Origin of the sequence: Pseudomonas brassicacearum subsp. brassicacearum (assembly GCF_008801605.1) — a bacterium.
In the GTDB taxonomy this organism is placed as follows: domain Bacteria; phylum Pseudomonadota; class Gammaproteobacteria; order Pseudomonadales; family Pseudomonadaceae; genus Aquipseudomonas; species Aquipseudomonas brassicacearum.
Genome location: NZ_VZPJ01000014.1, coordinates 1 through 114,564 on the forward strand (window position 1 = coordinate 1; position 114,564 = coordinate 114,564).

General features: G+C 62.0%; 101 protein-coding genes and 2 pseudogenes (1 of these 103 only partly in view). 54 read left to right on the forward strand and 49 right to left on the reverse strand.

Features of this window, described 5'->3' with window-relative positions:
- A partial coding sequence (locus tag F7R20_RS25230; RefSeq protein ID WP_280841983.1) for a carbon starvation CstA family protein occupies window positions 1-295 on the reverse strand: 295 nt, incomplete at its 3' end.
- Window positions 296-605: 310 nt separating this feature from the next.
- Here F7R20_RS25230 and F7R20_RS25235 point away from each other — a divergent pair.
- Window positions 606-1,967: a cache domain-containing protein gene (locus tag F7R20_RS25235; protein ID WP_003201653.1), complete on the forward strand. Its 1,362-nt coding sequence runs from the start codon at window positions 606-608 to the stop codon at window positions 1,965-1,967.
- A gap of 31 nt (window positions 1,968-1,998) precedes the next feature.
- Window positions 1,999-2,631 (forward strand): response regulator, encoded by a 633-nt coding sequence (locus F7R20_RS25240; protein WP_013693308.1) that lies wholly within the window; start codon window positions 1,999-2,001, stop codon window positions 2,629-2,631.
- 58 nt (window positions 2,632-2,689) lie between these two features.
- On the opposite strand, the gene F7R20_RS25245 is transcribed toward F7R20_RS25240, so the two are convergent.
- A complete protein-coding gene (locus tag F7R20_RS25245; RefSeq protein ID WP_003201648.1) occupies window positions 2,690-3,559 on the reverse strand; it encodes an SDR family oxidoreductase in 870 nt (289 codons plus the stop codon).
- Window positions 3,560-3,614: 55 nt separating this feature from the next.
- Entirely contained in the window at window positions 3,615-4,841 is a 1,227-nt protein-coding gene (locus tag F7R20_RS25250) for an arabinose transporter (RefSeq protein WP_003201646.1), read from the reverse strand.
- A 141-nt stretch (window positions 4,842-4,982) separates the two neighbouring features.
- Between F7R20_RS25250 and F7R20_RS25255 the strand changes: the two genes are divergently transcribed.
- Window positions 4,983-5,636 carry a TetR family transcriptional regulator gene (locus F7R20_RS25255; protein WP_003201644.1) on the forward strand — a complete coding sequence of 218 codons (654 nt, stop codon included), beginning with the start codon at window positions 4,983-4,985 and terminating at the stop codon, window positions 5,634-5,636.
- A 92-nt stretch (window positions 5,637-5,728) separates the two neighbouring features.
- The gene (locus F7R20_RS25260) at window positions 5,729-6,520 is read left to right on the forward strand and encodes a transporter substrate-binding domain-containing protein (RefSeq protein ID WP_003201642.1); all 792 of its coding nucleotides are present in this window, start codon (window positions 5,729-5,731) and stop codon (window positions 6,518-6,520) included.
- Window positions 6,521-6,670: 150 nt separating this feature from the next.
- Here the strand turns inward: F7R20_RS25260 and F7R20_RS25265 are convergent, their stop codons facing one another.
- The 3 genes from F7R20_RS25265 to F7R20_RS25275 are packed head-to-tail and all read right to left on the reverse strand — an operon-like array spanning window position 6,671 to window position 9,583.
- Complete coding sequence (locus F7R20_RS25265) at window positions 6,671-7,690, reverse strand: TRAP transporter substrate-binding protein (protein ID WP_013693305.1); 1,020 nt, start codon at window positions 7,688-7,690, stop codon at window positions 6,671-6,673.
- A gap of 55 nt (window positions 7,691-7,745) precedes the next feature.
- Window positions 7,746-9,026: a TRAP transporter large permease subunit gene (locus F7R20_RS25270; protein WP_003201639.1), complete on the reverse strand. Its 1,281-nt coding sequence runs from the start codon at window positions 9,024-9,026 to the stop codon at window positions 7,746-7,748.
- Window positions 9,023-9,583 (reverse strand): TRAP transporter small permease, encoded by a 561-nt coding sequence (locus tag F7R20_RS25275; RefSeq protein ID WP_003201637.1) that lies wholly within the window; start codon window positions 9,581-9,583, stop codon window positions 9,023-9,025. The genes F7R20_RS25270 and F7R20_RS25275 overlap by 4 nt, the downstream gene beginning before the upstream one ends.
- 936 nt (window positions 9,584-10,519) lie before the next feature.
- Between F7R20_RS25275 and wecB the strand changes: the two genes are divergently transcribed.
- The 6 genes from wecB to F7R20_RS25305 all read left to right on the forward strand — a co-directional run bounded on the left by wecB (window position 10,520) and on the right by F7R20_RS25305 (window position 19,543).
- Complete coding sequence (gene wecB / locus F7R20_RS25280) at window positions 10,520-11,746, forward strand: non-hydrolyzing UDP-N-acetylglucosamine 2-epimerase (protein WP_080560970.1); 1,227 nt, start codon at window positions 10,520-10,522, stop codon at window positions 11,744-11,746.
- A gap of 38 nt (window positions 11,747-11,784) precedes the next feature.
- Window positions 11,785-13,998 carry a membrane protein gene (locus F7R20_RS25285; RefSeq protein ID WP_003201632.1) on the forward strand — a complete coding sequence of 738 codons (2,214 nt, stop codon included), beginning with the start codon at window positions 11,785-11,787 and terminating at the stop codon, window positions 13,996-13,998.
- Between the two features lie 12 nt (window positions 13,999-14,010).
- Complete coding sequence (locus F7R20_RS25290) at window positions 14,011-16,125, forward strand: glycosyl transferase family protein (protein WP_003201631.1); 2,115 nt, start codon at window positions 14,011-14,013, stop codon at window positions 16,123-16,125.
- Window positions 16,122-18,125, forward strand: a complete 2,004-nt coding sequence (locus F7R20_RS25295; RefSeq protein ID WP_003201629.1) for a bacteriophage N4 adsorption protein A — start codon at window positions 16,122-16,124, stop codon at window positions 18,123-18,125. The genes F7R20_RS25290 and F7R20_RS25295 overlap by 4 nt, the downstream gene beginning before the upstream one ends.
- A 180-nt stretch (window positions 18,126-18,305) precedes the next feature.
- On the forward strand, window positions 18,306-19,085 hold the full coding sequence (locus tag F7R20_RS25300; protein WP_003201628.1) for an alpha-amylase family protein: 780 nt from the start codon (window positions 18,306-18,308) through the stop codon (window positions 19,083-19,085).
- Window positions 19,086-19,285: 200 nt separating this feature from the next.
- On the forward strand, window positions 19,286-19,543 hold the full coding sequence (locus F7R20_RS25305; RefSeq protein WP_003201626.1) for a hypothetical protein: 258 nt from the start codon (window positions 19,286-19,288) through the stop codon (window positions 19,541-19,543).
- 171 nt (window positions 19,544-19,714) lie between these two features.
- On the opposite strand, the gene hpaR (F7R20_RS25310) is transcribed toward F7R20_RS25305, so the two are convergent.
- Both hpaR (F7R20_RS25310) and hpaA read right to left on the reverse strand, forming a co-directional pair.
- Window positions 19,715-20,137 carry a homoprotocatechuate degradation operon regulator HpaR gene (gene hpaR, locus F7R20_RS25310; protein ID WP_003201625.1) on the reverse strand — a complete coding sequence of 141 codons (423 nt, stop codon included), beginning with the start codon at window positions 20,135-20,137 and terminating at the stop codon, window positions 19,715-19,717.
- Between the two features lie 140 nt (window positions 20,138-20,277).
- On the reverse strand, window positions 20,278-21,183 hold the full coding sequence (hpaA, locus tag F7R20_RS25315; RefSeq protein WP_003201623.1) for a 4-hydroxyphenylacetate catabolism regulatory protein HpaA: 906 nt from the start codon (window positions 21,181-21,183) through the stop codon (window positions 20,278-20,280).
- 187 nt (window positions 21,184-21,370) lie between these two features.
- Here hpaA and F7R20_RS25320 point away from each other — a divergent pair, with 187 nt between their 5' ends.
- The 8 genes from F7R20_RS25320 (at window position 21,371) to hpaI (ending at window position 28,673) form a co-directional block, all read left to right on the forward strand.
- Window positions 21,371-22,048 carry a fumarylacetoacetate hydrolase family protein gene (locus tag F7R20_RS25320; protein WP_003201621.1) on the forward strand — a complete coding sequence of 226 codons (678 nt, stop codon included), beginning with the start codon at window positions 21,371-21,373 and terminating at the stop codon, window positions 22,046-22,048.
- The gene (locus F7R20_RS25325) at window positions 22,045-22,815 is read left to right on the forward strand and encodes a fumarylacetoacetate hydrolase family protein (RefSeq protein WP_003201619.1); all 771 of its coding nucleotides are present in this window, start codon (window positions 22,045-22,047) and stop codon (window positions 22,813-22,815) included. Before F7R20_RS25320 ends, F7R20_RS25325 begins: the two co-directional genes overlap by 4 nt.
- Before the next feature lie 5 nt (window positions 22,816-22,820).
- Window positions 22,821-24,281 (forward strand): 5-carboxymethyl-2-hydroxymuconate semialdehyde dehydrogenase, encoded by a 1,461-nt coding sequence (gene hpaE, locus F7R20_RS25330; protein WP_003201617.1) that lies wholly within the window; start codon window positions 22,821-22,823, stop codon window positions 24,279-24,281.
- Between the two features lie 112 nt (window positions 24,282-24,393).
- Complete coding sequence (gene hpaD / locus F7R20_RS25335) at window positions 24,394-25,251, forward strand: 3,4-dihydroxyphenylacetate 2,3-dioxygenase (protein WP_027911702.1); 858 nt, start codon at window positions 24,394-24,396, stop codon at window positions 25,249-25,251.
- 44 nt (window positions 25,252-25,295) lie between these two features.
- Window positions 25,296-25,688, forward strand: a complete 393-nt coding sequence (locus F7R20_RS25340) for a tautomerase family protein (protein ID WP_003201613.1) — start codon at window positions 25,296-25,298, stop codon at window positions 25,686-25,688.
- A 52-nt stretch (window positions 25,689-25,740) separates the two neighbouring features.
- On the forward strand, window positions 25,741-27,045 hold the full coding sequence (locus tag F7R20_RS25345) for an MFS transporter (RefSeq protein ID WP_003201611.1): 1,305 nt from the start codon (window positions 25,741-25,743) through the stop codon (window positions 27,043-27,045).
- A gap of 12 nt (window positions 27,046-27,057) precedes the next feature.
- Window positions 27,058-27,861, forward strand: coding sequence for a 2-oxo-hept-4-ene-1,7-dioate hydratase (gene hpaH, locus F7R20_RS25350; RefSeq protein ID WP_003201609.1), 804 nt, complete (start codon window positions 27,058-27,060; stop codon window positions 27,859-27,861).
- Between the two features lie 14 nt (window positions 27,862-27,875).
- On the forward strand, window positions 27,876-28,673 hold the full coding sequence (gene hpaI, locus F7R20_RS25355) for a 4-hydroxy-2-oxoheptanedioate aldolase (RefSeq protein ID WP_003201607.1): 798 nt from the start codon (window positions 27,876-27,878) through the stop codon (window positions 28,671-28,673).
- A 139-nt stretch (window positions 28,674-28,812) separates the two neighbouring features.
- On the opposite strand, the gene hpaR (F7R20_RS25365) is transcribed toward hpaI, so the two are convergent.
- From hpaR (F7R20_RS25365) to F7R20_RS25375, 3 genes are all read right to left on the reverse strand, one after another.
- Entirely contained in the window at window positions 28,813-29,235 is a 423-nt protein-coding gene (gene hpaR, locus F7R20_RS25365) for a homoprotocatechuate degradation operon regulator HpaR (protein WP_003201605.1), read from the reverse strand.
- A 208-nt stretch (window positions 29,236-29,443) separates the two neighbouring features.
- Window positions 29,444-30,385: a p-hydroxyphenylacetate 3-hydroxylase reductase component gene (locus F7R20_RS25370; RefSeq protein WP_003201603.1), complete on the reverse strand. Its 942-nt coding sequence runs from the start codon at window positions 30,383-30,385 to the stop codon at window positions 29,444-29,446.
- 65 nt (window positions 30,386-30,450) lie between these two features.
- On the reverse strand, window positions 30,451-31,620 hold the full coding sequence (locus F7R20_RS25375) for a p-hydroxyphenylacetate 3-hydroxylase oxygenase component (RefSeq protein ID WP_003201600.1): 1,170 nt from the start codon (window positions 31,618-31,620) through the stop codon (window positions 30,451-30,453).
- Window positions 31,621-31,931: 311 nt separating this feature from the next.
- On the opposite strand from F7R20_RS25375, the gene F7R20_RS25380 reads away from it, so the two are divergent.
- From F7R20_RS25380 to F7R20_RS25405, 6 genes are all read left to right on the forward strand, one after another.
- Window positions 31,932-33,230, forward strand: a complete 1,299-nt coding sequence (locus F7R20_RS25380; RefSeq protein ID WP_003201598.1) for an NAD(P)/FAD-dependent oxidoreductase — start codon at window positions 31,932-31,934, stop codon at window positions 33,228-33,230.
- A 108-nt stretch (window positions 33,231-33,338) separates the two neighbouring features.
- Window positions 33,339-33,704, forward strand: coding sequence for a cupin domain-containing protein (locus tag F7R20_RS25385; RefSeq protein ID WP_003201596.1), 366 nt, complete (start codon window positions 33,339-33,341; stop codon window positions 33,702-33,704).
- A gap of 51 nt (window positions 33,705-33,755) precedes the next feature.
- Entirely contained in the window at window positions 33,756-34,415 is a 660-nt protein-coding gene (locus F7R20_RS25390; RefSeq protein ID WP_003201594.1) for a helix-turn-helix transcriptional regulator, read from the forward strand.
- Between the two features lie 78 nt (window positions 34,416-34,493).
- Window positions 34,494-35,315 carry a molybdenum cofactor biosynthesis F family protein gene (locus F7R20_RS25395; protein WP_003201593.1) on the forward strand — a complete coding sequence of 274 codons (822 nt, stop codon included), beginning with the start codon at window positions 34,494-34,496 and terminating at the stop codon, window positions 35,313-35,315.
- Entirely contained in the window at window positions 35,308-36,108 is an 801-nt protein-coding gene (locus F7R20_RS25400; protein ID WP_003201592.1) for an SDR family NAD(P)-dependent oxidoreductase, read from the forward strand. The genes F7R20_RS25395 and F7R20_RS25400 overlap by 8 nt, the downstream gene beginning before the upstream one ends.
- On the forward strand, window positions 36,101-36,868 hold the full coding sequence (locus F7R20_RS25405; RefSeq protein ID WP_003201590.1) for an SDR family oxidoreductase: 768 nt from the start codon (window positions 36,101-36,103) through the stop codon (window positions 36,866-36,868). Before F7R20_RS25400 ends, F7R20_RS25405 begins: the two co-directional genes overlap by 8 nt.
- Before the next feature lie 172 nt (window positions 36,869-37,040).
- Here F7R20_RS25405 and feaR read toward each other — a convergent pair whose 3' ends face one another.
- From feaR to F7R20_RS25420, 3 genes are all read right to left on the reverse strand, one after another.
- Window positions 37,041-38,003 (reverse strand): transcriptional regulator FeaR, encoded by a 963-nt coding sequence (gene feaR / locus F7R20_RS25410; RefSeq protein WP_003201588.1) that lies wholly within the window; start codon window positions 38,001-38,003, stop codon window positions 37,041-37,043.
- 123 nt (window positions 38,004-38,126) lie between these two features.
- Window positions 38,127-38,747 (reverse strand): DUF3156 family protein, encoded by a 621-nt coding sequence (locus F7R20_RS25415; RefSeq protein WP_050516647.1) that lies wholly within the window; start codon window positions 38,745-38,747, stop codon window positions 38,127-38,129.
- Window positions 38,692-40,191: an APC family permease gene (locus F7R20_RS25420; protein WP_003201584.1), complete on the reverse strand. Its 1,500-nt coding sequence runs from the start codon at window positions 40,189-40,191 to the stop codon at window positions 38,692-38,694. Before F7R20_RS25420 ends, F7R20_RS25415 begins: the two co-directional genes overlap by 56 nt.
- Window positions 40,192-40,482: 291 nt before the next feature.
- On the opposite strand from F7R20_RS25420, the gene F7R20_RS25425 reads away from it, so the two are divergent.
- Complete coding sequence (locus tag F7R20_RS25425) at window positions 40,483-41,811, forward strand: alginate export family protein (protein ID WP_003201582.1); 1,329 nt, start codon at window positions 40,483-40,485, stop codon at window positions 41,809-41,811.
- A 150-nt stretch (window positions 41,812-41,961) separates the two neighbouring features.
- Here the strand turns inward: F7R20_RS25425 and F7R20_RS32410 are convergent.
- A pseudogene (locus tag F7R20_RS32410) lies at window positions 41,962-42,231 on the reverse strand (methyl-accepting chemotaxis protein); the annotation flags it as partial.
- Window positions 42,211-42,921, reverse strand: a pseudogene (locus F7R20_RS32110) (PAS domain-containing protein); the annotation flags it as partial. The pseudogenes F7R20_RS32410 and F7R20_RS32110, both read right to left, overlap by 21 nt.
- Before the next feature lie 208 nt (window positions 42,922-43,129).
- On the opposite strand from F7R20_RS32110, the gene F7R20_RS25440 reads away from it, so the two are divergent.
- Entirely contained in the window at window positions 43,130-44,617 is a 1,488-nt protein-coding gene (locus tag F7R20_RS25440; protein ID WP_003201578.1) for an aldehyde dehydrogenase family protein, read from the forward strand.
- A 145-nt stretch (window positions 44,618-44,762) separates the two neighbouring features.
- Here F7R20_RS25440 and F7R20_RS25445 read toward each other — a convergent pair whose 3' ends face one another.
- From F7R20_RS25445 to F7R20_RS25465, 5 genes are all read right to left on the reverse strand, one after another.
- Window positions 44,763-46,220 (reverse strand): amidase, encoded by a 1,458-nt coding sequence (locus F7R20_RS25445; RefSeq protein WP_003201576.1) that lies wholly within the window; start codon window positions 46,218-46,220, stop codon window positions 44,763-44,765.
- Window positions 46,221-46,237: 17 nt separating this feature from the next.
- Window positions 46,238-47,494, reverse strand: coding sequence for an MFS transporter (locus F7R20_RS25450; protein WP_003201574.1), 1,257 nt, complete (start codon window positions 47,492-47,494; stop codon window positions 46,238-46,240).
- Between the two features lie 12 nt (window positions 47,495-47,506).
- Window positions 47,507-48,442 (reverse strand): SphA family protein, encoded by a 936-nt coding sequence (locus F7R20_RS25455; RefSeq protein WP_027911712.1) that lies wholly within the window; start codon window positions 48,440-48,442, stop codon window positions 47,507-47,509.
- 69 nt (window positions 48,443-48,511) lie between these two features.
- A complete protein-coding gene (locus tag F7R20_RS25460) occupies window positions 48,512-49,504 on the reverse strand; it encodes a helix-turn-helix domain-containing protein (RefSeq protein ID WP_003201569.1) in 993 nt (330 codons plus the stop codon).
- Window positions 49,505-49,682: 178 nt separating this feature from the next.
- Window positions 49,683-50,705, reverse strand: a complete 1,023-nt coding sequence (locus F7R20_RS25465; RefSeq protein ID WP_033028111.1) for a LysR family transcriptional regulator — start codon at window positions 50,703-50,705, stop codon at window positions 49,683-49,685.
- A 318-nt stretch (window positions 50,706-51,023) separates the two neighbouring features.
- On the opposite strand from F7R20_RS25465, the gene F7R20_RS25470 reads away from it, so the two are divergent.
- From F7R20_RS25470 to F7R20_RS25480, 3 genes are all read left to right on the forward strand, one after another.
- A complete protein-coding gene (locus F7R20_RS25470; protein WP_003201566.1) occupies window positions 51,024-51,398 on the forward strand; it encodes a response regulator transcription factor in 375 nt (124 codons plus the stop codon).
- Window positions 51,399-51,644: 246 nt separating this feature from the next.
- Entirely contained in the window at window positions 51,645-52,847 is a 1,203-nt protein-coding gene (locus F7R20_RS25475) for an NAD(P)/FAD-dependent oxidoreductase (RefSeq protein ID WP_003201564.1), read from the forward strand.
- A 212-nt stretch (window positions 52,848-53,059) separates the two neighbouring features.
- A complete protein-coding gene (locus tag F7R20_RS25480; protein ID WP_003201562.1) occupies window positions 53,060-53,971 on the forward strand; it encodes a LysR substrate-binding domain-containing protein in 912 nt (303 codons plus the stop codon).
- Window positions 53,972-54,134: 163 nt separating this feature from the next.
- Here F7R20_RS25480 and F7R20_RS25485 read toward each other — a convergent pair whose 3' ends face one another.
- From F7R20_RS25485 to F7R20_RS25510, 6 genes are all read right to left on the reverse strand, one after another.
- A complete protein-coding gene (locus F7R20_RS25485) occupies window positions 54,135-55,115 on the reverse strand; it encodes an ABC transporter substrate-binding protein (protein ID WP_013693282.1) in 981 nt (326 codons plus the stop codon).
- 244 nt (window positions 55,116-55,359) lie between these two features.
- Window positions 55,360-56,529 (reverse strand): acetylornithine deacetylase, encoded by a 1,170-nt coding sequence (argE, locus tag F7R20_RS25490; RefSeq protein ID WP_003201558.1) that lies wholly within the window; start codon window positions 56,527-56,529, stop codon window positions 55,360-55,362.
- The gene (locus F7R20_RS25495; RefSeq protein WP_003201557.1) at window positions 56,522-57,196 is read right to left on the reverse strand and encodes a DUF1028 domain-containing protein; all 675 of its coding nucleotides are present in this window, start codon (window positions 57,194-57,196) and stop codon (window positions 56,522-56,524) included. Before F7R20_RS25495 ends, argE begins: the two co-directional genes overlap by 8 nt.
- 10 nt (window positions 57,197-57,206) lie before the next feature.
- Window positions 57,207-57,617: a RidA family protein gene (locus F7R20_RS25500; protein WP_003201555.1), complete on the reverse strand. Its 411-nt coding sequence runs from the start codon at window positions 57,615-57,617 to the stop codon at window positions 57,207-57,209.
- Window positions 57,617-58,942 carry a flavin-containing monooxygenase gene (locus tag F7R20_RS25505; protein ID WP_003201549.1) on the reverse strand — a complete coding sequence of 442 codons (1,326 nt, stop codon included), beginning with the start codon at window positions 58,940-58,942 and terminating at the stop codon, window positions 57,617-57,619. Before F7R20_RS25505 ends, F7R20_RS25500 begins: the two co-directional genes overlap by 1 nt.
- Before the next feature lie 237 nt (window positions 58,943-59,179).
- Complete coding sequence (locus tag F7R20_RS25510; RefSeq protein ID WP_081352553.1) at window positions 59,180-60,094, reverse strand: LysR family transcriptional regulator; 915 nt, start codon at window positions 60,092-60,094, stop codon at window positions 59,180-59,182.
- A 121-nt stretch (window positions 60,095-60,215) separates the two neighbouring features.
- Between F7R20_RS25510 and F7R20_RS25515 the strand changes: the two genes are divergently transcribed.
- The 8 genes from F7R20_RS25515 to F7R20_RS25550 all read left to right on the forward strand — a co-directional run bounded on the left by F7R20_RS25515 (window position 60,216) and on the right by F7R20_RS25550 (window position 67,296).
- A complete protein-coding gene (locus tag F7R20_RS25515) occupies window positions 60,216-61,055 on the forward strand; it encodes a pirin family protein (RefSeq protein ID WP_003201545.1) in 840 nt (279 codons plus the stop codon).
- Window positions 61,056-61,106: 51 nt separating this feature from the next.
- Complete coding sequence (locus tag F7R20_RS25520) at window positions 61,107-62,183, forward strand: alkene reductase (RefSeq protein WP_003201543.1); 1,077 nt, start codon at window positions 61,107-61,109, stop codon at window positions 62,181-62,183.
- A gap of 147 nt (window positions 62,184-62,330) precedes the next feature.
- Window positions 62,331-62,753 carry a nuclear transport factor 2 family protein gene (locus F7R20_RS25525; RefSeq protein WP_003201541.1) on the forward strand — a complete coding sequence of 141 codons (423 nt, stop codon included), beginning with the start codon at window positions 62,331-62,333 and terminating at the stop codon, window positions 62,751-62,753.
- Window positions 62,750-63,505 carry an SDR family NAD(P)-dependent oxidoreductase gene (locus F7R20_RS25530; RefSeq protein ID WP_003201538.1) on the forward strand — a complete coding sequence of 252 codons (756 nt, stop codon included), beginning with the start codon at window positions 62,750-62,752 and terminating at the stop codon, window positions 63,503-63,505. Before F7R20_RS25525 ends, F7R20_RS25530 begins: the two co-directional genes overlap by 4 nt.
- Window positions 63,506-63,508: 3 nt before the next feature.
- Window positions 63,509-64,756 (forward strand): NAD(P)/FAD-dependent oxidoreductase, encoded by a 1,248-nt coding sequence (locus F7R20_RS25535; protein WP_003201536.1) that lies wholly within the window; start codon window positions 63,509-63,511, stop codon window positions 64,754-64,756.
- Window positions 64,753-65,577 (forward strand): DUF1365 domain-containing protein, encoded by an 825-nt coding sequence (locus F7R20_RS25540; protein WP_003201533.1) that lies wholly within the window; start codon window positions 64,753-64,755, stop codon window positions 65,575-65,577. Before F7R20_RS25535 ends, F7R20_RS25540 begins: the two co-directional genes overlap by 4 nt.
- A complete protein-coding gene (locus tag F7R20_RS25545; RefSeq protein ID WP_003201531.1) occupies window positions 65,540-66,808 on the forward strand; it encodes an SAM-dependent methyltransferase in 1,269 nt (422 codons plus the stop codon). The genes F7R20_RS25540 and F7R20_RS25545 overlap by 38 nt, the downstream gene beginning before the upstream one ends.
- Complete coding sequence (locus F7R20_RS25550) at window positions 66,808-67,296, forward strand: DUF2878 domain-containing protein (RefSeq protein ID WP_003201530.1); 489 nt, start codon at window positions 66,808-66,810, stop codon at window positions 67,294-67,296. The genes F7R20_RS25545 and F7R20_RS25550 overlap by 1 nt, the downstream gene beginning before the upstream one ends.
- 21 nt (window positions 67,297-67,317) lie before the next feature.
- Here F7R20_RS25550 and F7R20_RS25555 read toward each other — a convergent pair whose 3' ends face one another.
- The 4 genes from F7R20_RS25555 to F7R20_RS25570 form a co-directional block, all read right to left on the reverse strand.
- A complete protein-coding gene (locus F7R20_RS25555; RefSeq protein ID WP_003201529.1) occupies window positions 67,318-67,623 on the reverse strand; it encodes a DUF6482 family protein in 306 nt (101 codons plus the stop codon).
- Window positions 67,620-68,144, reverse strand: coding sequence for a DUF3833 domain-containing protein (locus F7R20_RS25560; RefSeq protein ID WP_013693274.1), 525 nt, complete (start codon window positions 68,142-68,144; stop codon window positions 67,620-67,622). Before F7R20_RS25560 ends, F7R20_RS25555 begins: the two co-directional genes overlap by 4 nt.
- Before the next feature lie 11 nt (window positions 68,145-68,155).
- A complete protein-coding gene (locus F7R20_RS25565) occupies window positions 68,156-68,722 on the reverse strand; it encodes a chalcone isomerase family protein (protein WP_028237013.1) in 567 nt (188 codons plus the stop codon).
- 135 nt (window positions 68,723-68,857) lie between these two features.
- Window positions 68,858-69,913, reverse strand: a complete 1,056-nt coding sequence (locus F7R20_RS25570; protein WP_003201523.1) for a LacI family DNA-binding transcriptional regulator — start codon at window positions 69,911-69,913, stop codon at window positions 68,858-68,860.
- A 128-nt stretch (window positions 69,914-70,041) separates the two neighbouring features.
- Between F7R20_RS25570 and F7R20_RS25575 the strand changes: the two genes are divergently transcribed.
- Genes F7R20_RS25575 through F7R20_RS25585 form a run of 3 tightly spaced genes read left to right on the forward strand, consistent with a single transcriptional unit; the run spans window position 70,042 to window position 73,098 of the window.
- Window positions 70,042-70,965 (forward strand): TIM barrel protein, encoded by a 924-nt coding sequence (locus F7R20_RS25575; RefSeq protein WP_003201521.1) that lies wholly within the window; start codon window positions 70,042-70,044, stop codon window positions 70,963-70,965.
- Window positions 70,966-70,983: 18 nt separating this feature from the next.
- The gene (locus F7R20_RS25580) at window positions 70,984-72,153 is read left to right on the forward strand and encodes a Gfo/Idh/MocA family protein (protein ID WP_003201520.1); all 1,170 of its coding nucleotides are present in this window, start codon (window positions 70,984-70,986) and stop codon (window positions 72,151-72,153) included.
- A gap of 42 nt (window positions 72,154-72,195) precedes the next feature.
- Window positions 72,196-73,098 (forward strand): sugar phosphate isomerase/epimerase family protein, encoded by a 903-nt coding sequence (locus tag F7R20_RS25585; protein WP_003201518.1) that lies wholly within the window; start codon window positions 72,196-72,198, stop codon window positions 73,096-73,098.
- 9 nt (window positions 73,099-73,107) lie between these two features.
- Here the strand turns inward: F7R20_RS25585 and F7R20_RS25590 are convergent, their stop codons facing one another.
- A complete protein-coding gene (locus F7R20_RS25590) occupies window positions 73,108-73,566 on the reverse strand; it encodes a metallophosphoesterase family protein (RefSeq protein WP_003201516.1) in 459 nt (152 codons plus the stop codon).
- Window positions 73,567-73,693: 127 nt separating this feature from the next.
- Here F7R20_RS25590 and F7R20_RS25595 point away from each other — a divergent pair, with 127 nt between their 5' ends.
- The 3 genes from F7R20_RS25595 (at window position 73,694) to F7R20_RS25605 (ending at window position 79,346) form a co-directional block, all read left to right on the forward strand.
- Window positions 73,694-75,262 carry a sensor domain-containing diguanylate cyclase gene (locus tag F7R20_RS25595; protein ID WP_013693271.1) on the forward strand — a complete coding sequence of 523 codons (1,569 nt, stop codon included), beginning with the start codon at window positions 73,694-73,696 and terminating at the stop codon, window positions 75,260-75,262.
- A 118-nt stretch (window positions 75,263-75,380) separates the two neighbouring features.
- Window positions 75,381-77,381 carry a peptidase U32 family protein gene (locus tag F7R20_RS25600; RefSeq protein ID WP_013693270.1) on the forward strand — a complete coding sequence of 667 codons (2,001 nt, stop codon included), beginning with the start codon at window positions 75,381-75,383 and terminating at the stop codon, window positions 77,379-77,381.
- Between the two features lie 225 nt (window positions 77,382-77,606).
- The gene (locus tag F7R20_RS25605) at window positions 77,607-79,346 is read left to right on the forward strand and encodes a dipeptidase (RefSeq protein WP_003201511.1); all 1,740 of its coding nucleotides are present in this window, start codon (window positions 77,607-77,609) and stop codon (window positions 79,344-79,346) included.
- Window positions 79,347-79,529: 183 nt separating this feature from the next.
- Here the strand turns inward: F7R20_RS25605 and F7R20_RS25610 are convergent, their stop codons facing one another.
- Complete coding sequence (locus F7R20_RS25610; protein WP_027911723.1) at window positions 79,530-79,757, reverse strand: DUF3079 domain-containing protein; 228 nt, start codon at window positions 79,755-79,757, stop codon at window positions 79,530-79,532.
- Window positions 79,758-79,961: 204 nt separating this feature from the next.
- Between F7R20_RS25610 and F7R20_RS25615 the strand changes: the two genes are divergently transcribed.
- The 4 genes from F7R20_RS25615 to F7R20_RS25630 are packed head-to-tail and all read left to right on the forward strand — an operon-like array spanning window position 79,962 to window position 83,089.
- Window positions 79,962-80,492 (forward strand): iron transporter, encoded by a 531-nt coding sequence (locus tag F7R20_RS25615; protein ID WP_003201507.1) that lies wholly within the window; start codon window positions 79,962-79,964, stop codon window positions 80,490-80,492.
- 2 nt (window positions 80,493-80,494) lie between these two features.
- On the forward strand, window positions 80,495-80,857 hold the full coding sequence (locus F7R20_RS25620) for a cupredoxin domain-containing protein (RefSeq protein WP_003201504.1): 363 nt from the start codon (window positions 80,495-80,497) through the stop codon (window positions 80,855-80,857).
- Between the two features lie 22 nt (window positions 80,858-80,879).
- Window positions 80,880-81,734: an FTR1 family iron permease gene (locus F7R20_RS25625; RefSeq protein WP_003201502.1), complete on the forward strand. Its 855-nt coding sequence runs from the start codon at window positions 80,880-80,882 to the stop codon at window positions 81,732-81,734.
- On the forward strand, window positions 81,722-83,089 hold the full coding sequence (locus F7R20_RS25630) for a 4Fe-4S binding protein (RefSeq protein ID WP_003201500.1): 1,368 nt from the start codon (window positions 81,722-81,724) through the stop codon (window positions 83,087-83,089). Before F7R20_RS25625 ends, F7R20_RS25630 begins: the two co-directional genes overlap by 13 nt.
- Before the next feature lie 442 nt (window positions 83,090-83,531).
- Here F7R20_RS25630 and F7R20_RS25635 read toward each other — a convergent pair whose 3' ends face one another.
- The 6 genes from F7R20_RS25635 to F7R20_RS25660 all read right to left on the reverse strand — a co-directional run bounded on the left by F7R20_RS25635 (window position 83,532) and on the right by F7R20_RS25660 (window position 92,603).
- Entirely contained in the window at window positions 83,532-85,952 is a 2,421-nt protein-coding gene (locus F7R20_RS25635) for an efflux RND transporter permease subunit (RefSeq protein WP_003201497.1), read from the reverse strand.
- Window positions 85,953-86,004: 52 nt separating this feature from the next.
- Window positions 86,005-87,108, reverse strand: coding sequence for a WD40/YVTN/BNR-like repeat-containing protein (locus F7R20_RS25640; protein WP_003201495.1), 1,104 nt, complete (start codon window positions 87,106-87,108; stop codon window positions 86,005-86,007).
- Window positions 87,109-87,177: 69 nt separating this feature from the next.
- Window positions 87,178-88,539 (reverse strand): DUF1329 domain-containing protein, encoded by a 1,362-nt coding sequence (locus tag F7R20_RS25645; RefSeq protein WP_003201493.1) that lies wholly within the window; start codon window positions 88,537-88,539, stop codon window positions 87,178-87,180.
- 15 nt (window positions 88,540-88,554) lie between these two features.
- Entirely contained in the window at window positions 88,555-90,204 is a 1,650-nt protein-coding gene (locus F7R20_RS25650) for a DUF1302 domain-containing protein (protein ID WP_003201491.1), read from the reverse strand.
- A gap of 89 nt (window positions 90,205-90,293) precedes the next feature.
- Entirely contained in the window at window positions 90,294-91,061 is a 768-nt protein-coding gene (locus tag F7R20_RS25655; protein ID WP_003201489.1) for a coniferyl-alcohol dehydrogenase, read from the reverse strand.
- Window positions 91,062-91,130: 69 nt separating this feature from the next.
- Window positions 91,131-92,603: a benzaldehyde dehydrogenase gene (locus F7R20_RS25660; RefSeq protein ID WP_003201487.1), complete on the reverse strand. Its 1,473-nt coding sequence runs from the start codon at window positions 92,601-92,603 to the stop codon at window positions 91,131-91,133.
- Between the two features lie 284 nt (window positions 92,604-92,887).
- Between F7R20_RS25660 and F7R20_RS25665 the strand changes: the two genes are divergently transcribed.
- A complete protein-coding gene (locus tag F7R20_RS25665; protein WP_003201484.1) occupies window positions 92,888-94,663 on the forward strand; it encodes a sigma-54-dependent Fis family transcriptional regulator in 1,776 nt (591 codons plus the stop codon).
- Window positions 94,664-94,814: 151 nt separating this feature from the next.
- On the opposite strand, the gene F7R20_RS25675 is transcribed toward F7R20_RS25665, so the two are convergent.
- Together F7R20_RS25675 and F7R20_RS25680 are read right to left on the reverse strand one after the other, a co-directional pair.
- Window positions 94,815-95,444: a hypothetical protein gene (locus F7R20_RS25675; protein WP_003201482.1), complete on the reverse strand. Its 630-nt coding sequence runs from the start codon at window positions 95,442-95,444 to the stop codon at window positions 94,815-94,817.
- Between the two features lie 11 nt (window positions 95,445-95,455).
- Entirely contained in the window at window positions 95,456-96,358 is a 903-nt protein-coding gene (locus F7R20_RS25680) for a helix-turn-helix domain-containing protein (protein ID WP_003201480.1), read from the reverse strand.
- 273 nt (window positions 96,359-96,631) lie between these two features.
- Between F7R20_RS25680 and F7R20_RS25685 the strand changes: the two genes are divergently transcribed.
- From F7R20_RS25685 to F7R20_RS25695, 3 genes are all read left to right on the forward strand, one after another.
- A complete protein-coding gene (locus F7R20_RS25685; protein ID WP_003201478.1) occupies window positions 96,632-97,945 on the forward strand; it encodes an ABC transporter substrate-binding protein in 1,314 nt (437 codons plus the stop codon).
- Between the two features lie 157 nt (window positions 97,946-98,102).
- Complete coding sequence (locus tag F7R20_RS25690; RefSeq protein WP_033028109.1) at window positions 98,103-98,876, forward strand: L-iditol 2-dehydrogenase; 774 nt, start codon at window positions 98,103-98,105, stop codon at window positions 98,874-98,876.
- 194 nt (window positions 98,877-99,070) lie between these two features.
- Window positions 99,071-99,922: a CAP domain-containing protein gene (locus F7R20_RS25695; protein ID WP_003201475.1), complete on the forward strand. Its 852-nt coding sequence runs from the start codon at window positions 99,071-99,073 to the stop codon at window positions 99,920-99,922.
- 133 nt (window positions 99,923-100,055) lie between these two features.
- Here F7R20_RS25695 and F7R20_RS25700 read toward each other — a convergent pair whose 3' ends face one another.
- A complete protein-coding gene (locus F7R20_RS25700) occupies window positions 100,056-100,940 on the reverse strand; it encodes a LysR family transcriptional regulator (RefSeq protein ID WP_003201473.1) in 885 nt (294 codons plus the stop codon).
- A 100-nt stretch (window positions 100,941-101,040) separates the two neighbouring features.
- Between F7R20_RS25700 and F7R20_RS25705 the strand changes: the two genes are divergently transcribed.
- From F7R20_RS25705 to F7R20_RS25715, 3 genes are read left to right on the forward strand one after another with little or no spacing between them, the layout of a single operon-like run.
- The gene (locus tag F7R20_RS25705) at window positions 101,041-102,390 is read left to right on the forward strand and encodes an acyclic terpene utilization AtuA family protein (RefSeq protein ID WP_003201470.1); all 1,350 of its coding nucleotides are present in this window, start codon (window positions 101,041-101,043) and stop codon (window positions 102,388-102,390) included.
- Window positions 102,390-102,713 (forward strand): AtuA-related protein, encoded by a 324-nt coding sequence (locus F7R20_RS25710; protein ID WP_003201468.1) that lies wholly within the window; start codon window positions 102,390-102,392, stop codon window positions 102,711-102,713. Before F7R20_RS25705 ends, F7R20_RS25710 begins: the two co-directional genes overlap by 1 nt.
- A gap of 52 nt (window positions 102,714-102,765) precedes the next feature.
- Window positions 102,766-104,073, forward strand: a complete 1,308-nt coding sequence (locus F7R20_RS25715; RefSeq protein WP_003201465.1) for a CitMHS family transporter — start codon at window positions 102,766-102,768, stop codon at window positions 104,071-104,073.
- 892 nt (window positions 104,074-104,965) lie between these two features.
- Here F7R20_RS25715 and mqo read toward each other — a convergent pair.
- From mqo to F7R20_RS25750, 7 genes are all read right to left on the reverse strand, one after another.
- Complete coding sequence (mqo, locus tag F7R20_RS25720) at window positions 104,966-106,609, reverse strand: malate dehydrogenase (quinone) (protein ID WP_003201461.1); 1,644 nt, start codon at window positions 106,607-106,609, stop codon at window positions 104,966-104,968.
- 363 nt (window positions 106,610-106,972) lie between these two features.
- Window positions 106,973-108,343, reverse strand: a complete 1,371-nt coding sequence (locus tag F7R20_RS25725) for a hybrid sensor histidine kinase/response regulator (RefSeq protein ID WP_003201459.1) — start codon at window positions 108,341-108,343, stop codon at window positions 106,973-106,975.
- Window positions 108,327-109,484: an alcohol dehydrogenase-like regulatory protein ErcA gene (gene ercA / locus F7R20_RS25730; RefSeq protein WP_087945363.1), complete on the reverse strand. Its 1,158-nt coding sequence runs from the start codon at window positions 109,482-109,484 to the stop codon at window positions 108,327-108,329. The genes F7R20_RS25725 and ercA overlap by 17 nt, the downstream gene beginning before the upstream one ends.
- Before the next feature lie 133 nt (window positions 109,485-109,617).
- On the reverse strand, window positions 109,618-109,689 hold the full coding sequence (gene pqqA / locus F7R20_RS25735; protein ID WP_003243383.1) for a pyrroloquinoline quinone precursor peptide PqqA: 72 nt from the start codon (window positions 109,687-109,689) through the stop codon (window positions 109,618-109,620).
- Window positions 109,690-109,967: 278 nt separating this feature from the next.
- Window positions 109,968-111,488: an acetaldehyde dehydrogenase ExaC gene (exaC, locus tag F7R20_RS25740; RefSeq protein ID WP_003201456.1), complete on the reverse strand. Its 1,521-nt coding sequence runs from the start codon at window positions 111,486-111,488 to the stop codon at window positions 109,968-109,970.
- 286 nt (window positions 111,489-111,774) lie between these two features.
- The gene (locus F7R20_RS25745) at window positions 111,775-113,550 is read right to left on the reverse strand and encodes a PQQ-dependent methanol/ethanol family dehydrogenase (protein ID WP_081352552.1); all 1,776 of its coding nucleotides are present in this window, start codon (window positions 113,548-113,550) and stop codon (window positions 111,775-111,777) included.
- A 137-nt stretch (window positions 113,551-113,687) separates the two neighbouring features.
- Window positions 113,688-114,564, reverse strand: partial view of a quinoprotein relay system zinc metallohydrolase 1 gene (locus F7R20_RS25750; RefSeq protein ID WP_003201452.1) — the 3' portion only. The gene runs 62 nt beyond the window's last position; 877 of the gene's 939 nt are visible here — the last part of the coding sequence; the start codon falls outside the window, past its right edge — the gene reads right to left on this strand; its stop codon occupies window positions 113,688-113,690.

A 114,564-nucleotide genomic window follows, 5' to 3' on the forward strand; every position in this document is an offset into this window, starting at 1 on the left:
CGGCAATGGCCGCGAAGTGGTGGCCGAAAAGAATGTGTTTGTTGGTCGGGACGTAGTCCAGGCCATCGTTGTTGAGCACGGCGGGAGTAGCCCGGCGCGCATCGAGTTGCATCACGTTGTTGGCGATGAAGAGGCTGTAGTAGCGGTAGGCGACCAGATAGATGGCCACGGCTGCGACGACGATCCAGAGGGCGTTGATGGGTTCGCCGCGGCGCAAGGCCACGACACTCAACGCACAGGCTCCCAGAACAGCCACGGCAAACCAGGCGAGGTGTTTAACCAGACGGGTTGTCATTGCGTGTCTCCTGCCGATATCCAGTGGATTGCGGCGATTGTTTTTATAGTGTGCCCCGGCTATTCGGAGCCGGCCCAATATCCCTGCAATGGGTCAATAAATAAATCCGTAGTACTACGTAGAACCCCAACTTCTGTGGGAGCAAGGCTGCCCGCGATAGAGTCAATACGGTCTTTCATAAACCGCGGCGCCTGCATCGCGAGCAAGCTTTGCTCCCACATGTCTTGCGCCACAGGTTTTATGCCTCATCCATGGGTTTGGCATATGATGCCGCCATTCGCCTCCCCGCCGAGTCCGGACAGGAGTACAGATGCTGCTCAAACACAAAATCGTCGCTCTCGGGATTTTGCCGCTGGTCCTGGCCATCGCGGTCATCTGCGCCCTGGTGATCTCGCTCAATCGCCAGTTGGGCGATCAACAGGCGCAACTGATCGAAGACAGCATCCTGGCGAGCAAGCGCGCGGAGCTGAAGAACTATGTCGAGATGGCGCAGAGCCTGATCGCCCCGCTGTATGACAACGGTCGGGGAGACGAGCGCGCACAGCAGCAGGTCCTGGAAGAACTGCGCAAGCTCAGCTTCGGCATCAACGGTTACTTTTTCGTGTACGACCGCCAGGGCCGCAGCCTCATGCATGCCCGCCAGTCGGAACTGGTGGGGCAATACCTCTGGGACATGAAGGACCCCCACGGCCTGCCGGTCATCCAGGCATTGCTCAAGAGTGCCGAGTCAGGCGAAGGGTTCCAGCGTTATGCCTGGAACAAACCCTCCTCCGGCCAGGTGACCGACAAGCTGGCCTATGTCGTGATGCTCGATCAATGGGGCTGGATGCTCGGCACCGGGATTTACCTGGAGGACGTCGAACGCGCCACCCAGCAAGCCCGCGACGAAGTTGCCCACGGCATCCACAGCACCATGCAAGCCATCGCCGCGATCGCCTTGGTGGCGGTCCTGCTGGTATTTGCCGGCGGCATGACCCTCAACGTCAGCGAACATCGCCTGGCCGACAAAAAGCTGCAGCGGCTGAATCAGCGCATCGTCAGCTTGCAGGAAGAGGAACGCTCGCGGGTTTCTCGCGAGCTGCACGACGGCATCAGCCAACTGCTGGTGTCGATAAAGTTCCAGTTCGAACTGGCCAGCCATGTGTTGGAGAACGGCCAGGAGAATGGCGTGGGCATCCTCAAGAACGCGACCGATCGGCTAGGCGAAGCCATCGGCGAAATCCGTAGCATCTCCCATGACTTGCGCTCGTCCCTGCTCGATACCCTGGGCCTGCCCGCCGCCATTGGCCAACTCGCGACCGAGTTCCAACAGCGCAGCGGGCTTGAAGTGTCCTACCGAAGCAACGAATTCGATTGCCGCCTGGAAAATGGCGCCCCTGTCTCGCTGTTCCGCATTGCCCAGGAAGCCCTGACCAATATCGAGCGCCATGCCGGGGCGAAAAGTGTCGGCATCACCCTGTTCGGCTCCAGCCAGTCCTTGCGCCTGACGGTGGTGGATGACGGGATGGGCTTCAATGTCCCGCAAGTAGAGCGCGGCCACGCCGGCATCGGCCTGCGCAATATCCGCGAACGGGTCGAGCATTTCGGCGGACGCCTGGAGGTGACCTCGGCACCGGGACGAAGCGAACTGGATATCCTGCTGCCCATGAACCTCTCGGTAACGGAAAACTGATGCGCGCCCCTTACAACAAGAGCACCTGCCGATGAACCTGCCTCCGGTGATTCGCGTCGCGCTGGTCGACGATCACTCCCTGGTCCGCGACGGCATCAAGGCCCTGCTGTCCGTCATGCCCCGACTGGACGTGGTGGGCGAAGCCGAGAATGGTGCGCAGGCGATCGAAATGGTCGGTCGCAGCCAACCGGACCTGCTGCTGATGGACATCAGCCTCAAGGACATGAACGGGCTCGAGTTGACCCGACTGCTGGGCAAGCAATACCCCAGCCTCAAGATCCTTATCCTCAGCATGTATGACAATTACGAGTACGTGAGCGAATCCGTGCGCTCCGGCGCCAGCGGCTACGTGCTCAAGAACGCGCCGTCGCGGGAAATCATCGCGGCCATCGAAGCCATCATCAGCGGCGGCACGTTCTACAGTGCCGAGATCGCCCAGCGGCTCGCCACCAACCCGAACACCGACAGCGAGCTGACGCCGCGCGAGAGCCAGGTGCTGGCGAAAATGGTCCAGGGCCTGAACAACAAGGAAATGGCCCGCGAGCTGGACATCAGCGTACGCACCGTCGAAACCCATCGCCTGAGCATCCGCCGCAAGCTGAACATCGACAAGCCCGCGGCCCTGGTGAAATACGCGATCGACCACGGGATCATTTCGCGCTAGAGGCCCCGCACAGCCCTTGTGGCGAGGGAGTTTGCTCCCTCGCCACAGGTTATTCATTTCAATCGACGTGATAATAGCCAGGCAACTCAAGATCATCCAACAGACTCGGGCCGCTTGGCGTCCAGCCCAGCAAGGCGCGGGTGTATTCGCTGGACACTGCCATGTTCGCGCCCGCCATGTGGGCGAACCAGCCGAAATGCTCACGCTCCCGGGATTCCACCGGCAACCCCAGGCCACGACCGATCGCCAGGGCAATGTCCTTGAACGGCACAGCCTCGTCGGCGACGGCGTGGTAGACGGACTGCGTCACGCCCTGCTCCAGCGCCAGCCGATAGACCCGTGCGGCGTCCAGCCGATGCACGCCCGACCAGCAGTGGACGCCGTCCCCGAGATAGGCCGAAACGCCCGTCTCCCGGGCCAGGCGAACCAGGATCGGAACGAATCCGTGGTCGCCGAGGCCATGGACCGAGGGTGCCAGGCGCACGGTCGCGCAGCGCACACCACGCTCGACCAGCGTCCGGGCCGCCGTTTCGGATTTGCGCGGCGAAGCCGGGCTGGGCACCTCCAGCTCGCTCGCGCCCCGAGTCAAGCCCAACAGGCCGGACGTCACCAGCAAAGGTCGCTCAGACCCCTGCAGCACGCTGCCCAATACTTCGATTACATGGCGGTCCAACTCAGCGTTCTCGGCAAACCGCGAGAAGTCATGATTGAACGCGGTGTGAATCACCGCATCCGCCGCCGAAGCCGCCCGGTGCAGGACGTCGAGGTCATTCAATGTCCCGCGGACCACCTTCGCGCCGGTCGCGGCCAGTGCGGCAACCTTGTCATCGGAACGGGCCAGGCCGGTGACCTGATAGCCGGCACCGATCAATTCCTGGACCACGGCAGACCCAACCCAGCCCGTGGCACCGGTAACGAATACATGCATGTTTCAAACTCCTGATTAGAACCATCGAGGAACACAGACTCACTTCTGGCGCAGCTCAAGCCGGCTGCCGGCCTTGCATCCCTGGCATCACCAATGCCAGCGCCACGACAAAGGCCAGCATCACCGTAACGGCCCCGCCCAGGTAAACCGCGCCGATCCCCCACGTGCCCGCCAACGCCCCAGCCAACGGGCTGCTCAGCCCCAGGGAAATGTCCAGGAACGCGACATAGGCCCCCATGGCGAGACTGCGGTTCTGCGCTGGCGCGCGTTTCACCGCCTCCACCCCAAAGCCCGGGAAGGCCAGGGAATAGCCGAAGCCGGTGAGCGCTGCGCCCAGATAGGCCACCAGCGCAGTGTCGGCGCCCCAGATCAGCAATTGCCCGACGGCTTCGATCACCACACAGACCAGGGCGACACGCGCGCCGCCGATCTTGTCTGGAAGGTGGCCAAAGAGCAGGCGCGCACCGATGAACGCCAGCCCGAATGCGGTGAACGCCAGAGAGGCATTGCCCCAATCCCTGGCCGCAAACAACAGCGCGATAAAAGCCGTGATGACACCGAAGCCAACGCTGCAAAACGCCAACCCCATGCCCGGCACCCACACCGCGCCCAGCACCTTGTAGAACGGTGCCCGCCGGGTCGCCGTAGGGGCGACAGCCCGGACACCCGCGACAATCGCCAGCGCCAGCAGCGGGATGAAAATCGTCGCGACGGCAATGCCGGTGAACCCCCAGCCGCTATTCAGCGCCACGCCGAGCGGAGCGCCCAGGGCATAGGCGCCGTACATGGCAATACCATTCCAGGCCATGACCTTGCCAGCATGCTGCGCGCCGACCAGGCCGATGCCCCAACCCAACGCGCCGGTGACGATCAGGCTTTCACCCAGGGCCAACAGGACACGACCGCCCAGCAAGAGCCAGACCGACGTGACAGGCGTAGCAACGAACGCCAAGGACAGCAGATAAACCAACCCGGAAACCGCCGCCGTCACCAGGCCGACCATGACGGCGCGCTTGCCTCCGCGCATGTCAGCGAAGTTGCCGGCCCAGGCGCGTGACAACAGCGCCGCGGCAAATTGTGCGCCGACCACCAGGCCGATGACCAGCGTACCCATGCCTAGCGTGTCATGCAGGTGCAGGGGCAAGACCGGCAATTGCATGCCCAGGGTCAGAAAACCGATGAATACCGTCAGCGTGAGTGGCAACAGCTTGAGCACCGGCTTGACGTCAGCGCTTGCCTGAGGCGCCAAGGAGGCGCCCTGATGAACGTTTTTTTGAGTCATAACCCTACTCACAGAAAGGATGCGATGTGACGTTGAACGTTGTCTGTGGAGCCGACTAGAATGCGATCAATTCGTCGCATTCAAGATACGAACAATCCGTCGCATTTCCTATTCGCATTCCCTTCCAAGGCTCATGCCCGTATGTCCGAACGCTCAAGCCCGCAGATTTCCTCACGCAAACAGCCGCAACAGGCACGCTCCACCGAGCTCGTCGCCGCCGTTCTGGAGGCGGCTGTTCAGGTTCTGGCGACCCAGGGCGCGGCACGTTTCACGGTGGCCCGGGTTGCCGAGCGAGCTGGCGTGAGCGTCGGCTCGGTGTATCAGTACTTCCCGAACAAAGCGGCGATCCTGTTCCGCCTGCAAAGTGATGAATGGCGACAAACCAGCGATATGCTGCGCGAGATCCTTGAAGACAGCCGCCAGCCGCCCTTCGAGCGGCTGCGCAGCCTCGTGCGGGCGTTCATCCAGTCCGAATGCGACGAGGCCCAGATACGCGTCGCGCTCAACGACGCCGCGCCGCTCTACCGCGACGCCCCCGAACACCAGGCCGCGCGGATGTCGGTACAACAATCGGTGGACGCCTTCATGCTGCAAGCACTGCCTGCCGTCCCGGCACAGGCCCGCGCCCTGGCAGGTGACCTGGTGATCACGACGCTCAGTACCGTGGGCAAGCGATTTTCATCCGCGCCCCGCTCTCCTGTGGAAGTTGCCGTCTATAGCGATGCCATGGCCGATATGTTCTGCGCCTACCTGGAAAGCCTGCAGCGACAGCCCCCCGAGACTACGCTCAGCTGACTGTTCACGATCAACACCGCAGTGACAGCGAGCAGGCGCTTTCACTACACTCCCCGGTCTTGTTCCCCTCCGTTGCGAGACGTCCAATCACTATGAAAAACATAACAAGTTCGATGACGCTCTGTGGCCTGTTGGCGCTCTCCGGCGGCGCCCTGGCCGAGCCGGCACCTTCGCTGCTGGACCAGGTCCTGCAACGCGGCGAACTGAAGGTGTGCACCACCGGCGACTACAAGCCCTATACCTTTAAAACCGAAGCGGGCGAATACGAAGGCATCGACATCGATATGGCGCGGTCGCTGGCCGCCAGCCTGGGCGTCAAGGTGCAATGGGTGCAGACCACCTGGAAAACCCTGATGCCGGATATGGTTGCCGGTCAATGCGACATCGGCATGGGCGGGATTTCGGTGACGCTGGAACGCCAGAAGAAAGCCTATTTCAGTGACACCCTGGACGTGGATGGCAAGATCCCGCTGGTGCGTTGCGAAGACAAGGAGCGCTACCAGACCCTCGAACAGATGAACCAGCCTTCGGTACGCCTTGTGGAGCCGGCCGGCGGCACCAACGAAGCCTTCGTCCGGGCGTTCCTGCCCAACGGCCAGCTCAGTTTCCACGACAACGTGACCATCTTCCAGCAACTGCTGGACAAGAAAGCCGACGTGATGATTACCGACGCGTCAGAAGCGCTCTACCAGCAAAAACTCAAGCCCGGCCTGTGCGCGGTCAACCCGACCCGCTACCTGCAATATGGCGAGAAGGCCTACCTGCTGCCTCGGGATGACGCCACCTGGAAGATGTACGTCGATCAGTGGCTGCACCTGAGCAAGGCCAATGGCAGCTACCAGAAAGTGATTGGGCAGTGGTTGGCCGTCCCGGCCGCCCAATAACCGTTCGCTGACAAAACAAAAAAACATGTGGAAGCGAGCTTGCTCGCGATGGCGCCACGTCTGCCGCATTGATGTTGGCTGACGCACCGCTATCGCGAGCAAGCTCGCTCCCACACAGGGTTGGGCCTGTTCAGGACTGACCGCTTTACGTCACTGCGCCGCCCGCACCTTGGCGATCTCCTCGTACATCGTCTTCACCAGCTCGCCATCCAGGGATTTGGCGAACTTGTCGATCACCGGTTGCACGCGCTCACGAAAGCGATCTTTCTCGGCTGGGGTGATCTCATTCACGGTCATCGCGCCGGCCAACGTCACCTTGGCCTTGTCCATGCCCGCCGCCGTGACTTCACGCTGGAATGTTTGCGCTTCGGCCGCGGCCGCGCGAATCATTGCCTTTTCGTCGTCGTTAAGGCGGTTCCAGGTTTTCTGGCTGATGATCAACGACTGCGGGTTGAAGATGTGGCCCGTGACGGAGAGATACTTCTGCACCTCGTAGAACTTGTTGCCCTCAATCACGGTGAACGGGTTTTCCTGACCGTCGATGGTGTGTTGCTCAAGACCCGTGTAGACCTCGGGGAACGCCATCGGCACCGGGTTGGCGCCCAGGGCGGAGAAGGTCTCCAGGTAGATCGGCGACTGGATGACGCGAATCTTCAAGCCCTGCATGTCCTCAAGCTTGGTCACCGGGTGCTTGCTGTTGGTCAGGTTACGGAAACCCAGGTCCCAATAACCCAGCCCTACCAGCCCCTTGCTATCCAGTTGCGCCGCCAGTTTCTGCCCGACCGGCCCATCGATCACCGCATGGGCTTCCTCGACGTTGTTGAACAGGAACGGGAAATCGAGCATGGCATAATCCGGTGCCTGGGCGGCCAGGATGCCGGAGTTGAGCACGGTGATGTCCAGCGTGCCGCCCTGCAACGCCGACACCGTTTGCACGTCGCCGCCTAGCGTACCGCCGGGGAACAGGCGGACCTTGATCTTGCCACCGCTCTTTTCGCTGAGCAGGTCGGCGAACTTCTGCGCGCCCTGCCCTTGTGGATGCTCCTTGACGTTCTGGAACGCGAATCGCAGGGTACGTTCGCGGATTTCATCGGCGTGGCTGACCACGCTACCCAGCAGCAGTCCCGTTGCGCACGCCCCGGCCAACAGGGTTTTCATCAGTTGTCCCATGTCACTCTCCGATCATTATTGTTTTTAAGTCGAGCTACTACGGCTTGCACCGGCATTAACCGGTGAAGAATTTCAGGGGTCCCAGGACCAGTTGCGGGAACAGGACCAGCAGGAACAGCACCGCCAGTTGCGCTAGAAGGAACGGCCACACGCCACGAACGATTTCTTCGATATTGAGCTTGGAAACCCCGCTCACCACGTTGAGCACAGTGCCCACGGGCGGGGTAATCAGGCCGATGGCGGTGTTGATCAGGAACAACACGCCGAAGTAAACCGGGTCGATGCCCGCCTGGGTGATCGCCGGCATCAGCACCGGTGTGAGGATGAGGATGCTCGGCGTCATGTCCATGACCGTACCGACCAGGATGATCATCAGCATGATCACTACCAACAGCAGGGTCGGGCTATCCATGAACGGCTCGAGCACCGCCGCCAATTGGCCTGGCAAGTCGGCAATGGTCACCAGCCAGGAAGAAACCATGGCGGCGGCGACCAGCAGCATCACCACCGAGGTGGTCTTGGCCGAGGACAGGATCACCTCGTACAACTGGCTGACTTTCATTTCCCGGTAGATCACCAGGGACACGAATAGCGAATAGACCGCCGCCACCACTGCCGCTTCCGTCGGGGTGAAAATGCCGAACTTGAGGCCGAAAATAATGATGATCGGCAAGCCCATGGCCCAGCTGCCCTCAACCAATGCCCGCAGGACCTCGGCACGGGATTGCTTGGGTGGCGTCTCGACATTCTCGCTGCGGGAAACGAACCACCAGGCAATGGCGAGCGCCGCTCCGAGCATGATCCCCGGCACGATGCCGGCCAGGAACAACTTGGAAATCGACACCCCGGACGCCACGCCAAAGACAATGAAGCCAATGCTCGGCGGAATGATCGGCGCGATAATGCCACCGGCGGCAATCAAACCCGCCGAGCGTGCCCGGTTATGCCCGGCCAGCACCATCATCGGTACCAACAAGGCCGCCAGTGCCGCCGCATCGGCCACGGCCGAACCGGAGAGCGACGCCAGCAGGCAGGACGCGATGATCGCCACGTAACCGAGACCACCGCGCTTGTGCCCCACCAGCGCCATGGCAATGTTGACGATGCGTTTGGACAAGCCACCGACATTCATGATCTCGCCGGCCAGCATGAAGAACGGCACGGCCATCAGTGGGAAGCTGTCCGCCCCGTTGAGCAGGTTCTGGGCAATGATTTGCGCGTCGAACAGATCCAGGTAGAACATCAACGCCACACTGACCACCAGCAAGGCAAACGCGATGGGCATGCCCAGTGCCATGCTGCCCATCAGGGAACCGAGGAAAATAACCAGCGTCATGGGCGGGTACTCTTGATGTGGTCAGGGGTGATGGAGTTAGGTGTGATCACCTCGGCGTCGTTGTCCTTGACCATCACCAACTCGTCATCCCCCAGCTTGCCGGACAGCGCCAGGTAGAGCTCGTAGAGCAGGATCGCTGCGGCACTGGCGCCAAACACCAGGCCGGCCCCATAAAACAGCGCCATGGACAATCCTGACGCCGGGGCAACTACATTCAGGTTGATCGCGGCCTGTTGCCAACTGCCACTGAAAATCAGCCAGCAGATGTACAACATCAAAAGATGACTGATCACCAGGCAGATACGCTTTCCGGCCGGCGGCAAGCGCTTGACCAGGCTGTCCATGCCCAGGTGAGCACGGTCCTTGAGCGCCACCAGGGCACCGAGAAATATCATCCAGACGAAGAACCAGCGCGACAGCTCCTCCGACACACTGATGCCAGAGTTGAAGGCATAACGCAGCACCACATTGCCGAACACCAGCACGATCATCGCGACCATGCACAACACAATCAGTAGCTTGAGCAGCTTGAAATACAGATCGACGATTTTTGTCATCTTGAAGAACTCCGAGGCTTGTCGAGCGCCGACATCCCATTGGCGCGATAAGACCGCAAACAGCGTGGGCCGCTAGCGGATCGAACCTGAGAGGCTGGAAGATGCTTCCGGATTGGAACAACGGATCAAGGGAAAGGCGTGTGGCGCTCGCAGACGAGTAGGCATGGAGTATTCCTCTATTTTTATTATGGTCTTGGCCTCGTTGGGCAAGACGGGTTGCCGATAAAATGTACCACCCGGTTAGTTTGGTCAATAACCCCGACAGGCGTACAACACAAAGCGTGCGATTATCGGTCGCCATGAGAGGACGACTTACCGCCTCTTGGATGTGAGTGGGACCGTTCTACGCAACTTACCGATTACAAGTAACGACTCCGCCTAGTGGGCCATTGCGAGTGGAACCATTCTTTTGGCTTATTAGTATAAAAGCTAAAATTAAATTGAACTTTTTTACAGATAGCCAACTTCAACTCCAACTAACCAAGTAAAAACCGTTATTTCAGACGACTTACAGGCGCCATTCCAATGACACCCCCGCACCGGCCAAGCGAGAAATTAGGCGCCAAAAAAACATCGGCACCACCGTCCCAATTCTGAACAGGCCATTAAATCGGCATCTAAATAATAAAAAATCTTTTGATATCAACAAGTAACAGAAGTTATAGCGCATCTTTAAGACACCTCTACCCGACCACTAAACAACCCTCAGAGAAATTATTAATAAACTTCCGCATATAAATCTTTGCGCTCATGATTTTTGATGCTAATAATCTGCCGCCCCGAACTTCAAGATGCCACTGCGTCACTTCCTGTGTACGTCAAACCGCTGTCTGACAACGGGTCACTACTCAACTTAAATCGCTTGCTTTCTCGAATGCCTCATCGCGTCCGGGCGAGCTGCTGTGCGGCGCAGCAAACTGCGCGAGGAAGGGCGTCATCGCAACTAATCATCCACGAATCAAGATCCTTTCGATCTTCGGTACCCGTCCGGAAGCCATCAAGATGGCCCCCTTGGTCAAGGCCCTCGCCGCCGAACCGGGCATTGAGTCACTGATCTGTGTCACCGGCCAGCATCAGAGCATGCTCAAGCAGGTCCTGGATCTGTTCGACCTCAAGGCCGATTTCACCCTCGACGTGATGACGCCGCACCAGACGCTCAACTCCCTGACTGCCGCGTTGTACGCAGCCATCGACCCGGTGCTGGAACAGACCCGGCCGGATCGGGTGTTGGTCCACGGCGATACCACTTCGGCCATGGTCGCGTCGATGGCCGCTTTCCATCGACGCATCCCTGTCGGCCATGTGGAAGCCGGCCTGCGCACCGGCGACATCTACAGCCCTTGGCCGGAAGAAATGAACCGCCGCTGCATCGACCTCAGCGCCGACCTGCTGTTCGCACCTACCGAACAATCGCGTGACAACTTGCTGGGCGAACGTCTGCAAGGCCGTTGCCTGGTGACCGGCAACACCGTGATCGACGCGCTGCAACTGACGGCCCGACGCATCAATGACGATGCCCGGTTGCGTGACGAACTGGATCAACAGTTCCCGTACCTGCAAACCGGACGCAAGCTGCTGCTGGTGACCGGCCACCGCCGAGAAAACTTCGGCGAGGGCTTCCTGGACATCTGCAAGGCCTTGCGTCACCTGGCCCAGCGACCGGATATCCAGATCGTCTACCCGGTGCACCTCAACCCCAACGTACTAGGCCCGGTGACCGAACAGCTGGGCGATCTGCTCAATGTGCATTTGATCAAGCCGCTGGACTACCTGGCCTTCGTACGCTTGATGCAACACGCCCATGTCATCCTCACCGACTCCGGTGGCGTGCAGGAAGAAGCGCCGTCGCTGGGCAAACCGGTGCTGGTGATGCGCGATGTCACTGAACGCCCTGAAGCAGTAGCGGCGGGCACGGTGCGCCTGGTCGGCACCTCGCCGGCATCGATCATCGCTGGCGTGGACGCATTGTTCGACGATGACGCGTTGTGGCGCCGCGCCTCACAAGCCGCCAACCCCTATGGCGACGGCAATGCCAGCCAACGCATCGTCGATACCCTGATGGGGCGCCCGGTCGACGACTTCGTCGTGGCCCAACCGCCTGCACAGCAGCCGGTCGCTCCATCACTGTCCGAGCCGCGTGAGTTGCTCGCCGATTTCAACTGACCACCGTTATTCCTCTTATCAGATCGAGACTTGCCTGAATGAAGCCTTCCGTTGCCATCCCTACGGGTGCGCTCAGCGCCCTTGCCTGCGGCTTGAGCCTGCTCGCGCTCATGCCGACCTTTGCCCTGGCTGCGGACAGCCCGCTGACCCAGGCTATTCATCGACTCAACGCCGATACCCGCCAGACACGTGAAGTGCGCTTGAGCGACCTGGGTATCACTGCGCCGATCCTCTTGAGCGCCAGCGACGCCCGCCGCGAACTCTACCTGCCAGTGCCCGCCGGCGTTGCCCTCGATGACGCAACCTTGCAACTGGATGCCAGCTACCTCAATGGCGAAGGCGGTCGCAACACCCTGCTGCTGTCCCTCGATGGTTACCCGGTGCGCGCCGAAGGGCTTAGCGAGGCACAAGGCGATGCCAGCGCCACACTCGGCGTCGACAAGGCCGCGCGTGACAACGGCCTGGTGCGCCTGGGCGTTGCCTGGTCCTCGGTGGTGTCTCGACCGTTGTGCGAAGACGATCGGGTCATCGGCAACGTGCTGCGCATCCAACCCGAGACACGCCTGAACTACAGCTACGACGCCAGTCAGTTACGCGACGTTGGTACGGCTTGGGCGGCCCTGCCCGGTGAACCCGGCATCCTCGTCGCCCCCGGTTCGTTGTCCGCTGCCAGCTACGATTCGGCCTGGCGCCTGGGCGTGGCACTGGAACGCATCGGCAAACACAGCCGCATCCTGCCCTTCCCTGTCGTGCAGGACAGCGTGGACCTGAGCAGCCTGCGCATTCCTGCCGAGTTATTGAGCATTCCAGCCTTCGCCAGCCTCAACGGCAAAGGCCCGCACACCTTGGCCAACCCGGCCGAGATCGGCGCACTGCTGGTGTTGGGCCAGACCTCGAACGTACAGGCAGACCTGGCGATCAACGACCCGGAACTGCTCAAGGCCATCAACCAGTCCCTGGACGCCTTGCAAAACCAGGTCCAGGGCCTCGACACAACGGCAGCCAGCGCGCTGACCCAATGGCGCGAACAGCACGTCAACGCAGCGCTGGCGAGCGCCGGCACCGACAACGTAAGCCTGGCGCTGCTCGGCACTCGCCCGGTCCTGATGATCGCCCCGCAATCCACCGGCAAAGCCTTGTCGCTGCTCGGTTCGGCGTGGAGCAAACTGGCGAAAAGTCGTCAATTGACCGTGAGCGAAGCGCAAACACCGTTGAGCGACGATGGCCGTGTAGCCCTGTCGCGACTGGGCGGCGCCCCTGGCAACTTCGACGTGGCCTCGCGATTCGACTGGAGCACTTCGTTCCCTCTGGGCAGCGTGGCTTACGACGGTCGCCTGCCGGTCACGTCCGTGGTGGACGTCTCCGCAGCCCCGGGGGCTTCCGCTACAGCACCGGTGGCCTCGCTGTTTTTCAATGATTTCCTGATCGGCGCGCAGCAACTGACTACCGATGGTGAGCCACAGCGCATCCAGGCCCACATCCCACGCTACGCCCTGGGCTCGAAGAACACCTTGCGCGTGTCGTTCCAGCGCCAGCCGGTCAGCGACCGCTGCCTGGAAACGCCGCAAGCCTTCCCGGTATCGGTCCTGCCGACCAGCCACATCGTCCTGGAAAAAACCTCGCTGGACGACGACTTCTCCGGCATGGCCGCACGCTTCGCCGTGGACACCCAGATCCTGGTTCCCCAGGCCTACCTCGACCAACCGGCCAGCAGCCTGACGCGGGTCATTTCGGTGGCCGATACCAGCGGCGTATCGCCGCTGCGCGCGCAGCTCAAGGTCAGCGCTGATCCGAAAGCCGTCGTCAGCCCGGACAAAGCCTTCCTGGCCTTCGAGTTGCCGCTCAAGGACAGCCAGGAATCGGTCCAGGTCGACGAGCAAGGTCGCCTGCGCATCAACCACAAGGACCAGGTGTTGCTGGACGTACAACCCCTCAACCAATTGGCCTCGCTGCAAGTGGTGCAGACCGCAGGCCAGCACGGCCTGGTCTACCGGGCCCTGGGCAACCAGCCGCCAAGCCTGGCCAAGCCGATTGTGCTGACCCGTGGCGACGTGGCGATTCTGGGCAACAACGGGGCCGTGGCGATCTTCGATACCCAAGACCCAAGCGGTAGCCTGCTGATCGGCAGCGAAGAACCCAAGGGCCTGGACGCCTGGCGTAAACCTTCGCTGCTCTGGTTGATTCCAGGCGCCATTATCCTGTTCCTCCTCTTGTTGCTGGCAGGCCGTAGCGCCCGTCGCAATCGCCAGTAACGGTACCCTTCGATGACGTCGATTTATTGGCCCTATTGGCTGGCCCATTACTACAACTACCTGGAGATCGCGACCATCGTGGTCGCGGTGCTGATCCTGATCTCCAGCCTGGACGATCTGATCGTTGACGTGTGGTACTGGTCTCGTCGCCTGTACCGCAAGTTCACCGTGGACCGCCGCTACCGGCCGCTGACCGTCGAGCAATTGTTGGCCCGGGACGAACAGCCCCTGGCGATCATGGTGCCGGCCTGGCTGGAATACGACGTCATCGCGCCGATGATCGAGAACATGGTGTCGACACTCGACTACCAGAACTACGTGGTGTTCGTCGGTACGTACATCAACGACCAGCGCACCATCGACGAAGTCGAGCGGATGCGCAGACGCTACAAACAACTGCACCGCGTGGAAGTGCCCCATGCCGGGCCGACCTGCAAGGCCGACTGCTTGAACTGGGTGATCCAGGCGATTTTCCTGCATGAGAAAACCCATGGCATGACCTTCGCCGGCGTCGTCCTGCACGACAGCGAGGACGTGCTGCATCCGCTGGAACTGCGTCTGTTCAACTACCTGTTGCCGCGCAAGGACATGATCCAGTTGCCCGTGGTGTCGCTGGAGCGCAACTGGTACGAATGGGTGGCGGGCGTCTACATGGACGAGTTCGCCGAATGGCACGGCAAGGACCTGGTGGTGCGTGAAAGCATGACCGATACCGTACCCTCGGCCGGCGTCGGAACCTGTTTTTCCCATCGCGCCCTGCGGGTGCTGGCCGGTGAAACCGAAAACCAGCCGTTCAACACCGACAGCCTCACCGAGGACTATGACGTTGGCGCGCGCTTGGCCAAGGTTGGCATGAATGCGATCTTCGTACGTTTCCCGGTGCAGTTCCGGGTGCTGCGCAAATCCTGGTTTCGCAAACCCTACGAATCGACCCTGACCATGCCATTGTGCGTACGCGAGTTCTTCCCGGACACGTTCCGCACCGCCTTCCGGCAGAAGGCACGCTGGACCCTGGGCATCGGCTTGCAAGGCTGGGAGCAGATGGGTTGGAACGGCTCGCTGGCCAACCGATACCTGCTGTTTCGCGACCGCAAGGGCGTGGTGACGGCGTTCGTGAGCATCATTGCCTACGTTATTCTGGTGCAACTGCTGGGCTTGATCGTCCTGCGCCACAGCGGCTTATGGGACGTCACCTTCCCTACGCCGTTTGAAAGCAATGACCTGATCAAATACCTGCTGCTGGCCAACGGCGTCGCCTTGGTCTGGCGAATCCTGCACCGTTATTACTTCACCGCCGTGCTGTACGGCTGGCAGCATGGCTTGCTGTCCATGCCGCGCATGCTGGTGGGCAACTTCGTCAACTTCATGGCCGCTTCCCGGGCCTGGCGCATGTTCCTGGTGGGCAAGGTGATGAATCGCAAGCTGGTCTGGGACAAGACCATGCACGATTTTCCTTCCACCGACCTGGTCGCCATCGCGCCGCGCCGCCTGGGCAGCGTGTTGCTGTCCTGGCAGGCTATCACAGACACGGCCCTGCAAAGCGCCCTCCACGAACAACAGTCGCGCAACGTGCCTTTGGGGCGAATTCTGCTCAATAACGGCTGGCTGGACGATGAAACCCTGGCCGAAGCCATCGCGTTCCAGAATGACCTGCCACGGGTCTTTGATGTCGCCGAGAAAGCCGCTGCCTCGACGTCCCCGCTGAGCCCCGAGTTTGCCTTGCGCTGGCGGGTCGTGCCTCTGGGCCCCAACAGCGAAGGCCGCGAACAGATCGCCGTCGCCAACCCCTTGCCCGATGAAGGCCTGCAACAGGTCAGCGCCGCGCTGGGTAGCGAGCCGGTGCAACTGATTGCCCGGGAAAGCGAAATTCTCGCGCTGTTGCGCAAGCTGCCTGCGCGCAACGGTCATGCCGTACCCAATGCCCGGGCGCCGCTGTTGGGCGACCTGCTGATCGAAATGGGCCTGCTCGATCGCGACGAATTCAGTCGCGTCATGCTCCAGTACCGCCCGCAACACCACGGCCGCATCGGCGATTACCTGGTCGACAGCGGCGTGCTGCCACGTTCGACGATCGAACAGGTCGTGGCCCGTCAGCACAATCTCTACCCAACGGAGCTCCCGGCATGAACCGCCCCTTCCTGACCCTTTTGGCCACGGGGCTGAGCCTGATACCAGCGTTTGCGCTTGCCGAAACGTTGCCGCTGCCACTGTCCGGGCCGGCCTATACCGCCGCCAACGAAGCCTACAGCGCCTACGAACGCAAGGACTACGACCTGGCCATTACCAAGGCACGCGAAGCCCTGCGCCAGCGTGCCGACGTGACGCGCCTGAACACCCTGATCGAGTTGGCCGAGCGGGACAAGAAACTGCGCGACCAACCCCAGCCCCTGGCAGCGTCTCGCACCGCCAGCGCAGCACCGGGTTTCGTCGCCGCGTCCCAGGGGTTCAAGGCCTATGACCGCGAACAATTCGGCCTGGCCGCGCAATCGGCCCGCAAGGCCGTCACCCAGGCACCCCGGCGCCGTGAATATCGCCTGTTGCTGATCGACGCCTTGCAGCGCCAGCAACACTTGGAAGAAGCCGACCTAGCCACCACCGATGCCCTTGGTGTCTTTGCCAACGACAACACGTTGTTGATGCGCCGCAAAGCCATTCGCCGCCAACTCGCGGTACCGCTGGCGACCCAGGGCTATCGCGCCCTGGAGCAAGGCAACACAGTCCTGGCCGTGGACCAGGCGCGCAAAGCCGTGGCCTGGGCACCAGAGATCGCCGCCAACCAGCAACTGCTCATCAGTGCCCTGCTCGCGGCGAAGGCTGACGTGAGTGCCGAACAGGCCGCTTCTGCCGCACTGGCGCTGGACGATCACCAAGCCGCGCCGTGGATCCTGCGCAGCTTTGCCCGTAACCGCCAGGGCAAGACGCAGGCGGCCCAGGACGATCTTCACCAAGCGCAGAGCCTTGCGGGCCTGTCGGCCGGGGAAGCTCGTGACATCCGCTTCGCCCAGGCCCAATCCTCACCACCAGTGCTGCTATGCCAGGAGAGCACCTACGGTCTGACCTGCTCCATCTCGCCGGGCAACACCGGCGGGCAGGCTCCGGTGAGCGATCTGCAGCTAGCTTATAACTGGGTTCGAGCCGGCGACGACGAATCAGCCCATGCCGCGTTCCGCAAGGCGGACGCCACCGCGCGATTGGCACCGGCACCCGCCCAGGACGCTGCCTACAACGCCATGCGAGTCCATGAAGACGACGAAGCCGTGGCGTACTTCAAGCGCGTCATCGATGGGCAAAAAACCGCTGAGACGCCCTTGTCCCCGCAACAGCTTTTCGATACCCGTCGCACCGTGGGCGATGTATCACGCAGACTCGGCCTGACCAGCACCACCAGCTATCGCGGCAGCAGTTCCAGTGGCCTGAGCGCCGCCCCGGGCACCAGCAGCAGCGGCAGCGAAAGCAATGACCTGCTGCAAAACAGCACCGAACTGTCGTGGCGTCCGCTGGGCTATCGCAATGGCCGCTTTGTCGAACTCTACGGGCGCATCACTGACACCCTGTGGAGCAAGAACAGCGAATCGGACACGGGCGCGGATGCCTTGCAAGGCGCTCTCGGCGTGCGGGTCAAGCCCTTCAGTTCGGTCAACATCATGGCGGCCCTTGAACGGACCTTCCCTCTGGGTTCTTCCAATGTCGACGGCGACTGGCTGGTGCGACTGGGCTACGGTTCGAGCATCGGCACCGATCTGCGGGTCGATGTGCCGAGCTGGTGGACCTCACAGCTGTACGCCGAGGTCGGCCACTACATCAACGACTCGCGAGACTACTTCAACAGCGAATGGCAAGTGGGCCGCAGCTATGCCATCGGCGGAACCGGCTCGCGCTGGGTGACCTTCCCCCATGTCGTCGCGGCGATCGACTACGATTCCAAGATGAAGAGCGAAGCCGGCGGCGGCTTTTCTTCCGGCGACGCCGGGGGGATCGGGATAGGAAACAACGTACGTTACTGGTTCCGGGAAGACGCCTACAACGCGCCACGCTCCTATGTGGACCTGTCCCTGCAATACCGGGCCAGGGTGTTTGGCGAGGATCGCGCCAAAGGCGTGTTCGCGCGCCTGACCTACTCCTATTGAGGACGCTGGTGGGATATTCGGTTCGTCGGTACGAAAAGCGGCTCGCCTTGCCGAGCCGCGACTACACTGCATCCAGAAGGGACTTGTTTGAATAGCTTCGCAAAGTTCGTCAATCGCAAGACCGTCGCGGCGCTGTTACTGGCCGCGCTCCTCGGCGCAGGTACAGGGACGTACTACATAATGACCACCACGACACCGAACATCGTCGGCATCGTCTGGCAGCCGGACAACCAGACCGTCGGCATCAGCGGCAATTGGGAAAAACTGGGGGTGCACGAGTTGCTCGTGCAATGGACGGTGGTGGACGACCAGGCCTTCGTGCCCGGCACCGGCCTGCCCAGCGTACCGGTACTGCCGGACTGGGCGCGCATCGCCAGGACGCCCTGGGCCCAGGATGTCATCCTCGGGCTGGCCGGCTATTTCAGCGAGAACCGCTCACGAGAAAACATCGAGCAACTGGCCGCGCTGTCGGAGCGCATTGCCGGGTTGCCAACGCCATTGCATGTCACCGGTTGGTACTTTCCGGCTGAGGTCGACCCCAGCTGGTCGGGCGCCACGGAGCTGCCGGCGTTGCTGGCCAAGCTGCCGCGCCCGCTGTGGATCAGCGTCTACGACGGCGCCAACATCGGCCCCGCCGCTACCGCAGACTGGCTCAAGCAATGGTTGCCGAACGACATCGGTGTGTTCTTCCAGGACGGCGTTGGCGTCTATGCCCGCACCGCCCCGGTTGCCCGAAGCTACGCCGATGCCCTGCGTGACCGGCTTGGCAAGGATCGCGTGCGGATCATCGTCGAAGCCTTTCGCCCCAAATACGGCGGTGGTTTCCGCTCCGCCACGGTCGACGAGCTCAAGCCACAATTGGCGGCCTATGCAGGCTATCCGCTCTACCTGTTCGACGGGCCGCACTACATGACACCAACCTTGGTGGACCAGTTGAAACAAGCCCTGGCCCTGCCTTGATCAGGACTTAAAGCCATCCGCTTGCCCCCGCTAACTGAGTTTGTATCGGTCTGTATCTGAAATGCGGACCGATACAAAACAATGCATCTCGCCCTCTCCTGGCACACATCGTCGATACATCCGCGCGTTTAACTGTGATCACCGGACAGCAACACATTCGCTGCCACGGACCCACTCAATCAAGCGCAAGGAGAATCACCATGTTCAATTTCTCGAAAGTATCGTCCCTGGCTATCGCCCTGACATTGGTTGGCGGTGTCGGCCTGGCCAATGTCGCCTCGGCCACCGCAGCCAGTGCATCGATTCACAACCAGGCGCAACAGCTGGCTGAAGGCGGCTCCGATCGCTTGCTGGAAAATCGCGTGGCCGAAGGCGGCTCCGATCGCTTGCTCGAGAACCGTGTGGCTGAAGGTGGCGCTGATCGGCTGCAGGAGTTGCGTGAACGCAGCGCGGTGTGAAGCGCTTTTGTGGCAATGGCGCTTACTCTCGCTCGATTCTGTAGGAGCTGGCGAAGCCTGCGATCTTTTGATCTTGAGCTTTCGACTCAATGAGCAATGGAAAGATCGCAGCCTCGCTTCGCTCGTCAGCTCCTACAGCGCATCCTCGCTGCGAGTGCCTGACAGGGCGGCTCAGGGCTTGATGTTCTTCAGCTCATTGAGCAACGCGAGCAGTTGCTGCATCTTTTCCTCGCCGAACTGTTCTTCGATCCGTCGATAGTTGCTTTCCATGCCCTCGCTCATGGACACGAAACACTGCTGGCCGCGCTCGGTCAGCCCGACAAAGACCCGTCGCTGATCCTGGCTGGACTTCTGCCGCCGCACCAAGCCGTCACGCTCCAGGCGACTGAGCACACCGGTCATGCTCGGCTTGAGGATGCACGCCTGGTGAGCGAGCTGATGGCTTTCCAGCTCCCCTTGCTGATGCAGGATACGGATCACCCGCCATTGCTGTTCCGTGAGGTCATGCTGGTTCAGCGCCGGTCGAAAAAAAGCCATCGCCGCTTCGCGGGCTTGCAACAGCGTCAGGGTCAATGAGGGTCTGGGGTTGGCCATGTTCGAACTGTGTGGATGGGCGAGTCGGCAGCTTAGTTGGGCCGCCTGGCTGCTGCAAGAAGCATGGCCGCGCTATGTCACTGTGGAAGGGGATTCTGTGGGAGCAAAGCTTGCTCCCACAGAATCCCTCTCGCCACTATTCAGCGCAACCCCGATTGCCGCTGGCGATACTCCCCCGGCGTGAGCTGGGCGTAACGCTGGAAAAACCGACTGAAATACGCCGGGTCCTTGAACCCGAGCTGGTAGCAGATTTCATTGGCCGAGCTGCCGGTGAACAACAACAGGCGCTTGGCCTCCTGCATCAGCCGCTCCATGATCAGGCGTTTGGAAGGCAGGTCGGCGATGCGTCGGCACACATCATTGAGGCGCGCCTCGGTCACGCCGATGCCTTCGGCGTAGCGCGACAACGGCCAATGCTGCAGGTAGTGGGCCTCGATCAACTCGTTGAAGCGGTGAAAGATCTTCAGGTCTTCATGCCGGGCCGGCCTGGCCTCCAGGGAGTTGGAACACAACCGTAGCAGGCTGATCATGATCAGCCGCGTCAAAGCGTCCAGTGCTGCGCTGCGCCCCGGGCGCCCGGCCGTCACCTCCTCGCTCAACTCCTCGAACAGGTACTCCAGGCGCCGCACCTCCCCCGCCTGCCCGGGCCCCAGTTGCGCCAGCGCTACGCAGGCTGCCGGCATCTGCACGCCCGCCGGCGCCAGGCTCGGGTCGGCGTCGATCAACTGCCACACCAATTGCTGGCGCACCGTCAGCACATGCCCGTCACTGTCGGCCTCGGTCACGAAGGAATGGGGAATGGTCGGCGGTGTGAGGAAGAACATCGGGCCGGATTCGACGTACTGCTGGTCATCGAGATACACGCGCACGGTGCCGCTCTTGACGTAATGCACCTGGAAGAACCGGTCGTGGCGATGAACCGGCATGTTGCGACCGAAAAAATCCGCCAGGTTGGCGAGTCGGTCGTAATGCACTTCCGCGTCGCTATAGCGCTGGTCGTACACCTGACCAATGTTGATGTTGGGGATCGGCTGACGGTCAGTCATCACGCAGTACTCGTTTTCTTATTCTGGTCCAGGCACCTGCCGCAGCCATCCTGCACCGAATCCGGCAAGGCAACCAGTGCCCGTTCATTCTGTCACGCTTGACGATAGTTAACATCTTAATTATAACTGTTAACACATTAACAATAACCGCAGAGCCCTCACCCCTCTGCATCGCCAGGAGACAAGCATGAGCCGTGCCCTGCATGACGTCGCGACCGGCACCCTGTTCGGGGTCGCGCTGAACTACCAGGGGCTGCTGAAACAGCGCCTCGCCGAGTTCGAGCAACCGCCCTACCAGAAACCGCCGCTCAAGCCCGTGCTGTTCATCAAGACCCCTAACACCCGCAACTGGCACGGTGCCGAGGTGTTTCACCCCGGTCGCGGCGAAACACTGCAACCAGGGCCGGCGCTGGGCGTGGTCATGGGCAAGTCGGCCAGTCGCGTCAGCGCCGCCGAAGCCCTGGACTACGTGGCCGGCTACACCATCGTCAATGAATTCAGCCTCCCGGAAGACAGCTATTACCGCCCCGCCGTCAAGGCCAAGTGCCGGGACGGCTTCTGCGCCATCGGCCCAGAACTGGTGCCTACCACTCAGGTGGCCGACCCTCACAGCCTGGCGATCACGCTGTACGTCAACGGCGAGGTTCGCCAGCAGAACAGCACGGCCAACCTCGTTCGCAACATTCCCCAACTGATTGCCGAGATCAGCGAATTCATGACCCTGCATGCCGGCGACGTGCTGATCACGGGTACGCCTGAAGGCCGGGTCGACGTACTGCCCGGTGACCGTGTCGAAGTGGACATCGCCGGCCTGGGCCGTCTGGTCAATACCATCGTGGCCGAGGAAACAGGAGCAGGTTCATGAAACACGCACGCATTCGTTTTGAAGGCCAGGATCAAGCCGTCACCGTTGAAGCTCACAACGCTGTACGCCTGGCCGACGGTCGCCTGGTGGCCGAGGACCAGGTCCAGTGGCTGCCACCGGCCACCGGCAGCATGTTCGCCCTGGGCCTGAACTATGCCGATCACGCCGCCGAGTTGGCGTTCAAGCCGCCGACCGAACCCCTGGCATTCATCAAGTCCCCCGGCACCTACACCGGCCACAACCAGGTGAGCTGGCGTCCCGACAACGTCGCCTACATGCACTACGAGTGCGAGCTCGTGGCGGTCATCGGCAAAGCGGCGCGCAACGTCAAGCGCCAGGATGCGTTGCAATACCTGGCCGGCTACACCGTGTGCAACGACTACGCGATCCGCGATTACCTGGAAAACTACTACCGCCCCAACCTGCGAGTGAAGAACCGCGATGCCACCACCCCCGTCGGCCCATGGATCGTCGATGTGGCTGATGTACCGGACCCGAGCAACCTGACGCTGCGCACCTGGATCAATGGCGAACTGCGCCAGGAAGGCAGCACCAAGGACATGATTTTCGATATCCCGTACCTGATCGAATACCTGTCCAGCTTCATGACCTTGCAACCCGGCGACATGATTGCCACCGGCACGCCGGAAGGCCTGGCGGACGTTGTGCCCGGTGATGAAGTGGTGGTGGAAGTGGAAGGCGTCGGCCGTCTGGTCAATCGAATTGTCAGCGAAGCCGAGTTCTTCGCATCCCGTAAAGAGGCTTGAGCAGCATGATCAAACACTGGATCAACGGCCGTGAGGTCGAAAGCAAAGACGTGTTCGTCAACTACAACCCGGCCACCGGCGAGGCCATCGGTGAAGTCGCCAGCGGCGGTGCCGAGGAAGTCGCCCAGGCTGTGGCCGCCGCCAAGGAGGCCTTCCCGAAGTGGGCCAATACCCCCGCCAAGGAACGCGCCCGGCTGATGCGCAAGCTCGGTGAACTGATCGAGCAGAACGTGCCGAAACTGGCCGAACTGGAAACCCTCGACACGGGCTTGCCGATCCACCAGACCAAGAATGTGCTGATTCCGCGTGCATCCCACAACTTCGATTTCTTTGCCGAAGTCTGCACGCGCATGGACGGTCATACGTATCCGGTCGACGACCAGATGCTCAACTACACCCTGTACCAACCGGTGGGTGTCTGCGCGCTGGTATCGCCCTGGAACGTACCGTTCATGACCGCGACCTGGAAGACCGCGCCGTGCCTGGCGCTGGGCAACACGGCCGTGCTGAAGATGTCCGAGCTGTCGCCGCTGACCGCCAACGAGCTGGGTCGCCTGGCGGTCGAGGCTGGCCTGCCCAATGGCGTGCTGAACGTGATCCAGGGTTACGGCGCAACCGCCGGCGATGCGCTGGTGCGCCATCCGGATGTTCGGGCGATCTCCTTCACCGGCGGCACCGCCACCGGCAAGAAAATTATGCAGACCGCCGGGTTGAAGAAGTATTCGATGGAACTGGGCGGCAAGTCGCCGGTGCTGATTTTCGAAGACGCCGACCTGGAACGGGCCCTCGACGCCGCGCTGTTCACGATTTTTTCCCTCAATGGCGAACGCTGCACCGCCGGCAGCCGGATCTTCATCCAGGAAAGTGTCTATCCGCAGTTCGTGGCCGAGTTCGCCGCCCGCGCCAAGCGCCTGATCGTCGGTGATCCGCAGGACCCGAAGACCCAGGTCGGCTCGATGATCACCCAGGCCCACTACGACAAGGTCACCGGCTACATCAAGATCGGCCTCGAAGAAGGCGCCACCCTCCTGGCCGGCGGCCTGGAGCGCCCGACCAATTTGCCTGCCCACTTGAGCCGCGGCCAGTTCATCCAGCCGACGGTGTTCGCCGATGTGAACAACAACATGCGCATCGCCCAGGAAGAAATCTTCGGCCCGGTGGTGTGCCTGATCCCGTTCAAGGACGAGGCCCAAGCCCTGCAATTGGCCAACGACACCGAATACGGCCTGGCCTCGTATATCTGGACCCAGGACATCGGCAAGGCCCATCGCCTGGCCCATGGCATCGAGGCCGGCATGGTGTTCATCAACAGCCAGAACGTGCGCGACCTGCGCCAGCCTTTCGGCGGCGTGAAGGGTTCCGGAACCGGCCGCGAAGGCGGACAGTACAGTTTTGAAGTGTTTGCCGAGATCAAGAACGTTTGCATCTCCATGGGCAGTCATCACATACCGCGCTGGGGTGTATGACCCCAGGTAAGTGATGAACCCTGTGGCGAGGGGATTTATCCCTGTTCCTGTGGGAGCAAGCTTTGCTCCCACAACCAAGATTCAACAAGAACAATTTTTCAGGAGAATCATCATGGGCGAAGTCGTCCTGGCTGCGAAAATCTGCCACGTTCCCTCCATGTACCTGTCGGAGCTGCCCGGCAAGCACCATGGTTGCCGCGCCGCCGCGATTGCCGGCCACAAGGAAATCGGTCGCCGCGCCCGGGAACTGGGGGCCGATACCGCCGTGGTGTTCGATGTGCACTGGCTGGTCAACAGCGCCTATCACGTCAACAGCGGCGCGCACTTCAAGGGCATCTACACCAGCAACGAGCTGCCGCACTTCATCAAGAACATGGAGTACGAATACTCAGGCGCCCCGGAACTGGGCGAGCTGATTGCCGCCGAGGCCAATGCCGCCGACGTGCGCACCCTGGCCCACAACATCCCGAGTCTTGAGCTGGAATACGGCACCCTGGTGCCCATGCGCTACATGCACATGGACGTCCCTCAGGAACAGAAATTCAACGTCGTGTCGATTGCCGCCTGGTGCGCCTGGCACCGCCTGCAAGACAGCTTCACCTTCGGCGCCGCCGTGCGCCGGGCCATCGAAAAAAGCGACCGCAAGGTGCTGGTGCTCGCGTCCGGCTCGCTGTCGCACCGTTTCTCCGACGATCGCAACGCTGAAGCCAACATCCACAACTGGACGCGGGAGTTCGACAAGCAGGTCGACCTGCACGTCGTCGAAATGTGGCGCCAAGGCCGCTGGAAAGAGTTCTGCGCCATGCTCCCGGACTACGCCGAACACTGCTTCGGCGAAGGCAAGATGCATGACACGGCGATGCTGCTGGGGTTGCTCGGCGGGCCGGACTACGACAAGCCTGCCGAAATCATCACCGAGCCTTTCGGCAGCTCCGGCACCGGCCAGATCAACGCTGTCTTCCCTGTTTGACACTGCGGCCGTACGGCATCCCCGTGCGGCCTGAAGGAGCCGTCATGCCGCATTTCATCGCTGAATACACCGACAACATCGAACAACAAGCCGACCTGCCCGGCCTGTTTGAAAAGGTCCACGCCTTGCTGGGCGACAGCGGCGTGTTCCCCCTGGGCGGCATCCGCAGCCGCGGCCTGCGCCTGGACACCTGGCGCATGGCCGACGGCAAGCACGACTACGCCTTCGTGCACATGACCTTGAAAGTCGGCCACGGCCGTGACCTGGCCACCCGCCAGAAAGTCGCGGAAAAACTCTTCGAGGTGATCACCGCGCACTTCGCCGAGCTCCAGGCCCAACGCCTGCTGGCCCTGTCATTCGAGATGATCGAGCTGCACGAACAGCTCAACTTCAAGGCCAACAACGTCCACGCCTTCCTCAAGGGCCAGGCCACCTGAATCCATCTGCCTGGCGTTCCCCATCGGCCCCTCTGACAAAAAGTACAAGATCATGAGCACAGCCAATACCGCCGACACTGCCGGCACCGTCGCGCACGACCGCACCCATGCCACCATCACCTGGCGGCTGATGCCGCTGCTGCTGGTCTGTTACCTCTTTGCCCACCTGGATCGCATCAACATCGGCTTCGCGAAGATGCAAATGAGCGCCGACCTGCAGTTCAGCGACACGGTCTACGGCTTCGGCGCAGGGCTGTTCTTCATCGCCTACGCGCTGTTTGGGGTGCCCAGCAACATGGCCCTGGACCGGGTCGGTCCGCGGCGCTGGATCGCCACGCTGATGGTGGTTTGGGGCGCCTTGTCCACCGGCATGTTCCTTATCGACAGCGCCGCCGGTTTCTACGTGTTGCGCTTTCTGCTGGGCGTGGCCGAGGCCGGTTTCTTTCCTGGCATCCTGGTCTTTCTCAACCGCTGGTATCCAGCCCGGCGTCGGGCCCAGGTAACCGCGTTGTTTGCCATCGCCGTACCGATGGCCGGGGTGATTGGCGGGCCTTTGTCCGGCGGTATTCTCGAGCACTTTCATGATGTTGGCGGTTTGCGCGGCTGGCAGTGGATGTTCGTCATCGAAGGGCTGCCGGTGATCCTGCTCGGCCTTGTTGTGCTCAAGTGCCTGCCGGACAATTTCGAGACGGTCAGTTGGCTCACGCCGCACGCCAAGCAGCAGTTGCGCGAACAACTGAGCCTTGAAGAACAGCGCAAATCCATCACCTCGTTTTCGGCGATCCTCAACAATCCGCAGGTCTGGTTGTTGGTGGCGGTGTACTTCGCCGTGATGCTGGCGGTGAACACCCTGGCCTTCTGGATGCCCACCCTGATCCATGGCGCCGGCATCGGCAGCGACGGCAAGGTCGGGCTGCTCAGCGCGGTGCCCTACCTGGCCGGCTGTTTCTTCATGATCGGCTGCGGGCGCTCCTCCGACCGCCATCGCGAACGCCGCTGGCACCTGTGCGTGCCGCTGTTGATGGCCGCGCTGGGCATTGCGGTCACCGGGCTCTCACCCGGCAATCCGATCCTGGTGCTCAGCGGCCTGATTGTCGCCGGCATGGGCGCCAGTGCGGCGTTGCCGATGTTCTGGCAGCTACCGTCAGCCTTCCTGTCCAACGGCACCCAGGCCGCCGGCATCGCGCTGATCAGCTCCTTCGGCAGCATCGCCTCATTCTTCGCGCCCTACCTGATCGGCTGGATGCGCGACACCACCCAGAGCGCCAGCCTCGCCTTGTATGTGCTGGCCCTGCTCATCGCCCTTGGCGGCTTGCTGGTGCTGCGCACCCGGGCCGCCATCGTCAACCCTCAATAAGAGACCCTTGCCATGCTTGACCAGAACCTCATCCAACAAGCCGCCGCCCGCCTCGACCATGCCGAACGCTCCCGCGAGCAGGTGCGGCAGTTTTCCCTCGATCACCCGGACATCACGATCGAGGATGCCTACGCCATCCAGCGAGCCTGGGTCGCGCAGAAAATCAAGGACGGCCGCAAGCTGGTCGGCCACAAGATCGGCCTGACCTCCCGGGCCATGCAGGTGTCGTCGAACATCACTGAGCCGGACTACGGCGCGCTGCTGGACGACATGTTCTTTGACGAAGGCACCGACATCCCGTTCGAGCGTTTCATCGTGCCACGGGTGGAAGTGGAGCTGGCGTTCATTCTCGGCAAGCCGTTGAAGGGCCCGAACGTGACGGTGTTCGACGTGCTCGACGCCACCGAATGGGTGATCCCGGCGCTGGAAATCATCGATGCGCGCATCCAGCAGATCGACCCGCAGACCAAGGCGACCCGCAAAGTGTTCGACACCATCTCCGACAACGCCGCCAATGCCGGCGTGGTCATGGGCGGTCGCGCCGTACGCCCGACCGAGATCGACCTGCGCAAGGTGCCGGCGGTGCTCTACCGCAACGGCGTGATCGAAGAGTCCGGCGTCTCGGCGGCGGTGCTCAATCACCCGGCCAAAGGCGTGGCCTGGCTGGCGAACAAACTGGCGGCCTATGACGTCACCCTGCAACCGGGACAGATCATCCTCGGTGGTTCCTTCACCCGCCCCGTGGCAGCCAACCCCGGCGATACCTTCCATGTCGACTACGACATGCTCGGTTCCATCGCCTGCCGTTTCGTCTGATCGGAGACCGTTTCATGGACATGCCCATCAATATCTTCAAGCAACGCCTGCGCAGCGGCGAGGCGCAGATCGGCCTGTGGCTGGGGTTGGCCGATGCCTACTGTGCGGAACTGGCGGCCAACGCCGGCTTCGACTGGCTGCTGATCGACGGTGAACACGCGCCCAACGACTTGCGCACCTTGCTCGGCCAGCTCCAGGCCGTGGCACCCTACCCCAGCCAACCGGTGATACGCCCGGTGATCGGTGACACGGCGCTGATCAAGCAAGTGCTCGATATTGGCGTGCAAACCCTGCTGGTGCCGATGGTGGAAAGCGCCGACCAGGCGCGCGAACTGGTGCGCGCCATCCACTACCCGCCCCATGGCGTACGCGGCGTCGGCAGCGCACTGGCCCGGGCGTCACGCTGGAACAGCATCCCCGGTTACCTCGACAAGGCCGATGAACAGATGTGCCTGTTGGTCCAGATCGAGAGCCGCGAAGGCCTGGCCAACCTGGATGCCATTGCGGCAGTGGAAGGTGTGGATGGGGTCTTTATCGGCCCGGCGGACCTGAGCGCGTCCATGGGTTTTCGCGGCAACCCCGGTCACCCGGAGGTGCAAGCGGCCATCGAAGACGCCATCGCCCGCATCCGCCAGGCCGGCAAGGCAGCCGGGATTCTCAGCGCCGATGAAAAACTGGCCCGGCGCTATATCGAACTCGGCGCGGCGTTTGTCGCGGTGGGCGTGGATACGACGGTGTTGATGCGGGGCTTGCAGACGCTGGCGGCGACGTTCAAAGACACGCCAAAACCTGCGGCTGGCGGCGTGTACTGATCGGTATCAAATACCTTGTGGCAAGGGGATCTGTGGGAGCAAAGCTTGCTCGCGAAACAGGCACCTCGGTCTCTGAAAGACCGCAGCGTCTTCATCGCGGGCAAGCCTTGCTCCCACAGAAAACAACCAGCCCGGGGTCTCAGCGCCTGATCGCCTTCAGGTCATTGAGCAAGCCCAGCAACGTCTGCAATTTTTCCTCCCCCAACTTGTCCTGCAGACGCTGGTAATTCTCTTCCATGCTCTGGCTCATCGAATCAAAACTCGCCTGCCCTTGCGGCGCCAGGCGCACCAGCACTCGTCGCTGATCCTGTTCGGCCTTGCGCCGCACCACCATGCCCGCCGCTTCCATGCGCACCAACACGCCGGTCATGCTGGGCTTGAGGATGCAGGCCAGTTCGGCCAGGCGATTGATCTCCAGCTCATCGTGCTGGCTGAGAATACGGATGACTCGCCATTGCTGCTCGGTCAAGCCATGTTGATTGAGGGAAGGCCGGAAAAACCCCATGGCCGATTCACGGGCCTGGAGCAGGGTCAGGGTCAAGGATTGGCGCAACTTGGGCATGAGTATGTTCGCGAGAAAGATTTAGTTAATGAGTTAACTAAATCTTAACAGCTTCCAACCCATGCCGGACTATCCGTTCACAGAATCTGTAGCTGGGCCACACACATAACCCTGTGGGAGCGAGCTTGCTCGCGATAGGGCCCATCCAGTCGACATCAATATCGGCGGGTCCACCGCCATCGCGAGCAAGCTCGCTCCCACAGGGCGCTCAAGCGCCCTTGATCACGCCCTTGAGCACCTGCTTGAAGTGCTCGACCTGTTCCTCGCTGAACTGGTCGAACACCTTGTCCTGCTGCTCCTTGGCAATCGTCCAGAGCCCTTCGGTCTCATCGATACCCTTGGCAGTCAGGCGTACCCGCTCGCCTTCATCGCTCACCAGGCCCTTGCGCTTGAGGTTGGCCACGGCTTCTTCGATCTCGCGCGCCGGCATCGCCACTTCCCGCTGCAGGTCGCACAGGTTCAGCCCGGCGTCGTTCTCCAGCACCATCAACATCCGCGCCTCACTGGTGCGCAAGCCGGTGGACAACTGACGCGGCTGATAGCTGGCCTGATAGGCCCGCAGTGCCTGGGTCATCAGGTAATACAGGTTGTGGCTCAAGCGCCCCTGGAAGTGACTGCTCGGGGACTGACCCTCTTCCCGTTTGGTCATGCGAGTGTGGGGCAGCACCATCGAGTAGGCGCCCTGGTGATAGAGCAATGGAGAGCGGCCGAAATCATCAAACGCCACGACCTTGCCGATCATGATCCAGTGATCGCCGCCATCGACCTGCTGGAATTTTTCACAGTGAAAACGCGCCGAGCAATCGACAAACACCGGGGCGCCGCCTTCGCCGGCCTCGAATTCGATTTCAGCGAAGCGGTCCTCCTTGGGTCGTGCGAAGTTGTTCGACAGATCGATCTGGTCGGCGGCCAGCACATTCACCGCAAAGTGGCTGGCGGCTTCGAACACGCCATGGCTGCTCGAACGCTTGTCGATGCTCCACAGGATCAATGGCGGGTCCAGGGACACCGAGTTGAAACTGTTGGCCGTCACACCGACCTTGCGGCCATCTTCAGTGGCAGCGGTGACCACGGTCACGCCGGTGGCGAAGTTACCCAGGGCCCGGCGGAACGCACGGGTATCGAAAGCGGTATCACAAAGACTGGACATGCAAGACTCCCGGCCGCCTCGAGCGGCGGCCTCGATTATTGTTCTAGGTTTCAGCGAACAGGCGGTCAAACCATGGAAGGATCAGGCTCAAGGCCCATCAGCTCACGACCGAGAATCTGCGCGCAGACGTCATAGTCGGTATAGGCATGGGCGCCGGTCAGGTGGGCGTCGCGGAACAGCCGTTGCAACTCATTGCTTTCGAACCAGGCGCCACCGCCGGCCGCCTCCATCAAGCGATCGACGGCCTGGATGCACATCTTGGTGGCGTAGCCCTGGTTGGTCCGCCAGAACGCCAGGGTTTCCCGGCTGGGGTATTCGTGGCGCTCGCCGTATTCGGCGTGTTCCTGCCAGGTTTTCTCCAGAAAGGCACGGGCCGCGGCCACCTGATGGGTCGACTCGGCCAGGCGCATCAACGCCGGGGTAGCGGCACCGACTGCCGCACCGGTGTAGGCCCGCACGCGGTTGCGGGTTTTCTCGCGAAAGACCTCCAGCATGCGTTCAGCCACGCCCAGGCTGACCGTGGAGAAACCACTGGCGAAGTAGGGTCGGTATGGCGAGTAGAAAATCTTGCTGTCGGGGTACAGGCCGAATCCGCCGGACCTGCCCTCCATCATGTCCCTGGCTTTCTGGATCCGGTGTTCCGGCACGAAAGCGTTGTCAATGATCAACGTCTTGCTGCCACTGCCGCGCATGCCCACCGCGAACCAGTCATCGCGAATCTCATAGTCGCTGCGTGGCAGCACCGCAAAGCAATAGTCCTGGGCGCCTTCGGCGTTTTTACGGCGAAACCCCACGATCGCCCATTCGGCATGATCGCAGCCGCTGCTCCAGCCCATTTCACCGCTGAACATCACACCGCCCTCGACTTCCTCGGTGCGGCCAAACGGCGCGATGCTGCTGCTGGCGGTGGCATCGGGATCATCGCCCCAGATTTCCTGCTGGGCCTTGGCCGGGAACATTGCCAACTGATGGCTGTGGGTGCACAACAGGCTCATGGCCCAGGCCGTGCTGGCACAGGCACCGGCCAGCAGCGCGATGCAATCGGCGAACTGCGGCAGGGAAATCTCCATGCCACCGTACGGTTTCGGTTGGAAGGCCCGGTGCATGCCGATGCTTTTGAGCAAGGCTATATTCTCGGCAGGCACGCTACGGTCTTTCTCCGCCTGGAAGGCATTGGCGGCAATGACCGGCAGGATCGGCTTGAGGTCTTCGAGCAGCGGGTTTGGCTTTTTCATGGACAGGCTCTTTTATTATTGGCATCTGCCAATCCCGCCTTTGCCCGGCAACCTGAGGTTGCACAGACAGCGGGATCAGTGATTAAGGCCGGTCCAGTATGGGCAATCACAGGCAGGTGAAAAATGCACCTTCCAGATCCAAGATTGTACTTTTCATGGGCAGGTTTCGGCTCCATGGCGCGCTCGGTCAAATACCCCGGCACGGATGATCAAGACAGGCGCCCCCATCCGGGCTCTTAATAGGGCCATCCCCTGCAATGCCTTGCGTAGGCGTTGCAACGGAGTTTCCTTTCACTTTGTCAGGCTGCGTCATGATCAATATCGAAACGCCCACCTATTACACGGCCACCAAGAAATACAACCTCAGCTTCCCCACGCTGGAACAGGACGTGGAAGCCGATGTTGTGGTCATTGGCGGCGGTTTCTCCGGCATCAATACCGCGCTGGAGCTCGCCGAAAAAGGCATCACCAACATCGTGGTGCTCGAGGCGCGTTACCTGGGGTTCGGCGGCACTGGGCGCAATGGCGGGCAGATCATGGCCGGCATCGGTCATGACCTGGAGAAGATCAAGAAGGACGTGGGTGAAGACGGCCTGCGCCAGATCTTCGAGATCAGCGACCTGGGCGCCGACATCATCAAGGACCGTATCGCCAAGTACGCAATCGATGCCGACTTCTGCCACGGCTACGGCTACATGGGCTTCAACGCGCGCCAGGAGAAAACCCTGCGGGCCTGGGAAAAAGACTTCAAGTCAGTCAACAGCAAACATGAGATCCGCTTTCTCGGCGGCTCCGACGTGCAGCAGATCATCGGTTCCAAGGCCTACGGCAGCGCCTTGCTGCACATGGGCGGCGGGCATGTACACTCACTGAACCTGTTACTGGGTGAGGCCAAGGCCCTGGTCAGCCACGGCGTGCGGATTTTCGAGAACAGCCCGGCCCTGGAAGTCAGCTATGGCGAACGCATCACCGTGCGTACCGGACGCGGTTCGGTCAGAGCCAGCAAGCTGCTCTGGGCCTGTGACAGTTTCCTCAACAAGCTGGAGCCGGAACTGCACCGCTCGACCATCAACACCTACGCCTTCCAGATGATGACCGAGCCGTTGTCGGACGAACTGATCCAGCGCATCAGCCCGATTCGCGGTGCCTACAGTGACATTCGCCCGGTGATCGACTACTACCGCGTCACCAACGAAAACCGCCTGCTGTTCGGCGCCGCGACGCCGTTGGTGGAGCACATCCCCCAGGATCTGAAGGCCTGGAACCGGCGCCTGATGCTGAAGATCTTCCCGTACCTCAAGGACGTGAAGATCGACCTGGCCTGGGGTGGCCCGATGGCGTGCAGCCCGAACCTGTTCCCGCAGATCGGCACCCTGCCCGGCCGCAGCAATGCGTTTTTCGTCCAGGGTTACTCAGGCTTTGGCGTCACGCCGAGCCACATCATCTGCAAGGTGCTGGCCGAAGGCATGAGCGAAGGCTCGGCGCGCTACGACCTGGTCAGCTCGATCCATCGCCCGACCATCATCGGCAAAGACGCCATTCGCCCATTGCTACTGACCGCCGGCAAGTCCTGGCATCAGCTGTCGGGCTACTGGAATGGCCGTCGCTGACGATCACGATGCCAATCAGTTAAGCAAAACCCTGTGGGAGCGAGGTTTAACTGACTGGCACTGGACACACCCCACCTTTGTTTTTTTCACTCATCAGGAGTCACTGCCATGCCCCTTATCACCCTCGAAAAAGACATCCAGCTGTCCGACCTGGACGCCTGGGGCACCGTCGCCGATCTTGGTTCGCAGATTCTCGAAGGCGAAGTCAAAGCCTTCGGCAAGATGACCTTCGGCGCCCCCACCGACCCCATCAGCAGCGCCTACTTCGGTACCACCCAAGGCAAGTTCCGGATGGTCTACCCCTTCGCCGAACAAGCCACCGTGGTCACCGGTGAAGTAGTGCTCACCGACGAGGCCACCGGCCAGAGCACCCGCTACAAGGCCGGCGACGGCTGGTTCGTGACCAAGGGCACGCCAGTGCTGTGGGAAGTGGTCAGCGAGAGTTTCGTCAAACACTACTTCGCGGTAGCCTGATCGGACTTGGCTGCCGGCCCCACCGGCAGCCCTCTCGGCGAAGGTGCGACCATGAACGTCATCCCCACCCAGGACATCGCCGGCCAGTGCCTGCACGCCTTTACCCAGCTGGTTCCCGTCAGCCGGGCGGCGTTCTACTGCGTTGATCGGCAACTGCAGGTCCATGACTTCAGCCTGCATAAGATGAGCGGCGAGATGCACCGCGACTACCTGGACAACTACCGTCAGTTCGACCCGCTGCACCCGCGACACTGCATGTCCAGCGAGTTGGCCGTGGTGCCGTTGGGCTTGGCGATGGCCCGCCAACCGCGACGTGACAACCATCGTTATCACGACTTCCTGCAGCGCTACGGCGTGGTCGACGTGGTGGAAGTCTTCGCCCATCGGGACGGTCAGCCCCAAGCCGCGATTTCGTTGCTGCGCACTGCCGAGCAAGGTGTCTTCACCAGCCAGCAGTTGAGTCAACTCAGCGCGTTGCAGGCCTTGCTGCAACTGGCCGTGGCCCATTTACCAGCCCATGGGGACCCGCTGGGCGACTTGACGCCCAAGGAGCGCCAGATTGCCTGGCTACTGCGCCAAGGCGTCAGCAACAAGCAATTGGCCCGGGAGCTGGAAGTGGGCTTGCCGACCATCAAGACTCACCTGATCCACCTGTTTCGCAAGGTTGGCGTGAGCAGCCGTACCGAGTTGGTCAGCGCACTGTTCCTCTGATCAACCATTTGGTTGATAGGCCGCCGTTGACTGGCACCGCATGATCCGAGTGGCTAATTCAACCACCGGAGCCTTGCAATGAGCACATCTTCAGACTGGATCACCGTCGGCGCCCTGGCCGATGGCTTTGCCCCCGAAGCCTTCATCCTGCCAAACCTGGCCGACCTGGACGGCAAGACCTTCACCCTGAATTTCGCCAATGGCTGGCAGATCGAGCATCGCTTCGAGCAGGACACCCTGACCTGGAACGCCGCCGATGGTCACTCCAGCGGCACGGCGACCTACCGGGCCACATCCGTACGCCCGGGCCTGTACCTGGTGGACTTCATCAAGCGCGAAGGCGAACTGACGTCGTCGATAAGCCTGGTGCTCGATACCGCCAGCGCGTCCTTCACCGCCGTGATCGGCCGCATGCCAAGCCAGCAAGAAACCGGCGAAGGCCTCTACAGCCGGGCGCTGGCCGGCAAGCCACTGACCTCGGTACAAGCGCAGTTCATGCACGGCAGCCTCGATCGTCCCTGGCAGCCTGGCCTGTGCCCGCATGCACCGACCACCGAACTGGTGGGGCTGCGCAACCTGTATCGCTACAGCCCGAGCGAAGTCTACGAACACATTTACCTCAACGACCAGTTCTACTCGTGGCAGTGCCTCAAGGGTGTTGAACAAGGCCTGTGCGACACCGACCGCTGCGACACCTACAAGATCGCCGATCAGCTGTACCTGTTCGTCTGGCGAGAAAAGATCATCCCGACCCTCGGGCTGGTGCTGATCGACCTGCAACAGCACCGCAGCGACGGCAAGATCTTCGGCTACGCCGGGGCTTCGTTCGATGAGTTCTCCAATTTCCCGGTCAGTTCGTACTGCCAGGTGCTCAACCAGACGGAGTATCCCGATGCCTGAATTACGCACCGTCGTGATCACGGGTGCCGGCACCGGTATTGGCGCAGCCTGCGCCCGCCTGTATGCCGCCGAAGGCGCCAACCTGGTGCTGATCGGTCGACGCCGCGAGCCCTTGGAAGCACTCGCCGAGGACATCGGCGGCCTGGTGCTGGTGGGCGACGCGGCCTGTCCGAACACCTGGGACGGCTTCGTCGAGCAGATTCGCACGCGCTATGGCCGACTCGACGTGCTGCTGGCCTGTGCCGGCGGCTTGGGCATGGGCAGCGCCACCGAGACCCCGCCATCGGCCTGGGAAGCGGCCCTGCGCAGCAATCTCGACAGCGCCTTCTACAGCACCCGGGCGTGCCTGCCCATGCTGCAGGAAAGTGCCGGCAACATTGTGCTGATCGCCTCCATTGCTTCCTTGGCGGCAGGCCCGCACGTGTGCGGCTACACCACCGCCAAACATGCGCTGCTGGGTCTCAACCGCTCCCTGGCAAGGGATTACGGGCCTCACGGCGTACGGGTCAACGCGATCTGCCCTGGCTGGGTCCGCACGCCCATGGCCGATGAAGAAATGCAGGCATTGATGCAGTTCCACGGCGAAACGTTGCAGCAGGCGTATGACCGGGTCTGCGCCGACGTGCCGTTGCGCAGGGCTGCCAGCGCCGAGGAAATCGCTAACGTCTGCCGTTTCCTGGCCTCGCCCGAGGCGTCGATCATCACCGGGGCGACGCTGGTGGCCGATGGCGGCTCCAGCATTGTCGACGTACCGACACTAGCCTTCAGCCGGATGGAGGCCAGCGATGCCTGAGGAACTGGATTTCAGCGGCCAGACCGTGCTGGTCACGGGCGGCGCCCAGGGCATTGGCCGGGCCATCGTCGAAGCGTTTGCCCTGCGCGGGGCCCACGTGGTCATCGCCGACCTGGGCCTGGCGCGCGCCGAGGCGGTGGCCAAAGAATTGACCGCCGGAGGCTGTCAGGTGCAAGCGGTGGGGGTTGACCTGGCCGACGCAACGGCGGTCTTCGAGATGATGACCGAGCTGGAACAACGCTTGGGAAGGCTGGACATCCTGGTGCACAACGCCGGGTATTTTCCGCTGACACCGTTCGCCGAGATCACCCCGGCGATACTTGAACGAACGCTGGCGGTGAACCTGTCGGCGCTGTTCTGGCTGACCCAGGCGGCGTTGCCGATGTTCCGGCGCCAGGGCCATGGCTGCGTGCTGGTGACCTCCTCGGTCACCGGCCCGCGGGTGGCGTATCCGGGGCTCAGCCACTACGCGGCCTCCAAGGCCGGGGTCAATGGTTTCATTCGCAACGCCGCGCTGGAACTGGCGGCCGAAAATATCCGCGTCAATGGCGTCGAGCCGGGCATGATTGCAACACCGGCCATGGCGAATCTTGGCGACGAGGAGGTCAACCAGGACATCGCCCGCCGGGTACCGCTGGGTCGATTGGGCCAACCGAGCGACATCGCTGGCGCCATGCTGTTCCTGGCGTCGAGCCTGGCCAGTTATGTGACCGGGCAGACCTTGGTGGTCGATGGGGGTTCGACTTTGCCGGAGGTTTGAACCTGTGTGGGGGTGAGTCAGCTTGCGGTGAGGGTGGATGTACCACCGTCATCGCGAGCAAGCTCGCTCCCACAGTTTTTCCGAGTCGTTCAAGGCATCCGCGACCACCACAGATCCCCTGTGGGAGCGAGCTTGCTCGCGATAGCGGTCGTCCCGCCAGAGACGACCTTGTTCAAGCCACCCCCTGCCCCACCTGCAAACGGCTGGAACGAAACTCCTTGGGCGACAGCTCGAACTGCTTCTTGAACGAACGGCTGAAATGCGCCGAATCGGTAAAGCCCCATTTGTAGGCAATCGAGGTGATGGACTCGTCCCGCAGGAACGGATTGGTCAGGTCATCAGCGCTGCGCTTGAGCCGGGCCCGCTGGATGTAGCGGCAAACGCTGTCATCCTGCTCTTCGAACAACCGATACAGATGCCGCACCGAAATATTCAGCCGATTGGCCAGGCCCACCGGGCTAAGGCCAGGCTGGGTCAGTGATTCGTCGATGACTTTCTGCACGTAGCTGCGCAAGTGACTACCCTGCAACGCCACCCCTTCGTCACGGCCATCGCTACCCTGTTCCAGTGCCGAGCCCAACAGCGAAACGAAGGCACTCTGCAAGGCTTCACCCTCTCCCGTCGCGCCCTCGCCGTCCGGTGTGTCCCTGCATAGCTGGTCCATCAACACATGCAGCATCCGCCCACACGCCTTGCTGGACGACACCTTGCCGAAGGTCTTGGTTTCCCCGCCCAGTTGCCGCGACACATCCTGGCGAGACAAGGACAGCACCGCGTGCTCGATCAGGCCGAACGGGGTGATTTCAAGCGCCCCAACGGAATCCATCAACAACAATTCACCGGGCGCCAACTGGATGCTCCGACCGTTCTGGGTAATGCGGCAGTAGCCACTGCGCTGGCTGACCAGAAGGCAATCCTGGTCATCATCGTGATCGGCGTTGGGCGAGTGACGTTTGATGTTACCGGCGTTGGTGCGCAGGTTCGCGAGGGCAAGGCCACCACGATGGAAGTTCGACACTTCACCGATAAACAGCGAACGATTGAAGGCCAGCTCGGTATCGAAATGACCGCAAGTCGCCCGCAGATCCCGGTTCCAGGTGTCCAGACCGTCCTGCCCAACCTGTTGCATGCTCATGGCATTCTCCGCAGTGGCTTATTGTTTTTGTACGGCAATAGTTAACATGTTATCTATATGCGCGCAACAAGTACCTTATCGCCAGAGCAGTAGCAGGAATGATGCCAGGGTGGAACAAAGGAATCAGAGCGTTGCCAACACCCGCTGCAGGCCGCTCAAGGTCGCCAGCAAGACGGTGCGCTGCTCCCGGATCAACGGGACATAGCGACGAAAGGCCGGCATGCGATTCACCACTTCGCTACCGCCCATGTGCTCCAGGCGCACGCACCACTGGCGTCCCTGCAGATCGATGCGCAGCCGTTTGAAATCCAGCGGCATGAGCGCCTGGTACAGCACAGGATCCTGCTCAACGGCCGCCTGCAACCGGGCCGCCAGGTCACTGTGCCCGTCCCGCTGCCGGCAACGAATGCCGCTACGCCGAACGGCCCCGCCGTGGTGCAGTTCCAGGCGCGCCGTGCCCTCTCGGGAGGCAGGCACGCGCAGGACGAACTCGGTCATCACCATGTGCATCAACAGCTGCGACTCGGTGCGTTCGACAATCTCCAACTGCAAGCTGCCGTCTTCGGTGGCTGCCGTCGCCGTAGCCGGGCCCGCCATCTCGAATCGCGCCAACGCCAGGTTGCGCCGCAGGTGTTCCAGGGTCACCCCAGGCCGATAACCGGCCGGGGCGCGCTGGGCGCTGAACAATTCAGACAGTTTTTGCAGCAGGGTCGATAAACTCGCCCGCAGGTTGCCCTGGCTCATGGGAGAACTCCTTGGCCAACACGTCTTCTACCGACGCTGGCTTGAATGGATTGACCTTCTGTACCACCAGGGTCCAGAACAAGGCATACGCCGCGGTGCAACCGAGCATCACCGCGAAGGGCACGTAGATGTCTGCCGGATTCATGCCGGGCGGTGTGATGAACCACATGCCCAGCACAATGCCGACACTGGACAGGATCTGGGGCAACGGGAACCACGGCGAGCGATAGGCCCGCGGCAGATCGGGGCGACGAATCCGCAGGCTGACCACCGACACGGTCACCAGCAGGTAGGCAAAACTCCAGGCGCACACCGCCGCCAGCACCAGGTGCATGATGTTGTCGGTATTGCCGCCCAGCCACAACGCATGCAGGCACGGAATCAGCATCGCCACCAGGATGCACAGCAACGGCGTCTTGAAGCGCGGATGCAGATAGGTGAAGACTTTCGGCAACGCACCGTCCACCGCCATGCCGTAGAGAATCCGCGGCACGCCGGCCATCAGGGTGTTGATGGTCGCCGCACCGGCAAACAGAAAGCCGATGCCCAGCCACATCGGGCCGATATCACCCATGACCTGTTCGGCGAAGCGTGGAATCGCCATGGGGGTGTCCAGCAGATGCACCCCGCTGGCGGCATCGAGCAGCACGTTTTCCACCTGGCGCTTCATCGCGGCACCGTAGATGAACATGCAGGTGGCGACGCTGAACAAGCCCAGCATCATGGCCCGGGGCATGGTCCGGGCGGACTGGCGCAGGTCCGGTGCCAGCGGCGTGACGAATTCGCAGCCGACAAACATGAACATGGCCATGCCCACCAGCGACAGCACCGTGACCATATCGGTGCCCACCACGGACGCGCCAAACCAGCCCTCCAGCTCCACCGCCGGTGCGGCGATCAGGCCCAGCACGCCGAACACCATCAGGGTGGTCCACATGCCAAACGTCAGGATGATTTCGGCCCGGCCAAAGGCACTGACACCGAACGCATTGAGTACACCAAACACCACTACGAACCCCACGCCCAGCAACCAGGAGCCGCCTGCCGATTCGGCCAGGGTGTTGAGGTGTTCGAAGTTCACCAGGGCCATGACCCCGGCCAGGATTGTCTCGGCGGTGCCGGCGAACACATGGACAATCAGATAGGCCGACAACGTCCCGGTAATGGCGAAGAAACGGCCCATGCCACAGTTGATGTAGTCATAGACCGAGCCGGTGGTCGGGAGAATTGACGCCGCCTCGGCAAACGTCGTCGCCTGGGCCAGCATCATTACCACGGCGATCAGCATCGCCACGGCAAAGGCGCTGCCGCCAATGCCAAAGCCCATGGTCGCGGTGAGAATCACCGGGCTTGCCATGATCAGGCCAATGGTGCTGGCCAACGCGGTGGGAAAGCCCACCGAACCCCGGTTCAAGTGCTCGGTGAGCCTGTCATTGATCGACATGGTGCAAGGTCCTCGAAAGCGTATTTTTAGTATGGATGCCACAGCCGTCCAGGAACCGGCGATCATGCCTTCCCCAACCAATCCCTGATCGAAACGGCGTTGCGTGCAGCATTACTCTGCGCCGCCCCGCCCCAGGCGTCTTGCCCATGTCTGCCGCCGGTTTTGTTGCTGCCTGCCAACACCGCCGCGCTGGCGGCCTGAGTCAACTCCATGGCAGGCAGGTGAAAGACTTCCCCGGTACCACTCCCCTTAATGCGCGCTCTACTGTCCTATAACACTGGGGAATCCACCATGGAGCACACACGCCGTACACCTTTGCTGCGCAACGCCATCGGCCTGGGCATTGCCCTGCTGGTTGCCGATTCATCGGCCCAGGCCTATGAGCTTTACACCGACGAAGACACCACCGTCACCGGCAACTTCCTGGCGGTCTACGGGCTGTTCAACAGCCGCAAGAACTACGACGGCACCGCCGGCGGTTCGAGCTGGCGCGAAGGTTTCATCAAGTATGGCCTGAGTATCGACCAGACACTCGGCGGCCTGGGCAGTGTCTACGGGACGGCCAACCTGGTCAGCTCCGGCACTTGGGGCGATGGCGACGCAGCCGGCTTGAGCGACGGCTCCGAACGCACCACCAAGTTCGATGAAGCCTTTGCCGGCTGGCGTTCGGGGGATCTGTTCCCGGCATTGGGCAAGGACGGTGTCGACCTGTCCTACGGCCGCCAGGTGATCACCCTGGGCGACGGTTTCATCATCAACGACGATGGCCTGAACCTGGGCAAAGGCGTGGCCGATGGCGAGCTCAACCGTGGCGGCGCCTATTACCTGGCGGCCCGGCATGCCTTCGACAAAACCGCTGTAGTTCGCCTGGGCGGCAAGGAAGGCGTGCATGGCAGCCTGATGTGGATCAAGTCCGACAACCGCGCCCAGGCCAACACCGAGATGGCCGCCAGCACCCTGGAATACACCGCCGCGCCGGGCACCCTGGGGCTGACCTACATCCACGGCATCAATGTCGATGACCGCTACGCCAGCGACTTCCAGAAACAGCGCGAAGGCATGGATATCTACAGCCTGCGCGGCGCCGGGAATGCTGGCATCGAGAATGCCCACTTCTCCTTCGAGTATGCCTGGCAGGACAAGGACGCGGGCCCGGAGAAAGCCTGGTACACCGAAGCCGGCTACACCTTCGCCGACCTGCCCTGGACGCCGGACCTGACCTATCGCTACAGCCGCTATTCCAAAGACTGGGACTCGATGTTCAACGGGCAGAACCGCGGCTATGGCACCTGGTTCCAGGGTGAAGTGGCGGGCAACTATGCCGGCCCGTTCAACAGCAACACCGCCATCCAGCACGTAGGCCTCAAGCTCAAGCCGGCAGAGACCGTGACCATTGGTGCACTGTTCTTCGACTACCAGACCCTGCATACCCGTGAAGCGCTGAACCTCGATGCGCAGGAGCTGGACCTGTACGTGGAATGGGCGGTGAATGAACACCTGATCGTCACGCCGCTGGTGGGCCTGTACAAGCCCGAGAAGGATGCGGACAGCGGCGGCAATCAGGTCGGCGGCAACGGCACCAACGTCTACAGCCAGTTGGTGGTGGCGGTTCCGTTCTAGACGACCGACCATAGGAGCTGCCGAAGGCTCGGGCCGCGTTCGGACGATCTTTCGCTTGGGACTCAAGTGTCCGGGGAAAGATCGCAGCCTCGTTGCACTCGACAGCTCCTACGCAGCTCTACGGGATTGCGATTGCCTTGCTTATTTGTGCTGATGCAACATGGTCTGGATCTGATGAGTCGCCTGCCGGGTGCTCTGTGCCAGCTTGCGCACTTCATCGGCCACCACCGAGAAACCGCGCCCGACATCTCCGGCCCTGGCCGCCTCAATCGCGGCGTTCAAGGCGAGCAGATTGGTCTGGTCGGCAATGCCCTTGATCACCCCCACCACCGTGGCAATCTGGGCGTAGGTCATCTGGTTCTGTTCGAGCATGCGCTGATGGGTGGACTGGGCCGAGCGCTCATCGCTGATATCCCGCACCGCACCAATGACCCGCACCAGTTGCCCATGCGAGTCACGTACCGCCCGACCGCGTTCGCGGCACCAGATGTAATCCCGGGTCTTGTGGCGCATCCGGTATTCGAAGACGTATTCACCGCTGCCCTGGGAGCCAAGGATTTCCCGGTCGAAAATGGCCATGATCTTGGGTAAGTCGTCCGGGTGGGTGATGCCGACCTGGGCATCCCAGCCGTCGGGCAAATCATCCGGCCCATACCCCAGCAGCGAACGGAACTGACTGGAAAAGCGCATGCCACTGGCCGGGTGCTGGAGGTCACCGTTGACGACCGTGATATCCCAGCAGCCCTCTGTCAGGGTCGACTGCAGCAACTCCCAGATCTGTGCATCCTGGCGTTGTTGCTGCAGCTGCTGGCTCAGTTCATCCAAGCGAATTTCAAGCACCTGCTCGCGCTCAAGGGTTTGCTCCAATTGCTGGCGAACCCTGTGCAACTCACGCTCGCTGTGCTGCCATTGCAGGGTTTGCGCCTGTACTTGTGCATCGACCTGATGCAGATGTGCAGTCGCGCTCGCCATCTGTCGTGCATGCTGATCAAGGACGGTGCGCAGTTGCGGATACGCGTCGAGCTGCGGCGTGTCCTCCGTTTCGCCGGTCAGCACGCGTTGCACTTGTGCAGTCAACGCCAGTTTCTGTTTGTTGGTCTGGAGAAACATCGCCCGTCCCTATGCCATCAAGTCGAAACCCGGATCTGATCGCAAACCGGCCAGGCTGGCTTGTCCCTGCCTGCACGGGGCCTTGCTCCTGGCTGCCAACCACCCAGGCTGGCAGCCACAGACATACGGCGCGGCAGGCACAGTCAAGCTGGACGGTCCTGCCGGGATTACCCTCGGGGCTTTCCCTATTCGTGATCAGGAAACCCTCATGAGCGATATTGCCCTGCTGCCTCAGGTCCAAGCCTTCCTCGGTAGACATCACGCCCTGTTCATCGACGGTGGCTACGTCGAAAGCCAGAGCAACCAGACACTGGACGTCGTCAACCCCGCCACCGGCCAAGTCATCGCCCAGGTCAGCGACGCCACTCCCGGCGACATTGATGCGGCGGTGGAGTCGTCCCGCCGCGGCTTCAAGCAGTGGTCCCAAACGGCACCCGCAGTCCGCGGCCATGTGCTGCTCAAGTTGGCAGACCTGCTGGAACGCAACCGCGAAGAGCTGGCGCAGATCGAGACCTGCCAGTCGGGGAAGATCATCCACATCTCCCGGGCCTTCGAAGTCGACCAGGCCGCCCATTTCCTGCGTTACTACGCTGGCTGGGCGACCAAGATCAACGGCGAGACGATCACCCCATCACTGCCCTCCTTCGCTGGCGAACGCTACACCGCATTCACCTTGCGCGAACCGGTCGGAGTAGTGGTCGGTATCGTGCCGTGGAATTTTTCCACCATGATCGCCATCTGGAAACTGGCCTCAGCCCTGGTGACCGGTTGCAGCATCATCATCAAGCCCAGCGAGTTCACCCCGCTGACCATCCTGCGCATCGCTGAACTGGCCATCGAGGCCGGCCTTCCAGCCGGTGCCCTGAATGTGTTGACCGGCGGCGGACAGGTGGGCAAAGGGCTGATCGAACATCCGGGCACTAACAAGGTCTCGTTCACAGGTTCCGTGCCCACCGGCCTGGCGGTGGGCCAAGCGGCCATGGGCGCCGGGTTGACCCGTGCAACCTTGGAACTGGGCGGGAAGAATGCGGCGGGGTTCCTGCGTGATATCGATCCCGAGGTAGCGGTCAACGGCATCATCGAGGCGGGCTTTCTGCATTCGGGACAGATCTGCGCTGCAGCGGAACGGTTCTTTGTCCATCGCTCGCAGATCGAGTCGATCATGGACAAACTGGCCCAGCGCCTGAGCAAACTCAGCATCGGCTCGCCTCTGGACGAACGCACCGAGTTCGGCCCCGTGACCAACCGCCAGCACCAGCACAAACTCGCAGAATTCTTCGCCAAGGCCCGCGCACAGAACAACACCATCGTCCACGGCGGCAAGCTGATCGATGGACCGGGTTGCTATGTGGAGCCGACCATCATCCTCGCCAATCGCCGCGACGACAGCCTGCTCAACGAAGAAACCTTCGGCCCGATCGCCACGTTCTTTCCTTACGACAGTGAAGAGGAACTGCTGGAGATGATGAACGACACCCCCTACGGCCTGAGCGCCAGCCTCTGGACCAACGACCTGGGCAAAGCCCTGCGCATGGTCCCCGCCATCGAAGCAGGCACGGTCTGGGTGAACATGCACACCCTGCTCGACCCGGCGGTGCCTTTTGGCGGCAGCAAATCTTCAGGGATAGGCCGTGAATTCGGCAGTGCATTCATTGATGACTACACCGAGCTGAAATCGGTGATGATCCGCTACTGACCTTCAAGGGCTCAGGGACAACCCCAGAGCCCTATCCAGCAAAAAATCCCCTTGTGGGAGCGAGCTTGCTCGCAATAACGGACTATCAGCCAACCATGATGCTGGAGCTGGCACCGCCATCGCGAGCAAGCTCGCTCCCACGGTTTCACCGCCGGCAGGCGTTGACCGGTGGGACTCGGCCGCGCCAGGGTTGGGCGCGTTCAAGTTGAGCGGCCAAGGCCAGCAAGGTGCTTTCCTCGCCAAAGCGACCGGCAAAATGCGCCCCCATCGGCAGGCCATTGGCGCTCCAGGACAACGGCACCGACATCGCCGGCTGACCGCTGGCATTGAACAACGCAGTGAACGGCGCATAGCTGTGGTAGCGCTCAAGCAGTTGATCCAGGCTCATGCACACATCCTGCAGATCCAGTTCGCCAATCGGCACCGGTTCACGGGTCAGGACCGGGGTCAGGATCACGTCGTAATCCTGCATGAACACCGCCAACTGCCGGCCGAGGGCATGAATCCATTCCACCGCCGCGACATATTGGGCGCCGCTGACGTTGCCCTTGTCCCGCAAGATGATCCGGGTACGCACCTCCAGTTCTTCGGCCTGCACGGCGGACCCACGCATCTGGCCCAGCAAATCGACATAGCGACGGGTGCTTGCACCAATAATACTGAACACGTGGTCGAGAAACTCCAGCAACCCCACCGGCAGGCTCACCGGTTCGACACGGTGCCCCAAGGACTCGCACAGCCGCGCGGCCTCGCCCACCGCCTGAAGGCTCTGGGGTGACGTAGGCCAGGGCTCGAGTTGCTCGACCAGGGCAATGCGCAGCGGCTTGGGATCAGCCTGCACCGCCATCACATACGGCAACGCCTGGATCGGCGCGGCGTACGGCGCGCCCAGGTCCATTCCGGCGGTGGCATCCAGCAGCGCCGCACTGTCGCGCACCGACAAGGTGATCGCATGAGGTGTACCCATCCCGGCCCAGCCCTCGCCCATTATCGGCCCCGACGGCATCAGGCCACGGCTGGGCTTGAACCCGAACACGCCACAGCAAGACGCCGGCACGCGCAATGAACCGCCACCGTCGTTGCCGTGGGCAAACGGCACGACGCGGGCCGCCACCAGTGCCGCCGCACCACCGCTGGAGCCACCGGCGCTGTGGTCGGTGCTCCAGGGGTTGCGGGTGGCGCCGAAGCGCACGGATTCGGTGGTGTACGAGGTGCCGAACTCCGGAGAAGTACTGGTGCCCATCACCTGGCACCCGGCACGCCGCAACCGCGCCACGACTTCCGATTCAAAATCCGCACGACAGTCGCCCAGCGCCCGCGAACCGTTAGTCATCGCCGCGCCATCGACCGGTGAAAACAGGTCTTTGATCAAGGTCGGCACGCCGGCCAGCAGGCCTTGTCCGGCTTGAGGCTTGCGCGCCGCCTCCCGGGCCGAATCGTACAAGCGCTCGGCCACCGCATTGAGCTGCGGCTCGACCCGCTCCAGGCGCTCGATGGCCGTCTCCAGCAGTTCGCCGGGCTGAACCTCGCCACGCCTGACCCACTCGGCCAGCGCCGTGGCGTCTTCAGTGTCCATCAAGTGGTGGATGTCTTGCATACCCATGTCTCAGGTTCCTTATGTCATGACGATTGATGTGATCCGAGAGTGCTTGCCTGCCCCTGGCCCCGTGCTCGCAGGCCGGCAACGACCCAGAGCAGCGCCAAGGCGAGACTGGCCAGGGCCAGCCACTGGATGGCGTGACGCAGGTCACCGGCGAAGACAACCACCGAGGCCACCACCAGCGGACTGACGAACTGGCCGATATACAGGCACGAGGTAAACCCGCCCAAACCGCGGCCACGGGTGCTTGCAGTCAAGGCATTCATCACTGGCGCCATCACATTGGGTACCAGTAGCCCGGCCCCCAGGCCCTGGATGAACACCGCCACCAGCACGGCGTTGTAGCTCTGCCCGCGCATCAGCAGCCACAGTCCCAGGCCCATCAGGCCGAGCAACAGCGCGTTGCAACCAGCGATGCCGAAGCGACGACGCAGCAACGGCCACATCAGCGAACCGCCCAAGGTCGCCAACAGGCTCAATCCCGCAGCCAGGCCGATCATCGTGCTGGAGGTGATACCCAGGCTGACCAATAGCATCGGCGCCTGGATCGGCATGATGAACGTCAGGACCATGCCGCCCAGGATCATCAGGTAGCCAACCAACAGCTGCAGCACGGCGACCTTGGCCGGTCCCGGCTCATCGATGCGCTGCTCGACCCTCTGTAGCTTCGCCACCGGCGGTTCCCAGAGCACTTTCATCATCGCTGGCACCAGCAGCAATGGCAGCAAATACAGGAGGAACGGCGTGCGCCACGAATGCTCGCCGAGCACCCCGCCCACCACGAAAAACAGTGCCCCCACCAGGCCGATGGTCACCACCTGCCGGTTGACGTAGCGCAACCGCTCCTCGCCCTGCCAATAGTCCGCGATCAAGGTTGCGCAGCAGGTCATCACCGCCGCCTCCGTGCAACCGAACAACAGCCGCGCACCGACAATCGACGGCAGGCTATCGAGCAGCGCCGGCAGCGCGCCGAGCAAGGCATAGAGCACCGTGGCAATCACCAGCAAGGCCTTGCGCCCGACGCGGTCGGCCAACCAGCCAGCCAACGGTGCGCACACGGCAATCGCCAAGGCCGGGCCGGTAATCGCCAACGGCACCAAGAGATCGGCGCGCGGTTCCATGGGCCCAAATTCGGCGCCCAACCTGGGCAGGATGGGCGTGACCATCACCGCCCCCATGATCGTCAGGCTGCTGCCCAGCATCAGCACCAGCCCTTCACGCCAACTGGCCTGGCGGGACCGGCTGGCCGCCGTTGAAACGGAACTTGATTGGTTCATGGCGAGCCCCTTTTAGAAACTTTGAGAAATACGCAGCGCCGCGGTGTAGCCCTCGGCGCGGTTCCGCGCATCGAGCTCCTTGTAGACGTGCAGCCACACCGGAGGTATGCCGGGCTTGAAGTAGCTCACTGCCGGCCCGACCGCCAACACCCGGGCGCGATTGCCCGCTTCCAGGCCCGGCGCATCGTCATCGGTGAATTGCCGGTAGTAATAGCCGCCCACACCCACGGTCCACGGGCCAACGTGTTGGCCCACGGCGAATTCGTGGCGGTACTCGACGCCATTCTTGTAGTCGGTGGCGTGGTTGCGGGTGTTGATGTCGGCTTCGAAACTGGAAGACACCTCGAAACCGCTGTCGGAGATGTAGGTAGCATTGAGGATCGGCGAGAAGGTCCAGTGGTTGACGCCCGGCGAGATCAAGCGATTTTTGTCGTAGTCGCCTGTGGGGGTCTGGATCTGGAGCTGGGCGTTGACGAACAGGTTCGGCGACAGGGTCCATTGCAGGATCACCGGCAACACCTGGATATCAGCCAGGCGAAACGGATCGGCCGCAAGGTCCAGCGGGCCGACAGGCGTCTGCACCTGTACCGAGGCATCCATCTGGAAAAACGGCACGACGGCGCCGAAGCCATACTTGGCGCCCAGCACGGTGTAATCGGTCATGCGCATGTAGGCGACGGCGATGGACAACACATCCAGGGATAAATTGTTGTCCACGGACTTGCCGTGGCGATCTTTCTGCACGTTGGCCGAATAGAACGCGGTGCGCAGGCCGACGGTGCCAAAGGGCGTGGCCGGCGGCATCATGCCCGCACCGAAATCGTAGACCCCTACCGCCGTGGTCGGCGCGCCGTTTTCGGTGCCATGGGCAGCGCCACAAACAGCAATCAGCCCCAGGCTTAACCAGGTACCGCGCAAGACGTTGGTTTTATAATTTTTCTGATACATCGAATGCCCCTCCAACCAAGTGGTGTTGGGGTCATCCTAGGGAGCCGGCCGGTCAGCCGTTATCCGTTTTCAGCACAGATGCGTGCGACGCAGGGTTTGTGAAGGGGTCTCGCCGAACAGCACCCGATAGTCGCTGGAAAACCGGCTCAAATGCCAGAAGCCCCAGCGTGCCGCCACCTCCTGTACACCCCGGGCATGGCCGCCGCTGCGCAATTCACGACGCACGGCATTGAGGCGCAACGCCCGCAAATAGGCCACGGGGTTGATACCCAGCGTCTCCTGGAAGCAATACTGCAGTTTTCGTCGGCTGGCACCAATGTGGTTGCACAGGTCGAGGATCGACAGCGGCTCATCGACATGGGTCAAGGCGTACTCCCGGGCGCGGTCGACCATGCGCTTGCGTGCCGTGGGGGTGAGCGGCGGTGCCTCATCCGGTGCCACCAGTTCCAGTATGTGCAGCATCACCGTGTCACGCAGGCCACGGCGAATCGATTCGTAACCCAGCAATGAATCACGCCCCTGCCCGCCGCCTTCAAGTTCATCGAACAACGCCGCAAGCTCGGCGGGCAGCGTCGAGTTGCCGAGACGGTAACACTTGGGAAGATCAGTAATTCGAAAGCGACTGCCCTGTCGTTCCAGCACATGCTCCAACGCCTGCTCTTCGATGGCGACACTGAGCAGTTCGAGATGCTGGGGCGTGCGCAGCTCGGGCAGGTTCTGGCCACGGGCGACCATCAGGCTGGGCTCGATGATCGGGTGCCCGGAGCAAAAGACCGGCCCATCGGCACTCAGTGGCACGCTGAAGGTGATGGCCCCCTCCCAGGCCATGCCTTGCTTGGCCAGTGCCTGATTAGAGCGGTCGCGCACCAGTTGCATCCAGTCCGAGCGGAACTCGACCAACTCGCCTTCGAAGCGTCCGGGGGTCAACTGGTCATAGCAAACCTGCCAGCCGCCCATGTTACGGGCGTGCTCATCGATGTCTGCGGTACGGAACCGATTGATCGGCAGCGTCGGCAACAGGTCCGACGAGATCGCTGGCTGCGCCATGTTGGAGTTGTTCATTGACCCGACCTTTGAGGATTCCAGGGCTTACAGGTCAAAGGTCAGGCAAGTTCCATTCCGCCACGTGGGCCGGTCGGGCAATTGTGCCGAAAACGGATAATCGACCAGGGTTCAGCTGCCTGCGCCGGCATGGGTCTCTTCAAAGAAATAGTCCTTCCAGTGGCGCGCCGAACATCCGTCAGGCGCTGATCGATCGTGTCGATCTGTTGGAAGGGTTGCGTGAGGCCGCCGTCAAGGCCTGGCGCACCGCATTGGTGTGCAGCGGAGCCTTCCTGGGCTCTATCTGCGAGTCGGCCTGCTCGGCCACGAACGTGCTGCAACGGTCGCGCAACCAGCGTTCTCCCGGGTCATTGTGCGAGGCGCCACGCCAGACCATGGACAGTTCCTGCTCGGGCAAGCATATCGGCGCCGGCTCGGCCCGCAAACCTGTCCCTACCGCCATCGCCCGCGCCACGTAATCCGGCACGATGGCGATCATGTCGCTCTGGGCCAGCAACACGGGCAAGGCGCTGAACTGAGGCACTGTCAGCACCACCCGGCGTTGCCGGTTCATCAGGCATAAGGCGCGGTCCGAGTCATCGATGACATTGCCCATGGATGAGACCACCGCATGGGGTCGGCGGCAGAATTCGTCCAAGGTCAATTCGCCGGGCTGCGCATCGGCCCGCAACAGCATCGGTCGAATCGCACGCAGGGCCTTGCGTCGGGCATTGGCCGGCAACTCCAAGGTGTGGCTGATCCCCAGTGAAATGTCCCCACAGGCCAGCAACTGGGACATCTGCCATTGATCGACCCGACGCACCACCAAGGTCGTGCCCGGTGCCTCGACTCGCAGGCGCCGCAACAGATCCGGCAACAATGCGTACTCGACGTCGTCAGAGAGCCCGATATGAAAGGTCGCCTCGCTGGTGCCCGGGTCGAATGCCTGACAGCGACTCAAGGCCGCGGCAATGCCGTCCAGCGCTGGAGACAGATTGGAAAATATCTCCTGCGCCCGGGAGGTCGGTTCCATCAACCGGCCTGCACGAATGAACAACGGGTCATCGAACATCAGCCGCAAGCGCGCCAGGGCACTGCTGATCGTTGGCTGACCGAGAAAAAGTTTTTCGCTCACGCGAGTGACATTTCGCTCGTGCATCATGGTTTCGAAGACAACCAGCAGATTGATGTCAGCACGACGCAGGTCATTTCTGTTCATCATGATAGCCGTCCCAGGCGCCAGGCCATTGAATCAGGAGAGGACAGGATCATCGCTTGAGCCCTCATCAAGGCGCAGCAGCGATGGGATGGTTGAAAGACTATTCCCGTGACAGGCCGATGTCTGTCGTACGTAGGGACACCCGACTCATGCCTTAGGCAGGCTCACTGATACTTCGGTATGCCGGACGATCCTGCAGAATCGTCTGCGGCCCTCGGTAAAAGTTCATACCCAGGTATACTTGGCGGGGTTATTGGACGGCGTATCTTACAGTGATAGCGGCGCCTTTACGGCAACCTGCTATCACCACCAGGTATCGAAATGTCCCACACTGCGATTATTTCAATTATTGATGATGATGAATCGGTTCGAGTTGCATTGGATGGTTTGTTACGTTCCCACGGCCATCACGTTAAAACTTATGCCAGTGCCATCGACTTTCTGGCGTCACCCGGATCTGAAAACACAGCCTGCCTGATATCGGATATCCAGATGCCGGGAATGACCGGCATTCAGATGTACGATGAACTGTCTGCCCGGGGCATTCATATCCCGGTCATTTTTATTACCGGCCACCCCAGCGCGCCGCCAAAAACAAGGGCGTACGCGGTGGAGCCGGTGGCGTTTTTTCCAAAGCCGTTCAACTGTGCCGAACTGATCGCTTGTCTTGAATCGGTCCTCAATCGGCCGACGTGATGTCTCAATGCCGATCTCCTGGCCTTAATACCTTCGTATAGATCCGTCATACCCAGACATATCACCACTGACCTTACGTAGAAGTGTCGAATATTGCGCTGACGCATACGATCTTCTACAGCGAACCAAAGTTGAACGTGCTTGATGTTCAATCATTGAGCCACACACTTTTGGGTACTTCGCGCCACGGTAACGCTGAACAGTTTAATTCATTCAACGTATCGATTTTGTCTTCGGGAGCAAATCATGAAACAGCAAATTCTGGTTATTGGTGCTGGTTTCGGCGGAGTATGGAGCGCACTGAGCGCGGCCCGCCTGCTGGACCAGCATGATCGAAATGACGTGCAGATTACTGTCCTGGCGCCCCAGGCGGAATTGCGCATCCGGCCTCGTTTCTATGAGCCGGACGTCCACACCATGATGGCTCCGCTGGACGGACTGTTCGATGCAGTGGGCGTGAAGTTCGTACAGGGCTCGGCGAGCAGTATCGATGTCGAGGGCAAACGGGTCGGCTACGTGGACGTGTTCGGTACCCAGGGCAGCCTGGGTTACGACCGATTGGTCCTGGCGGCGGGCAGCAAGCTGTTTCGCCCCGATCTCAAAGGCATGCTCGAACATGCCTTCGACGTCGATGAGATCGAACAGGCAACGCGCCTCGAAGCCCACATCAAGTCCCTCAAAAACCTGCCGGACAGTCCAGCCCGCAACACCGTGGTGGTGGCCGGCGGCGGCTTCACCGGCATCGAAACCGCCACCGAAATGCCGACCCGCCTGCGGGCCGTCCTGGGTGAGGACGCGAACATCCGGATCATCGTGGTGGATCGCGCGCCGCAGATCGGCGCGTCGTTGGGCGACGGCATTCGCCCCTCCGTGATCGAAGCGTCCGATCACCTGGGCATCGAGTGGATCCTCAATGCTTCGGTCGATTCGGTGGATGCCGGCGGTGTCACCCTGTCGAACGGCCAGCGTATCGAGTCCAATACCGTGATCTGGACCGTGGGTTTCCGCGCCCACCCGCTGACCCAGCAAGTGCCAGGCACCCGCGATCACCAAGGCCGCCTGCACGTCGACGGCCATCTGAAAGTGTTGGGACAAAACGACATATTCGCCACCGGTGACGTGGCCTATGCCGCCACCGACACACTGGGCAATTACGCGGCGATGTCTTGCCAGCACGCCATATCCCTGGGGCGCTACGCCGGCAACAACGTCGCGGCCGACCTGCTGGGTGTGGCGCCGATGCCCTACAGCCAACCCAAGTACGTGACCTGCCTGGACCTGGGCGCCTGGGGTGCGGTGTATACCGAAGGTTGGGATCGCCAACTCAAGCTGGTCGGGCAGGAAGCCAAGGATCTCAAGGCCCAGATCAACAGTGTGTGGATCTACCCGCCCGCCGCCGACCGCGCGGCGGCCCTGGCGGCGGCTGACCCGTTGATTCCGGTGGCCTGACCCTTGCGCCCTACCCCGGCCAGTCTCTCCTTTCTGCGCCGGTCTTTCCCAGACGCCTGCCAATGATTCTTCGGCGGGCGTTTTTTTGGGCTGGCTTCTCCCCAAGCCAGTCTGAATATCGTCACTGCCCAGCAAAATCCGTATCAATGCCCACTCCCGGTCCTCTGAGCACAAGGTAAGGTAGGCAGAAACCATCCGGATCGAGGTGTGCCGTGGCGTCCTATTCCTTGCGTCAGCTGAAGTATTTTGTCACCACCGTTGAATGTGGCAGCGTCGCTGAGGCATCCCGCAAGCTGTACATCGCCCAACCATCGATTGCCACCGCCATCAAGGGGCTGGAGGACAGCTTCGGCGTGCAATTGCTCATCCGTCATCACGCCCAAGGCGTATCGTTGACGCCCGGCGGGGCGCGCTTCTATCGCAAGGCCCAGGAGCTGTTGCGCATGGCACGGGAGTTCGAGCAGAACGCCCTGGCCGATAACGATGTGGTCAGCGGGCAAATCGACATCGGCTGCTTCGAAACCGTCGCCCCGCTCTACTTGCCGCGCCTGATCGCGGGCTTTCGCCAGCGCTTCCCGGGGGTGGAGATTCGCGTGCAGGACGGCGAACAACAGGAGCTGGTGCAAGGCTTGACGGGTGGACGTTTCGACCTGGCGATTTTCTATGAGCACGACCTCGACAGCACCATCGAGACCGAGGCGTTGACGGCACCGCAACGGCCCTATGCGTTATTGCCGGCTGGGCATCGCTTCGCCGATCAGGCCCAGGTCTCGCTGCGGGACCTGGCGCTGGAACCGATGATCCTGCTGGACGTACAGCCCAGCCGGACCTATTTCGTGAGCATCTTCGAGGAGCTGGGCCTGACGCCCAACATTGTCTTCAGCTCGCCGTCCATCGAGATGGTCCGTGGCATGGTCGGCCAGTCTTTCGGTTTTGCCGTGCTGGTGACCCGCCCGCACTCCACCTGCACCTACGATGGGCAACACCTGGTGTGCGTCGACATCGCCGAGGACGTGACCGGTTCGGCCTTGGTGGCGGGTTGGCTCAAACGCACCCACCTGACCAAACCGGCCCAGTTGTTCGTGGATTACTGCAAGGAACAGTTCAGGCAATGGCTGGCCTGAACCCTGTGGCGAGGAAGCGTTGATCGTCCCCATGCTCTGCGTGGGAATGCATCCCGTGACGCTCTGCGTCACCCTCCAGAAGCGGAACGCGGAGCGTCCCTGGCGACGTTCCCACGCAGGAGCGTGGGAACGATCGGTCCATGGTGAGGAGGCGGTTCGGTGCCTAGCGAGCCGCCCAGGCGTTGAAGCGTTGTTCCAGCTCCTCGCCGTGGTCGACCCAGAACTCCGCATCCACGGCTTGCGCTTCAGCCAGGTTGGCCTCGGCGGTTGGCAACTGCTCCTGTACCGCCGTCGGCAACAGCGCCAGCGTCTTGCGGTGCACCGGCCCATAAGGGATGTTTTCCGAAAACACCTTCTGGGTCTGCGGCTGGCTGGCAAAGGCAATGAACTGCTCGGCCAGGGCCTTGTTCGGCGTGCCCTTGACCACCGCCCAATACTCCGGGTCGTACAGGCTCTGCGGCCAGACAATGCTCAGTTTCATGCCTTCCTTTTGCGCCGACGCGATGCGCCCGTTATAGGCGGCGCTCATCGCCACGTCTCCCGCCACCAACCATTGCGCCGGTTGGGCGCCGGCTTCCCACCATTGGATATTCGGCTTGATCTGATCCAGCTTGGCGAAGGCCCGGGACACGCCCTCCGGCGTGTTCAACACCTTGTACAAGTCCTGCGACTTGACCCCATCGGCCAGCAAGGCGATCTCCAAGGTGTACTTGGCCCCTTTGCGCAGCCCGCGCTTGCCCGGGTACTGGGCAACGTTCCAGAAGTCCGCCCAGGAGCTGGGCGCCTTGGCGAGCTTGCTCTGATCATAGGCCAGGACCATCGACCAGACGTAGGTGGCGACGCCACACTCATTGAGTGCGCCGGGCACATAGTTGGCCGGGTCGCCTAGGCCGGCCAGGTCAAGCTTCTCGAACAAGCCTTCCTCACAGCCTCGCAGCAACTCGGGGCTTTCCACTTCGACCACGTCCCAACTGGTGTGACCGGCCGCGACCATGGCTTTGATCTTCGACAGCTCACCGTTGTATTCGCCGGCCACGATGCTTCCTGCACCGCTGGCGTTGAAGGGTTGGAAGTAGGCCTTGTCCTGGGCCTGCTTGGTGGCGCCGCCAAAGGAAATCACGGTCAAGCTCTGGGGCGCGGCCATGACGCTGGAACTCAACAACGCCAACGCACACGCAATATTGCAACGCAAGGATCTGGACATGAAGCGGTTCCTCGAAAATGCCGGCTCGCCCGCACGAGCCGGCGACGGGACTCAAGGGTGGCCGTAAGCGCGGGCGGAGTGGTCTACAGCAATAAGGCTCTTGTCGGCCCATTCGTTGAGGTCGGCACAACTGGCCGCCAGGATTTTCCTGATGTTGAAATCGTTCACTTTGGCCGCCTCGTGGTCACGGACCATTGGGTTCAGCGAGATAGCTCGCCAACCGATCCATCAAGCGATCGCAGGCGGCCATTTGTTCAACGCTCACGTATTCGTCGGGCTTGTGCCCCTGGTTCATGCTGCCGGGGCCACAGACCACCGTCGGCACGCCAGCCTGGTGAAACAGGCCGCCTTCGGTGCCGAAAGCAACGGTGCTGAAAGCGTCGCTGCCGCACAGTCGCGCAACCAGTTGTGCAGCAGCGCTGTCAGGCGAGGTCGCCAGGCCCGGATAGGCGGACAGTGGTTCAAAACCAATCGCCGTATCGCCCGCCACCGCCTGCATCGCTGGCAGCAGTTCCTGTTCGGCAAAGTCCTGCAATTGCTCGGCCACCACCTGGGGATTGAAATCCGGCAAGGCGCGCACTTCGAAATCGAAACGGCAATCGGCCGGGACAATGTTCAGCGCCGTGCCGCCGTGGATCACCCCGACCTGCACCGTGGAAAACGGTGGATCGAAGCGCGGGTCATGCCGTGATGGTTCGGCCAGCTGTGCACCGATCTCGCCCAAGCGCCCCATCAGGCGCGCCGCCTGCTCGATGGCGTTGACCCCGTAAGGTGCATAGGCCGAATGACAGGCCGCCCCTCGGACATGACAACGCATCGCCAGCTTGCCTTTGTGCCCCAGCACCGGTTGCAGTCGGGTGGGTTCGCCAATCAGGCACAGCGCTGGTTGGGGAATTCGCCGAACCAACACGTCCAACAGGCTGTGAACGCCCAGGCAACCCACCTCTTCGTCATAGGAAAACGCCAGGTGCAGCGGTCGACGAAGCGCGCTGGCGAGGAACATCGGCACCGCTGCCAGCACCGATGCCAGATACCCCTTCATGTCCGCCGTACCACGCCCGAACCATTTGCCGTCCCGCTCGGTCAGGCAGAACGGATCGACCGTCCAGGCCTGCCCATCCACCGGCACCACGTCGGTATGCCCGGACAACACCACGCCACCGGGCACCGCTGGGCCAATGCTCGCCAGCAAGTTGGCCTTGGTTCGCTCGGCGTTGTAGATCAGCTCGCTATCCACGCCCAGCCCTTGCAAGTAATCGCGCACGAACTCGATCAAGGCCAGGTTCGACTCGCGACTGACCGTGGCAAAGCCCACCAGTTCGGCAAGCAGGGCGCGACTGCGCAGCTCACTCATCGCCCGGCACTCCATAACTGGGCGCCAGCGTCGGGTTGAGCGCGCGGGTCAGGTAATCCTGCAATTGCGGCTGATAGGCGAGCCAAAGCTTTTCCAGTTCGCCGATGGGGTTTTCCTCAGCCCAGTCCACCCGCAGATCGACGATGGGCCAGGTCAGGTCATCGACCACCGACAGCGCCGCCGAATGCACCGCCCCGGCCTCCCCGCCTGCCGCCTGTCCAGCCTGCAACGCGCTCACCAAACGTGCTGCAAGACAGCCGGCGCTATGCTCGAAGGCCGCGACCATGGCCTCGATCACCGCACCGTTGGCCAACAGATTCCCAGCCGCCACGCATTGCTCACCGGCCACGGCGTTGTGGGTGCCCAAGGTATGCTCGCCACTGAAAATCGCCGTGCGCCCCTCGGCATCGATCACCGCCACCTGGCGATACTGGCTGTAGCCATTGCGTGCCAGGGTCCGCTCCAGCGCCGCTTGGGCCACCAGGCCGCCGGCCAGTTCGTCAAGAATCTGCGGCCCCAGGGCCGGCAGGGTAATGTTCTGGCTCGACACCGCGCCGACGCCCGCGCGCAACCAGGGGCAACGGGCGCCGACGGCAATGCTTGAGGAACTGATGGCGATGCCCAACTGGCCGGTTTCGGCACAGCGTCCAGCGATGGAAAAAGTCATGCTCCGCTCCTTATTCAGGGATCACCGCGATCACGTCGATTTCCATCAGCCACTGCGGCTGGCCCAGGGCACTGACCACCAACCCGGTGGAGATCGGAAACACGCCCTTGAGCCACTTGCCGACCTCTTGGTACACCGGCTCGCGGTAACGCGGGTCGATCAGGTAAGTGGTGGTCTTGACGATGTGGCTCAGGTCGCTGCCGGCCTCTTCCAACAGTTGCTTGACGTTGCGCATGGCCTGCTCGGCCTGGGCGCGAGGATCGCCCAGGCCCACCAGTTGACCGTTGAAATCAGTGCCAACCTGGCCGCGCACATAGACGGTGTTGCCGGCGCGCACGGCCTGGCACAGGTCGTTGTCCAGCGTCTGGTTCGGGTAGGTGTCCTTGGTGTTGAACATGCGAATACGTGTATGAGTAGGCATCAACGGACTCCCGTGAGACTGGTTTTCGAACGATACGAATCGCTGTCGCGCGCAGGGGCCTGGCGCTGGGCAGCATCTTGATAGGCGAGGTAAATGCGTTGCTTCACGATGTGATCGGCAATGTGCCGGGCGTCATGCCAGACGCCCCAGATGAACGCCGAGCCTCGTCGCGACAACCAGGGCAAGCCGACGAAATACAGGCCCGGTTCGCTGGAAACGCCGCGCTGATGCCGAGGCTTGCCGTTGGCCCCGAGGGCGTCGACCTTCAGCCAGCTGTAGTCCACCGAATAGCCGGTGGCCCAGATGACGCTGGCCACCCCGGCGGCGACCAGGTCCAGCTCCAGGATCGGCTGGGTCAGGCATTGCGGGTCGGGCAACTGGTCGCGGGCTTGAGGTTCGAGCGGCAGGTCCAAGCCATTGCGGGCAATGTAGGCGTCAGCGGCATCCAGCAGCGCCAGATAGTTCTCGTCGCCACGGGCGATGTTTTCGGCAAGATTCGGCTCAAAGCACACCACGCTGCCGTTGAACGATTTCGTCAGCCCCACCAGGGTGATGCCCTCGTGGGCCAGCCGGCGAAAATCCACGGTATGACCGCCACGGGCACCGCTCACCGCAATGGTGACGTGCTCCTTGCCGGGCTTGACCGCTTCCGCATCCCACTCGCCCAACACACCTAGCCACCAGCAGAAATCGCGGTTGCGATAGGCCCTCGGCGGACGATCGTGGGCACCCACCGAGAGATAGACCTGCTTGCCGGCGCGCTGCAGCTCATCGGCGATCTGCACCCCCGACGACCCGGCGCCCACCACCAACACCGCCCCCTCGGGCAATTGCCGGGGATTGCGGTACTGGGCCGAGTGCAGCTGGGTAACCGTCGCCATATCCGGCGCAATTGGTGGAATCACCGGCTGCTGAAAGGGCCCAGTGGCGACGACGACATGGATCGCCTCGATCAAGCCTTCGGAGGTTTCAATGGTGAAGCCTGGGCGACCGACATTGCGCTCGACTTTCCTGACGTCCACGCCGGTACGGATCGGCGCGTTGAACTTGCTGGCATAGGCTTCGAAATAATCGGCCACCTGGTCCTTTGTCGCGAAGTCATCTGGACCGAGCCCGTCGAATTCCAACCCCGGAAAGCGGTCATGCCAGGCCGGCCCGTTGGCCACCAGCGAATCCCAGCGTGATGTGCGCCAGGCTTCGGCAATGCGGCTTCGCTCCACCACCAGATGCGGCACGCCTTGCCGGCTCAAGTGCTCACTCATGGCTATGCCGGCCTGGCCGGCGCCTATAACAAGCGTATCGATGCGTAGGGTTTCAACGGGCATGTCTGTGCACTTCCGGCAGTAGGTTTGGTTCAGGCCGGCATAGCGCCGCCTCGGGTTCTGATTTTTTTGTTCTGCGCTTGCAGCTATCGAGATCAGATGTCGAGGCGATTGTGTTGGCGGGGGGAGATTTGCGAAACGAGGGTTTTTATCGTTGCTGGGAAGGAAAAAAATGGGCTATTGCGTGATGATCGTTCCCACATTGGTTCTGCGTGAGAACGATCGATCGCGTTAACTAGTTCACTGCATCCGCGCCGGAAACGCTTTGAGTTCCAGTTTCTCCATCACCAACCCGATGAACGCCGAAACCGCCAGCGGCAACTGCCGCCGGCTCGGATAGAGCACATTCAGGCCGAAGCCGATGCGCCGGTATTGCGGCAGCACACGCACCAGGCTTCCGGCTTCCAGATCGAGGCTGCTCAGCGCCCCCGGCAACACGGCGATGCCCAGGCCCGCGACGGTCGCCCTGCGCAACGCCTGGGCGGTGTTGGCGTGGAATCGGCTGGCGATCTGCACCTGTTCCTCGATGCCGTCCGGGCCAACGAATCGCCAATGGGCCATGCCGCCGGGTTGGCCGAAACTCACGCCGTCGTGGTGAGCCAGGTCCTGCAACGAAAGCGGCGTGCCGCGCGCGGCAATGTACGCGGGACTGGCAACCATGCCGTCGCCGTCGTTCTTGAGCAATTGACGACCGACATACCCCGAGTCCTGCAAGGGACCGCCGCGAAAGGCAACGTCGATGCGGTCGGCAATCAGATCGACCCGGGCATCGCTGAGCACGAAATCAAGTTGCACTCGCGGATGTGCGGCTAAAAAGTCGGCCACCCATTCCATCGGGAAGAAATCGAAAAAATCCGCCATCGCCGCGATGCGCACCAGGCCGCTGGGCTCCTCGCTGCCCATCATCAGTTCCTGTCCGGCATCCATCAGGCCGTCCACCGCATCCACGCAGCGTTCATAAAATCCCTGGCCCGCATGGGTCAGCGTGAGTTTGCGGGTCGAGCGCTGCAAAAGACGCGATTCCAGTTGCGCCTCCAACTGCTGGACCCGTCGGCTGACGGTATTGGAAGGCATCCCCAGGCGCCTGGCAGCTTCGGCGAAGCTGCCGCTGCGGACCACCTGGACGAACAGCGCAACATCGTTGAGATCGAGCATGGCGCGCACATTCCTTCGTTTCATGGATGAGTTCAATCCGATTGTATCGGCTAATCAATCCATTGGCAGGCACTTATCCTTCTCGCATCGAGGCCCGACGCCCAAGACTTGGAGGCAACCCATGAACAGCACCGTCGCAGCACCGCCGCGCGCCATCGTCCACCGCACCTCCGGCAGCAGCCATGGGCCGATCACCCGGCTCATGAGCCCCGGCGACCTGGGCCAGCTCTGCAAGCCATTCGTGTTTCTCGATCACTTCGCCTTCAACGCCGATGCCATGCAAAGAGGTTTCGGCATGCACCCTCATTCCGGGATCGCCACGCTGACCTACATGATCGAGGGACAAGTGATCTACGAAGACACCACGGGCCAGTCAGGCACGCTGCCCAGCGGCGGCATGGAGTGGATGCAAGCCGGTAACGGCGTGTGGCACACCGCCCGGCCGGTCGCAGGTTCGCCGATCCAAGGCTTCCAGCTCTGGGTTGCGCTGCCGGCGGCGGAAGAAAATGCCCCGGCCAGCAGCGTCTACCTGGCCCCCTCCGAGATCCCCCGTGAAGGTCCGGCGCTGGTATTGCTCGGCCAATACGGCGCGGCCCGCAGTAGCGTCGCGGCGCCAGCGGGCATGAATTACCTCGCCGTGCAGTTGCAGGACAACGAGCACTGGCGCTACACGCCACCGGCCGGGCACACCGTCGCCTGGCTGGCGGTCAACGACGGCAGTCTCGATGCTGGCGGCCACGTCAATGCTGGAGAAATGGTGGTATTCGAAGCGTCCGGAGAGGCCATCGACATCGTTGCCCGAGGCGCGACCTCCTTCGTACTCGGTTCGGCGGTCAAGCATCCCCACGACCTGGTGATGGGCTACTACTCGGTGCACACCAGCGAGGCCGCCCTGGAAAAAGGCGAGAAAGAAATCCAGCGCATCGGCGCCCTTTTGCAACAAGAGGGTCGGTTGGCCTGACCGACCCTCGACTCAACCCCTAATTCCTACCCGATCCCTTAGAGGTGAATCATGACTGACATCGGTCTCGATCTTCTGTTGTCCCGCACTCAAGTCGGCAAGCTGTCCCTGAACAACCGCATGATAATGGCACCGATGACCCGCAGCCGCGCGGGCGCTGGCGATGCAGCCACGCCCCTGATGGCCGAGTACTACAGCCAACGGGCCAGCGCCGGCCTGATCATCAGCGAAGGCTCCCAGGTGTCGGCCCAGGGCAAGGGTTACCTGAGAACGCCAGGGATCTTTACTCCTGAGCAGATCACCGGCTGGAAACAGGTGACCGACGCGGTCCATGCCGAGGGCGGGCAGATCTTCTTGCAGCTCTGGCACGTGGGCCGTCTTTCCCATCCATTGGTGCAGGTCAACGGCGCCCAACCCGTAGCCCCCTCGGCAATCAAGGCCGATGGCGAGATCTACACCCCCGAAGGGCTCAAGCCCTATGAACTGCCACGGGCCCTGGCGCTCGATGAAATCCCCGGCGTGGTCGCCGACTTCCGCCAGGCCGCGGCCAACGCGAAGCTGGCCGGCTTTGACGGTGTGGAGATTCATGGCGCCAACGGCTACTTGATCGACCAGTTCCTGCGTGACGGCACCAACCAACGTACCGATGCCTACGGCGGCTCGATCGAGAACCGCGCGCGCTTCCTCAAGGAAGTGGTCGAGTCGGTGATCGAAGTCTTCGGCGCCAGCCGTGTCGGCGTTCGCCTGTCGCCGATCTTCAGCTACTTCTCGATGAGCGACAGCAACCCGCAGGCGACTTTCGACTACACGGCCAGAATGCTCAGCCGCTACGGCCTGGCTTACCTGCACATCGTGGAATTGGGCGAAGGCCCGTTCGACTTCCTGGAACTCAAGCGTCGCTTCGGTGGGACGTACATTGCCAATGGCGGCTACAGCGCCGAACGCGCCGCCACTGCTATCAGCCGTGGAGAAGCTGACCTGGTGGCATTCGGCACGCCGTTTTTGGCAAACCCGGACCTGGTGGAACGTTTCAAACGAGGCCAGGCGCTGAACACCCCTGATGCATCGACGTTCTACCAGGGCGACGAGCGCGGTTATACCGACTATCCGACCCTGACCGAGGCCTGAGGCCCAGCGTCCAGCGCGCGTCTCGCTATGCATTATACAAAACAGCGAAATTACTTGTACAAAACACTTTAATTTGTACAAGGCGTGCAGTAGGCTTCTAAAAACTTGTACAGGAATTATTTCCTGTACAACAATCGGAGCCTATGCATGTCCGTCTACCTCCAGCGTTTCGCCCACGCTTTCGCCGAGCTGGACGCCAGTCGCCTGGCTGAGCTCGATGAGCTCTACAGCGCCGACATACAGTTCCAAGACCCTCTGCACCGGATCGAAGGCCTGTCGGCCCTGCGCACTTACTTTGCCCAGTTGTACGCCAACGTCAGCAACCTGCGCTATGACTTCCACGCCTTCGATGAAGTCGGTGCCGGAGAGGGCTATCTGCGCTGGACCCTGCATTTCAGTCATCCTCGCCTGGCGCAAGGAGCACCCATCGCGCTGCAAGGCTGCAGCTATCTGCGTTGGAATGATCGAGTCTACCTGCACCAAGACTTTTTCGACGCAGGCGCCCTGCTCTACGAACATCTGCCGCTGTTTGGATCGGTGATTCGCTGGCTCAAGCGGAGGTTGGCATGAGCCGTGTCTGGCTGACCGGCGCCAGCAGCGGCATTGGCGCGGCATTGGCGGCAGTCCTTCTGGAACAGGGGCATCACCTGGCTGTGAGTGCGCGCCGGACCCACCCCCTGGAGACGTTGGCCACACGCTATCAAGACCAGATATTGGTGCTACCGGGCGACCTGACCGACCCGCACCAGGTCGCCACGATCTGCCAGCAGATTGACCTTCATTGGGGGGCGCTCGACCTGGTAATCCTCAATGCCGGCACCTGCGAATACCTGGAGCCGGACCACTTCGACACCCGCCTGGTCGAACGACTCATCAACACCAACCTGCTGGGTACTTGCCATTGCCTGGAGGCCGCCCTGCCCTTGCTGCGCCGGGGCCAGCGTCCACATCTGGTGGCGGTGAGCAGTGCGGTCACCTGGCTGGCCCTGCCTCGCGCCGGCGCCTACGGTGCGTCCAAAGCCGCGTTGCGTTATCTGATCGAATCCTTGCGCATCGACCTGGCCGCCGAGGGTATCGATGTCACCCTGGTCAGTCCCGGCTTCGTCGACACGCCACTGACCCGACGCAACGACTTCCCCATGCCCATGCGCTGGTCGGCGCAACGAGCGGCCCGCCATATCGCGCGACGCCTGCCGGCGCGCCCGCTAGACATTGCGTTTCCGTGGTCCTTCACGCTGGTCCTGCGCCTGCTCGGGCATTTGCCTGCCCGCTGGCGTCTGGCCCTTGGCCAACGCCTGGCACGCCCTTCCAAGGAGTCATGAAGCATGCGCATCGCGATCATCGGCAGCGGCATTTCCGGGCTGACATGTGCTTACCTGTTGGCCCGCAGGCACCAGATTACCCTGTTCGAGGCCGACGACAGGATAGGTGGCCACACCCACACCGTGGATGTCGATTGGCAGGGGCAGCGCTATGGCGTAGACACAGGCTTCATTGTGTACAACGACTGGACCTACCCGAATTTCATCCGTCTGCTGGACCAGTTGGGCGTCGCGTCTCGCCCTACTGAAATGAGCTTCTCCGTGCATGATCCGGCCACCGGCCAGGAGTATAAGGGCCACACCCTGCGCAGCCTGTTCGCCCGCCGTGGCAATCTGTTTTCACCCGGGTTCTGGGGCATGCTGTGGGACATACTCAGGTTCAATCGGCAGGCCACCGCCGACCTGCAGGCGCAGCGCATCGATAGCAGCGCCCGGCTCGGCGACTACCTGCACAGCCAAGGGTATAGCCAACGTTTCATCGATCACTACATCGTCCCCATGGGCGCAGCAATCTGGTCGATGTCGCCCGCCGGGATGCTGGAGTTCCCGCTCGAGTTCTTTGTGCGCTTTTGCCACAACCACGGCCTCATGTCGGTCAATCAGCGCCCTCAATGGCGCGTGATCGCGGGCGGCTCACGTGGCTACATCGAGCCTTTGTGTGCAGCCTTTCGCGAACATATCCGGCTCAATTGCCCAGTGCAGTGTGTCAGTCGCAACGTTGCCGGGGTAAGCGTGACCAGCAGCGCCGGCACCGAGCATTTCGATAAGGTGGTGTTCGCCTGCCACAGCGACCAGGCCCTCGCCCTGCTCGAGGCGCCAAGCATGGCAGAGCGTGAAGTACTCGGCGCCCTGACCTACGCCAGCAATGAAGTGCTGCTGCACACCGACACCCGCCTGCTTCCCCAACGCCCCCAGGCCTGGGCGAGCTGGAACTATCGCCTCGGTGGCCCTGCGCAGGCACCTGCCGCGGTGACCTACAACATGAACCTGCTCCAGGGCCTGGACGCCCCGGTGACCTTCTGCGTAAGCCTCAACCAGGGCGACGCGGTCGACCCGGTCAAGGTGCTTGCGCGCTTCGATTATGCGCACCCTCAGTACAGCCTCGCCGCCATTGCCGCCCAGGGCCGACAAGGTGATCTGCAAGGGCATCAGCACAGCTATTTCTGCGGCGCCTACTGGGCCAACGGCTTCCATGAGGATGGCGTGGTCAGTGCGCTCGACGTGGCGAAGCATTTCGGAGAACAGCTTTGAACAGCAGTGTGTGTCGCGGCTGGATTGATCATCGGCGCCATACGCCGCGAATCCATGCCTTCCGCTATCGGATCGGCATGCTTTACGTGGACCTCGCCGAACAGGAACACATGCTGGGGTTGTCGCGCCTGCTGCGGCCCTGGTCCTGGGCCCCCCTGTGCTGGCGCGAGCGCGACTACCTGCCATCGCACACCCGCCATGGGGTTTCTCTGGTCGATGCCGTGCGCCAGATCCTCGATGAAGCCCTGGGTGCCGCTCCCCAAGGGGCGATTCACCTGCTGACTCAACCGCGCAGTTGGGGCCTGTCGTTCAACCCGGTTAGTTTCTATTTCTGCCATGAAGCCAACGGGCGCCTGGCGGCGATCCTATGTGAAGTGCGCAACACCCCATGGCGCGAGCGCTATCACTATGTATTGCCGGTGCCTGCTGGCGAACCCTGTGCCTTCAGGGTGGCCAAGGCGTTTCACGTATCGCCATTCCTGCCTCGGGATATGGACTATCACATGGGGTTCCTGGTCCAGGACACGCACATCCGCATACGCATGGAGAACTGGCGCGAAGGCCACAAGGTGTTCGAGGCCGACCTGGCGCTCAAGCGCCACCCCCTCGACGCCTCCTCGCTGCGCCGACATGTCCTGGCCTTCCCCTGGATGAGCCTGCGCACCGTAAGCGCCATTTACTGGCAGGCCCTGCGCCTGCTTTTCAAACGCACGCCCCTCTACGCCCATCAGGCCAGCGAAGACGGCCTGAGTCTGGGTCAAACCGCTCACAAGGATCCCAATCATGCCCGAACCGACCCTGAGCGCTACCAAGGCAGGTAGTTGCGACCTCTTTAACGGAGGCTTATTCAAGCAAGCCGTGCTGGGTCAGTTGCGCCGCCTGCGTCATGGCCACCTGCGGCTGCTACTCAATGGCGAGCCATTGAGCTTCGGTGACCTGGCCAGCCCCTTGATGGCCGAGCTCGAGATCCTCGACGACGCGGTCTGGGGCATGGTTGCCTGCAACGGCTCCATCGGCGCTGGCGAGGCTTATGTCCACGGCTATTGGCGCAGCGGCGACCTGACGGCTGTGACGCGCCTGTTCGTTGCCAACCTGGATGTGCTCGACGCCATGGACAGCGGCCTGGCGCGCGTCGGTCACCCGTTGTTGCGCTGGCTGCACTGGCTCAACCGCAACAGTCGACGGGGCTCGCGGCGCAATATCATTGCCCATTACGACTTGGGCAATGCTCTGTTCGAGCGCCTGCTCGATCCCACCATGATGTATTCAGCCGCCCTGTTCGAAAGCCCGGAACAGAGCCTGGAAGAGGCCCAGCTCAACAAGCTCGCCCGTATCTGCCGAAAACTCGACCTGCGCCCCGGCGACCATTTGCTGGAAATCGGCACGGGCTGGGGCAGCCTCGCCATCTACGCAGCCAGCCATTATGGCTGCAAGGTGACCACCACCACACTGTCCCTGGAGCAATACACCCACACTTGTCGACGTGTCGAAGAATTGGGCTTGCAACAGCAGGTTCAAGTGTTACGCAAGGACTACCGAGACTTGCAAGGGCGCTACGACAAGCTGGTGTCCATTGAAATGATCGAAGCCGTCGGGCATCGCTATCTGCCCGAGTACTTCCGGCGCTGCGCCGCGCTGCTCAAGGACGACGGGCTGATGCTGCTGCAATCGATCACGATCCGCGACCAGCGTTATGAGCAGGCCCGACGCTCGGTGGACTTTATCCAGCGCCATGTTTTTCCCGGTGGCGCGTTACCGTCACTGTCGATCCTGCTGAAGACTGCCAGCACCCAGACGCCGCTCAACCTCCTGCATCTCGAGGATTTCGGGGCGCACTACGCCCGTACACTACGGCACTGGCACGACAACTTTCGCCAATCGCACCAGGCATTGGCGCAGCTGGGCTACGACGAAACCTTCCAGCGCCTGTGGGAGTTCTACCTGTGTTACTGCGAAGGTGGATTCATCGAGCGTGCCATCGGCGTGGCCCAACTGCTCTTCGCCGGGCCCGGCGCCCGTCGACCCGCCCTGCTGGAGTACCAGGATACGTGATGAGCCGCAGCGGCCTGATCGTCAATGCCCTCTGGTTGCAACTGGGTTGGTGGGGCTGTGTGCTCGGGGCACAGGATCCGTGGTGGCTGTTGCCGGTGGTCATCGGATTGCTGGCCCACCTGTGGCTGTGTCCTGCTCCCCGGGCAGAGATGTTTGCGGTGATGCGTGTCGGGCTCAGTGGCATGCTGCTGGACTGGAGCCTGGGTACGCAGGGCTTGTTCATATTCAAGCAAACCCCGCTGCCGCTCTGGCTGGCACTGCTCTGGCTGGTGTTTGCCACAGGCCTGCGTCATAGCCTGGCCTGGGCCATGCGGCCGGTATGGCGTGGTGTATTGCTGGGCTTGGTCGGTGGCCCGCTGGCTTATTGCGTGGGGGCGCCACTGGCGGGCGTCGCCTTGCCACTGGGAGTCGTTGGCACCGCCCTGTTCCTGGCACCGCTCTGGGCGTTATGGCTTCCCCTGGCGCTGCGCCTGGCCGAGCCGAACTGAGCGGGCCCCGGAACGCCGTCGCTACCAGGGCTCGTCGAGGAAAAGCGGCATGCGCAAGGGCTCGATCGGCCCCTCGCGCTGGCCGCACATCTCATCATGGACAACCTGTTGCACCAGCGTGCAAGGCAGCCGCGGGACGAAACGCAGCAGCTCACGTAAATGAGTGGTGGAACGTATATGCAACGTCTTTCCCGACTCATCGAGCAACGTACGCAGGCCACCGTCCAGTCGGGCGCGCAACACGTAGATGCCACCCTCCAGCGACAACAACTCCAGTTCATGGATCCGCCCGTCGACAGCCAACTCGGTAAGCGCCTGCAAGTTCATGGCGAGCTCACGGCCTGACGACGGAAAAACAGGGTCACCTGCCCCAATTCGACACCCAGCTTGCTCATGCTGGAGCGATTGATCAGCGTGTCCTCATCCATCAGGTACATCCAGTCATCAAACTCCACCTCGTAGGTCGAGCCATCGACCGGCAGGTTCAACCGATAACGCCAGCGCAGCGCATTGCCGGCCACTTCTCCTCGCGCCAGGCCGATCACATCGTCAGCGCGACCACGCCACAGGCCGGGTCCCTCGGGAGTCAGCGTCCAGACCCGTCGCTGACGGCTGCCGTCGCTATAGAGAAAGCGCTCATCGAGGATCAGGTGCTCTCCCTCGTGACGGCTGGAAATGTCCACCTCAAAGCGCTTGATCACTTCGCCCGAGCGCTTTTGATAGATCCCCCAGGCCTTGACGGGTTGGCTGAAGAAGCGCTCCAGATCCAGTCGGGGTTGCTGGTCGGCATAACGTTCGACATTCACATTCCCGCAACTGGTCAGGCCCAGTATCAGCAGCAATGCCATCAGAAAATGTCTCACTGATTATCTCTCCCATCACGTGAGGTTTTTATTCCAAGTAATTGATTTCTAAGGATAGGCTCCTGAGTTCGAGGATCGAGCCAGATGGCAAAAAATGCCCGGGCGAATAGTGGGTCCGTGACCGCCAGAGACAGTTTTTCACCCACATAGAAACGACAGCCCTGCCCCGGCAGGTACAGACCGGTGATACGACTTCCAGGCTTCACATCAATAAAGGCACGGCGCATTTGAGCGGCCCATTCGTCCCGGCGCTTGGCGTCCAGGGGCGCACCGTTGAGGCGCTGCATTTCCTTCAGGCTCGTTTCGACCAAAGACTCTTTGTCGATGGCGCGTCGGTAATTGAGTTCCAGGGCAAACGCCGTTTCCAGGCTTGGCGCAGCGGCCGCACTCCAGAGCCTGGCCTGATAGAGGTCGAACCCATACCAGTCGAAATCGGCTTGCCCGACCAGGCGCGCGCCTGGCAATACGCCGCGCCAGTCCGACAAGGCTTGGGGGCAATAAAGCGTAAACATGCAAAGCGCTATGGCGACCAGGCTTTTCCTGAGCGCGAACGACCGGGCCATGAAGGCGTTACCCGTTTATCAAGGGAGCCTTTATAGTTGTACAGGAATATAGATTTGTACAGCTTTTCGAGAAGACATCGCTTAGTGGTCACGATGCTCATTTCGCAGAATGAATAAACCGGATCGAATGTTCCGCTATACGCTTTCCGATACATCAATCTGAAGCGACACCACCCGCCTCGGCGCCGGGCCTGGCGACGTGGCAGTCGCCGCTTCCACCAGGGCTTCGACTGCCTGTTCGGCCATGGTCACGACGGGATGAGAAAGTACCGCCTGGACCAGCCCCGTCTTCAACGCTTCGCGTGTCAACGGCGTCAGGTCGTGGCACACCACTACGGGTAAGCGAATCTGCTGTTCCTGGAGGCTGCGCAAGGCCCGCAACACGCCGGCGATGCCACCACCGGCCACATAAAGCCCTACCAGGTCAGGCTCTGCGGTGAGCAAGTCCAGCGTGTTGCCATACGCGAACTCATCGTCCTCCAGCGTCAAGCGCGACGCGAGCAGCTCCCATTCGCTGGAGTGCTCGGCCAGATAACTGCGAAAGCTCAGCTCACACAATTCCTGGCACTGGAAACGCTGGCTGCTGAGCATGACGGCCGCCGCCCCGGGCTGCCTCGCCAGACGGCTGATGAACCAGCCTGCCGTGCGGCCCGTGAGTCGATTGTCCAACCCGACATACCCCGTGCCGCTGGCGCTGGACAGCTCCGACAGCAGCGCCACCACCGAAACACCTGTCTTGCGCAATTGCGCAACCGCCTCCCGGACCCGGGGATGATCCACCGCCACCACGCCCAGCCCGTCCACTTGATCGCGCAGGGCCAGGATGCGTTGCGCCACGATGACCGGGTCGAGGTCGTCCAAATAGCCGATGACCACGCGGATCCGTGCTCGCGTGCAGGTCGCGGCAGCGTTCGACAACGCGTGGGCAAGCCCTTGGTAAAAAGGCACACCACTTTTCTGCAACAGGAAGCCAAGCCGCAAGGTCGGGCGGTCGTTGAGCACCCGCTGTTCGATAACGCCCTTGGCATGGAACCCCAACCGCGCGGCCGCCGCGGCAATGCGTTGGGCCGTGTCGGCGCGCACGTCGGCGCGCAGGTTCAGCACCCGGTCGACGGTCGACAGGCTGACCCCGGCTTCCCGGGCGACATCAGCCATGGTGGGGCGAAGCATTCGGCGTGGCTTTTCTGACATGTTTTGACACCTCCGCCAGGCATCATGAGGGGTTTTGACAGATTAAGCCAACCCCCCATGGCCCCCTCCCCGGCAACGCAATAGCATCAGGTCCAGCCCATAACAATAAACACAGCCGGAGTGCTTCCATGGCCATTCACATCTGTACAGCGCCCTGCTGTTGGGGCGTCGACGACGTCAAGAATCCTTTTCTGCCACCCTGGCCTCGCGTGCTCAGAGAAGCGGCCGAGGCCGGTTACCGCGGCATTGAACTGGGGCCCTATGGTTACTTGCCCCTGGACGCCGAAGGCGTAGGCCCGGCCTTGTCCGAACATGGCCTGCACGTGGTTGCCGGGACGATTTTCGACGACTTGGTCAACCCCGCCAACCTGCCTGAACTGCTGCGCCAGGCCCACGACATCTGCACGCTGCTCAAGCAGTTGCCCCCCATGGAAAAACAGCTCGGCCAACGCTTCGCCGGGCCCTACCTGGTGATCATCGACTGGGGCCACGAGGCACGCGACTACGCAGCCGGTCACTCGGACCGCGCCCCGCGCCTGGACGATGCACGCTGGAACACAATGATGGCGCACATCCGCGCCATCGCCGACATCGCCTGGCATCAATACGGCATCCGCGCCGTCATCCATCCCCACGCCGGTGGCTACATCGAGTTCGCCGACGAGTTGGCGCGCCTGGTGGACGACATTCCCGATGAGGTCGCCGGGCTGTGCCTGGACACCGGGCATCTCTATTACGCGGGCATGGACCCGGTCGCGTCGCTGCGCACCTACGCCCATCGCCTGGACTACCTGCACTTCAAGGACATCGACCCGGTGGTGTTCGACCAGGTGCTGAACGAACACATTCGCTTCTTCGCCGCCTGCGCCCGGGGCGTGATGTGCCCCATAGGGCGCGGCGTCATCGATTACCCGGCGCTGCACAGCCTGGTGCATGAACTGGGTTATGTGGGCTGCATCACCGTCGAACAGGAGCGTGACCCGCGCAACGCCGGGAGTAGCCTCGACGACGTGGCCGCCAGCCGCGCCTACCTGGCCCGCATCGGTTTCTGATCACACAAGGACAACGTCATGATCAACGGCAGCAAAACAATCACGCGGCCCATCCGTTGGGCCATGGTCGGTGGCGGCGAGCACAGCCAGATCGGCTACATCCACCGCTCGGCCGCCCTGCGCGACCGGAATTTCGAGTTGGTCGCCGCGGCGCTGGATATCGACCCTGCACGCGGCCAAGCCTTTGGTGAGCAACTGGGTATCGAGCCCCAGCGCTGCTATTCGGACTACCTCAGCCTGTTCGAGCTGGAAGCACAACGTCCCGATGGGATTGAAGCGGTGTCGATCGCCACGCCCAATGGCACCCACTACGCCATCACCCGGGCCGCCCTGGAAGCCGGGCTGCATGTGGTCTGCGAGAAACCGCTGTGCTTTACCCTCGAGCAGGCCGAGGCGCTGCGCACCCTGGCGCAAGCCAAGGGACGCATCGTTGGCTTGACCTACGGCTATGCCGGGCACCAGTTGATCGAACAGGCCCGGGCGATGATCGCGGCGCAGGCACTGGGCGAGATCCGCATGGTGCACATGCAGTTTGCCCATGGTTTTCACAGCGCACCGGTGGAGGCGCAGAACCAGGCCACCCAGTGGCGCGTCGATCCGCGCCAGGCCGGGCCCAGCTACGTGCTGGGGGATGTCGGCACGCACCCGTTGTATTTGTCCAAGGTGATGCTGCCCGATCTCAAGATCAAACGCTTGATGTGCAGCCGACAAAGCTTCGTCGCCAGCCGCGCCCCGTTGGAAGACAACGCCTACACCTTGATGGAATACGAAGGCGGCGCCATGGGCATGGTCTGGTCCAGCGCCGTGAATGCCGGTTCCATGCACGGGCAGAAAATCCGCGTGATCGGCTCCCGGGCCAGCCTTGAATGGTGGGACGAGCGGCCCAACCAACTGAGCTTCGAGATCCAGGGCCAGCCCGCGCAGATCCTGGAGCGCGGCATGGGCTACCTGCACGCCGACGCGCTGCAGGACGACCGCATCGGTGGCGGCCACCCCGAAGGGCTGTTCGAAGCCTGGTCCAATCTCTATCGCCGCTTCGCCCTGGCCATGGATGCGGCGAACCGTGGCGACAGCGAGGCACTGGCGGCCCTGCGCTACCCCGACATCGATGCCGGCGTGGAAGGCGTGCGCTGGGTCGAACGCTGTGTGGAATCAGCCAACCTGGATTCAACCTGGGTCGCCTATTGACCCCTCGCCACGGTAATGAGCATTACTTAACGGAGAACAACAATGAAAATCGCCCTCGACCCCTACATGCACCGCCACTTGAGTCTGCCGGACTTGTGCCGCAAGACCGCCGAGCTCGGTTTCGAATACCTCGAACTGTCGCCACGGGAAGATTTCCTGCCCTGGTGGGTACGCCCCCGCGCCCACAAGGAACGCATCGCCGAATTCAAGAAAGCCCTGCGCGACCACGATCTGCAACTGGCCTCGCTACTGCCGATGTATCGCTGGGCCAGCCCCCACGAAGACGAACGCCGGGCGGCGGTGAACTATTGGAAGGAAGCCATCCAGATCGCCGTGGAAATGGGTTGCACCACCATGAACTCGGAGTTTGGCCGTGGGCCGTCGCCTGATCGCGGGCATAAAGTCAGTTGCTGCGGTGGCGTGCACAGCCACGAGTCAAGCGAAGCGGCCTGGTGGCGTTCGATGGAAGAACTGGTGCCGATCCTGGAAGCGGAAGGCGTCACGCTGAACGTCGAGCCTCACCCGGAGGACTGGTGCGAGACCCTGCACCCGGCCCTCGACATGCTCAAGACCCTCGGCTCGGACAACGTCAAGTTCCTCTATTGCACGCCGCACACCTTCTATTTCGGCGATGACATGAAAGCCATGATCGCCGAGGCCGGGTCGATGATCGCCCATGTCCACATCGCCGACACCTACAACCACAAAGCCTCGTCCGGCCTGCGCTACATCGTCAACCCGCCCGGCGCCAAGGTCACCGTCCACCAGCACATGGACATGCACCAGGGCGAGATCGACTGGGACCTGTTCTTCAGTGAACTGGCCAAGACCGGCTTCGACGGCATCGTCACCGCTTGCGTGTTCGGCTGGGAAGAACGGGCGGATGAGTCCGGGCGCTTCATGCGCAAGGAAATCCAGTCCTACGTCGACAAATACTTCAAGTAAGCGTGTTCATTATTCCAACAACCGGACCAGCTGCGGCTCGATCGCACTAGCGCTCACCTCGACCAACGCCAGCGTCACCGGCAGCGTGAACCGCCGCCGGCCGGCGCTGCCAGGGTTCAGGTACAGCCGGTCGCCACGCCATTCGATGCCCGGTTTGTGGGAATGGCCGCTGATCACCCACTTCACGCCCGGGTCCAGCGAGTCCTGTACATCGGCGATGTCGTGAACCAGCAACACCTGCCATCCACACAGGTCGAATTGCAGGCGGTCAGCAAGCGGCCCAGCCCAATCGGCCCCCAGGTCATTATTGCCGCGCACCACGTGCAATGGCGCAATCGACGCCAATTGATCCAGAATCTCGGGGCCACCTATGTCACCGGCATGGATGATCCGCTCACACCCTTGCAATGCTGTCAGCGCTTGCGGGCGGAGCAGACCGTGGGTGTCGGAAATGACGCCAACTTTCATGAAATCTTTCTCCCCAATCGTGTATCGCCGGTTGTACCTGCTTCGTCGTAGCGAGCTAACTTGCTGAAATCGAATAAGATAGGCTGCGCATCAATAATGCGCAGACCCGTCGTAAAAGGAAATGTTGATGCTCGGACGCAAACGGCCAGAGCCAAAGATTGAAAACACTGATGAGGACTTTTCTCCCCAGAGCGCACGGGCTGGAGCGGCATTGCGCCTGACCGTGAGTTTCATGCTGGTGGTCATCATCGCGTTTCTGGCCGTCGAAGGCTGGCGCACCTGGCGGGATTATCGCGCGGCCTTTTCGTCCGCCCAGGATTCGGTGACGAACCTGGCACGGGCGACGGCCCAGCACGCCGAAGACACCATCCGACAAGTGGATGTGGTCACCGCCGCCCTCAGTGAACGGGTGGAAGGCGATGGCCTGCAGAACATGGACGTTGCGCGCATCCATAAGCTATTGGTGCAACAGGCCGCCATCATGCCGCAACTGCATGGGCTGTTTATCTATGGCCCGGACGGCCAATGGCTGGTAACGGACAAGGAAGTCATTCCGGAAACGGCGAACAACGCCGACCGCGACTACTTCCAATATCACCGTACCCACGAGGACCGGGGCGTGCGCATCGGCGAAGTGATCAAGAGCCGGTCCACCAACGACCTGATCATTCCGGTGTCCCGTCGCTTGAACAATCCCGACGGCTCGTTCGCCGGCGTGCTGCTCGGAACGGTCAAGGTCAGCTATTTCGTCGACTACTACGGCGACTTCAAGATCGACGACAAGGGCGCGCTGGTCCTGGCCACACGCAGCGGGACCATCCTGGTACGGCGTCCCTTCGTCGAATCGGTGATCGGCAAGAGCCTGGTCAACAGCGTGATCTTCAAGAACTACCTGCCCACGTCGAACCAGGGCACCGCGGAGGCCAGGGCCGTGGTCGACGATACCGAGCGGCTGTATGGCTTTCGAGCCCTGACCACCTACCCGTTGGTGGTGGAAGCCGGGTTGTCGCGCGAGTCCATCATCGCTCCGTGGCGGCGCGACCTGTTCAAGACCAGCTTCGTGCTGATTTTCCTGATCATGATCCTCGTCGGCTTCGGGCTCATCGTGCTGAGCCAGCTGCGCCACCGGATGACCATGGAAAAGCAGATCCGCAGCGCCCACCAGACCATGCGCGACATGGCGCTGACCGACAGCCTGACCGGGCTGGGCAACCGCAGGCGGCTGGACATCGCGTTGGCCGACGAGATTCGCCTGGCCAAGCGCCAGGGTTCTTCCCTGGCGTTGATCATGCTCGACGTCGACTACTTCAAGCGTTTCAACGACAGATACGGCCATGCTGCCGGCGACGACTGCCTGCGCGCGATTGCCACCGCGGTCAGGCAGACCATCAAAAGGCCGGGCGACCTGGCGGTCCGGTATGGCGGTGAAGAGTTCACCGTGTTACTGCCCAACACCGACAGCACGGGTGCCGCCAAGGTCGCGCAGCAAATCCTCGAAGCTGTCAGGGCCATGAACATTGAACATGGCGATCATCCCTTGGGCATCGTGACCATCAGCGCGGGCATCACCACCAGCCAGCCGAGCGGCGAGGACGTAACCCCGGCCATGCTGATCAAGGCGGCGGACGCCTTCCTGTACCTGGCCAAGAACACCGGGCGCAACCGTTGGTGCAGCGCCGACTCGACGCCTGGGTGAACTCCGCGGGACCGCCGCGCATCGGTCAAGATCGAGCAAACCCAAGTCCACAGGTGCCTGCAAGGCGCCTGGCGGCTACAATGCTCGCTTCGACCGTGACCAGCCTGACTAAAAACAAATGTCCTTGCCCAAACATCATCTGGAATTGCTCAGCCCCGCCCGCGACGTGACCATCGCCCGCGAGGCCATCCTGCATGGCGCCGACGCCGTGTACATCGGTGGCCCGAGTTTCGGCGCGCGTCACAACGCTTGCAACGAAGTGGGCGATATTGCCCGGCTGGTGGAGTTCGCCCATCGCTACCACGCCCGTGTGTTCACGACCATCAACACCATCTTGCATGACAACGAGCTGGAACCGGCCCGCCAACTGATCCACCAGTTGTACGATGCCGGCGTCGATGCGCTGATCGTCCAGGACCTTGGGGTAATGGAGCTGGATATTCCACCCATCGAGCTGCATGCCAGCACCCAGACCGACATCCGCACCCTGGCCCGGGCAAAGTTCCTCGACCAGGCCGGTTTCTCGCAACTGGTATTGGCCCGTGAGCTGAACCTGCAGGAAATCCGCGCCATTGCCGATGAGACCGACGCGGCCATCGAGTTCTTCATCCACGGCGCGCTGTGCGTGGCGTTTTCCGGCCAGTGCAACATCTCCCATGCCCAGAACGGCCGCAGCGCCAACCGTGGCGACTGCTCCCAGGCCTGTCGCCTGCCCTACACCCTCAAGGACGACCAGGGCCGGGTGGTCGCCTACGAAAAACACCTGCTGTCGATGAAAGACAACAACCAGAGCGCCAACATCCGCGCCCTGGTCGAAGCCGGCGTGCGCTCATTCAAGATCGAAGGCCGCTACAAGGACATGGGTTATGTGAAGAACATCACCGCCTATTACCGCCAGCGCCTGGACGATGTCCTCGAAGACCGTCCGGACCTGGCCCGCGCGTCCAGCGGCCGCACCGCGCACTTCTTCGTCCCCGACCCGGACAAGACCTTCCACCGTGGCAGCACCGACTATTTCGTCAGCGAACGCAAGATCGACATTGGCGCCTTCGATTCGCCGACCTTTACCGGCGTGCCGGTGGGCGTGGTGGAAAAAGTCGGCAAGCGCGACCTGCAAGTGGTGACCTTCGATCCGCTGTCCAACGGCGACGGCCTCAATGTGCTGGTCAAGCGCGAAGTCGTCGGTTTCCGCGCCAACATCGCCGAGCCCAAGGGTGAGTTCGAAGAGGACGGCCAGAAGCGTTACCGCTACCGCGTCGAACCCAACGAGATGCCGGCCGGCATGTACCAGTTGCGCCCCAACCACCCGTTGAGCCGCAACCTGGACCACAACTGGCAGCAGGCGTTGCTCAAGACATCCTCCGAACGCCGTGTCGGCCTGGCCTGGGGTGCGCGCCTGCGTGAAGAACGCCTGGAACTGACCGCCACCAGCGAAGAAGGCATCAGCGCCAGCGTCGCCCTGGATGGGCCGTTCGGCGTGGCCAACAAGCCGGAACAGGCCCTGGAGCAATTGCACGACCTGCTCGGCCAACTGGGCACCACCGAATACCACGCCACCGCGATCGAGCTGGATGCGCCCCAGGCGTTCTTCATCCCCAACTCGCAGCTCAAGGCGTTGCGCCGCGAAGCCATCGAAGCCCTGACCGCCGCCCGCATCAAAGCCCATCCACGCGGTGGCCGCAAGGCCGAGACCAACCCGCCGCCGGTGTACCCGGAGTCGCACCTGTCGTTCCTGGCCAACGTCTACAACCAGAAGGCCCGGGACTTCTATCATCGTCACGGCGTCAAGCTGATCGACGCGGCGTTCGAGGCCCACGAGGAAACGGGTGAAGTGCCGGTGATGATCACCAAGCACTGCCTGCGCTTCTCGTTCAACCTCTGCCCCAAGCAGGCCAAGGGCGTCACTGGCGTGCGCACCAAGGTGGCACCGATGCAACTGATACACGGTGATGAAGTGCTGACGCTGAAGTTCGACTGCAAACCCTGCGAAATGCATGTGGTCGGCAAGATCAAGGGACACATCCTGGACCTGCCATTGCCCGGCAGCACGGCGCAGCCCGTGGTCGGTCACATCAGCCCTGAAGACCTGCTCAAGACGATCCCCCGCGCCCCGCATTAAACCAATACCCAGCCATGCCCATGTGGGAGCAAACTTGCTCCCACAGGGTTTTTCGGGTGTTTGATGGCCCTGCGCCATTTTTCATTTCTGCGCCGTTTTTGCTTCGCGGTGCGACAGATTCTCCTGCAGGACTCCCCCACCACTTCCTCGCGGTGTTAGGTTGCAACGGTTTGTGTCATCAAATCAGACACTTCCCTCCTACCGCCTGCCAAGGAATGCCCAGCAATGGACTTCTCGCTCAAACACCTGGCCGTGACCACCCTGCTGTTGTCCAGCCTCGCTTCGATCACCACACCAGCATTCGCCAACATCAGCGCCCAACAGGGCGCAGCCATCGTCAAAACCTTCTCCAACACCTCAGTTACCGATTTCAGGCAGTTCCTGGCCGACGTGGCCAAGAGCGACCTGGGCAAAGCCGCCAACCTCGGCCCGGCCATCAGCGCGTTCCAAGGCAACACAACCCTTTCGGCTGAACAGCAGAATGAAATCCATCGCCTGCTGGGCCTCTATGCCCGAGTGAAATACGGCCAAGCGGCCACCGAGACACTGAAGGAACTGGTCGCCATCCCGACTTTTCGCAAGGACGGCGTTGCCCAGCACGAGAACCCGGAGTTTCTCAAGATCGCCGACAAGATCAAAAGCCTGGCCGAGGCGTTCAACCTCAACTTCCGCAACATCGACAACCGTGTCTATGAGATTTCCCTCGAAGGCAGCGGCGACGAAGTCGTGGGCATTCACGCCCATGCCGACGTGGTGCCGGTAACACCGGATAACTGGGTGTTGAAAGATGGCACTCGCCTCGACCCGTTCAAGGTCACCCAGGTGGGCGACCGCATGTATGGCCGCGGTACCGAGGACGACAAGAACGGCATCGTGGTCGCGCTCTATGCCATGAAAATCATCAAGGAAGAGAAACTGCCGCTGGCGCGCAACTTCAAGCTGCTGGTCGACACCACCGAGGAAACCACTGGCGACGCCATCCCCTATTATTTCGAACGCAACCCGACGCCCAATTACAACCTGGCGCTGGATGGCGGCTACCCCGTAGTGATTGCCGAGAAAGGCTATGGCACCGTCATGGCGAACTTCACCCGGCGCGCGGCACAGGGCAAGGGGGCAGAAATTACCGCGCTGACGGGCGGCCTGGCGACCAATCAGATTCCGTCGACGTCCGTTGCCACCTTCGCCAGCGACAAGCCCGCCGAACTGGCTGCCAGCCTGCTCAAAGCCGCTACCGACTATGCCAAGCGCAACGGTGGCAACTTCGAAGTGAGCACCCAGGTCGTCGGCAAGGACGTCCAACTTACCTTCACCGGCGTTTCCGCCCACTCCTCCGAACCCGAGTCAGGCGTCAACCCGGTGGCAAGGATGCTGGGGTTCATCAATGGCCTGGATGGCAAGGTCACGCTCAAACACAACCACATCACCGACGCCGCCCGCTATGCCGCTGACAACTGGGGGCTCGACTACCTGGGTAAAAAACTGGGAATCGGTTTTTCCGATGCCTTCATGGGCCCGCTGACCGCGTCCCTGACCTACGTTGGCATGGATGAGAAGACCCTCAAGCTGGCGGTCAACCTGCGGGTGCCGGTGGGCAAGACCACGGAAGCCCTCAAGACTGAAATCGCCGGCAAACTGGCCGCCTGGAGCAAGAAATCCCACATTGCGGTGGCCTTCGACTATTCCATTGACGAGCCGATGTACCGCAACCCTGAGGGTGAATGGGTCAAGGCGCTGCTGGCCGTGGCAAGTGAAAACCTCGGTATGGAACACAAATACGGCACCTCTGCCGGCGCCACTTCGGTTCATGACTTGCCCAATGGCGTGCAATTCGGCCTGGCCATGCCCGACGTCAAGTACACCGGTCACAACGACAACGAGTTCAAGACAGTCGAGCAATTCCTGCTGGACCTGCAGATCGTGACCGAGATGATGGGGCGGATCGGGCAATTGCCGAAGTTGTAAAACACCGTGCCCTGAGAATGCTGCCGCTAGGGCGTAGGAACTGTGTAGGAGCTGTCGAGTGCAACGAGGCTGCGATCTTTCCCCTGACACTTGAATCTCAAGCGAAAGATCAAAGGATCAAAAGATCGCAGGCTTCGCCAGCTCCTACGGCCCAGCGGGAGCAATCCCTGGCCACAGGTTTATTCATTCCTTCGGGTGAGTGGCGCTTGGATCGATGACCTTGGCGGTAATGTCGACCAGCTCCAGCCCCCAATCCCCGTGCAGGTACCAATCCTCCCCGATCATCTCGGCCGGGTGCATCGTTCGATCGGCGCCGTTGCCGCAGGCCAGCGCACTGGTCGGACAGTAACGATCACAACCCCAGCAAATGCGCTCGGGATGTTTGGGACTGATGGGAAAGGGCTTTGCCATGACGACCCCGTATAACTGATGGGTGTACCCGCACCCTACCGCGTCGGGGCGCAGTGCCCCTTGATCCCGATCAAGAACAACCGCGCAGGAACCAGTCGGCATTCGTCGTTGGAAAATTCGCGCTAAAAATTGACAAGAATCATTATTATTCGCAGCAAAGCTTCCTAGACTCGGCGCCATCGTTTAGCCAACCAGGAAGTCATCATGCGCACACTTGCAACTCTGCCTCTGGCCTTGCTGTTTCTCGCACCGCTGGCCCAGGCCAAGGAATACCCCATCGGCGAACCGCAACTGTGCCCAGGACTGGAGGTCGGTGCGGTGTATTTGCAGCCGATTGAAATGGCCCCGGCCGGGATGATGCGGGCCACGGCCGATTCCGACGTGCACCTGGAAGCCGACATCCGCGCCACGGCGGACAATAAGCAGGGCTTCCAGGAAGGCAGTTTCGTGCCCTACCTCAATGTGTCATTCCAACTGAAGAAACAAGGCAACGACACCGAACTCAAGGGTGATTTCCACGCCATGGTCGCCAACGACGGGCCGCACTATGGCGACAACGTCAAGCTGCTCGGCCCTGGCAAATATCAACTGACATTCACTGTCCTGCCGCCTGGCGGCCATGGCTCCCTCGGTCGTCATACCGACAAGGAAACCGGCGTGGCGCCATGGTTCGAACGCTGCGAACTGCATTATGAATTCGTCTACGCCGGGATCGGTAAAAAAGGCGGGTACTGAGCATGAGCCGCTCATCCTGCCCACGGCACGTCACGACTCATCGACGCCTGGCCTGGTTGACGCTGGCCGGTTTGCTGCTGCCCTCGATCGCCCAAGCCGAACTGCCGACCTATGAGCTGAGCATACGCGACGGGCATTTCACGCCGGCGCAACTGGAAGTGCCGGCCGGGCAACGCTTCAAGATCGTGCTGAAGAACATCGGCCAGGGCCCGGCGGAGTTCGAAAGCACGCCTTTGCGCGTCGAGAAAGTGCTCTCGCCCGGCGTCACGACCTTCGTGGTCATCCACCCGCTGCGCCCCGGGCACTATCCGTTTTTCGACGAATTCAATCCGCAACTGCCCGAGGGCGGGATTCTCGCCGAGTAATCGGTCAGCAGGAGGCGTTTGCATGACTCAATCGATGTTTATTGTCTGGCGCGAAAGCGTCGAGGCGTTGTTAGTGATCGGGATTCTCCAGGCCTGGGTCAGCCGACAACACCAGGCCAGCCAGCTGTTGCGCTATGTATGGACCGGCGCCGCGCTGGGCCTGTTGCTTTCGGGCGTGCTGGCCGGCCTGATCCTGCTGGCCGGCGAGGCCATGAGCGGGACGGCCAATGAATGGTTCCAGGCGTCGCTGGCTCTGGTCGCCAGCCTGCTGATCGTGCAGATGGTCGGCTGGATGCACCGAAACGCGAGGACGCTCAAGCATGACCTGACGCGCCACGCCGACCAGCGCCTGAGCCGTCAGGGCGGCCTGGGGCTGTTGGTGCTGGCGCTGCTGGCGGTCAGCCGCGAAGGCAGTGAAACCGTGGTGTTCCTGTATGGCGCCGGTGCGCGCCTGCAAGGGCCGCAACTGAGCTTGTTCGCCGTCGCTGCGCTGGCCGGGCTGGTGCTGTCGCTGCTGACCGTCTCCTTGCTGCACAGCAGTCGCCGGTTCATCTCATGGCCGCGTTTCTTTGCCATCAGCGAAGCGATCCTGCTGCTGTTGGGGGCAGCGTTGCTGGTCAGCGGTATCGAGCGGGTCGGCGGGCAACTGCTCGCGATGGATTGGCCTGAGGCGGTGTATCGCGGCATTGGCGACGCGCTGTGGGACAGTAGCGCGATACTCGACGACGGCCATGGCTTCGGCGGGTTCCTGGCGGACTTCACCGGGTATCGGGCCAGCCCGAGTGCGATGACGCTGCTGGTGTGGCTGGGCTATTGGGGCGTCGTCGCGGGCTGGCTGCGGCCGCGCAAGGCGGAAAACCTGCCATGCCCGACCTGAACCCCTGGCTCCAACGCCTGGGCGACGGCATGCGGCGCCACGGTGCAACCATTCGTACCGTGCAATGGGCGGTGGTGCTGTTCTACGCGGTGCTGCTGGTGGTGCCGACCCTGCTGCCATTGCCCAACAGCCAGGCACACCTGTTCGACAATCTCACACTGCTGGCACAGTTTCTGTTCTGGGGCCTGTGGTGGCCGTTCGTGTTGCTGTCGATCGTGTTGTTCGGGCGGCTCTGGTGTGGCGTGCTGTGCCCGGAAGGCGCCCTGAGTGAATGGGCCAGCCAGTACGGCAAGGGCTTCGGGGTGCCGCGCGGATTGCGCTGGGCTGGCTGGCCCACCTTGGCGTTCTGCCTGACCACACTCTACGGTCAATTGATCAGCGTCTACGACTACGCCCAGGCTGCATTGCTGATCCTGGGCGGCTCGACCGTCGCCGCGGTGATCGTCGGCCTGTTGTTCGCCCGGGGCAAGCGGGTGTGGTGCCGTTACCTGTGCCCGGTCAGCGGCGTCTTTTCCCTGCTTGCTCGCTTGGCGCCGGTGCACTTTCAGGTGGACGAACAACGCTGGCTGGAAAACCCCGCACCGCGTCGCCCTCCTCCCAACTGCGCGCCCTTGCTGGACATCCGCCGCATGCGTGGCGCCGCCGATTGCCACGCCTGTGGTCGCTGCAGCGGCCAGCGCGATGCGGTGCGCCTGATTGCCCGCTCCAGCAGCGAAGAAATCCTGCACTCGACGGCTAACACCCTCTCGCCATGGGATGTTCGCTTGCTGTTGTTCGGTGTCATCGGCCTGGCCATGGGCGCCTTCCAGTGGACTGTCAGCCCATGGTTCATCGACCTCAAGCAAAGCCTGGCCCAATGGCTGGTCAGTCATGATTGGCTCTGGGCACTCCAGGACAACGCGCCGTGGTGGCTGTTGACGCACTATCCGCAACTCAATGACAGTTTCAGTTGGCTCGACGGTTTTTGCATCGTCGCGTACCTGGGCATGAGTGCACTGCTGATAGGCACTTCACTGATGCTGCTGATGCGCCTGGCGGCACGCCTCTCGGGTGACAACACACAATATCCGCCCTTAGCCATCACCCTGACGCCCCTCGGCGGTGCTGGGTTGTTCCTCGGCTTGTCGGCCACCACGGTCAAACTGCTGCGCTATGAAGGAATGCTGCTGGAATGGGTACAACCGGCACGGGCCGGGTTGCTGGTAGCGGCGATAGCCTGGAGTTTATGGCTGGGCTGGAAACGCCTGCAGCAGACGCAGACTCCAGCGATCCAACGATCGCCAGCCATGGCATGCCTGGTCATGGCCAGCAGCCTGGTGGGTTATGGCTGGTGGCTGCAGTTCTGGGGATGGTGATGTGCTCACAACACCCTGTAAGTGCGAGCTTGCTCGCGATGAGGCCGGCACATTCAACATCACCAAAGAATGACATACCGCCATCGCGAGCAAGCTCGCTCCCACAGGGGAAACGCGGTCCCACCAAGAACTAGGTCGGCTATAAGGCCGCCTCGCGGTGGATGTTGATCTCGGCGCCCCGTTAACCACGCTGGCTGAACGAAGGTATTGCGCAGTGGGCAACCCGGCATGGATGCCGGGTTAGCCGCGCTGGGCCATGGATGGCCCTTCGCGGCGGCCCTCGGAGCAATGCCTTCGTTCAGGCATGCCGAGCCTAGGCGAGGCACCGAGTGGTGGGGCAAAAGCGCTTTGGTTACTTTCGCGCTTTTCGAAAGTGACCCGCCGTAAGGGCGGAACCATAAGCCGCCGTTACCTAAATAACGGATATACCCCCCAAAAGCCGTCAGCCCCGAACCCACCCCCCCTGCCGACTCAACTCAGGCTTTTTTAAAAACACCCTCTGCGGCAACAGCAACCAAGCCAACGCCGGCAGCAAGATCAAGGCCCCCAGCATGTTCACCAAAAACATGAAGGCCAGCAAAATCCCCATATCAGCCTGAAACTTGATCGGCGAGAACGCCCAGGTCGACACCGCCACAGCCAATGTCATGCCCGTCAACAACACCACTTTGCCGGTGAACAGCAGCGCCTGGTAATACGCCTGGGCCAAGGTGTCACCGGCCCGCATCCGCGCCAGGATCACGCTCAACACATAGAGCGCATAATCGACCCCGATGCCCACGCCCAGTGCGATTACCGGCAGTGTCGCGACTTTCACCCCCATGCCCAGCCCCACCATCAGCGCCTCGCACAGGATCGAGGTGAGCATCAGCGGCAGCATCGCGCACAGGGTTGCGCGCCAGCTGCGGAAGGTCACCAGACACAGCAGACTGACTGCGCCATAGACCCAGAACAGCATCTCGCGCATGGACTTCTTCACCACGATATTGGTCGCCGCTTCGATCCCCGCACTGCCGGCCGCGAGCATGAACTTGACCTCTGGCATCTGATGCCCGGCGATAAACTGCTCACTGGCCTCCACCACCCGGTTCAAGGTATCAGCCTTGTGATCGGCCAGGTAGACGTACAGCGACAGCATCGAGCAGCCCTGATTGAACAGCTCTCGCGGGGCGCGGGTTTGCACGGCACCCAGTGCGCCGTCATTGGGGATCAGTTCATACCATTTGAAGTTGCCTTCGTTATACCCGGCCGTGGCGATCTTGCTCAGCGCTGCCATCGAGGTGGTCGATTCCACGCCGGGCAATTGCTCCAGTTGCCAGGCCAGCGCGTCTACCGCAGACAGGCTGGCGTAACGGGTGCATTGATCCTCGGGGGTCTTGATCATGACCACGAAAATATCCGAGCTGGCCGCATAGTTCTGGGTCATGAACAACGCATCGCGGTTGTAGCGCGAGTCGGCACGCAACTCTGGAGCGCCGGGGTCCAGATCGCCGATTTTCAGGTGCAGGCTCACGGCAAAACCAAACGCGGCCAACAGCAAGCCAGCCAACATGGCGCCCGTGGCCCAGCGCCGTTGGGTGAACAAATCGAGCACACGCCACAGGGGATGCTTGATCTGCGCCTGTTGCTCTGTGGTTTCCGCACTCAGGCTGCGTTGCGCCGCCGCCGGGCTGACGCCGATATAGCTGAGCAGGATCGGCAGCAGGATCAGGTTGGTGAAAATCAGCACTGCCACCCCGAGGCTGGCGGTGATCGCCAGGTCCTGGATCACCCGAATGTTGATCAGCAGCAGCACCGCGAAGCCCACCGCATCACAGAGCAAAGCGGTGATGCCGGCGGCGAACAGTCGACGGAAGGTATAGCGCGCGGCAACCACCCGGTGAGTACCGCGGCCGATGTCCTGCATGATGCCGTTCATCTTCTGCGCGCCATGGCTCATGCCAATGGCGAACACCAGGAACGGCACCAAGGCCGAGTAAGGGTCCAGCTCATAGCCGAGCAGCGCTAGCAGCCCCAGTTGCCAAAGCACCGCCGCCAGTGAACAGATCACCACCACCAAGGTGCTTCGCGCGCAACGGGTGTAGCCAAACAGCACCAAGACCGTCACCAGTACCGCCACCACGAAGAACAGCAATACCTGGGTCATGCCCTCGATCAGGTCGCCGACGATCTTGGTAAAGCCGGTGATATGAATCCGCAGGTCATCGGTCTGGTACTTGTCTCGCAGCGCCTCCAGTTGCCGGGAGAACTCGCCATAGTCCAGCGCCTTGCCCGTCTGCGGATTGATTTCCAGCAACGGCACGAAGATCACGCTGGATTTGAAGTTGCCGGCGACCAATTGCCCGACTTCCCCGGAGCGGGCCACGTTGGTCCGCACCTGCTCGAGGCTGGTGGCCGAGCCATCGTAATCGTCGGGGATCACCGTGCCGCCGTCGAGCCCGTCTTCGGTCACGGCAGTCCAGCGCGTGGTCGGGGTCCATAACGATTTCATGTAGGGGCGGTCGACGCCCGGCAGCAGATAGAGCTCGTCGTTGAGCCTGGCCAGGGTGTCGAGGTAGTCCTTGGTGAAAATGCTCCCCTGCTTGACCTCCACGGCGATGCGCAGCGAGTTGCCCAGGCCGCTCAGTTCCTTGCGATTCTCCAGGAAATTGGCGACGTAGGGATGCCCCGTGGGGATGGTCTTTTCGTAGCTGGCATTGATGCCGATGTGCGTGGCTTGCCAACCGAGCACCAACGTCACCAACAGACACAGCAGGACCACCAGCGGTCGATGGTTGAAGATCGCCCGCTCAGCGAAGTTGCCCGACGCCCGGTCAAAGTCTTCCTGGCGGCCGATCACGGTTTGGGTTCTGTCGTCTTTCAAGTTTGACTCCTGTTGCACGAGCCGTGGCCCGATAGCGCTACACCGTGAAGTTTCAAGGTTGACCTGCGGCCCGCGGATCCTGGTCAGCGGCCACGCCGGTCAAGCCGACGCTGGCCAGGCTGCCGTCGACCGCCTGTTGCACGGCAGCGAGCGTCCCGCCGCTGCGGCTCTGACGCTTGTCAAAGCTTCGCCCCTGGTCATGACTGAATAGAAGTTCACCACTCTGGCTGGCCAACAACAGGCCGCCGTCGCGCAGTTGGAGAGCGCTCGCCAGTGTCGATTCGATACCGGTGTCAAGGCGGCGCCAACTGTTGCCACGATCCCCAGACCACCAGGCGTTTCCGCGCAAGCCATAGACCACCAAGGCCCCGTCGCGGGTGCCGAGCAGACCGAAGAAGCTGCCCTCATACGGTGACTTCAAGGCCTGGAATGACTGCCCAGCATCGGTGGAACGCAACAGCAAACCGCGCTCCCCCACCAACCACAGATCGTTGCCCAAGGCGCGGATGCCATACAGGTTCAAGCCCTGCGGATTGTCCACATGCCGCATCCACGGCTGCCAGCTTCGCCCGCCATCGTCGGTACGGTAGATCTGGTTGTAGGCGCCCACGACGTAGCCGTGCAGGCGGTCACTGAAGTACAGGTCGAGAAACGGTTTATCCGGTCCGTCATCGAGCATTCGCCGTGCCTGCGCCAAGTGGCTGGCACCGTCGGGTTGATTGACATCGCGCTCAGCGAACTGTACCGCCAAGGCGATGGCACGCTGACCGTCGAGTTGCTTTTGCCAGGTTTCTCCGCCGTCCTGGGTGTGCAGCACCACGCCCAGATGACCGACCGCCCAGCCCTGCTCGGCATCGACGAATTGCACCGCCGTCAGGCTGACACTGACCGGCACCTTGGCCTGGCGCCAATTGACTCCAGCGTCATCGCAGAGCAGCACGATCCCGCGCTCACCGACCGCCACCAGACGCTCGCCGGCCCGGGCCAGCCCGAGCAACACCGAGCGCTGGGCCTTGGCGGTCGGCAATGCCGGCTGTTGCAGCACGGCCAATGTCGTGGCCTGTGCAACCAAGGGCACGCTCACCAACAGGCTCCCCACCAAGGCGCAAACGCCCCATAGCGGACCGCGACTCGCAAAAAATTTTTCAACGTTCATATCGTTATTCCCCCTGGAGAATCGTAAGCGACCGCGGCGAACCTCCTCCTCGCCACGGCCGCCACAGGTTCAACGCATGTTTTCGTTGGCCATGGCATCCGGCGTGAAATAGGACGCCGAAGGTCTCGCGATCTTCTGGTACTGAACCGCCAGGTCATTGCTCGATGCGTTGAGGAAGTAGGCTCCGGTGTCGAGGTTGTAGCTGCCCCACATGACCTGTGCGGTGAGGACCGGCATGTCCGGCGCCAGCAGCGTCAGCGAATACATCTGCCGACCGAGCTTGCCCTGGGCGTCATAACCGTCGGCCATCAGGATCTGCCAGGAGTCTTCGTCGACGTAGTAGGTCCGACGCGGCACGACATGGCGCTTGCCGGATTTGAGCGTGGCCTCGACCACCCAGACCCGGTGCTTCTCCCAACGCACCAGATCAGGATTGAGGAAGTTTTCCTTGACCAGGTCGTCACTCTTGGCCAGCGCGGCGCGGTTATTGTTGTAGCCGACGATCAGCTCTTTCTTGCCCACCAGCTTGAGGTCATAGCGATCGGTAGGCCCGAACAGCATGAACGCTTCGTCGAACAGGCCGACGCCGGAGGTCACGAAGTCCGGCGTGTCATAGGCAATGTTTGGCGCCCGGCGAACCCGGCGCTGGCCGACCAGATATTGCCAGGCCGCCCGATTGGCCGGGTCCATGTCCCAATGGGTCATCAGGCCTTCGCCGGCCTTGGATGACGGCAACTCGGTCAACAGCTTGCCCACCTGGTACTTGCCCGCATAGTTTTCCAGGCTGCCGCCTTCGAAGTAGTAGGGAAACTGATAGGAGAATTGGGCCCGGGTCGCCTGGACTTTCTTGCCACCGGCGGTCATCAGCCAGGTATCGAAAGGCGCGCTGATGGTGTCGCCGCCCTGCCAGGACAACCGATAATTCCACAGCACTTGGGCACCGTTTTCCGGGATCGGGAACGGAATGCCACCGTAGGCGTTGGCGACCTTCTCGCTGTCCACGTCCAGCGTGGCGCGTGTGGCGTTCTTGCTGGTGTTGTCATACACCCATTGCGGAGCGGCGGCCGAGCGATGGGTCGGGTACACGTCCAGGCGATAGCCCGGGTATTTCTTCAGCAGCAGCTTGGTCCCTTCGGCCAATTCGCTGGCGTACTGCTCCATGTTCGAGGCTTTGATCGAATACAGCGGCTTCTCGCCGGCGAATGGATCGGGGCGTTTGTCACCCGGTTTGTAGCCAGGCGTGGCCTGGGTATAGCCGCCCTGCCAAGCCGGGATACTGCCATCGGCGTTGCCGGCGCGCTCGCCACCCAAGGGAGTCAGATCGGTTTTCAGGCGCGCGGCCTGTTCAGGCGACACCGCCGCCTGCGCCAGCCCCATGCCAGCAAGGGCCAGGGTCAGGACGCATGTGTTCAGGAATGCTGTGTTCTGCATGGCGAATCCACCTTATTAGAATGAGGTTTTCACGTAGAGCGAGACGAAGTCGCGATCGGCCAACGACTGTCCGTAACTGAAATTGCCGTCCTCGCGCAGCCCGGCTTTCGGTGCGCCGAAGAAGTTCACGTAGTTGAGGCCGACATCCCAGCGTTGCAGGTAGGTGGCTTTGAGCCCGACACTCCAGTCGCCGGAGTGGGTGTTGCCGAAGCCGGATTTGTTGACCGCCGATGAGCGCCCATCGAGTACCACACCCATGCCGATCGGCACGGTCAGGTCGATTCCGTCGACGATCTGGAAGTACGCCGGCTCGATCAATACCCGCAGCGCGGTGGCATCGCGGGTGGTGTTGGAGTCCAGCGCGGCAGCGTTCTTGGTCACGCTCAGGGTGCGGTTCCAGGCCAGTTCGGCCAGGGCCGATCCGCCATCCCAGAACGCGGTGGGCGATAACAGGTAGATCGCCGACAGGTTGGCGTGGGCGGTCTTGCCCCTGGCGAACAACTCATTGTCGCCACCATCGGCCGCCATGCCGGGGGTCACTACTTGCAGATTACTCACTAGCGGCGCGTTCCAGCGCACCGACGTTTCACCGGCAAAGTTGAACGGACCGTAGGCAGTGGAGAAGCTGACGCCAGCGGTCTTGATGTCTTCGGCGTAGACCTGGCGATAGGAACCCAGGATGGGCAACCCGGTGGCCGCAGACGCCGCACCGTCCAGGTACGCGTACAACCCGATTGGCGCTTTGTCGTGATACTGGGCCGCGTAGAAACCCAGCTCCAGCTCGGTGCCGGTCGGCTTGAAGCGGATCTGCATGCCGCCCTGCCCCGAATTGCGCGGTTTCAAATCGCCGCCATTGACCGTGTCGTTGCCGAACAGTTCGCGCAGAGGGCCACTGCCGTAGCCGATGGCATCGACATCGCTCAGGTAGCTGCCGGCGCCGGGCAGATTGGAACGTTCCCACTCAAACTGATAGTAAGCGCCCACCGACAGTTGCGGGTTGATCTGCAACTGCCCGGAGATCTGATTGACCGGGCGCAGGATCTCCTTGAACTGAGTCCCCGGCACGCTGAGCAACTTGACGACATCGGTCGGGCCCTGGGCATTGGCAATGCCGTTGCCACCGTAGAACAGGCTTTCCCCATAGATCAGGCTGTGTCGGCCCAGGCGCGCCACGCCCTGGGAGTCTTCACCCAGATCCCCGCGCAAGAACACGAAGGCGTCGAGGATTTCCGCGTCGCGACCATGAAGCTTGCGGGTTTCACTGAGGAAATGCTTTTGCTCGCTGCTGTCGGTGTCCTGATTGTAGATATCGTCGTACCAGGCTGCGCCGCTCACGCGCAGCCCATAGTTTTGCCGGCTCAGGTCCATTTCGGAAAACAGGTCCAGGCGGTTGGAGACCAGGCCACTGCTGAAATTCTTGTCGCCCTGGCTCTGGATCGAGGGATACAGGCCGTTGGCGGTTGGCGCGTTGACCAAGCGGCTGTCCTGTCCATGCAGGCGCCAGGCTTGGCTGTACTTGATGGTGTTGTCCCAGCGCAGTTTCCAGTCGGAGTCACCCAGGTCCATTTGCATGGCCTGGACCCTTTCGACCATCACACCGGTGCTGCACAACGCCAGGAACAGGGCGCAATGCTTGAAACCAAAGCAATCTTTGAGGTTATCCATGGACGCTTCTCATTATTGTTATTTTTTGGCATGGCTTTGCAGCCAACACGCTCGGGTAGCGGCTTGCACCGCGTTGTACGGATGCGCATTCAGATGTAGGTGGAGGCCAATCCACCATCGACCGGCAGGTTGACGCCGTTGATCCAGCGCGACTCATCGGCACACAGGAAAGCGATCACCGCCGCCACCTCATCGGCGTAAGCGGGACGTTTCATGCGATGGGCATCGGCCTGGGTCCGGGCCTCGCCGAGCATGCTCACGAAGTCGTCGAGGATGGGCGTGAACACCGGGCCCGGTGCAACACTGTTCATGCGCACCGAATGCTCAAGAAACCAGGGTTGGGCCTGCAGGTAGGTCCAGACGATCAAGGCTTCCTTGAAGTACTGGTAGCAGGTCTGGTCCGGCACCCGGTGATCGGCCAGCCAGGCTTGCGCGGCGGTAAAATCTTCGATGCGCGCCAGCGCCTTGTGCTGTTCCAGGCGCAACGGCCATTCGGCGCCGAGGATCGAGGCGATATTGACGATGCTGCCGCCAGCGTTGATGCGCGGCAGCAGCGCACGGCTCAAGTGGCGCAACCCAAGGTAGTTGACCTGCGCCAGCAGTTGCGGGTTGGCAGTGCCCGGCACCCCGGCGATGTTGCACAGGCTGTCGAGCCGTGCGGGCAGCTGCGGCAGCAGCCGTTCGATGTTTTCGGCGCTACTCAAATCGCCCTGCACAAAACCGTCCAGGGTCATGTGCGGCGCCTTGAGGTCGACGCCAATCACTTGGGCGCCATGAGTGCGCAGCAGGCTTGCCGTGGCAGCACCAATGCCTGACGAGACACCGGTGACCAGCACAATCTTGTTGTCGAGTTTCATGTTGAGTCCTCTTATTATTTTTGTGTACTCGCAGGGCCCTCAGCTCATCGGGCCCTGTAAACCTGCCTGTCAGAAGGGGTAGACCGGCGCCTGGTCCTTGACCGTCACCCACTGCCATTGCGTGTATTCGTCCCAGTCCGCCGGGCCGCCGACGCTGCCGCCATTGCCCGAGGCGCCGCGCCCGCCGAACGGGTTGATGCACTCATCGGCGACGGTCTGGTCATTGATGTGCAACATGCCGCACTGCAACCGCTCACCGATGGCCATGGCCCGGCCTACCGACGGAGAAATGATCGCCGCCGCCAAACCGTACTCGGTGCGGTTGGCCAACTCGACGGCTTCATCATCGGTGGCGAAGCTGACCACCGTTGCCACGGGCCCGAAGACCTCCTCGTCGAAGGCCCGCATGCCCGGTTTCACGCCGCTGAGCACGGTGGCCTGGTAAAACAGTCGATCGTGCTCGCCGCCTGCCTCCAGCCGGGCGCCGGCACGCACGGAGTCGCTGACGATGTCGTGCACCCGTTTCAGTTGGCGCTGATTGATCAGCGGCCCCAACGCGGCTTCGCCCTGGGCGGCGTTACCGACGGTCAAGGCCCGGGCCTTTTCCACCAGTTTGCGGGTCAGTTCTTCGGCGATGGATTCATGGGCGAGGATCAACCCGGTGGCCATGCAAATCTGCCCTTGATGCAGCCAGGCGCCCCAGGCCGCGTTGCGAGCGGCGAGGTCGAGATCGGCGTCTTCAAGAATGATCAGCGGGTTCTTGCCACCCAACTCCAGCGCAACCTTCTTCAGGTTGCGCCCGGCCACTTCAGCGACCTTGCGACCGGCGCCGGTGGAACCGGTAAAGGCGATCATGCGCACGTTAGGGTCGCGGCACAGCGCCTCACCGGCATCCGCCGCACCGGGCAACACTTGCAGCAAGCCCTTGGGCAGCCCCGCTACCTCGAACAACCGGGCGATAAGGAAACCGCCGCTCACCGGGGTCTGCGGATCCGGCTTGAGCACCACCGCATTGCCCGCCGCCAGGGCTGGCGCAACGGAGCGCATGGACAACACCAGGGGAAAGTTGAAGGGCGAAATCACCCCGACCACGCCATGGGGCTGGCGTCGCGCATAGGACAGGCGCCCCGCCTCGCTGGGCAGGACCACCCCATGGGCCTGGGACAGCAGGCCGGCGGCCTGATGCAACAGCACGATGGCTTCGCGTACTTCGTGTTGGCCCTTAAACAGCGCGGCGCCGGTCTCCCGAGCCACGTACAGCGCCAGTTCTTCGAAGGACTGCTCGGCCACGTCGGCGGCCTTGCGGAAGATCGCCGCGCGTTGCCGCGGGCCCAGCGCCGCCCACCCCGGCTGCGCCAGGGCTGCGTCGCGACTGGCCTTGGCGATGTCGGCGGAGTCGGCCGTGGCACAGCGCATCAACCGCTCACCGGTGGCCGGTTCAATGATCCATTGCAGCAGACCCGACGCAGGCACCCAGTCACCGTTGAAGACACATTCCGACTCGATCACCTGGGACAACAGGTGGCTTTTGGATGCAGACATTTAACACTCCCGGCTCTTTGTTGTTGTCATCGTTTGCCGCACCTGGAAGGTATCGACGCAAACGCCGTGCTAGTGCTTGAGCAAGCGCTGTGCCGGTTTTGCCCGCAGACCTTGATAAACCTGGCGCAGGGCTCTGGATCAATGGTCTGCATCGAGTGCAGGACTGATGACGCACCTGCCGACGTGGCCGTTGGCCAGCTGCCGCTTGTTCATTTGATAAAGTTATGCTTAATAACTATCTCGCCAGATGATCATTTCGATCACCCGCCATCAGGGGCATAACAATGAATAATCCCCACTGCCAGTTGCCGGATCACCGGATCGCCACCGAGCACTTCCGTCCACGGGGTGACAGCAACGAGCTGACCGACAGCAGTTCGCCTACGACGGCAGAACTCACCGCGTGTCTGTTTTTCTCCCCCGACGATGGCCGTATCTGGCTCAACGACCAGCGCATGTTGCTGCTGCACAGTTCATCCTTCGGGGCGTTGCGCCGGGAAATCATCGAACGCCAGGGGCTGGAACAGGCCCGTGGCATGCTCACCCGCACCGGCTATTCCTCCGGCGCCCGGGACGCCCGGCTGATTCGCGAACGCTGGCCCCACGCCGATGCCGCGGCGGTGTTTCGTGCAGGCACGCATCTGCACACCCTTGAAGGCATGACCAAGGTCGAGCCGCTGCATTTCAAGTTCGACGCCGATTCGGGGTTCTATGAAGGGGAATTTCTCTGGCATCACTCCTGTGAGGCCGACGAGCATGTCGCCGCCTATGGCACCGGGCAGGATCCGGTGTGCTGGACCGAACTGGGCTACGCCATCGGTTTCGTCAGCGGGCTGTTCGGGCAACTGGTGATCTTCCGCGAAGTGGAATGCCGAGGCATGGGGCACGAACGCTGCCGAGTCGTCGGCAAGACCGCCGAGCAATGGGGCGATGTCGAGCAGGACCTCAATTACCTCAACGCCTCACCGCCAGCGGTCGTCGCGCGCACCGACAGCCAGTCCGACAGTGTTGCCGGCACCGCCCCGCTGCCGGACAGCGAACAGCCGCTGATCGGTGCCAGCGCCGCCTTCAACGCCGCGACCCAAGCCTTGCAACGGGTGGCCTTGACCCCCGCCACCGTGCTGGTCAGCGGCGAATCCGGCGTCGGCAAGGAGATGTTCGCCCGCCAGCTGCACCAACTTAGTCGCCGACGCGATGGTCCGTTCATCGCCCTCAACTGCGCGGCCATCCCCGACAACCTGATCGAGGCCGAACTGTTTGGCGTCGAACGCGGTGCCTATACCGGGGCCACTCATTCACGCCCCGGTCGTTTCGAGCGAGCCCATGGCGGCACGTTGTTTCTGGATGAGATCACCTGCCTGAGCCTGGCCGGGCAAAGCAAGTTGCTACGCGCCTTGCAGGAGCGGGAGATCGAACGGATCGGTGGTGGCCACGGCATCAAGGTCGATGTGCGGGTCGTGGCGGCCACCAACATCGACCTGCGCAAGGCCGTGGCGGAAGGCGCGTTCCGTGAAGACCTGTTCTACCGGCTCAACGTCTACCCCATCGCCCTGCCTCCCTTGCGCGAGCGTCGCGATGACATCCCGTTGCTGATCAATGCTTTCCTCAAGCGCTTTTGCCAGGAGTACGGCCGCACCCCGATGGGCCTGACCATGCGTGCCTTGAAGGTGCTGTTGCGCTATGACTTCCCGGGCAACGTGCGGGAATTGCAGAACCTCATCGAGCGCGGCCTGATCGCCAGCGAAGAAGGCCAGGCGATTGACCTGGTCCATCTGTTTCGCAATGAACAACTGCCGGTGGATGCGTATTCCGTGGACCTGCACGGTGGTCTCTCGCCGATGGGCCTGGCCGCCAACGACACCGCGGAAAAACCGGCCCTGCTCCAGTCCCTCAGCCAACTGGACTCGGACTTCTCCATTGACGGCCTGGAATCACGGCTGATCAACGAAGCCCTGCAACTGAGCAGCGGCAACCTGGCAGCGGCCGCACGCTCATTGGGACTGAGCCGGGCACAGTTCGCCTATCGGTTGAAGAAGCATCAACGAGGAGTCCCGGACTAAACCCCGAACCTGGGATCACCATAATTCCCCTGTGGGAGCGAGCTTGCTCGCGATGGCGGTGGGTCAGCTGACATTGATGCTGGCTGGGCTGACGCCATCGCGAGCAAGCTCGCTCCCACATTGGTTTCTGCGGAGCTGCAAGCTCTGCAACTCAATCCGTCGTGCTCGCCGCCAGTACGGCAAGCGTTCGGCGCTTGGGGTTCCAGATGCTCAGGCACCAGACGCCCCACCACTCCAGGCCATCGTCGAAATAATCGCTCCAGGGGGCCCGTGCCGGATCGTACTCGTCGCTGGCCGTCCAGTTGAGGTTGAAGTTATCGACCCAGCTCAACACCACCCCATCGGTACCGTCCTCGAGCCCAAGCAGGTCGAGCCATTCGCTGAACAGCGCTTGCAGGGTGTCGTCGCTGAAACGGGTGCCATAGGGCGGGTCGCAGAAGGCCGCGTACAAGGCATAAGTGTGCTGATCATCTTGGTCGATCCGCATGAGTCGAGCCCGTTCGTCCCGGTTCAGCGGCTTGGCGACGGCCTTGCTCAAATCCCAATCCATGGTGGGGGGCGCAGCCTCGGTATAGCGCGGGTCCAGAGTCAGTTGGCGATGACGCTCCAGCCATTGAGCCTTGAGGTGCTGGAACAACAGGTCCACAGCCTGACGATGAAGCACCTCATCAGCGGCATCACTCGCCTCGGGCACAAGCACCAGGAAATCGAAGGCACAACCGGCCTTTTCCATCCGCTGGCGCAGGGATGCGCTGGCTTGCTGTTCCACGATGCGCAACATGACAGTCTCCATCAAGCGAGGGGAAAAGCGCCCCGCCGGTACTCGCTGGGGGTCTGGTTCATCTCTATCCGAAAATGCCGGTTGAAGTTGGACAAGTTGTTGTAGCCCACTTCAAAACAGATATCGGTCACGGGCATTTCGCTCTGCAACAGCAAGCGACAGGCGCGCTGGACCCGCAGCTTGCGCATCAGGTCAATGAAGCCGTGCCCGGTGATGCGCTTGAAGAACCGTGAGAAGCCCGGCTCGCTCATGTCCAATTGACGAGCGATCACCGACAGGCGCAGGTCGCCAGTGAGTTCGGCTTGCAGGTATTCGAAGGCTCTATGGATGCGCTCGGAGCTGCGCGCATCGAGGGTCGGCGCGTAGCAAGGGCTCGCCAGGCTCAAGGCCTCGTCGCCAGGGGCTTGGTTGAGGGTGTGCAGCAGTTCCAGGAACAGCGCCAACCGCGCCAGTCCCTGGGCCGGGCCGATGGCTTCCAGCAGGTGCGCGGCCCGCCGCGCGGTGTTGCCGTCGAAGGTCAGGCCACGGCGGGCGCGTTCGAACAGGCCCTGCAGATCGCCCAGTTCGGGCAGGGTTCGGCGCAAGGTCAGCAGCGTGGCACCGTCGAATTGCAAGACCACGTCACGCCCAGGCAGGTGCTCGCCCGGCGCCAGATCGCCCATCCAGTCGTGGGGCAAGTCCGGGCCAATCATCGCCACATGGCCTGGGCCAAACGGGCCGATGTAGTCGCCCGCCAGCAGTTTGCCGCTGCCCTGGCGGATCAGGTGGATTTCAAATTCAGGGTGATGGTTCCAACGCGCCATCGGGTACGGGTAGTCATGCTCGTACCAGCGAAAACTGTGTTCGGGCTCAGGCAGGATGACTTCCAGTTCGGCTGGTCGCTGCTCGAACAGCGGCGTTCGGTGATCAGGCATGTCGCGCCTCTTTTATCGTTATAGCGGGCACCTTACGCCGAGTGCGCAGCGGTTCGCCAGCCTCGGTCTGACCGCCCACTGATACTTTTTTAACCCGGCCCTGTCGCGCTCAAGGGCGTTAAAAAAGTATCAGCGCACGATCCTCCCTGCGTTTGTCGGCCTCCACAGGCGCTGCTGTAATCGGCTTGCCATTGGCGACGAACCGCTCAGCCCGACGCCACGGCCCCCACAACAATAATAATTCTGCGCCCAGGCGCAGCTCTGGAGAAGCTCATGAAAACAGTGCCCAAGGTGCTTGTCATGTTCGCGGGATTGTCTTTTGCCCTCGCCGGACAGGCCGCCGAGACCCTCACCATCGCTACGGTGAACAACGCCGACATGATCCGCATGCAAAAACTCTCGAAAACCTTCGAGAGCGAGCACCCGGACATCACGTTGAACTGGGTGGTACTCGAAGAGAATGTCCTGCGCCAGCGCCTGACCACTGACATCGCAACCCAGGGCGGGCAGTTCGACGTGCTGACCATCGGCACCTACGAAACCCCGCTGTGGGGGGCCAAGCACTGGCTCGAACCGATGACCAACCTGCCCGCAGAGTATGACCTGGAGGACATTTTTCCTGCCGTTCGCCAAGGCCTCTCGGTCAATGACACGCTTTACGCCCTGCCCTTTTACGGCGAAAGCACCGTCACCTATTACCGCACGGACCTGTTCAAACAGGCCGGCCTGAGCATGCCCGAGCAACCGACCTGGAGCCAGCTCGGTGAATTCGCTGCCAAGTTGCACCAACCTGACCAGGGCCAGTACGGCCTGTGTCTGCGGGGCAAGGCCGGTTGGGGCGAGAACATGGCGCTGCTCAGCACCCTGGCCAACACCTTCGGCGCCCGTTGGTTCGATGAACAATGGAAACCGCAGTTCGACAGCCCGCAATGGAAGGCCGCCGCGCAGTTCTACGTCGATACGCTGAAGAAGTACGGCCCGCCGGGCCTGACCAGCAACGGGTTCAACGAAACCCTGGCGCTGTTCAACAGCGGTAAATGTGCGATCTGGGTCGATGCCAGCGTCGCGGGCTCCTTCATCACCGACACCAGCCAAAGCAAGGTCGCCGACCGTGTGGGTTTCGCTGCCGCCCCCATCGAAGTGACCCATAAAGGTGCTTCCTGGTTGTATGCCTGGTCACTGGCGATTCCCACCAGCTCCCGGCACAAGGACGCCGCCAAGGCGTTCGTGGCCTGGGCCACGTCCAAGGACTACATCCAGTTGGTCGCCAGGCAGGACGGCATCAGCAATGTTCCGCCCGGCACGCGCATGTCCACCTACAGCGACGCCTACCTGAACGCCGCTCCGTTCGCCCGGATCACCTTGAAAATGATGCAGAACGCCGACCCGGCCCACCCCACCGCCGAACCGGTGCCGTACGTGGGCATCCAGTACGTGACGATTCCAGAGTTCCAGGCCATCGGCACTTCCGTCGGCAAGCTGTTTACCGCCGCCCTCACCGGGCAGATCACGGTGGAACAGGCATTGGCCTCGGCGCAATCGAGTACCGAGCGGGAGATGAAGCGGGCCGGGTATCCCAAGAAATAACGATTGGTACCCGCCCCGAGGCTAGAAGGTTTGCCCCGCTGTGGGAGCAAAGCTTGCTCGCGATACAGGCACCTCGATTTCTGAGAGACCGCATTTGCTTCATCGCGGGCAAGCCTTGCTCCCACAGTTTTTTTTGTACTTCGAAAAGGACAACCCCATGAAACGACTGGAAGGAAAAAGTGCCCTGGTGACCGGTGCCGCCCGTGGCATCGGCAGGACGTTCGCCCAGGCCTATATCTACGAGGGCGCCACAGTGGCGATCGCCGATATCGACCTGGAGCGGGCCCAGGCTACCGCCGCCGAACTGGGTGATAGTGCCTACGCGGTCAAAATGGACGTGACGGACCAGGCTTCGATCGATCAGGCCATCGAGGCCGTGGTGGCCCAGGTGGGCAAGCTGGATATCCTGATCAACAACGCCGCGCTGTTCGACCTGGCACCCATCGTGGAAATCACCCGCCAGAGCTACGAGCGGCTGTTTTCCATCAACGTCGCCGGCACGCTGTTCACCCTGCAGGCGGCGGCGCGGCAGATGATCCGCCAGGGCCATGGCGGCCGGATCATCAACATGGCCAGCCAGGCCGGTCGGCGTGGCGAAGCGCTGGTCGGTGTCTATTGCGCCACCAAGGCAGCGGTGATCAGCCTGACCCAGTCCGCCGGACTGGATCTGATCAAGCATCGGATCAACGTCAACGCCATCGCCCCCGGCGTGGTGGATGGCGAGCATTGGGATGGCGTGGATGCGCTGTTCGCCCGCCACGAAAACCTGCCCCTGGGGGAAAAGAAGCGCCAGGTCGGGCAACAGGTGCCCTATGGCCGGATGGGGACTGCGGAGGACCTCACCGGGATGGCGATTTTCCTCGCCTCGGCGGAAAGCGAGTACGTGGTGGCGCAGACCTATAACGTCGATGGGGGGAACTGGATGAGCTGATAATCTGCGATTTTATGGCCTTGAAACGACGGAAATGGACTTATTCGCCTGAAAGTTGATCCCACTATTTGAGGATTATCCCGAACGCTACCCAACTGTGCCGTTCCAAGGGATTTCAAAAGAGCGTGAATACCGTTGCCCCAGCGGGGCAAAAATTGCGCATCATAGGCGCCGTCCGCTCAAGGGAGATTTACATGCGTGCCATTTCATCCGTCGTGGGTCTTGTCGTGCTGTCGCTGGGCCTGGTGTTCGCCACCAGTGCCGCGGCCACCGAAGAGACGCAACTGGTCGAGTCCATCAACCTTTACCGCAGCCAGTCCCAAAGCTGTGCCGGCCAGGCCTCGCTGGAGTTGCCACCGCTGGCGATGGATTCCCGGCTGATCCTGTCGGCTAACGGCATCGGTGACCTGCAGCAGGCGCTGGCGCGGGCGGCCTATCCAATGGTCAACGTGCAGGCCATCAGCCTGTCCGGGCCGCGCGATGCGCAATCGGCCATGAAAGCCGTCCAGGAAAGCTTCTGCCAGGTAGTACTCGACCCGCAGTTCGTCGACATCGGCGTCAGCCGCCTGGACCGCGAATGGCGCATCGTGCTGGCGCGCCCACTGTTGTCGGCGCGCCTGGGTGACTGGCAAGCCGAGGGCCAGAAGCTGCTGAAGCTGATCAACAGTGCCCGCACCCAGCCACGTCGCTGCGGCACCGAAACCTTCGCCGCCACAACGCCGCTGGCCTGGAACGCCACCTTGGCCCTGGCCGCCGTGACCCACACCCGGGCCATGGCCAACAACAATTTCTTCGACCACAAGGACCGCGACAACCGCATGCCGGGCGACCGCGCCGAATTGGCCGGCTATCTGGGCCAGTTGATCGGCGAGAACATCGCCGCCGGACAGGACACCGCGCTCAAGGTGGTGGACGGCTGGCTGGCCAGCCCGGGGCACTGCGCCAACCTGATGAACCCACAGTTCCGCGAATTGGGCGCCGGGTATGCGACCGATCCGAAAAGCGATGCAGGGATCTATTGGACGGCGATGTTTGGCACTCAATAGCGCGGTGGCCGGGCCAGCGCTTTCGCGAGCAAGCTCGCGCCCACAGGGGGCGTTGTGGTGGCCGTGCAATCAAGTTCCACCACCAGCCAATGTGGGAGCGAGCTTGCTCGCGATAGCCATTGCTCGATCAACCTCAGTGTCCGTGGCTGAGCAGCACCTGTCGCAAATGCTGCATGAACTGGCTCAATGAAGGTGATTGGGCCACCGGCTTGCGCTGCAACAGGCCGATCGAGCGCTTCGCCGGCTGGTCGATGGCGGTGACAGCACACTGCTCACCGATGTTGAACACCGCCGTGCAACTGGCCGGCAACAGAGAAAATCCCAATCCTTCGCGCACCAGGGCCGTGGCCGTGCTCATGTGCGCCACTTCCCAGGCCGGCACAGGGTCAACGTTCAAATAGCGCAACGCAGCGTCAGCCAGGGGCCGGATGCTGGTGTCAGGCGTGAGGGCAATATAGGGTTGCCGCTTCCAGTCGTCCTGGCCGTCACGCTGCGGGTCCTTTTGGCTCAGCAACACCAGGTTGTCATCCAACAGGCGCACAAAGCTCAGTCCGGACAGATCGTCAGGCAACGAACTGATGCCGGCGTCCACCTCTCCTCGCTGCACCCAGCCCATGACTTCCCCGGCGCGGCCGTCTAACAAACTCACCGTCACGCCGGGGTTTTCATGCTGGAAAGAAGCAATGGCAATGGGCAGGAATGACGCCGCAGCGGTGGGCAAGGCCGCCAGCCGGAGCGTGCCACGGCTCAGGCTCAGAGTGTCACGAGCATCGCGCACGGCGTCGTTCATGTCCCGGAGCATGCGCCGGGCCTGGGGTAGAAAATGCTCACCGGCCGGAGTCAGCTCGACGCTGCGGGTATTACGCGCGAGCAACTGCAGCCCCATGCTCTCTTCCAATTTGCGGATGCTATAGCTCAGCGCCGGCTGGGACAGGTGCAACTGTTCGGCCGTGCGGGTAAAGCTCGAAGTCTCGGCAATAAGGATGAAGGCACGAAGCTGACGAAAAGAAACGTTCATGACCCACTCATAAAATTAATGAATCAATTGATTCTATCTTTAAAATTCACAGAATAATCCAGTCTCTCCACTATGGGGCCACCCCTCAGTGGAAAGCGACATGACAAAAACAATTCTCGTCGGCTGCGGTGCCGGTTTCGCCAATGATCGACCCGACGCCGCCCTGCGCCTGGCACAGGACCTGGCACAACGCAGCGGCAAGCGCTACATCATGCTGGAACTGCTGGCTGAACGGACCCTGGCCGAGGCGCAGCTACGCAAGCGCCTGGACCCGCAGGCGGGATACTCCGCGCGTCTGTTCGATTTCCTCGAGCCCATGCTGGACGTGTGCATCGAGGCCGGCATCCCGATCATCACCAATGGCGGCGCCGCCAATCCCAGGGCGGCCGCGCAACGGTTGCGCCAGACGCTGGCGGGCCGCTTCCCTGCACTGAAAATCGCCTGTGTGCTGGGTGATGACCTGTTGGAAGAAACACCGCCCCGTTACGAACGGTGGCTGTCCTCGGAGCCCTTGGAGCACCCCGTGTCGGTGAACGTCTATACCGGAGCCGACGGTATCGCCCAGGCGTTGGCCGAGGGCGCTGGCATCGTGCTGTGTGGCCGGGTCGCGGATCCGTCGCTGGCCGTGGGGGCGATCCGCCATGGGTTGGGTTGGTCGGCTGACGATTGGCAGAAAATGGCCGTCGCCACCACCGCAGGCCATCTGCTGGAGTGCTGCACCCAGGTCACCGGCGGCTATTTTGCTCATCCTGGGATGAAAGACGTTCCGGACCCGGCCAATCTCGGCTGCCCCATTGCTGAGATCCATCAGGATGGCCGCCTGATCATCGGCAAAACCCGCAACTGCGGCGGACGGGTCAGCGAACAGACCGTCAAGGAACAACTCCTTTACGAAGTACACGACCCTCGACGCTATCTGACGCCGGACGTGGTGCTGGACCTGGGCCAGGCCCGTGTACAGGACTTGGGTGATGACCGTGTTGAAATCAGTGGCCTGCTGGGTCACCCGCGTCCCGACACGCTCAAGGGTCTGGCGGGTGTGCGCGGCCTCTGGTTCGGCGAGGCGGAAATATCCTACGCGGGCCCCGGCGCCGTGGCGCGTGCCGCGCTGGCGCGGGAAATCCTGCTGCAGCGCTTCGACCAGTTGGCACCCGGGGTCCAGCCCTGGATCGACCTGTCCGGGGTCGCCAGCCTCTTCAACGACCAGGGCGGTCGATATCTGCAACAGCAACTGGCCCAGGCGCCCGCTCTGGAGGATGTGCGCGTGCGCATCGGCCTGACTCACACCGACCGACGGCTGGTGGAGGCCCTGCTGGCAGAGGTCGAGTCGCTCTACACCAACGGGCCGGCGGGCGGCGGTGGCGTCCGGCGACACCTCGCCGAGACCGTTACCACCCGCAGTTTCCTGCTGCCGCGAGATGAAATCCATACAACCCTGGAGTGGTACTGATGAACCTGGTCACCCTCGCCGACTATGCCCATGCCCGTGCTGGCGACAAGGGCAACATTCTCAGCATCGCCCTGTTTCCCCACGATCCGGCCCACTATCCGTGGCTGCTACGGGAATTGACCTGCGCCCGAGTGGCCGAGCAATTCGCGACGCGACAACCCTCCAAGGTGCATCGCTATGAACTGCCGAACCTGAATGCACTGAATTTCGTGCTCGAGGACGCCCTGGAGGGCGGTGTGAATCGCAGTTGCGGTCTGGATCGCCATGGCAAGAGCCTGAGTTACCTGCTTCTGGCCTTGCGCCTGCCCGGACCGCAAGGCTGATCGACTCACCGCCCGCGAACCTTCGACAACAATAAAAAAGAGAGGCTGCAACATGATTACAACCCTGGGTTTCCTGATGATGCTCGCCATCATCGGATTGATATTGCTGCGCAGGATCAGTCCGGTGGTGGCGTTCACTACCCTTCCCGTGATCGTTTGCCTGCTGGCCGGCTTCAATCTCGGCCAGATCGGCGAATTCATCAAGGCCGGCCTGATCACGGTGGCCCCGACCGCAGCACTGTTTCTGTTTGCCATCCTGTTTTTCGGCATCATGCGTGACCGGGGCTTGTTCGATCCATTGGTCAACCTGCTGATCCGCAGCACAGGCGGCAAGCCGCTGGCCGTGGCACTGGTGACGGTTTTGGTGACGTCAGTGGTCCATCTCGACGGCGTCGGCGCCGCCACGTTCTTGCTGACCATCCCGGCCCTGCTGCCCTTGTATAAGCGCCTGAACATGAGCCCGGCGATGTTGCTGTGCCTGGTTGGCACCACGGCCGGCGTGATCAATATGGTCCCTTGGGGCGGAACGACCGCACGCGCTGCCGCAGTGTCGGGGCTGGATGCCACCCAACTGTGGCTAGGCTTGCTGCCGGTGCAGATGGTGGGCCTGACGTGCATGCTCGTTGTCGCGACAGTGTTGGGCTTGCGCGCCCAGCGTCGCCAACCGATGTCGCTGGGAGCGGCTGCAACCTGTGACATGGACAGCCTGCAACCCCAGGACCGTGAATTCGCCCTCTCCCCCCGGGAGCTGCGTTACTGGCTGAACGTGGCGCTGACCGGTGGGATCCTGGCGTGCCTGTTCACCGGCATTTTTCCCTTGTATGCGTGTTTCATGGTGGGATTGGGCATCGCCCTGCCCTTGAACTTCCCGTCCCTGGACGCCCAGGCCGAACGCCTCAAGGCCCATGCGGCCGATGCGCTGCAAATGGTCCTGGTGATGATGGCCGCCGCCGTCCTGTTGGGCGTGCTCTCCGGCGCGAAGATGTCCGACGGCATGGCATTGGCACTGATCGATATCATGCCAGCCGGTTCTGCCCAATACCTGCATGTGATCGTCGGTTTCTTCGGCGTCCCCCTGGGGATGATCTTCTCACCGGACGCCTACTATTTCGCCCTGCTGCCGGTGATCAGGGACGTGGCCGCTGCCGCGGGTGTCCCCCTCGAGGCCGTGGCCCGGGCCATGCTGATCGGTGAGAACACTGGATTCTCCATCAGCCCGGTGGTGCCCAGCGTGTACCTCGCGCTGGCGTTGTCCGGCGTAGAGCTTCGCAAGCACATCGCCTATACGTTCTTCTGGGCCTGGGGCGTCAGCCTGGTGATGCTCGGCTTCGCCGTGATGACTGGAGCGGTACAGGTTTGAGCAGGCGGTGAATGCGGTGCTGACGGATGCGTTTGATGAGGGCCAGGCACTGCTGCCTCAAGCGTTTGGAGGCGATTGTCCTTGGGGGCGGTGTGTATATCCGTTGTTGCGGTCGTGGCGGCTTAGGGTTCCGCCCTGACGGCGGGTCACTTTCGAAAAGCCCGGAAGCCGGCCCAGTCAAAAGTAACCAAAACGCTTCAGCCCCACCACTTGGCACCTCGCCTAGGCTCGGTGTGCCCTCACTCCGGCATTGCTCCGTGGGAGCAAAGCTTGCTCGCGAGGCGGCCTGGCAGCCGGCCTATCTCTCCGGCCGTACCCGATCTTATTGTGGGAGCGATCTTGCTCGCGATAGCAGTGTGTCAGTCAATATTTGAATTGAATGATGAATTGCAATCGCGAGCAAGCTCGCTCCCACAGGAGAAGTTCCCACAGGAGAAACGCGATCACCCAGAACCAGGTCGGCTGTTAGGCCGCCTCGGGGAGGACGTTGATCTCGGGCGCCCCGTTAACCACGATGGCCGAACGCAGGCATTGTGGAGTGGGCATCCCGGCATGGATGCCGGGATAGCCGCGCTGGGCCATGGATGGCCCTTCGCGGCGGGCCCACGGAGCAATGCCGGAGTGAGGGCACACCGAGCCTAGGCGAGGTGCCAAGTGGTGGGGCTGAAGCGTTTTGGTTACTTTTGACTGGGCCGGCTTCCGGGCTTCTCAAAAGTGACCCGCCGTAAGGGCGGAACCCTAAGCCGCCGTTACCGCAACAACGGATATGTACCCAATCCAATCCAAAAGAAAACGGCGCCTTCCCCTACCTCGGAAAAAGCGCCGTATCCTTAAGTGAACAGCATTACGCTCAATGCGCAGCGTTCTTGTACCTCACCAGACAGCGTCCGGCTTACAGCGCCATGTCAGCCGCTGGGTTGGCCTCACGGGGAGCCGCCGGCTTGGCCGGTGCCGCGGTGGCGCCTGGCTTGCCGATTGCCGGTGGCGGGTCCAGTTGCAGGACGTCGCTGGTGTAAGCCCATTCCTGGGCTACACGCTCAGGGCTATCGTTGAGCTTGGTGCCGTAGCTCGGCACGATCTGGTGCAGTTTTTCCTGCCAGGCCGGGCTGGCGACCTTGTCCTTGAAGACCTTCTCAAGCACGGTCAGCATGATCGGTGCGGCAGTCGAGGCGCCTGGCGAGGCACCCAGCAGGCCGGCGATGCTGCCGTCCTGGGACGCGACCACTTCGGTGCCGAGTTTCAGCACGCCGCCCTTCTCTTCGTCACGCTTGATGATCTGCACGCGCTGGCCAGCCTGCCACAGGCGCCAGTCTTCCTGCTTGGCCTCCGGGAAGTACTCTTTCAGGGCGTTGAAGCGATCTTCATCCGACAGCATCAGTTGACCGGCCAGGTACTCGACCAGTGGGTACTGTTCGATACCAACCTTGGTCATCGGCCACACGTTGTGAGTGGTGGTGCTGGTCAGCAGGTCGAAGTACGAACCGTTCTTCAGGAACTTGGTGGAGAAGGTTGCGAACGGGCCAAACAGGATCACGCGCTTGCCATCAAGCACGCGGGTGTCCAGATGCGGAACCGACATCGGCGGTGCGCCCACCGAAGCCTTGCCGTAGGCCTTGGCCAGGTGCAGTTGGGCGACGGTCGGGTTTTCGGTGACCAGGAACGAACCACCCACCGGGAAACCTGCGTATTCACGCGCTTCCGGGATGTCGGACTTCTGCAGCAGGTGCAGGGCACCACCGCCTGCGCCGATGAACACGAACTTGGCGTCGGTCTCGGTTTCGGTACCGTCTTTCAGGTTCTTGTACGAAACGCGCCAGGTGCCGTCTTCGTTGCGGGTGATGTCTTCCACTTCGCTGGACAGCTTGAGGGAGAAGTTCGGCTTGGTTTGCAGATAAGCCGCGAATTGGCGTGTGATTTCGCCGAAATTCACGTCGGTGCCCAGTGGACTCCAGGTGGCCGCGACTTTCTGGCTCGGGTCACGCCCTTGCATCATCAGCGGCACCCACTTGCTGATCTGCTCGCGATCTTCGGAATACTGCATGCCGGCGAACAACGGGCTGGCCTGGAGGGCTTCGTAGCGCTTCTTCAGGAACGCGATGTTCTCGTCGCCCCACAAAAAGCTCATGTGCGGCGTGGAGTTGATGAACGAACGCGGGTTCTTCAACACGCCGTTCTTGACCTGCCAGGACCAGAACTGACGGGAAATCTGGAAGGCTTCGTTGATTTCGATGGCCTTGGAGATATCGACCTTGCCGTTCTTGTCTTCCGGCGTGTAGTTCAGCTCGGCCAGCGCAGAGTGACCGGTACCGGCATTGTTCCAGCCGTTGGAGCTCTCTTCGGCAACACCGTCCAGGCGCTCGACCATTTCCATGGTCCAGCCCGGCTCCAGCTCATTGAGCCAGACGCCGAGTGTCGAGCTCATGATGCCCCCACCAATGAGCAAGACATCCACTTTTTTTGGCTCGGCGGCGTGCGTGGTCGCAAGACCCATCGCCATCGCCAGGCCCAGTAGCGCCGTGTGTGTTTTCTTCAACATGTGTGTATCCCTAGGATGAACGCCATTCCGTCCACCTGTCCTGATCAAGGATAGACCACGTCCATGGCCGGCAACGCCAGCAGGGCGGCTATCGAGAAGGACCGGAGGATGGACCTACAGGGCCGAGCAATACGTCGGCCTCTCGTTTATGTCTCTCCGGCGCTGACTTCTTGTAGGTCTTGGCTTCAGCTGGGGTGAGGGACGCTGCAAACGGTGTTCATCGGGCCAGACGTGGCCGTGCCCGATTGTCGCAGCGGGGGGGAGTTTACATAAGGAAATAAACAGACCGAAGCGTCTTTTTACATTCCTGGCAAAAACGCCGACCAAATGACGGCATTTTGCTGGCTCTCGGGACCGATTGACCTATCCAAGCATCTGACTCAACACCGCCCGCAACTTGCCAGGCTTGACCGGCTTGTTGAGCAGCGGCGCATCCAGCTTGCGCAAGGCGCGGCGGCACTGGTCGCTGCGGTCGGCGGTGATGATCACCGCCGGGATCGCCTGGTGGAAATGCTCGCGCAGGTGCTTGACCACTTCACACCCCACGACCCCGTGATCCAGGTGGAAATCCGCCAGGATCAGCTCCGGCGCACGCCCTTGCAGCACATCAAGGGCGCCCGCTTCGTCGGTGGCGGTCAGGACTTCGCAGCCCCACTGCCCCAACAACGCCGCCATGCTTTGCAAGATGCTCAGTTCATTGTCGATCACCAACAAACGCCGCCCCGGCAGCGGGTTGCCGGCGACCGCCTGTATGGGCATTTGAGCAATGGGCAGCGGTTTTTCGGCTGACAGTGGCACCTCGATGCTGAACACCGAGCCACGCCCCGGACGGGAACGCACTTGGACCCGGTAGCCAAGGATACGGGCGATACGTTCGACAATCGCCAGCCCCAGGCCCACGCCTTTGCGGTCCGCCGCCCGCCCGACGTCCAGTTGATTGAACTCCAGGAATATCGACTCCAAGCAGTCGGCGGCAATGCCGCGACCGGTGTCCCAGACTTCCAGGCTCAACCGCTCGCCCCGACGCCGTGCAGCCAAGAGAACACCGCCCTTGTCGGTGTAGCGGCAGGCGTTGCTGAGCAGGTTGCGCAGAATGCGGGTCATCAATCGCAGGTCAGTCAGCACGGCTTCATCGCCAAACCGCACCCGCAGCTCCAGCCCGACAGCGCCTGCCACCGATTGGAATTCCGACACCAGCGGCGCCAGTAACTCATCCAGTCGATACGGAGCCAGGTCGGGCCTGACCTCCGCCTGGTCCAAACGGGAAATGTCCAGCAGGTCTGTGAGCAGATCTTCCGCGCCTTCCAGGGCCTGGTGGGTACGCTCAACCAGCACATGTTCGGCGGTGGGCAGTTGGCGTTCGCGCAACGTGGAAATCAACAGGCGGGCGGCGTTGAGCGGTTGCAACAAGTCGTGACTGGCCGCTGCCAGGTATTTATCTTTGCTGCGGTTGGCCGCCTGTGCGGCGTCGCGCGCGTCGCGCAACTGCTGCTCAATCAGCTCGCGCTGGGCGATCTGTTGTTGCAGGTTACGGTTGGCCTCCAGCAGCGCATCGGTGCGCTCGGACACCCGCTGCTCCAACTGGTTGTTGAGCTGTTGCAAGTATTGCCGGGCCAACTCCAGCTCATCCAGACGCGCCGCCAGTTCTGGGTAGTGGCTCTTGCGCGTCGAGTGATTGCCCAGCCCCAGCAGCCCTTCCAGGGCTTTCTGCTGCTCGTCAGAGGGCTTCGCCATAAACGACCTCGACATCCCGTTGGCTCGACTCCCGAGGATTGGTGAGGATGCACGGGTCGTGCATCGCATGCTGCGACAGGAACGGAATGTCCGAGGTGCTCACACCGTGCAGGCCCAGGGTCTCGTGGAAACCGATGGTGTGCTTGAGGGCAATCAGGTGTTCCACCAGCCGAGTTCGGATCTGGCGGTGGTTGAGCCCCCGGCAGTCGATGCCCAGCGTCTCGGCAATCACCTTGAAACGGTCCGGCGCCGAGTTGTAGTTGAACGCCACCACGTGCTCCACCAGCACCGCGTTGCACAAGCCATGGGGCAAATCGAGGAAGCCGCCCAGGCTGTGGGACATCGCGTGCACCGCGCCGAGGATTGCGTTGGAGAATGCCAGCCCGGCCTGCATGCTGCCCAGCATGATTTTTTCCCGCAGGGCGATGTCCGCCGGGTTGGCGATCATCTGCACCAGGTTGCCGTTGATCAGGCGCATCGCTTCCAGCGCATGGGGGTCGGTCAACGGGCCATGACCGGTGGACACAAACGCCTCGATGGCGTGAACCAGGGCGTCGATGCCGGTACAGGCCGACAGGAACGGGTCCATGCTCAGGGTGGTTTCCGGGTCGATCAGCGACACGTCCGGTACCGCCGCCTTGCTGACGATGGAAAACTTCATGCGTTCTTGCTGGTTGGAAATGATCACGAACTGCGACACATCGGCCGAGGTGCCGGCAGTGGTGGGAATCAAGATCAAGGGCGGGCTGGGCATGTTCAGCATGTCGACACCCTCGAATTCGAGGATGCTGCGACCATGGGCGACGACAATGCCGATGGCCTTGCCGCAGTCCATCGGGCTGCCGCCGCCAATCGCAACGATGACGTCGCAATGGTTTTCCCGGTACACGTCGGCACCGAGCATCACTTCCTCGACCCGGGGGTTGGGTGAGACGGCGCTGTAGAGACAGTAATCAATGGCCTGGGCCTGGAGGCTGGCTTCGACATCGGCCACCCACCCGGCAGCGATCACGCCGGGATCGGTGACGATCAGCACCTTGCGTGCGCCGAACGTCTTGGCATAGTTGCCAACATTGTGCCGACAACCGGCGCCGAACATGATTTCAGGTGAAACGAACTTGCGCAGCGGGCTGAGACTCATCTTTTCAGGTACGTGGCTCATCGGTAAGCCTGTTCTTATTGTATTGGGATACCCTGAGCCTAAAGCATCCCACCGTGATTGCAATCAGACCAAATGGTGAGCCCGGCCTGAACGCGTCAGGCCGGGCCGGCACTCATCGGTTGGCGAAGTACATCGTCACTTCAAAGCCAATACGCAGGTCGGTGTACGCGGGTTTAGTCCACATGGGTCTTTCCTCTTCTTGTACCGGGCGATTCCGGCAAGGTCATTAATGCACGCCGCGCCCGAGGCTCGAATGCTACTTTCGAAGCGGTGGGTGGGGTGCGTTGGTAGCAATTCAGGAGAGCGACAAAACCCATTGTGAGAGCAAGGCTTACTGTGGGAGCAAAGCTTGCTCGCGATTAGTCGCCTCGGCCTGACCGGAGACCGAGTCGCCTGTATCGCGGGCAAGCCTTGCTCCCACAGCAAGCTCGCTCCCACAGGGTGTCGTGCTGTGTTATCGGGTTAGAAGAACCCCAACGGATTGATGTCGTAGCTCACCAGCAGGTTCTTGGTCTGCTGGTAGTGGTCGAGCATCATTTTGTGGGTTTCACGCCCCACGCCGGACTTCTTGTAGCCACCGAACGCGGCGTGCGCCGGGTACAGGTGGTAGCAGTTGGTCCACACGCGACCGGCCTTGATCGCCCGGCCCATGCGGTAGGCGCGGTTGATGTCGCGAGTCCACAGGCCGGCGCCGAGGCCGAACTCGGTGTCGTTGGCAATGGCCAGGGCTTCGGCTTCGTCCTTGAAGGTGGTCACACCCACTACCGGGCCGAAGATTTCTTCCTGGAACACACGCATTTTGTTGTGGCCCTTGAGCAGGGTCGGCTGGATGTAATAGCCGCTCGACAGATCCCCCTCGAGTCGCTCGGCAGCACCGCCGGTGAGCAGCTCGGCGCCCTCTTGCTGGGCAATTTCAAGGTACGAGAGGATCTTGTCGTACTGCTGCTCGGAGGCCTGGGCGCCAACCATGGTCTCGGTGTCCAGCGGGTCGCCGCGCTTGATCTTGGCGATCTTCTTCATGACTACGGCCATGAACGATTCGTAGATCGACTCCTGCACCAGCGCCCGGGACGGGCAGGTGCAGACTTCGCCCTGGTTGAAGAACGCCAGCACCAGGCCTTCGGCGGCTTTCTCGATGAAGGCCGGCTCGGCCTGCATGATGTCTTCGAAGAAGATGTTCGGCGACTTGCCACCCAGTTCCACGGTGGACGGGATGATGTTCTCGGCGGCGCATTTCATGATGTGCGAGCCCACCGGGGTGGAACCGGTGAAGGCGATCTTGGCGATGCGCTTGCTGGTGGCCAGGGCTTCACCGGCTTCGCGACCGAAACCATGGACGATGTTCAACACCCCTGGCGGCAGCAGGTCAGCGACCAGCTCGATGAAGACCATGATCGACAGCGGCGTCTGTTCAGCCGGCTTGAGCACGACGCAGTTACCGGCAGCCAGGGCCGGGGCGAGTTTCCAGGCGGCCATCAGCAGCGGGAAGTTCCACGGGATGATCTGCCCGACCACGCCCAGCGGCTCGTGGAAATGATAGGCCGTGGTCAGTTCGTTGATCTCGGCCGCCCCACCCTCTTGGGCGCGGATGCAGCCGGCGAAATAACGGAAATGGTCGGCCGCCAGCGGCACGTCGGCATTGAGGGTTTCGCGCACGGCCTTGCCGTTGTCCCAGGTTTCGCTGACGGCGAGGATTTCCAGGTTCTGCTCGATACGGTCGGCGATTTTCAACAGCACCAGGGAACGGTCCTGCACCGAGGTCTTGCCCCAGGCATCGGCTGCGGCATGGGCGGCATCCAGGGCCTTGTCGATGTCGGCGGCGCTGGAGCGTGGGAATTCGGCAATGACTTCGCCATTGACCGGGGACGTGTTCGTGAAGTATTCGCCGTTGACCGGCGCGACGAATTCGCCGCCGATGAAGTTGCCATAGCGCGGCTTGAAGGAAACGACGGCGCCTGGGGTTCCGGGTTGTGCATAGATCATGATGGGGCCTCTGCCTGGTCGATGCCTGTCACAGGACAGGCGATAGGCCGATGGTAGAGAGCCCCGCCTGCCGGACGAATGCGTCGTTGGCAGGGGGGACTCTCGTTATTTGGTCGTAGATTTTGCCGCGATCTGAGGTTGACCCGGGCTTTTTTGTGGGAGCGAGCTTGCTCGCGATAAGGTCGGCACATCCAGCATGGAGGGTGACTGATCGACCGCTATCGCGAGCAAGCTCGCTCCCACAGGTGCTACATTTTCCACAGGTTCTGCATTTGCCAGAGTTGGCTCAGCGCTTGACCACCAAGTCCTTCGGCAACTTGAAGGTCCAGAGCATGCCGCCCTGGTTGAAGTCCTTCACGCGTTTGGCCACCTCACCGCCCCACAGCGGCACCGCGCCGCCCCAGCCGGAGACCACGGAGACGTATTGCTCGCCGTCCATTTCCCAGGTGATGGGCGAGCCGAGCACGCCGGAGCCGGTCTGGAATTCCCAGACCTTTTCCCCGGTCTTGGCGTTGAATGCCTGCAGGAACCCTTCAGGCGTACCGGTGAACACCAGGTTGCCCTTGGTGGTCAGGACCCCGCCCCACAGCGGCGCGTAGTTCTTGTGGCGCCAGACTTCCTTGCCGGTCTTGGGGTCGATGGCCCGCAGCACGCCGATGTAATCCTCGTTCAGCGGCTTGATGGTGAAACCGGCTCCGAGGAACGCCGCGCCTTTCTTGTAGGCGATGCCTTCGTTCCAGATGTCCATGCCCCACTCGTTGGACGGCACGTAGAACAGCCCGGTGTCCTGGTTATACGCCATCGGCATCCAGTTTTTCGCGCCGAGGAAGGCCGGTGCGACAAACACCGAACTGCCTTTGGCTTCGCTGCCCGGCGCGCCCGGACGGCTGGCCTCGTTGTAGATCGGCCGCCCATCCTTGTCCAGGCCAGTGGCCCAGGTGATCTTGTCGACAAACGGGAAGCCGCGGATGAACTTGCCGTTGGTGCGGTCGAGCACGTAGAAGAAGCCGTTACGGTCCGCGGTCGCCGCCGCCTTGATGTCCTTGCCGCCTTCCTTGTAGTTGAACGAGATCAGTTCATTGACGCCGTCATAATCCCAGCCGTCGTGAGGCGTGCTCTGGAAGTGCCATTTGATGCTGCCATCGTCCGGGTTCAGGGCCAGGCGCGACGACGAATAGAGGTTGTCGCCAGGACGCAGGTGGGAGTTCCAGGGCGCCGGGTTGCCGGTGCCGAACAGCAACAGGTTGGTTTCCGGGTCGTAGTAGCCGCCCAGCCAAGGCGCGGCACCGCCGGTTCTCCAGAGATCACCCGGCCAGGTCTTGCCCGCCTCGCCGCCGGAAATACCATTCTCGATGGCTTTGCCGTCCTTGTAGACGTAGCCCATGTGGCCTTCCACGGTTGGGCGGGTCCACAGCAGGTCACCGTTCTTCGGGTCGTAGGCGCTGATCTGGCCCACCACGCCGAACTCGCCCCCGGCCACGCCGGTGATCAGCTTGCCGTTGATGACCAGCGGCGCGGCGCTGATGGAGTAGCCTTCCTTGTGGTCGGCCACCTTCTTGCTCCACACCACTTTGCCGGTGTCCTTGTTCAAGGCCACCAGCTTGGCGTCGAGGGTGCCGAAGAACACCAGGTCGCCGTACAACGCTACGCCACGGTTGATCACGTCGCAGCAAGGACGGATGTCATCGGGCAGGCGCGCATCGTATTGCCACAGCTTCTTGCCGGTGCGCGCATCCACTGCGAATACCCGAGAGTAGGAACCGGTGAGGTACATCACCCCGTCCTTGATCATCGGCTGGGCTTGCTGGCCACGCTGCTTTTCACCGCCGAAGGAGAACGCCCAGACCGGTCGCAGGTCCTTGACGTTATCGACATTGAGGGTATCGAGCGGGCTGTAGCGCTGGCCCTGGACACCCAGGCCGTTGGTCACGATCTGTTGCGGGTTTTTCGGGTCCTGGAGAATTTCCTGATCGGTCACGGCTGCAAGGGCCGAACCGGACAGCAGCATGGCACTGAGCAGCAGGCTCACGGCGAAGGGTTGGCGACGTGCGGGATGACTCATGACGGCTACCTCTGCGGTTATTGTTATACCCGGGAATTTTTCCCGGTCTGCCACAGATTCTTGGGCTCGGAGCCGTTGCCAACAATTGCCCGCTGTGTTGAGTTTTCTAGTTCCTTGGTACACATGGAGGAGTGCGTTCAGTCAGGGTCGTGGGCATCCACCCGCTTCATCCCCGCCCGCTCATAGCGCGGATAGAGATGACTGACGCTGCGAATCAACTCATAGCGACTCAGGCTGATCCCGGCAAAGCGCTCGGGGATGGGGCTGCGGATCATCTCGGCCATGTCGTCGCCCCGCGCCGCGCCATCGCGCATCAGTTGGTCGAGCCAGCCCAGGTAGTCGCGCATCTGTGCAAAGGGCCGGGCGTCGGTCGCGACCGGGCCGTGGCCGGGCACGATCTGCTTCCAGGGCAGGGCCTGCAAGGTGTCCAGGTCCCGGAGCCAGACCTCGAGTCCCGGGCTGTTGGGGGTGGTCAGGGCGCGCTCGTAAAACACCAGGTCGCCGGCAAACAGCACGCCGGTGGTTTCGTCGAGGATCGCCAGGTCGGCCCCGGTGTGCCCGGCCAGTTGCAGCAAGCGCAACGAATGGTCACCCACCCTCAGCGACCCCGCAGCCAGCTCTCGAGTCGGCAGCACCACCTCGGTGCCGCGCATCCAGTCGCCCACCAGCCGGTACATGTTTTCGGCCAGCGCATCACCCTGTTGCCGCAGCAGGTCGGTGGTGCCCGCCAAGGCGCCAATGGGCACGTCGCTGAAGGCTTGGTTGCCCAATACATGGTCGGGGTGGTGATGGGTCAGCAGGACCTGGATCACCGGTTTGTCGGTGGTCGCGGCAATGGCCTGGCGCAGTGCCTCGCCGTAGCGCTTCGACGGCCCGGTATCGATCACCACCACGCCGGCATCGGTAACGATGAACGCGGTGTTGACGATGTTGCCGCCGTTGGCCTTGGCAAAATTCTCGGTGCTGCCTTCCAGCAGCCAGGTGCCTTCGGCGATCTGCCGGGGCTTGAGTGCG

Excerpts from the sequence above, each read along its gene's own strand:
- F7R20_RS25235 (WP_003201653.1), top strand. The coding sequence starts at position 606 with ATGCTGCTCAAACACAAAATCGTCGCTCTCGGGATTTTGCCGCTGGTC.
- F7R20_RS25240 (WP_013693308.1), top strand. The coding sequence starts at position 1,999 with ATGAACCTGCCTCCGGTGATTCGCGTCGCGCTGGTCGACGATCACTCC.
- F7R20_RS25245 (WP_003201648.1), bottom strand. The coding sequence starts at position 3,559 with ATGCATGTATTCGTTACCGGTGCCACGGGCTGGGTTGGGTCTGCCGTG.
- F7R20_RS25250 (WP_003201646.1), bottom strand. The coding sequence starts at position 4,841 with ATGACTCAAAAAAACGTTCATCAGGGCGCCTCCTTGGCGCCTCAGGCA.
- F7R20_RS25255 (WP_003201644.1), top strand. The coding sequence starts at position 4,983 with ATGTCCGAACGCTCAAGCCCGCAGATTTCCTCACGCAAACAGCCGCAA.
- F7R20_RS25260 (WP_003201642.1), top strand. The coding sequence starts at position 5,729 with ATGAAAAACATAACAAGTTCGATGACGCTCTGTGGCCTGTTGGCGCTC.
- F7R20_RS25265 (WP_013693305.1), bottom strand. The coding sequence starts at position 7,690 with ATGGGACAACTGATGAAAACCCTGTTGGCCGGGGCGTGCGCAACGGGA.
- F7R20_RS25270 (WP_003201639.1), bottom strand. The coding sequence starts at position 9,026 with ATGACGCTGGTTATTTTCCTCGGTTCCCTGATGGGCAGCATGGCACTG.
- F7R20_RS25275 (WP_003201637.1), bottom strand. The coding sequence starts at position 9,583 with ATGACAAAAATCGTCGATCTGTATTTCAAGCTGCTCAAGCTACTGATT.
- F7R20_RS25285 (WP_003201632.1), top strand. The coding sequence starts at position 11,785 with ATGAAGCCTTCCGTTGCCATCCCTACGGGTGCGCTCAGCGCCCTTGCC.
- F7R20_RS25290 (WP_003201631.1), top strand. The coding sequence starts at position 14,011 with ATGACGTCGATTTATTGGCCCTATTGGCTGGCCCATTACTACAACTAC.
- F7R20_RS25295 (WP_003201629.1), top strand. The coding sequence starts at position 16,122 with ATGAACCGCCCCTTCCTGACCCTTTTGGCCACGGGGCTGAGCCTGATA.
- F7R20_RS25300 (WP_003201628.1), top strand. The coding sequence starts at position 18,306 with ATGACCACCACGACACCGAACATCGTCGGCATCGTCTGGCAGCCGGAC.
- F7R20_RS25305 (WP_003201626.1), top strand. The coding sequence starts at position 19,286 with ATGTTCAATTTCTCGAAAGTATCGTCCCTGGCTATCGCCCTGACATTG.
- hpaR (WP_003201625.1), bottom strand. The coding sequence starts at position 20,137 with ATGGCCAACCCCAGACCCTCATTGACCCTGACGCTGTTGCAAGCCCGC.
- hpaA (WP_003201623.1), bottom strand. The coding sequence starts at position 21,183 with ATGACTGACCGTCAGCCGATCCCCAACATCAACATTGGTCAGGTGTAC.
- F7R20_RS25320 (WP_003201621.1), top strand. The coding sequence starts at position 21,371 with ATGAGCCGTGCCCTGCATGACGTCGCGACCGGCACCCTGTTCGGGGTC.
- F7R20_RS25325 (WP_003201619.1), top strand. The coding sequence starts at position 22,045 with ATGAAACACGCACGCATTCGTTTTGAAGGCCAGGATCAAGCCGTCACC.
- hpaE (WP_003201617.1), top strand. The coding sequence starts at position 22,821 with ATGATCAAACACTGGATCAACGGCCGTGAGGTCGAAAGCAAAGACGTG.
- hpaD (WP_027911702.1), top strand. The coding sequence starts at position 24,394 with ATGGGCGAAGTCGTCCTGGCTGCGAAAATCTGCCACGTTCCCTCCATG.
- F7R20_RS25340 (WP_003201613.1), top strand. The coding sequence starts at position 25,296 with ATGCCGCATTTCATCGCTGAATACACCGACAACATCGAACAACAAGCC.
- F7R20_RS25345 (WP_003201611.1), top strand. The coding sequence starts at position 25,741 with ATGAGCACAGCCAATACCGCCGACACTGCCGGCACCGTCGCGCACGAC.
- hpaH (WP_003201609.1), top strand. The coding sequence starts at position 27,058 with ATGCTTGACCAGAACCTCATCCAACAAGCCGCCGCCCGCCTCGACCAT.
- hpaI (WP_003201607.1), top strand. The coding sequence starts at position 27,876 with ATGGACATGCCCATCAATATCTTCAAGCAACGCCTGCGCAGCGGCGAG.
- hpaR (WP_003201605.1), bottom strand. The coding sequence starts at position 29,235 with ATGCCCAAGTTGCGCCAATCCTTGACCCTGACCCTGCTCCAGGCCCGT.
- F7R20_RS25370 (WP_003201603.1), bottom strand. The coding sequence starts at position 30,385 with ATGTCCAGTCTTTGTGATACCGCTTTCGATACCCGTGCGTTCCGCCGG.
- F7R20_RS25375 (WP_003201600.1), bottom strand. The coding sequence starts at position 31,620 with ATGAAAAAGCCAAACCCGCTGCTCGAAGACCTCAAGCCGATCCTGCCG.
- F7R20_RS25380 (WP_003201598.1), top strand. The coding sequence starts at position 31,932 with ATGATCAATATCGAAACGCCCACCTATTACACGGCCACCAAGAAATAC.
- F7R20_RS25385 (WP_003201596.1), top strand. The coding sequence starts at position 33,339 with ATGCCCCTTATCACCCTCGAAAAAGACATCCAGCTGTCCGACCTGGAC.
- F7R20_RS25390 (WP_003201594.1), top strand. The coding sequence starts at position 33,756 with ATGAACGTCATCCCCACCCAGGACATCGCCGGCCAGTGCCTGCACGCC.
- F7R20_RS25395 (WP_003201593.1), top strand. The coding sequence starts at position 34,494 with ATGAGCACATCTTCAGACTGGATCACCGTCGGCGCCCTGGCCGATGGC.
- F7R20_RS25400 (WP_003201592.1), top strand. The coding sequence starts at position 35,308 with ATGCCTGAATTACGCACCGTCGTGATCACGGGTGCCGGCACCGGTATT.
- F7R20_RS25405 (WP_003201590.1), top strand. The coding sequence starts at position 36,101 with ATGCCTGAGGAACTGGATTTCAGCGGCCAGACCGTGCTGGTCACGGGC.
- feaR (WP_003201588.1), bottom strand. The coding sequence starts at position 38,003 with ATGAGCATGCAACAGGTTGGGCAGGACGGTCTGGACACCTGGAACCGG.
- F7R20_RS25415 (WP_050516647.1), bottom strand. The coding sequence starts at position 38,747 with ATGAGCCAGGGCAACCTGCGGGCGAGTTTATCGACCCTGCTGCAAAAA.
- F7R20_RS25420 (WP_003201584.1), bottom strand. The coding sequence starts at position 40,191 with ATGTCGATCAATGACAGGCTCACCGAGCACTTGAACCGGGGTTCGGTG.
- F7R20_RS25425 (WP_003201582.1), top strand. The coding sequence starts at position 40,483 with ATGGAGCACACACGCCGTACACCTTTGCTGCGCAACGCCATCGGCCTG.
- F7R20_RS25440 (WP_003201578.1), top strand. The coding sequence starts at position 43,130 with ATGAGCGATATTGCCCTGCTGCCTCAGGTCCAAGCCTTCCTCGGTAGA.
- F7R20_RS25445 (WP_003201576.1), bottom strand. The coding sequence starts at position 46,220 with ATGGGTATGCAAGACATCCACCACTTGATGGACACTGAAGACGCCACG.
- F7R20_RS25450 (WP_003201574.1), bottom strand. The coding sequence starts at position 47,494 with ATGAACCAATCAAGTTCCGTTTCAACGGCGGCCAGCCGGTCCCGCCAG.
- F7R20_RS25455 (WP_027911712.1), bottom strand. The coding sequence starts at position 48,442 with ATGTATCAGAAAAATTATAAAACCAACGTCTTGCGCGGTACCTGGTTA.
- F7R20_RS25460 (WP_003201569.1), bottom strand. The coding sequence starts at position 49,504 with ATGAACAACTCCAACATGGCGCAGCCAGCGATCTCGTCGGACCTGTTG.
- F7R20_RS25465 (WP_033028111.1), bottom strand. The coding sequence starts at position 50,705 with ATGATGAACAGAAATGACCTGCGTCGTGCTGACATCAATCTGCTGGTT.
- F7R20_RS25470 (WP_003201566.1), top strand. The coding sequence starts at position 51,024 with ATGTCCCACACTGCGATTATTTCAATTATTGATGATGATGAATCGGTT.
- F7R20_RS25475 (WP_003201564.1), top strand. The coding sequence starts at position 51,645 with ATGAAACAGCAAATTCTGGTTATTGGTGCTGGTTTCGGCGGAGTATGG.
- F7R20_RS25485 (WP_013693282.1), bottom strand. The coding sequence starts at position 55,115 with ATGGCCGCGCCCCAGAGCTTGACCGTGATTTCCTTTGGCGGCGCCACC.
- argE (WP_003201558.1), bottom strand. The coding sequence starts at position 56,529 with ATGAGTGAGCTGCGCAGTCGCGCCCTGCTTGCCGAACTGGTGGGCTTT.
- F7R20_RS25495 (WP_003201557.1), bottom strand. The coding sequence starts at position 57,196 with ATGACTTTTTCCATCGCTGGACGCTGTGCCGAAACCGGCCAGTTGGGC.
- F7R20_RS25500 (WP_003201555.1), bottom strand. The coding sequence starts at position 57,617 with ATGCCTACTCATACACGTATTCGCATGTTCAACACCAAGGACACCTAC.
- F7R20_RS25505 (WP_003201549.1), bottom strand. The coding sequence starts at position 58,942 with ATGCCCGTTGAAACCCTACGCATCGATACGCTTGTTATAGGCGCCGGC.
- F7R20_RS25510 (WP_081352553.1), bottom strand. The coding sequence starts at position 60,094 with ATGCTCGATCTCAACGATGTTGCGCTGTTCGTCCAGGTGGTCCGCAGC.
- F7R20_RS25515 (WP_003201545.1), top strand. The coding sequence starts at position 60,216 with ATGAACAGCACCGTCGCAGCACCGCCGCGCGCCATCGTCCACCGCACC.
- F7R20_RS25520 (WP_003201543.1), top strand. The coding sequence starts at position 61,107 with ATGACTGACATCGGTCTCGATCTTCTGTTGTCCCGCACTCAAGTCGGC.
- F7R20_RS25525 (WP_003201541.1), top strand. The coding sequence starts at position 62,331 with ATGTCCGTCTACCTCCAGCGTTTCGCCCACGCTTTCGCCGAGCTGGAC.
- F7R20_RS25530 (WP_003201538.1), top strand. The coding sequence starts at position 62,750 with ATGAGCCGTGTCTGGCTGACCGGCGCCAGCAGCGGCATTGGCGCGGCA.
- F7R20_RS25535 (WP_003201536.1), top strand. The coding sequence starts at position 63,509 with ATGCGCATCGCGATCATCGGCAGCGGCATTTCCGGGCTGACATGTGCT.
- F7R20_RS25545 (WP_003201531.1), top strand. The coding sequence starts at position 65,540 with ATGCCCGAACCGACCCTGAGCGCTACCAAGGCAGGTAGTTGCGACCTC.
- F7R20_RS25550 (WP_003201530.1), top strand. The coding sequence starts at position 66,808 with ATGAGCCGCAGCGGCCTGATCGTCAATGCCCTCTGGTTGCAACTGGGT.
- F7R20_RS25555 (WP_003201529.1), bottom strand. The coding sequence starts at position 67,623 with ATGAACTTGCAGGCGCTTACCGAGTTGGCTGTCGACGGGCGGATCCAT.
- F7R20_RS25560 (WP_013693274.1), bottom strand. The coding sequence starts at position 68,144 with ATGGCATTGCTGCTGATACTGGGCCTGACCAGTTGCGGGAATGTGAAT.
- F7R20_RS25565 (WP_028237013.1), bottom strand. The coding sequence starts at position 68,722 with ATGGCCCGGTCGTTCGCGCTCAGGAAAAGCCTGGTCGCCATAGCGCTT.
- F7R20_RS25570 (WP_003201523.1), bottom strand. The coding sequence starts at position 69,913 with ATGTCAGAAAAGCCACGCCGAATGCTTCGCCCCACCATGGCTGATGTC.
- F7R20_RS25575 (WP_003201521.1), top strand. The coding sequence starts at position 70,042 with ATGGCCATTCACATCTGTACAGCGCCCTGCTGTTGGGGCGTCGACGAC.
- F7R20_RS25580 (WP_003201520.1), top strand. The coding sequence starts at position 70,984 with ATGATCAACGGCAGCAAAACAATCACGCGGCCCATCCGTTGGGCCATG.
- F7R20_RS25585 (WP_003201518.1), top strand. The coding sequence starts at position 72,196 with ATGAAAATCGCCCTCGACCCCTACATGCACCGCCACTTGAGTCTGCCG.
- F7R20_RS25590 (WP_003201516.1), bottom strand. The coding sequence starts at position 73,566 with ATGAAAGTTGGCGTCATTTCCGACACCCACGGTCTGCTCCGCCCGCAA.
- F7R20_RS25595 (WP_013693271.1), top strand. The coding sequence starts at position 73,694 with ATGCTCGGACGCAAACGGCCAGAGCCAAAGATTGAAAACACTGATGAG.
- F7R20_RS25600 (WP_013693270.1), top strand. The coding sequence starts at position 75,381 with ATGTCCTTGCCCAAACATCATCTGGAATTGCTCAGCCCCGCCCGCGAC.
- F7R20_RS25605 (WP_003201511.1), top strand. The coding sequence starts at position 77,607 with ATGGACTTCTCGCTCAAACACCTGGCCGTGACCACCCTGCTGTTGTCC.
- F7R20_RS25610 (WP_027911723.1), bottom strand. The coding sequence starts at position 79,757 with ATGGCAAAGCCCTTTCCCATCAGTCCCAAACATCCCGAGCGCATTTGC.
- F7R20_RS25615 (WP_003201507.1), top strand. The coding sequence starts at position 79,962 with ATGCGCACACTTGCAACTCTGCCTCTGGCCTTGCTGTTTCTCGCACCG.
- F7R20_RS25620 (WP_003201504.1), top strand. The coding sequence starts at position 80,495 with ATGAGCCGCTCATCCTGCCCACGGCACGTCACGACTCATCGACGCCTG.
- F7R20_RS25625 (WP_003201502.1), top strand. The coding sequence starts at position 80,880 with ATGACTCAATCGATGTTTATTGTCTGGCGCGAAAGCGTCGAGGCGTTG.
- F7R20_RS25630 (WP_003201500.1), top strand. The coding sequence starts at position 81,722 with ATGCCCGACCTGAACCCCTGGCTCCAACGCCTGGGCGACGGCATGCGG.
- F7R20_RS25640 (WP_003201495.1), bottom strand. The coding sequence starts at position 87,108 with ATGAACGTTGAAAAATTTTTTGCGAGTCGCGGTCCGCTATGGGGCGTT.
- F7R20_RS25645 (WP_003201493.1), bottom strand. The coding sequence starts at position 88,539 with ATGCAGAACACAGCATTCCTGAACACATGCGTCCTGACCCTGGCCCTT.
- F7R20_RS25650 (WP_003201491.1), bottom strand. The coding sequence starts at position 90,204 with ATGGATAACCTCAAAGATTGCTTTGGTTTCAAGCATTGCGCCCTGTTC.
- F7R20_RS25655 (WP_003201489.1), bottom strand. The coding sequence starts at position 91,061 with ATGAAACTCGACAACAAGATTGTGCTGGTCACCGGTGTCTCGTCAGGC.
- F7R20_RS25660 (WP_003201487.1), bottom strand. The coding sequence starts at position 92,603 with ATGTCTGCATCCAAAAGCCACCTGTTGTCCCAGGTGATCGAGTCGGAA.
- F7R20_RS25665 (WP_003201484.1), top strand. The coding sequence starts at position 92,888 with ATGAATAATCCCCACTGCCAGTTGCCGGATCACCGGATCGCCACCGAG.
- F7R20_RS25675 (WP_003201482.1), bottom strand. The coding sequence starts at position 95,444 with ATGTTGCGCATCGTGGAACAGCAAGCCAGCGCATCCCTGCGCCAGCGG.
- F7R20_RS25680 (WP_003201480.1), bottom strand. The coding sequence starts at position 96,358 with ATGCCTGATCACCGAACGCCGCTGTTCGAGCAGCGACCAGCCGAACTG.
- F7R20_RS25685 (WP_003201478.1), top strand. The coding sequence starts at position 96,632 with ATGAAAACAGTGCCCAAGGTGCTTGTCATGTTCGCGGGATTGTCTTTT.
- F7R20_RS25690 (WP_033028109.1), top strand. The coding sequence starts at position 98,103 with ATGAAACGACTGGAAGGAAAAAGTGCCCTGGTGACCGGTGCCGCCCGT.
- F7R20_RS25695 (WP_003201475.1), top strand. The coding sequence starts at position 99,071 with ATGCGTGCCATTTCATCCGTCGTGGGTCTTGTCGTGCTGTCGCTGGGC.
- F7R20_RS25700 (WP_003201473.1), bottom strand. The coding sequence starts at position 100,940 with ATGAACGTTTCTTTTCGTCAGCTTCGTGCCTTCATCCTTATTGCCGAG.
- F7R20_RS25705 (WP_003201470.1), top strand. The coding sequence starts at position 101,041 with ATGACAAAAACAATTCTCGTCGGCTGCGGTGCCGGTTTCGCCAATGAT.
- F7R20_RS25710 (WP_003201468.1), top strand. The coding sequence starts at position 102,390 with ATGAACCTGGTCACCCTCGCCGACTATGCCCATGCCCGTGCTGGCGAC.
- F7R20_RS25715 (WP_003201465.1), top strand. The coding sequence starts at position 102,766 with ATGATTACAACCCTGGGTTTCCTGATGATGCTCGCCATCATCGGATTG.
- mqo (WP_003201461.1), bottom strand. The coding sequence starts at position 106,609 with ATGTTGAAGAAAACACACACGGCGCTACTGGGCCTGGCGATGGCGATG.
- F7R20_RS25725 (WP_003201459.1), bottom strand. The coding sequence starts at position 108,343 with ATGGCGAAGCCCTCTGACGAGCAGCAGAAAGCCCTGGAAGGGCTGCTG.
- ercA (WP_087945363.1), bottom strand. The coding sequence starts at position 109,484 with ATGAGTCTCAGCCCGCTGCGCAAGTTCGTTTCACCTGAAATCATGTTC.
- exaC (WP_003201456.1), bottom strand. The coding sequence starts at position 111,488 with ATGATCTATGCACAACCCGGAACCCCAGGCGCCGTCGTTTCCTTCAAG.
- F7R20_RS25745 (WP_081352552.1), bottom strand. The coding sequence starts at position 113,550 with ATGAGTCATCCCGCACGTCGCCAACCCTTCGCCGTGAGCCTGCTGCTC.